At 72.2% G+C, this 113,201-nt stretch carries 99 protein-coding genes, 3 tRNA genes and 2 pseudogenes (2 of these 104 running past the window's edge); 39 read left to right on the forward strand and 65 right to left on the reverse strand.

Annotated elements, in window-relative coordinates; all coding sequences use genetic code 11:
• Positions 1 to 50 carry the 3' portion of a DUF3592 domain-containing protein gene (locus tag ACFRAC_RS00980; protein ID WP_382919266.1) on the forward strand. It extends 466 nt beyond the left edge of the window, so 50 of the gene's 516 nt are visible here — the last part of the coding sequence; the start codon falls outside the window, past its left edge; its stop codon occupies positions 48 to 50.
• Positions 51 to 111: 61 nt separating this feature from the next.
• Here the strand turns inward: ACFRAC_RS00980 and ACFRAC_RS00985 are convergent.
• The 6 genes from ACFRAC_RS00985 to ehuB all read right to left on the reverse strand — a co-directional run bounded on the left by ACFRAC_RS00985 (position 112) and on the right by ehuB (position 4,265).
• Positions 112 to 185, reverse strand: a tRNA-Lys gene (locus ACFRAC_RS00985).
• Positions 186 to 281: 96 nt separating this feature from the next.
• The gene (locus ACFRAC_RS00990; RefSeq protein WP_382919268.1) at positions 282 to 1,040 is read right to left on the reverse strand and encodes an IclR family transcriptional regulator; all 759 of its coding nucleotides are present in this window, start codon (positions 1,038 to 1,040) and stop codon (positions 282 to 284) included.
• A 166-nt stretch (positions 1,041 to 1,206) separates the two neighbouring features.
• Entirely contained in the window at positions 1,207 to 2,025 is an 819-nt protein-coding gene (gene ehuA / locus ACFRAC_RS00995; protein WP_382919269.1) for an ectoine/hydroxyectoine ABC transporter ATP-binding protein EhuA, read from the reverse strand.
• Positions 2,015 to 2,665, reverse strand: coding sequence for an ectoine/hydroxyectoine ABC transporter permease subunit EhuD (gene ehuD, locus ACFRAC_RS01000; RefSeq protein WP_086870787.1), 651 nt, complete (start codon positions 2,663 to 2,665; stop codon positions 2,015 to 2,017). The genes ehuA and ehuD overlap by 11 nt, the downstream gene beginning before the upstream one ends.
• Positions 2,662 to 3,363: an ectoine/hydroxyectoine ABC transporter permease subunit EhuC gene (ehuC, locus tag ACFRAC_RS01005; RefSeq protein WP_382919272.1), complete on the reverse strand. Its 702-nt coding sequence runs from the start codon at positions 3,361 to 3,363 to the stop codon at positions 2,662 to 2,664. Before ehuC ends, ehuD begins: the two co-directional genes overlap by 4 nt.
• Positions 3,360 to 4,265, reverse strand: a complete 906-nt coding sequence (ehuB, locus tag ACFRAC_RS01010; RefSeq protein ID WP_382919274.1) for an ectoine/hydroxyectoine ABC transporter substrate-binding protein EhuB — start codon at positions 4,263 to 4,265, stop codon at positions 3,360 to 3,362. Before ehuB ends, ehuC begins: the two co-directional genes overlap by 4 nt.
• A 47-nt stretch (positions 4,266 to 4,312) precedes the next feature.
• Here ehuB and ACFRAC_RS01015 point away from each other — a divergent pair, with 47 nt between their 5' ends.
• Positions 4,313 to 4,807: a DUF3830 family protein gene (locus ACFRAC_RS01015; protein ID WP_382919276.1), complete on the forward strand. Its 495-nt coding sequence runs from the start codon at positions 4,313 to 4,315 to the stop codon at positions 4,805 to 4,807.
• Here ACFRAC_RS01015 and ACFRAC_RS01020 read toward each other — a convergent pair.
• Positions 4,784 to 6,217, reverse strand: a complete 1,434-nt coding sequence (locus ACFRAC_RS01020) for an amidase (protein ID WP_382919278.1) — start codon at positions 6,215 to 6,217, stop codon at positions 4,784 to 4,786. The genes ACFRAC_RS01015 and ACFRAC_RS01020 overlap by 24 nt on opposite strands.
• Before the next feature lie 30 nt (positions 6,218 to 6,247).
• Positions 6,248 to 7,216, reverse strand: a complete 969-nt coding sequence (locus ACFRAC_RS01025; RefSeq protein WP_382919279.1) for a D-2-hydroxyacid dehydrogenase — start codon at positions 7,214 to 7,216, stop codon at positions 6,248 to 6,250.
• A gap of 218 nt (positions 7,217 to 7,434) precedes the next feature.
• On the opposite strand from ACFRAC_RS01025, the gene ACFRAC_RS01030 reads away from it, so the two are divergent.
• The 3 genes from ACFRAC_RS01030 (at position 7,435) to ACFRAC_RS01040 (ending at position 10,204) form a co-directional block, all read left to right on the forward strand.
• Positions 7,435 to 8,235 (forward strand): aspartate/glutamate racemase family protein, encoded by an 801-nt coding sequence (locus ACFRAC_RS01030; RefSeq protein WP_382919903.1) that lies wholly within the window; start codon positions 7,435 to 7,437, stop codon positions 8,233 to 8,235.
• 37 nt (positions 8,236 to 8,272) lie between these two features.
• Positions 8,273 to 9,004 carry a decarboxylase gene (locus ACFRAC_RS01035; protein WP_382919281.1) on the forward strand — a complete coding sequence of 244 codons (732 nt, stop codon included), beginning with the start codon at positions 8,273 to 8,275 and terminating at the stop codon, positions 9,002 to 9,004.
• Between the two features lie 96 nt (positions 9,005 to 9,100).
• The gene (locus ACFRAC_RS01040; RefSeq protein WP_382919282.1) at positions 9,101 to 10,204 is read left to right on the forward strand and encodes an LLM class flavin-dependent oxidoreductase; all 1,104 of its coding nucleotides are present in this window, start codon (positions 9,101 to 9,103) and stop codon (positions 10,202 to 10,204) included.
• 9 nt (positions 10,205 to 10,213) lie between these two features.
• Here ACFRAC_RS01040 and ACFRAC_RS01045 read toward each other — a convergent pair whose 3' ends face one another.
• Positions 10,214 to 12,034: a putative bifunctional diguanylate cyclase/phosphodiesterase gene (locus ACFRAC_RS01045; protein WP_382919283.1), complete on the reverse strand. Its 1,821-nt coding sequence runs from the start codon at positions 12,032 to 12,034 to the stop codon at positions 10,214 to 10,216.
• A gap of 345 nt (positions 12,035 to 12,379) precedes the next feature.
• Between ACFRAC_RS01045 and ACFRAC_RS01050 the strand changes: the two genes are divergently transcribed.
• Positions 12,380 to 13,744, forward strand: coding sequence for a M6 family metalloprotease domain-containing protein (locus tag ACFRAC_RS01050; protein WP_382919285.1), 1,365 nt, complete (start codon positions 12,380 to 12,382; stop codon positions 13,742 to 13,744).
• 136 nt (positions 13,745 to 13,880) lie between these two features.
• Here the strand turns inward: ACFRAC_RS01050 and ACFRAC_RS01055 are convergent.
• From ACFRAC_RS01055 to ACFRAC_RS01085, 7 genes are all read right to left on the reverse strand, one after another.
• A tRNA-Lys gene (locus ACFRAC_RS01055) sits at positions 13,881 to 13,954 on the reverse strand.
• Entirely contained in the window at positions 13,945 to 14,547 is a 603-nt protein-coding gene (locus ACFRAC_RS01060) for a bifunctional DNA primase/polymerase (protein WP_382919287.1), read from the reverse strand. Before ACFRAC_RS01060 ends, ACFRAC_RS01055 begins: the two co-directional genes overlap by 10 nt.
• A gap of 129 nt (positions 14,548 to 14,676) precedes the next feature.
• Complete coding sequence (locus tag ACFRAC_RS01065) at positions 14,677 to 15,042, reverse strand: hypothetical protein (protein ID WP_361338729.1); 366 nt, start codon at positions 15,040 to 15,042, stop codon at positions 14,677 to 14,679.
• Between the two features lie 288 nt (positions 15,043 to 15,330).
• Entirely contained in the window at positions 15,331 to 16,665 is a 1,335-nt protein-coding gene (locus ACFRAC_RS01070; RefSeq protein WP_382919289.1) for an AAA domain-containing protein, read from the reverse strand.
• The gene (locus ACFRAC_RS01075) at positions 16,662 to 18,269 is read right to left on the reverse strand and encodes a hypothetical protein (RefSeq protein ID WP_382919291.1); all 1,608 of its coding nucleotides are present in this window, start codon (positions 18,267 to 18,269) and stop codon (positions 16,662 to 16,664) included. The genes ACFRAC_RS01070 and ACFRAC_RS01075 overlap by 4 nt, the downstream gene beginning before the upstream one ends.
• Positions 18,260 to 19,405: a hypothetical protein gene (locus ACFRAC_RS01080; protein ID WP_382919292.1), complete on the reverse strand. Its 1,146-nt coding sequence runs from the start codon at positions 19,403 to 19,405 to the stop codon at positions 18,260 to 18,262. The genes ACFRAC_RS01075 and ACFRAC_RS01080 overlap by 10 nt, the downstream gene beginning before the upstream one ends.
• Positions 19,356 to 20,324 carry a phosphatase PAP2 family protein gene (locus ACFRAC_RS01085; RefSeq protein ID WP_382919293.1) on the reverse strand — a complete coding sequence of 323 codons (969 nt, stop codon included), beginning with the start codon at positions 20,322 to 20,324 and terminating at the stop codon, positions 19,356 to 19,358. Before ACFRAC_RS01085 ends, ACFRAC_RS01080 begins: the two co-directional genes overlap by 50 nt.
• Positions 20,325 to 20,514: 190 nt before the next feature.
• Here ACFRAC_RS01085 and ACFRAC_RS01090 point away from each other — a divergent pair, with 190 nt between their 5' ends.
• Entirely contained in the window at positions 20,515 to 21,111 is a 597-nt protein-coding gene (locus tag ACFRAC_RS01090; RefSeq protein ID WP_382919294.1) for a histidine phosphatase family protein, read from the forward strand.
• 15 nt (positions 21,112 to 21,126) lie between these two features.
• On the opposite strand, the gene ACFRAC_RS01095 is transcribed toward ACFRAC_RS01090, so the two are convergent.
• Positions 21,127 to 22,605: a hypothetical protein gene (locus ACFRAC_RS01095; protein WP_382919296.1), complete on the reverse strand. Its 1,479-nt coding sequence runs from the start codon at positions 22,603 to 22,605 to the stop codon at positions 21,127 to 21,129.
• Positions 22,606 to 22,871: 266 nt separating this feature from the next.
• Here ACFRAC_RS01095 and ACFRAC_RS01100 point away from each other — a divergent pair, with 266 nt between their 5' ends.
• Both ACFRAC_RS01100 and ACFRAC_RS01105 read left to right on the forward strand, forming a co-directional pair.
• Positions 22,872 to 23,309 (forward strand): hypothetical protein, encoded by a 438-nt coding sequence (locus ACFRAC_RS01100; RefSeq protein WP_382919297.1) that lies wholly within the window; start codon positions 22,872 to 22,874, stop codon positions 23,307 to 23,309.
• A gap of 76 nt (positions 23,310 to 23,385) precedes the next feature.
• Complete coding sequence (locus ACFRAC_RS01105; protein ID WP_382919299.1) at positions 23,386 to 24,252, forward strand: spermidine synthase; 867 nt, start codon at positions 23,386 to 23,388, stop codon at positions 24,250 to 24,252.
• A gap of 4 nt (positions 24,253 to 24,256) precedes the next feature.
• Here the strand turns inward: ACFRAC_RS01105 and ACFRAC_RS01110 are convergent, their stop codons facing one another.
• From ACFRAC_RS01110 to ACFRAC_RS01130, 5 genes are all read right to left on the reverse strand, one after another.
• Positions 24,257 to 24,757: a hypothetical protein gene (locus ACFRAC_RS01110; protein WP_382919300.1), complete on the reverse strand. Its 501-nt coding sequence runs from the start codon at positions 24,755 to 24,757 to the stop codon at positions 24,257 to 24,259.
• A 35-nt stretch (positions 24,758 to 24,792) separates the two neighbouring features.
• Entirely contained in the window at positions 24,793 to 25,248 is a 456-nt protein-coding gene (locus ACFRAC_RS01115) for a type VII secretion target (RefSeq protein WP_382919301.1), read from the reverse strand.
• 20 nt (positions 25,249 to 25,268) lie between these two features.
• A complete protein-coding gene (locus tag ACFRAC_RS01120) occupies positions 25,269 to 25,739 on the reverse strand; it encodes a hypothetical protein (protein WP_382919303.1) in 471 nt (156 codons plus the stop codon).
• A 58-nt stretch (positions 25,740 to 25,797) separates the two neighbouring features.
• Positions 25,798 to 27,471: an alpha/beta hydrolase gene (locus ACFRAC_RS01125; RefSeq protein ID WP_382919305.1), complete on the reverse strand. Its 1,674-nt coding sequence runs from the start codon at positions 27,469 to 27,471 to the stop codon at positions 25,798 to 25,800.
• Positions 27,472 to 27,622: 151 nt separating this feature from the next.
• The gene (locus ACFRAC_RS01130) at positions 27,623 to 28,150 is read right to left on the reverse strand and encodes a hypothetical protein (protein WP_382919307.1); all 528 of its coding nucleotides are present in this window, start codon (positions 28,148 to 28,150) and stop codon (positions 27,623 to 27,625) included.
• A 110-nt stretch (positions 28,151 to 28,260) separates the two neighbouring features.
• Here ACFRAC_RS01130 and ACFRAC_RS01135 point away from each other — a divergent pair, with 110 nt between their 5' ends.
• The 3 genes from ACFRAC_RS01135 (at position 28,261) to ACFRAC_RS01145 (ending at position 31,974) form a co-directional block, all read left to right on the forward strand.
• Positions 28,261 to 28,992, forward strand: a complete 732-nt coding sequence (locus ACFRAC_RS01135; protein ID WP_382919308.1) for a response regulator transcription factor — start codon at positions 28,261 to 28,263, stop codon at positions 28,990 to 28,992.
• On the forward strand, positions 28,989 to 30,392 hold the full coding sequence (locus ACFRAC_RS01140) for a sensor histidine kinase (RefSeq protein WP_382919310.1): 1,404 nt from the start codon (positions 28,989 to 28,991) through the stop codon (positions 30,390 to 30,392). Before ACFRAC_RS01135 ends, ACFRAC_RS01140 begins: the two co-directional genes overlap by 4 nt.
• 112 nt (positions 30,393 to 30,504) lie before the next feature.
• Positions 30,505 to 31,974, forward strand: coding sequence for a cellulose binding domain-containing protein (locus ACFRAC_RS01145; protein ID WP_382919311.1), 1,470 nt, complete (start codon positions 30,505 to 30,507; stop codon positions 31,972 to 31,974).
• A gap of 162 nt (positions 31,975 to 32,136) precedes the next feature.
• On the opposite strand, the gene ACFRAC_RS01150 is transcribed toward ACFRAC_RS01145, so the two are convergent.
• The 4 genes from ACFRAC_RS01150 to ACFRAC_RS01165 form a co-directional block, all read right to left on the reverse strand.
• The gene (locus ACFRAC_RS01150; RefSeq protein WP_382919312.1) at positions 32,137 to 33,567 is read right to left on the reverse strand and encodes a GH1 family beta-glucosidase; all 1,431 of its coding nucleotides are present in this window, start codon (positions 33,565 to 33,567) and stop codon (positions 32,137 to 32,139) included.
• A 124-nt stretch (positions 33,568 to 33,691) separates the two neighbouring features.
• Positions 33,692 to 34,594 (reverse strand): carbohydrate ABC transporter permease, encoded by a 903-nt coding sequence (locus ACFRAC_RS01155; protein ID WP_382919314.1) that lies wholly within the window; start codon positions 34,592 to 34,594, stop codon positions 33,692 to 33,694.
• Entirely contained in the window at positions 34,591 to 35,619 is a 1,029-nt protein-coding gene (locus ACFRAC_RS01160; protein ID WP_382919315.1) for a carbohydrate ABC transporter permease, read from the reverse strand. The genes ACFRAC_RS01155 and ACFRAC_RS01160 overlap by 4 nt, the downstream gene beginning before the upstream one ends.
• On the reverse strand, positions 35,616 to 36,941 hold the full coding sequence (locus tag ACFRAC_RS01165) for an ABC transporter substrate-binding protein (RefSeq protein WP_361338778.1): 1,326 nt from the start codon (positions 36,939 to 36,941) through the stop codon (positions 35,616 to 35,618). Before ACFRAC_RS01165 ends, ACFRAC_RS01160 begins: the two co-directional genes overlap by 4 nt.
• 378 nt (positions 36,942 to 37,319) lie before the next feature.
• On the opposite strand from ACFRAC_RS01165, the gene ACFRAC_RS01170 reads away from it, so the two are divergent.
• Positions 37,320 to 38,378 (forward strand): LacI family DNA-binding transcriptional regulator, encoded by a 1,059-nt coding sequence (locus ACFRAC_RS01170; RefSeq protein ID WP_382919317.1) that lies wholly within the window; start codon positions 37,320 to 37,322, stop codon positions 38,376 to 38,378.
• A 76-nt stretch (positions 38,379 to 38,454) separates the two neighbouring features.
• Here the strand turns inward: ACFRAC_RS01170 and ACFRAC_RS01175 are convergent.
• The 4 genes from ACFRAC_RS01175 to ACFRAC_RS01190 all read right to left on the reverse strand — a co-directional run bounded on the left by ACFRAC_RS01175 (position 38,455) and on the right by ACFRAC_RS01190 (position 41,276).
• Positions 38,455 to 38,527: transfer RNA gene (locus ACFRAC_RS01175), tRNA-His, on the reverse strand.
• Between the two features lie 107 nt (positions 38,528 to 38,634).
• Positions 38,635 to 39,237 carry an oligoribonuclease gene (orn, locus tag ACFRAC_RS01180; RefSeq protein ID WP_382919319.1) on the reverse strand — a complete coding sequence of 201 codons (603 nt, stop codon included), beginning with the start codon at positions 39,235 to 39,237 and terminating at the stop codon, positions 38,635 to 38,637.
• 114 nt (positions 39,238 to 39,351) lie between these two features.
• On the reverse strand, positions 39,352 to 40,581 hold the full coding sequence (locus ACFRAC_RS01185) for a helix-turn-helix domain-containing protein (protein ID WP_382919321.1): 1,230 nt from the start codon (positions 40,579 to 40,581) through the stop codon (positions 39,352 to 39,354).
• Positions 40,582 to 40,958: 377 nt separating this feature from the next.
• Complete coding sequence (locus ACFRAC_RS01190) at positions 40,959 to 41,276, reverse strand: hypothetical protein (protein WP_382919323.1); 318 nt, start codon at positions 41,274 to 41,276, stop codon at positions 40,959 to 40,961.
• A gap of 349 nt (positions 41,277 to 41,625) precedes the next feature.
• Here ACFRAC_RS01190 and ACFRAC_RS01195 point away from each other — a divergent pair, with 349 nt between their 5' ends.
• Entirely contained in the window at positions 41,626 to 42,153 is a 528-nt protein-coding gene (locus ACFRAC_RS01195) for a universal stress protein (protein ID WP_382919325.1), read from the forward strand.
• Positions 42,154 to 42,300: 147 nt separating this feature from the next.
• Here ACFRAC_RS01195 and glmS read toward each other — a convergent pair whose 3' ends face one another.
• The 3 genes from glmS to ACFRAC_RS01210 form a co-directional block, all read right to left on the reverse strand.
• On the reverse strand, positions 42,301 to 44,118 hold the full coding sequence (glmS, locus tag ACFRAC_RS01200; protein ID WP_382919326.1) for a glutamine--fructose-6-phosphate transaminase (isomerizing): 1,818 nt from the start codon (positions 44,116 to 44,118) through the stop codon (positions 42,301 to 42,303).
• A gap of 14 nt (positions 44,119 to 44,132) precedes the next feature.
• Positions 44,133 to 44,390, reverse strand: a complete 258-nt coding sequence (locus ACFRAC_RS01205) for a hypothetical protein (RefSeq protein WP_055623450.1) — start codon at positions 44,388 to 44,390, stop codon at positions 44,133 to 44,135.
• Positions 44,391 to 44,476: 86 nt separating this feature from the next.
• On the reverse strand, positions 44,477 to 45,334 hold the full coding sequence (locus tag ACFRAC_RS01210) for a DUF4429 domain-containing protein (protein WP_382919328.1): 858 nt from the start codon (positions 45,332 to 45,334) through the stop codon (positions 44,477 to 44,479).
• An 81-nt stretch (positions 45,335 to 45,415) separates the two neighbouring features.
• Between ACFRAC_RS01210 and ACFRAC_RS01215 the strand changes: the two genes are divergently transcribed.
• Positions 45,416 to 46,996, forward strand: coding sequence for a beta-N-acetylhexosaminidase (locus ACFRAC_RS01215; protein ID WP_382919330.1), 1,581 nt, complete (start codon positions 45,416 to 45,418; stop codon positions 46,994 to 46,996).
• A gap of 62 nt (positions 46,997 to 47,058) precedes the next feature.
• On the opposite strand, the gene ACFRAC_RS01220 is transcribed toward ACFRAC_RS01215, so the two are convergent.
• The 10 genes from ACFRAC_RS01220 to ACFRAC_RS01265 all read right to left on the reverse strand — a co-directional run bounded on the left by ACFRAC_RS01220 (position 47,059) and on the right by ACFRAC_RS01265 (position 60,029).
• The gene (locus tag ACFRAC_RS01220) at positions 47,059 to 48,831 is read right to left on the reverse strand and encodes an IucA/IucC family protein (RefSeq protein ID WP_382919331.1); all 1,773 of its coding nucleotides are present in this window, start codon (positions 48,829 to 48,831) and stop codon (positions 47,059 to 47,061) included.
• On the reverse strand, positions 48,828 to 49,370 hold the full coding sequence (locus ACFRAC_RS01225; RefSeq protein WP_382919332.1) for a GNAT family N-acetyltransferase: 543 nt from the start codon (positions 49,368 to 49,370) through the stop codon (positions 48,828 to 48,830). The genes ACFRAC_RS01220 and ACFRAC_RS01225 overlap by 4 nt, the downstream gene beginning before the upstream one ends.
• Entirely contained in the window at positions 49,367 to 50,650 is a 1,284-nt protein-coding gene (locus ACFRAC_RS01230; protein ID WP_382919333.1) for a lysine N(6)-hydroxylase/L-ornithine N(5)-oxygenase family protein, read from the reverse strand. The genes ACFRAC_RS01225 and ACFRAC_RS01230 overlap by 4 nt, the downstream gene beginning before the upstream one ends.
• Positions 50,634 to 52,076, reverse strand: a complete 1,443-nt coding sequence (gene desA, locus ACFRAC_RS01235) for a lysine decarboxylase DesA (RefSeq protein WP_382919335.1) — start codon at positions 52,074 to 52,076, stop codon at positions 50,634 to 50,636. Before desA ends, ACFRAC_RS01230 begins: the two co-directional genes overlap by 17 nt.
• Before the next feature lie 127 nt (positions 52,077 to 52,203).
• Positions 52,204 to 53,037, reverse strand: a complete 834-nt coding sequence (locus tag ACFRAC_RS01240; protein WP_382919336.1) for a siderophore-interacting protein — start codon at positions 53,035 to 53,037, stop codon at positions 52,204 to 52,206.
• A 98-nt stretch (positions 53,038 to 53,135) separates the two neighbouring features.
• Positions 53,136 to 54,182 carry an ABC transporter substrate-binding protein gene (locus tag ACFRAC_RS01245; protein WP_382919338.1) on the reverse strand — a complete coding sequence of 349 codons (1,047 nt, stop codon included), beginning with the start codon at positions 54,180 to 54,182 and terminating at the stop codon, positions 53,136 to 53,138.
• 194 nt (positions 54,183 to 54,376) lie between these two features.
• Entirely contained in the window at positions 54,377 to 55,537 is a 1,161-nt protein-coding gene (locus tag ACFRAC_RS01250) for an acyl-CoA dehydrogenase family protein (RefSeq protein WP_382919340.1), read from the reverse strand.
• 6 nt (positions 55,538 to 55,543) lie between these two features.
• Positions 55,544 to 56,479: a hydroxymethylglutaryl-CoA lyase gene (locus tag ACFRAC_RS01255; RefSeq protein WP_382919341.1), complete on the reverse strand. Its 936-nt coding sequence runs from the start codon at positions 56,477 to 56,479 to the stop codon at positions 55,544 to 55,546.
• Positions 56,479 to 58,404 (reverse strand): biotin carboxylase N-terminal domain-containing protein, encoded by a 1,926-nt coding sequence (locus ACFRAC_RS01260; RefSeq protein WP_382919342.1) that lies wholly within the window; start codon positions 58,402 to 58,404, stop codon positions 56,479 to 56,481. The genes ACFRAC_RS01255 and ACFRAC_RS01260 overlap by 1 nt, the downstream gene beginning before the upstream one ends.
• 8 nt (positions 58,405 to 58,412) lie before the next feature.
• Positions 58,413 to 60,029 (reverse strand): carboxyl transferase domain-containing protein, encoded by a 1,617-nt coding sequence (locus tag ACFRAC_RS01265; protein WP_382919343.1) that lies wholly within the window; start codon positions 60,027 to 60,029, stop codon positions 58,413 to 58,415.
• A gap of 87 nt (positions 60,030 to 60,116) precedes the next feature.
• Here ACFRAC_RS01265 and ACFRAC_RS01270 point away from each other — a divergent pair, with 87 nt between their 5' ends.
• The 3 genes from ACFRAC_RS01270 to ACFRAC_RS01280 all read left to right on the forward strand — a co-directional run bounded on the left by ACFRAC_RS01270 (position 60,117) and on the right by ACFRAC_RS01280 (position 62,892).
• The gene (locus ACFRAC_RS01270) at positions 60,117 to 60,731 is read left to right on the forward strand and encodes a TetR/AcrR family transcriptional regulator (RefSeq protein WP_382919345.1); all 615 of its coding nucleotides are present in this window, start codon (positions 60,117 to 60,119) and stop codon (positions 60,729 to 60,731) included.
• A gap of 96 nt (positions 60,732 to 60,827) precedes the next feature.
• On the forward strand, positions 60,828 to 61,985 hold the full coding sequence (locus ACFRAC_RS01275) for an acyl-CoA dehydrogenase family protein (RefSeq protein ID WP_382919905.1): 1,158 nt from the start codon (positions 60,828 to 60,830) through the stop codon (positions 61,983 to 61,985).
• 34 nt (positions 61,986 to 62,019) lie between these two features.
• A complete protein-coding gene (locus ACFRAC_RS01280; protein ID WP_382919347.1) occupies positions 62,020 to 62,892 on the forward strand; it encodes an acyl-CoA thioesterase in 873 nt (290 codons plus the stop codon).
• Positions 62,893 to 63,115: 223 nt separating this feature from the next.
• Here ACFRAC_RS01280 and ACFRAC_RS01285 read toward each other — a convergent pair whose 3' ends face one another.
• The gene (locus ACFRAC_RS01285; protein ID WP_382919348.1) at positions 63,116 to 63,910 is read right to left on the reverse strand and encodes a phosphatase; all 795 of its coding nucleotides are present in this window, start codon (positions 63,908 to 63,910) and stop codon (positions 63,116 to 63,118) included.
• A 62-nt stretch (positions 63,911 to 63,972) separates the two neighbouring features.
• Positions 63,973 to 65,454 (reverse strand): PucR family transcriptional regulator ligand-binding domain-containing protein, encoded by a 1,482-nt coding sequence (locus ACFRAC_RS01290; protein WP_382919349.1) that lies wholly within the window; start codon positions 65,452 to 65,454, stop codon positions 63,973 to 63,975.
• Between the two features lie 187 nt (positions 65,455 to 65,641).
• On the opposite strand from ACFRAC_RS01290, the gene ACFRAC_RS01295 reads away from it, so the two are divergent.
• Genes ACFRAC_RS01295 through ACFRAC_RS01305 form a run of 3 tightly spaced genes read left to right on the forward strand, consistent with a single transcriptional unit; the run spans position 65,642 to position 69,828 of the window.
• Positions 65,642 to 67,102 carry a sodium:solute symporter gene (locus ACFRAC_RS01295; RefSeq protein ID WP_382919351.1) on the forward strand — a complete coding sequence of 487 codons (1,461 nt, stop codon included), beginning with the start codon at positions 65,642 to 65,644 and terminating at the stop codon, positions 67,100 to 67,102.
• Between the two features lie 57 nt (positions 67,103 to 67,159).
• Entirely contained in the window at positions 67,160 to 68,140 is a 981-nt protein-coding gene (gene speB, locus ACFRAC_RS01300) for an agmatinase (protein ID WP_382919352.1), read from the forward strand.
• Positions 68,137 to 69,828: a thiamine pyrophosphate-binding protein gene (locus tag ACFRAC_RS01305; protein WP_382919354.1), complete on the forward strand. Its 1,692-nt coding sequence runs from the start codon at positions 68,137 to 68,139 to the stop codon at positions 69,826 to 69,828. The genes speB and ACFRAC_RS01305 overlap by 4 nt, the downstream gene beginning before the upstream one ends.
• A gap of 9 nt (positions 69,829 to 69,837) precedes the next feature.
• Here ACFRAC_RS01305 and ACFRAC_RS01310 read toward each other — a convergent pair whose 3' ends face one another.
• Positions 69,838 to 70,644, reverse strand: coding sequence for an endonuclease I family protein (locus tag ACFRAC_RS01310; protein ID WP_382919355.1), 807 nt, complete (start codon positions 70,642 to 70,644; stop codon positions 69,838 to 69,840).
• Between the two features lie 211 nt (positions 70,645 to 70,855).
• On the opposite strand from ACFRAC_RS01310, the gene ACFRAC_RS01315 reads away from it, so the two are divergent.
• The 3 genes from ACFRAC_RS01315 (at position 70,856) to ACFRAC_RS01325 (ending at position 76,043) form a co-directional block, all read left to right on the forward strand.
• Positions 70,856 to 71,734: a serine hydrolase gene (locus ACFRAC_RS01315; protein WP_382919357.1), complete on the forward strand. Its 879-nt coding sequence runs from the start codon at positions 70,856 to 70,858 to the stop codon at positions 71,732 to 71,734.
• Between the two features lie 100 nt (positions 71,735 to 71,834).
• On the forward strand, positions 71,835 to 75,551 hold the full coding sequence (locus tag ACFRAC_RS01320) for an ABC transporter ATP-binding protein (RefSeq protein ID WP_382919359.1): 3,717 nt from the start codon (positions 71,835 to 71,837) through the stop codon (positions 75,549 to 75,551).
• A gap of 102 nt (positions 75,552 to 75,653) precedes the next feature.
• Entirely contained in the window at positions 75,654 to 76,043 is a 390-nt protein-coding gene (locus ACFRAC_RS01325; RefSeq protein WP_382919360.1) for a hypothetical protein, read from the forward strand.
• Between the two features lie 19 nt (positions 76,044 to 76,062).
• Here the strand turns inward: ACFRAC_RS01325 and ACFRAC_RS01330 are convergent, their stop codons facing one another.
• The 5 genes from ACFRAC_RS01330 to ACFRAC_RS01350 all read right to left on the reverse strand — a co-directional run bounded on the left by ACFRAC_RS01330 (position 76,063) and on the right by ACFRAC_RS01350 (position 82,460).
• Positions 76,063 to 76,710, reverse strand: coding sequence for a hypothetical protein (locus ACFRAC_RS01330; protein WP_382919362.1), 648 nt, complete (start codon positions 76,708 to 76,710; stop codon positions 76,063 to 76,065).
• 128 nt (positions 76,711 to 76,838) lie between these two features.
• On the reverse strand, positions 76,839 to 78,674 hold the full coding sequence (locus ACFRAC_RS01335) for a glycoside hydrolase family 3 N-terminal domain-containing protein (protein ID WP_382919364.1): 1,836 nt from the start codon (positions 78,672 to 78,674) through the stop codon (positions 76,839 to 76,841).
• A 522-nt stretch (positions 78,675 to 79,196) separates the two neighbouring features.
• On the reverse strand, positions 79,197 to 80,429 hold the full coding sequence (locus ACFRAC_RS01340; RefSeq protein WP_382919365.1) for an MFS transporter: 1,233 nt from the start codon (positions 80,427 to 80,429) through the stop codon (positions 79,197 to 79,199).
• A 102-nt stretch (positions 80,430 to 80,531) separates the two neighbouring features.
• Positions 80,532 to 81,332, reverse strand: a complete 801-nt coding sequence (locus tag ACFRAC_RS01345; protein WP_382919367.1) for a sugar phosphate isomerase/epimerase family protein — start codon at positions 81,330 to 81,332, stop codon at positions 80,532 to 80,534.
• 81 nt (positions 81,333 to 81,413) lie between these two features.
• Positions 81,414 to 82,460 (reverse strand): LacI family DNA-binding transcriptional regulator, encoded by a 1,047-nt coding sequence (locus ACFRAC_RS01350; RefSeq protein ID WP_382919369.1) that lies wholly within the window; start codon positions 82,458 to 82,460, stop codon positions 81,414 to 81,416.
• 320 nt (positions 82,461 to 82,780) lie between these two features.
• Between ACFRAC_RS01350 and ACFRAC_RS01355 the strand changes: the two genes are divergently transcribed.
• From ACFRAC_RS01355 to ACFRAC_RS01365, 3 genes are read left to right on the forward strand one after another with little or no spacing between them, the layout of a single operon-like run.
• On the forward strand, positions 82,781 to 83,938 hold the full coding sequence (locus ACFRAC_RS01355; RefSeq protein WP_382919370.1) for a Gfo/Idh/MocA family protein: 1,158 nt from the start codon (positions 82,781 to 82,783) through the stop codon (positions 83,936 to 83,938).
• A complete protein-coding gene (locus ACFRAC_RS01360; protein WP_382919371.1) occupies positions 83,935 to 85,089 on the forward strand; it encodes a dihydrodipicolinate synthase family protein in 1,155 nt (384 codons plus the stop codon). The genes ACFRAC_RS01355 and ACFRAC_RS01360 overlap by 4 nt, the downstream gene beginning before the upstream one ends.
• Positions 85,086 to 85,916: a sugar phosphate isomerase/epimerase family protein gene (locus tag ACFRAC_RS01365; protein ID WP_382919373.1), complete on the forward strand. Its 831-nt coding sequence runs from the start codon at positions 85,086 to 85,088 to the stop codon at positions 85,914 to 85,916. The genes ACFRAC_RS01360 and ACFRAC_RS01365 overlap by 4 nt, the downstream gene beginning before the upstream one ends.
• Before the next feature lie 27 nt (positions 85,917 to 85,943).
• Here the strand turns inward: ACFRAC_RS01365 and ACFRAC_RS01370 are convergent, their stop codons facing one another.
• From ACFRAC_RS01370 to ACFRAC_RS01400, 7 genes are all read right to left on the reverse strand, one after another.
• The gene (locus ACFRAC_RS01370; protein WP_382919375.1) at positions 85,944 to 86,330 is read right to left on the reverse strand and encodes a hypothetical protein; all 387 of its coding nucleotides are present in this window, start codon (positions 86,328 to 86,330) and stop codon (positions 85,944 to 85,946) included.
• Between the two features lie 233 nt (positions 86,331 to 86,563).
• Positions 86,564 to 86,953: a D-ribose pyranase gene (rbsD, locus tag ACFRAC_RS01375; RefSeq protein ID WP_382919376.1), complete on the reverse strand. Its 390-nt coding sequence runs from the start codon at positions 86,951 to 86,953 to the stop codon at positions 86,564 to 86,566.
• On the reverse strand, positions 86,950 to 87,852 hold the full coding sequence (locus tag ACFRAC_RS01380) for a ribokinase (RefSeq protein WP_382919377.1): 903 nt from the start codon (positions 87,850 to 87,852) through the stop codon (positions 86,950 to 86,952). Before ACFRAC_RS01380 ends, rbsD begins: the two co-directional genes overlap by 4 nt.
• Positions 87,853 to 87,960: 108 nt before the next feature.
• Positions 87,961 to 89,916 (reverse strand): substrate-binding domain-containing protein, encoded by a 1,956-nt coding sequence (locus ACFRAC_RS01385; RefSeq protein ID WP_382919378.1) that lies wholly within the window; start codon positions 89,914 to 89,916, stop codon positions 87,961 to 87,963.
• A complete protein-coding gene (locus ACFRAC_RS01390; RefSeq protein ID WP_382919380.1) occupies positions 89,906 to 91,426 on the reverse strand; it encodes a sugar ABC transporter ATP-binding protein in 1,521 nt (506 codons plus the stop codon). The genes ACFRAC_RS01385 and ACFRAC_RS01390 overlap by 11 nt, the downstream gene beginning before the upstream one ends.
• Positions 91,423 to 92,442 (reverse strand): LacI family DNA-binding transcriptional regulator, encoded by a 1,020-nt coding sequence (locus tag ACFRAC_RS01395; RefSeq protein ID WP_382919381.1) that lies wholly within the window; start codon positions 92,440 to 92,442, stop codon positions 91,423 to 91,425. The genes ACFRAC_RS01390 and ACFRAC_RS01395 overlap by 4 nt, the downstream gene beginning before the upstream one ends.
• A gap of 139 nt (positions 92,443 to 92,581) precedes the next feature.
• A complete protein-coding gene (locus ACFRAC_RS01400; RefSeq protein WP_382919382.1) occupies positions 92,582 to 93,145 on the reverse strand; it encodes a hypothetical protein in 564 nt (187 codons plus the stop codon).
• A gap of 126 nt (positions 93,146 to 93,271) precedes the next feature.
• Between ACFRAC_RS01400 and ACFRAC_RS01405 the strand changes: the two genes are divergently transcribed.
• On the forward strand, positions 93,272 to 93,859 hold the full coding sequence (locus ACFRAC_RS01405; RefSeq protein WP_382919383.1) for a TetR/AcrR family transcriptional regulator: 588 nt from the start codon (positions 93,272 to 93,274) through the stop codon (positions 93,857 to 93,859).
• 24 nt (positions 93,860 to 93,883) lie between these two features.
• On the opposite strand, the gene ACFRAC_RS01410 is transcribed toward ACFRAC_RS01405, so the two are convergent.
• Positions 93,884 to 95,233, reverse strand: coding sequence for a hypothetical protein (locus ACFRAC_RS01410; protein WP_382919384.1), 1,350 nt, complete (start codon positions 95,231 to 95,233; stop codon positions 93,884 to 93,886).
• Between the two features lie 79 nt (positions 95,234 to 95,312).
• On the reverse strand, positions 95,313 to 95,726 hold the full coding sequence (locus ACFRAC_RS01415; protein WP_382919385.1) for an ATP-binding protein: 414 nt from the start codon (positions 95,724 to 95,726) through the stop codon (positions 95,313 to 95,315).
• Positions 95,727 to 95,941: 215 nt separating this feature from the next.
• Between ACFRAC_RS01415 and ACFRAC_RS01420 the strand changes: the two genes are divergently transcribed.
• The 4 genes from ACFRAC_RS01420 to ACFRAC_RS01435 all read left to right on the forward strand — a co-directional run bounded on the left by ACFRAC_RS01420 (position 95,942) and on the right by ACFRAC_RS01435 (position 100,815).
• Positions 95,942 to 96,781, forward strand: coding sequence for a helix-turn-helix transcriptional regulator (locus ACFRAC_RS01420; RefSeq protein WP_382919386.1), 840 nt, complete (start codon positions 95,942 to 95,944; stop codon positions 96,779 to 96,781).
• A gap of 8 nt (positions 96,782 to 96,789) precedes the next feature.
• Complete coding sequence (locus ACFRAC_RS01425; RefSeq protein ID WP_382919387.1) at positions 96,790 to 96,966, forward strand: DUF397 domain-containing protein; 177 nt, start codon at positions 96,790 to 96,792, stop codon at positions 96,964 to 96,966.
• 38 nt (positions 96,967 to 97,004) lie between these two features.
• Positions 97,005 to 99,260, forward strand: coding sequence for an ATP-dependent RecD-like DNA helicase (locus ACFRAC_RS01430; RefSeq protein ID WP_382919389.1), 2,256 nt, complete (start codon positions 97,005 to 97,007; stop codon positions 99,258 to 99,260).
• A 265-nt stretch (positions 99,261 to 99,525) separates the two neighbouring features.
• Positions 99,526 to 100,815, forward strand: a complete 1,290-nt coding sequence (locus ACFRAC_RS01435; RefSeq protein WP_361338912.1) for a citrate synthase — start codon at positions 99,526 to 99,528, stop codon at positions 100,813 to 100,815.
• A gap of 619 nt (positions 100,816 to 101,434) precedes the next feature.
• Here ACFRAC_RS01435 and ACFRAC_RS01440 read toward each other — a convergent pair.
• The 3 genes from ACFRAC_RS01440 to ACFRAC_RS01450 all read right to left on the reverse strand — a co-directional run bounded on the left by ACFRAC_RS01440 (position 101,435) and on the right by ACFRAC_RS01450 (position 104,720).
• Positions 101,435 to 103,702 carry a heavy metal translocating P-type ATPase gene (locus ACFRAC_RS01440; protein WP_382919391.1) on the reverse strand — a complete coding sequence of 756 codons (2,268 nt, stop codon included), beginning with the start codon at positions 103,700 to 103,702 and terminating at the stop codon, positions 101,435 to 101,437.
• A 7-nt stretch (positions 103,703 to 103,709) separates the two neighbouring features.
• Positions 103,710 to 103,949: a heavy-metal-associated domain-containing protein gene (locus tag ACFRAC_RS01445; protein ID WP_382919393.1), complete on the reverse strand. Its 240-nt coding sequence runs from the start codon at positions 103,947 to 103,949 to the stop codon at positions 103,710 to 103,712.
• 165 nt (positions 103,950 to 104,114) lie between these two features.
• Positions 104,115 to 104,720 carry a TetR family transcriptional regulator gene (locus ACFRAC_RS01450; protein ID WP_382919906.1) on the reverse strand — a complete coding sequence of 202 codons (606 nt, stop codon included), beginning with the start codon at positions 104,718 to 104,720 and terminating at the stop codon, positions 104,115 to 104,117.
• A 289-nt stretch (positions 104,721 to 105,009) separates the two neighbouring features.
• Between ACFRAC_RS01450 and ACFRAC_RS01455 the strand changes: the two genes are divergently transcribed.
• Both ACFRAC_RS01455 and ACFRAC_RS01460 read left to right on the forward strand, forming a co-directional pair.
• On the forward strand, positions 105,010 to 107,250 hold the full coding sequence (locus ACFRAC_RS01455) for an MMPL family transporter (protein ID WP_382919395.1): 2,241 nt from the start codon (positions 105,010 to 105,012) through the stop codon (positions 107,248 to 107,250).
• Positions 107,251 to 107,302: 52 nt separating this feature from the next.
• Positions 107,303 to 108,355: a zinc-dependent alcohol dehydrogenase family protein gene (locus ACFRAC_RS01460; RefSeq protein ID WP_382919396.1), complete on the forward strand. Its 1,053-nt coding sequence runs from the start codon at positions 107,303 to 107,305 to the stop codon at positions 108,353 to 108,355.
• Here ACFRAC_RS01460 and ACFRAC_RS01465 read toward each other — a convergent pair.
• Together ACFRAC_RS01465 and ACFRAC_RS01470 are read right to left on the reverse strand one after the other, a co-directional pair.
• The gene (locus tag ACFRAC_RS01465) at positions 108,327 to 108,938 is read right to left on the reverse strand and encodes a GNAT family N-acetyltransferase (RefSeq protein ID WP_382919397.1); all 612 of its coding nucleotides are present in this window, start codon (positions 108,936 to 108,938) and stop codon (positions 108,327 to 108,329) included. The genes ACFRAC_RS01460 and ACFRAC_RS01465 overlap by 29 nt on opposite strands.
• A gap of 52 nt (positions 108,939 to 108,990) precedes the next feature.
• Positions 108,991 to 109,191 (reverse strand): helix-turn-helix transcriptional regulator, encoded by a 201-nt coding sequence (locus tag ACFRAC_RS01470; RefSeq protein ID WP_382919398.1) that lies wholly within the window; start codon positions 109,189 to 109,191, stop codon positions 108,991 to 108,993.
• 403 nt (positions 109,192 to 109,594) lie between these two features.
• Here ACFRAC_RS01470 and iolC point away from each other — a divergent pair, with 403 nt between their 5' ends.
• From iolC to ACFRAC_RS01495, 5 genes and pseudogenes are all read left to right on the forward strand, one after another.
• Positions 109,595 to 110,545 carry a 5-dehydro-2-deoxygluconokinase gene (iolC, locus tag ACFRAC_RS01475; RefSeq protein WP_382919399.1) on the forward strand — a complete coding sequence of 317 codons (951 nt, stop codon included), beginning with the start codon at positions 109,595 to 109,597 and terminating at the stop codon, positions 110,543 to 110,545.
• Positions 110,546 to 110,772: 227 nt separating this feature from the next.
• Positions 110,773 to 110,847 (forward strand): annotated as a pseudogene (locus tag ACFRAC_RS01480) (5-deoxy-glucuronate isomerase); the annotation flags it as partial.
• A 79-nt stretch (positions 110,848 to 110,926) separates the two neighbouring features.
• Positions 110,927 to 111,223 (forward strand): annotated as a pseudogene (locus ACFRAC_RS01485) (3D-(3,5/4)-trihydroxycyclohexane-1,2-dione acylhydrolase (decyclizing)); the annotation flags it as partial.
• A gap of 14 nt (positions 111,224 to 111,237) precedes the next feature.
• Positions 111,238 to 112,740, forward strand: a complete 1,503-nt coding sequence (mmsA, locus tag ACFRAC_RS01490) for a CoA-acylating methylmalonate-semialdehyde dehydrogenase (protein WP_382919400.1) — start codon at positions 111,238 to 111,240, stop codon at positions 112,738 to 112,740.
• Positions 112,741 to 112,936: 196 nt separating this feature from the next.
• A protein-coding gene (locus ACFRAC_RS01495) for an APC family permease (protein WP_382919401.1) crosses the window boundary here: on the forward strand, positions 112,937 to 113,201 show its 5' end (the start). The gene runs 1,133 nt beyond the window's last position; 265 of the gene's 1,398 nt are visible here — the first part of the coding sequence; the start codon lies at positions 112,937 to 112,939; the stop codon falls past the right edge of the window.

Genomic DNA, 113,201 nt, shown 5'->3' on the forward strand with positions numbered 1-113,201 from the left:
GCGAGACCAGCGACACGGTGGTGATCGACGGGGTCACGATGACGCCGTGAGAATCGGGACAATCCGCACATGTCGAAGGGCCTCTCGCTCCCACGAGAGGCCCTTCCGGTGTGCGCCGCCAGGGACTCGAACCCCGGACCCGCTGATTAAGAGTCAGCTGCTCTAACCAACTGAGCTAGCGGCGCATGACTCACGCCGACCGCGTTCTGACTGCTCCCGCGGCTGGCGACGAAGAAAATAATACCCGGTCCTGAGGGGTGCTTCCGACCACCCGCCCGGCCCTAGATCGCCAGGGACAGGAGTACCGGTGCCGCGTTCCGGTTGAGGGCGTCCGCCGCCTGGCGGAGCCGGTGGGCGTGGCGTACCGGGAGCGACAGGGCCAGGCAGCCGACGGACGAACCGGCCGTGATCGGCACGGCCGCGCAGACCGTGCCCACCGCGTACTCCTGCAGGTCGAGGTGCGGGACCGTCGGCGGCTGGGACTCCAGGCGGGACAGCAGCACCTTGTCGCTGGTGATCGTGCGCGAGGTGAGCCGGGCCATCTTGTGCCGGGACAGATGGTCCCGCCGCCCGTTGTGGTCGAGCTGTCCGAGCAGGCTCTTGCCGATCGCCGTGGCGTGCGCCGAGTACCGGAAGTCGACCCACTCGTTGACCACGGGGGTGGCCGGGCCGGCGGCGAACTGGTCGATCCGGATCTCCCCGTCGACGTACCGGCTGACGTAGACGGCCGCGCCGACCGAGTCGCGCAGCCGGTCCAGGGTGCGCTGCAGGTTCTCCCGCAGCGCCCGCGCCCGGCTCTCCGCGGAGCCGAGGCGGGCCAGCGCCTCCCCGGCGACGTACGCCCCGTCCGCCACCTGCTCGACGTACCCCTCCCGGCGCAGCATCCGCAGGAGGCCGGTCAGGCGCTCCGGGCCGATGCCGGTGTGCCGGGCGAGCTCGGTGCCGGTGACTCCGGTGCCGTGGCGGACCACGGTCTCCAGGACGCGCAGGGCGCCCTGTGCCGCGTGGTACGGCGTCCTCGGCTCGTGCTGCAGCGCCACGGTCCCCCCTGCGGTCGCACATTGCTTCCCGATGCGGGTTCTGGTCCGGTCCCCTTCACGATAGCGGCCAAGGGGACCGTGTCGAGCGGTCGTTGACGAGATTCCGGCGCCCTCAACTGCGACATCGACACACTGGCACATGCCAAAGTCATGGGACCGGACGACGTCACAGGACAGCGCCGAGGAACTCCCGCGTGCGCTCGTTCTCGGGGTCGTTGAAGATCTTCTCCGGGCTGCCGGACTCGATCACCCGGCCGGAGTCGAACATCAGGACCTGGTCGGAGATGTCCCGGGCGAAGTTCATCTCGTGCGTCACGCAGAGCATGGTGATGTCCGTGCTGCGCGCGATGTCCCGCAGCACGTCGAGGACGCCCGCGACCAGCTCCGGGTCGAGCGCCGACGTCACCTCGTCGAGCAGCAGCACCTGCGGCCGCATGGCCAGGGCCCGCGCGATCGCCACCCGCTGCTGCTGACCGCCGGACAGCTGCGTCGGGCGGGCGTCGCGCTTGTCGGTCAGGCCCACCATCTCCAGCAGCTCCCGCGCCCGCGCCTCCGCCTCGTCCTTGGACATGCCGAGGACGGTGACCGGGGCCTCGGTGATGTTCCGCAGCACGCTCATGTTCGGGAACAGGTTGAACTGCTGGAAGACCATCCCGATCTTCTTGCGGATCTCCCGGACCTGCTTCTCGCCGGCCGGGTACAGCTGGTCCCCGTCGACGGTGATCCGGCCCCCGTCCGGCTTCAGCAGGGTCATCAGCAGCCGCAGGATCGTGGTCTTGCCCGATCCGGACGGGCCGATGAGGGTGACGTGCTTGCCGGCGTCCACGGAGAAGTCCAGGTGGTCCAGGACGGTGTGGTCGCCGAACCGCTTGGTGACCTGCTCCAGGCGGATCAGTTCGCCGGTGCCGCGCGGGGCCGCGTCGTCCCGGGCGCCCCGGGGCTTCTCGGGCTTCTTCTCGAACGGGGCGTGGGTGTCAGTGGACAAGGCGTCGCTCCAGGGCTCGCAGGGCAAGGGAGGCCAGGTAGGAGATGACGATGAAGGCAACGCCGATCACCGTCAGGGGCTCGGTGAACTGGAAGTTCTGCTGGGCGAACAGCCGTGCCTCGCCGAGCATCTCCAGCACGGTGATCGCCATCAGCAGGGGCGTGTCCTTCAGCATCGAGATGACGTAGTTGCCGAGCGCGGGCACCACCCGGCGGACGGCCTGCGGCAGGATCACCACGGTCCACGTGCGGCGCAGCGGCAGGTTCAGCGCCGTCGCCGCCTCCCACTGGCCCACCGGCACGGCCTCGATCCCGGCCCGGTAGACCTGCATGGTGTACGTCGAATAGTGCAGCCCGATGGCGAAGACGCCGGTGGTCAGCGCCGAGGCGGTGATCCCCCACTCGGGCAGCACGTAGAAGAGGAAGAACAGCTGCACCAGCAGCGGGGTGTTGCGGACGAACTCCGTGACGGCGCCCACCGGCCAGGTCACCCAGCGCGTGGGCACCCGCATGAGCAGCGCCCACACCAGTCCCAGCGCGAAGGAGATCAGCGAGCCCAGGACCAGGATCTGCAGGGTGACCAGCAGTCCGTCCCAGAAGTACGGCATGAAGTCGGAGACGGCGCTCCAGTCCCACTTCACGAGACACCACTTCCCTCGGGCACGCGCACGGCGGCGGTCTCCTTCTTCGGCGCCCTGCCGACCCCGGCCTTCAGCCGCTTCTCCAGGCCGCGCATCATCCGGGTCAGCAGGAAGGCGATCAGGAAGTAGATGAGCAGGATGTACGTGTAGATCTCCGCGCTCTCCTGGAGCGCGAGGCGCACCAGGTTGCCGCTGAACGCCAGGTCGCCCATGCCCATGATCGACACCAGGGCGGTGCCCTTCAGCAGCTCCACGAGCAGGTTGGAGAACGGCGGGATCATCTCCGGCACGGCCTGCGGCAGCAGGATGAGCCTCATCCGCTGCCAGGGTGTGAAGCTGAGGGCGATCCCGCCCTCACGCTGGGCCGGGTCGACCGCGCCGAGGGCGCCGCGCACGATCTCCGAGCCGTAGGCGCCGTAGGTCAGGCCGAGGGCGAGGGTGCCCGCCCACAGCGGCACCAGCTGCCAGCCGAAGGCGGGGGGCAGCACGAAGAACACCCAGAAGATCATCACCAGCGCCGAGGTCCCGCGGAACACCTCGGTGTAGAAGCCCGCCAGGAAACGGACGACCTTGAGCCGGTGCGTGCGCGCGATGCCGACCACGAAGGACACGGCGGTCGCCAGCAGCGCGCTGAGGACGAGCAGCTGGACCGTGACCCATATGCCCTTGAGTACGAGTTCCCAGAGTCCCGAGGTCATCCGCCGCACAGCTCCTTCGCGGTCAGGTCCGTCATCTCGTCCTCGGTGAAACCGAAGGGCCGGAGGATGCGGAGCAGTTCACCGCTCTTCTTGAGCTCGGCCAGTTCGCGGTTGAAGGCGTCCCGGAGCCCGGTCTCGGTGGGCCGGAACGCGAACGCGCCGCCGTCGACGTGCGGTTCACCGTCCACGAGCGGCTTGAAGGGCTCCGTGGCCTCCGCCTTGGAGGACCGCTTCACCACCTCGCGGGTGGTCAGCGCGGTCCCGGCGAAGACGTCCACCCGTCCGGCCTCGACGGCGTTCAGGCCGGCGACCTGGTCGGGGACGATCAGGATGTCGCCCTCCTCGTACCCGGCCTCGACGGCGTACGCGATCTCCGCGTAGCCGGTGCCGGTGGCGAACCTGGCCTTCTTCTCGACGACGTCCTTGTAGTCGTGCAGGCCCATCGGGTTGCCCTTGCGCACGATGAAGGAGTCGAGCATCTGGTAGTCGGGGTCGGAGAAGATGACCTGCTCGCAGCGCTCGGGGTTGACGTACATCCCGGCCGCGACGACGTCGAACTGCTGGGAGTTCAGGCCGGGTATGAGCGAGCCGAACTCCGTGGGGACCGGCTGGACCCGGCCGACGCCCAGCCGTCGGAAGATGACCCGGGCCAACTGAGGTGCCTCGCCGGTCAGTTCGCCATTCCTGTCGATGTATCCGAAGGGGATCTCACCGGCGATGCCGAGCCGGACCACGCCCGCCGCACGCAGCCGTTCGAGCAGGTCACCGCCGTGCTTCGTCGACGCCGTGGCCACGCGCGAGCAGCCCGCGGCCCCCAGCACACCGAGCGCCGCCACCCCCGCGAGCAGCGACCGGCGTGTGGTCCCTGAGGTGTCTCTGTCGTTCCCATTAGGTGGAGCCATGGCGGCGCGGCTACCCGAGACCATGCGGAGTATGCACCCTGGAACCCATGACTGAACGGTTCATCGAGGTGTCGCTGGTCGAACGCGGTATTCACTGCAGGGCCGAGCTCCTGGACGACCGCGCCCCGCGGACCTGTGCCGCCGTCTGGGACGCGCTGCCCCTGTCGGGCGACGTGTACCACGCCAAGTACGCGCGAAACGAGGTCTACGCGCTCTTCCCGCCCTTCGCCCCGTCGGAGCCGCCGCTGGAGAACCCGACCGTTACGCCCATTCCGGGCGATCTCTGCTATTTCTCCTTCGCCGGGACCGAACTCGGCACGCCCGCCTACGGCTACGACCGGCCGGTCCGCCCCGGCACGACCGTGGTGGACCTGGCCCTGTTCTACGAGCGCAACAACCTGCTCCTCAACGGTGACGTCGGCTGGGTGCCCGGCATCGTCTGGGGCCGGGTCGTGGACGGTCTGGAGCGGATGGCCGAGGGCTGCAACGACCTGTGGCGCTCGGGGGCGGCGGGGGAGTCACTGCGCTTCCGCAAGCTCTGACCCGCCGGGCGCGGAGGGCGGCGCGGGCACACCGGCCGCCCCCGCCTCGTACAGCGCGTGCGCCGCGCGCAGCACCAGGTCGTCCCGGTGCCGGGCGGCCACCAGCTGCAGCCCCACGGGGAGTCCGTCGGCGTCGGTGCCCACCGGGACCGAAGCGGCGGGCTGCTGCGTCATGTTGAAGGGATAGGTGAACGGCGTCCACCCCGTCCACCGCCGGTGCCCGGACCCCTTCGGCACCTCCGCACCCGCCTCGAACGCCGTGATCGGCAGGGTGGGCGTGACCAGCAGGTCGTACGACGTGTGGAAGCGGCCCATCCGGCGGCCCAGGTCCCGGCGCACGTCCACGGCGGCCAGGTAGTCGAGCGCGCTGTGCCCGGCGCCGAGGGCGCTGATCTCCCGCAGCCCGGGGTCCAGGAGGGCGCGCTCGCGCGGTCCGAGACGCTGGACGACCCGGGCCGCCCCGGAGAACCACAGGGTGTGGAACGCCTCCACCGGATCGGCGAGGTCGGGGTCCCGCTCCTCGACGTACGCCCCGAGGCGCGCGAGCCGCTCCACCGCCCGCCGGACCGCCGTCGCCACCGCGGGCCGCACCGCCACCTGGCCGCCCAGGGTCGGCGAGTAGGCGATCCGCAGCCCCCGTACGCCGTCCACCAGGGCGGCCGCGAAGGAGCCGGGCGAGGCCGGTAGCGCCGACCCGTCACGGGAGTCGGGCACGCCGATGCTGTCGAGCAGCAGCGCCGCGTCGGCCGCGTCCCGGGTCATCGGGCCGACGTGCGCGAGCGAGCCGAAGGCGCTCGCCGGGTGCAGCGGGACCCTCCCGTACGTCGGCTTCAGCGCGAAGACCCCGCAGAAGGCGGCAGGGATCCGGACGCTGCCGCCGCCGTCGGTGCCCAGGGCGAGCGGTCCCGCGCCCAGCGCCACGGCCGCGGCGGCGCCCCCGCTGGAGCCGCCCGCCGTGCGCGACAGGTCGTAGGGGTTGCGGGTGACGCCGGACAGCGGCGAGTCGGTGACGCCCTTCCAGCCGAACTCGGGCGTCGTCGTCTTGCCGAGGAACACGGCGCCCTGCTCGCGCAACCGGGCCACCGACGGCGCGTCCTCGTCCCAGCGGCCCCCCTCCGGGACCGTCCGGGAGCCGCGCAGCGTCGGCGCGCCCCGCATCAGCAGGATGTCCTTCACCGTGACCGGCACACCGTCCAGCGGTCCGGCCGGTGTGCCGTGCCGCCACCGCCGCGCGGACTCGGCGGCCCGCGCGAGAGCCTCCTCGGCCGTCAGCCGGACGAACGCGTTGACCCGTGGCTGGATCCGCTCGGCCCGCTCCAGCGCGGCGCGGGTCGCGTCGACCGGGTCGAACCGCCCGGTGCGGTATCCGTCGAGGAGTTGTACGGCGGTCAGTCCGGCGAGGTCCGTCATGCGCCCTCCAGGCTCGGGTCCGTGCGCGGTTCAGCGTCCGGGGACGTACCCGCGCCGTTTGTCCACCACGTTCAGCAGCGGTCTTCCCGCCTCCCAGCGCTCGTACAACTCCACGAACTGGGCGCCGAGCCGATCGCGCCAGCCCACCGTGTCCCCGCTCATGTGCGGCGAGACGAGCAGCCCCGGCGCCTCCCACAACGGGCTGTCCGGGCCGAGGGGTTCGTGCTCGAAGACGTCGAGCGCCGCCCCCGCGATCCAGCGTTTCGCCAGCGCCTCGGCCAGCGCCTCCGTGACGACGAGCTGCCCCCGCCCGACGTTGATGAACCGGGCCGAGGGCTGCATGACGCCGAAGCGCCTCAGGTCGAACATCCCGCGGGTCTGCTCGGTCAGCGGTGCCGCCGCGATCACCCAGTCGGCGCGCGCGATCAGCCGGTCGAGGTCCTCGGGGCCGTGGATGCCGGTCCGCGGGACGCGGCCCACCAGCGCGGTCGTGACGTCCAGCGCCTTCAGGGCGCGGGTGATCGCCCGGCCGATGGGACCCGACCCCACGACACACGCGCGGGTGCCCGCCACCTGCTGCCCCTCGCGGTGCCGCCACTCCCGGGCGCGCTGGAGGTCCAGGGTCCGCGGCAGGTCCTTGGCCATCGCCAGCACCAGCGCGGCCACGTACTCGGCGATCGGCTGGTCGAAGATCCCGCGCGCGTTGGTGACCACGGTGTCGGACGCGGTGAGCTCCGGGCACATCAGATGGTCCACGCCCGCGCTCGCGGTGTGCACCCAGCGCGGCCGGGGTCCCTCGCCGGGCCAGGCGTGGCGCACGGCGTGCGAGGTGAAGTCCCAGACGAGCAGGACGTCCGCGTGCGGGAGCCGGGCGGCGAGCGTGCCGGCGTCCGCGTGCTCGACCCGGACCCGTCCGGTGAGACGGCCCAGGCGGGGCAAAGGGTCCGCGTCGAGCACGAGGAGCGTGGGCCGGGACGCGGACGGGACGGGTGGGGTCATGCGGGGTCGCTTCTCCGGAGGTGTGAGGCGGCGGGGGCCGGGGGCCGGCTCCTTGGAGCGCGGGTGCGGTCGCGCGGGGTCCACTTGCTGGTACGGGCCGTCTGACATGCGAGGTTTGACCACGCTCGCACCCGAACCTACCTTCGTCAACACGGGCGCACGCACGGTCCGTTGCTCAGCCGTATCTCGCAGTGAGGACGGTGCCCGCCATGGACGCCATGGACATCTCCTTCCTCGGCGGACCCCGCCCGCAACGCGGTGTCGGCGTCGTCGCCCCCTTCGACTTCGCGCTGGACCGGGAGCTGTGGCGGTGGGTCCCGGACGAGGTCTCCCTGCATCTGACGCGGACGCCGTTCGTGCCGGTCGAGGTCGGCCTCGATCTGGCCCGGCTGGTCAGCGAGCACGAGACGCTGCGCGACGGGGTGCGCACCCTGATCGCCGTCAGCCCCGAAGCGGTCGCCTACGTCTGCACCTCGGGCAGCTTCGTCGGGGGCGTCGCGGGCGAGCGCGCGCTGTGCGAGGCCATGACCCGGGCCGGCGCGGTGCCCGCGGTGACCACCTCCGGGGCGCTGCTGGAGGCGCTGGCCGAGCTGCGGGTCCGCCGGGTGGCGCTGGTGACGCCGTACACCGAGTCGGTGACACGGGCCCTGGAGGAGTACGTGGCGGAGGCCGGGGTCGCCGTCGCGGGGTGCGCGTACATGGGGCTGACCCGGCACATCTGGAAGGTGCCGTACCGGGACGTGGCCGAGATGGCCCGCCGGGCCGTGCGCGCCGCGCCCGGCGCGCTGTTCATCAGCTGCACCAACCTGCCCACCTACGACGTGCTCCCGCAGTTGGAGGCGGAGCTGCGCATACCGGTGATCTCGGCCAACCAGGTGACGATGTGGGCTGCGCTGCGCCGGTTGGGTACCCGCGCGGTGGGACCGTATCAGGCGCTGATCGATCCGGCGGCGCACGGCGGCCAGGTCCTCCCGGACCTGCCGGACGTGCCGGACGTGCCGGAACAGGAACAGCAGTAGCAGCCCGACGTGAGCACCGACCAGCAGAAAGGCCGACATGACCGCACTGGGATTCCTCTACCCGGGCCACTCCGCCGAGGACGACTACCCGCGCGTCGAGCAGTTGCTCGCCAGCGACATCCGGCTCGACGTGGTGCACACCGACATCGGTGAGGACGCGCACCGGGTGGACGCGCTGCTGAGGATGGGGTCCGCCGAGCAGCTGGCCTCGGGCATCGAGGAGCTGCGGCTCACCGGTGCCGAGGCGGTCGTATGGGCGTGCACCGGCGCCGGCTTCGTGTACGGATGGGAGGGCGCCCACGACCAGGTGCGCTCCCTGGCCCAGGCGGCGGGCATGCCGGCGTCGTCGACGTCGTTCGCCTTCGTGCACGCCATGCGTGAGCTCGGGGTGCGCCGGGTGGCGGTCGGCGCGACCTACCCGGACGACGTGGCGGAGCTCTTCGCCCAGTTCCTCCGGGCCGGCGGCGCGGACGTCGTCGCGGTGCGCGGCGCCGGGGTCGCCACCGCGGCCCAGGTCGCGACCTGGGGCGAGAAGGAGCTGTTCGCGCTGGCGCGGGAGGCCGACCACGCCGACGCCGAGGCGGTCCTCCTGCCGGACACCGCCCTGCACACCGCCTCCCACCTGCCCGCCCTGGAGGAGGCGCTCGGCAAGCCGGTTCTCACCGCCAACCAGGTCACCGTCTGGGAGGCGCTGCGGCTCACCGACCGCCGGGTCAACGCTCCGGCCCTCGGCACGCTGTTCACCCGGGAGCCGATCGTGCAGGTGTGACCCGTCCGGCGGCCCGCCGCGCGGCCCGGGAATAAGCGGAGACCCCCTCCTGTTTCCGCCCTACGCACACCGCACGGCGATACGCAGGAGGCAGACGTGGCCGTAGACGACACCGGGGCCGACGGGATCCAGGGCACGACACACGGCACGGCACCGACGCCGCTGTCCGTGCTGGACCTCGTCACGGTCAGCGCCGGCCACACCGCCACCGACGCCCTGCGCACCAGCGTGGAGCTGTCCCGGCTGGCCGAGTCGCGCGGCTTCCACCGCTACTGGGTCGCCGAGCACCACTCCATGCCGGGCGTGGCCTCCTCCTCCCCGGCCGTGATCCTCGCGCACCTCGCCGCCCACACCCGGCGCATCCGCCTCGGCTCGGGCGGCGTGATGCTCCCCAACCACGCGCCGCTGATCATCGCCGAGCAGTTCGGCACCCTGGAGGCGCTGGCGCCGGGGCGCGTCGACCTCGGCCTCGGGCGCGCGCCCGGCACCGACGGCGCCACCGCGGCGGCCCTGCGCCGCACGGACCACCTCAACGAGGGCGCCGACGACTTCCCCGAGCAGCTCGCGGAACTGATCCGCTTCCTCGACGACGACTTCCCCGACGGGCACCCCTACCGGCGGATCCACGCCGTCCCCGGCCCCGTGCAGGGGACCTCGCCCGGCGGTGTCCAGTCCACCCACCGGCCGCCGGTCTGGCTGCTCGGCTCCTCCGGGTTCAGCGCCCGGCTCGCCGGCGTCCTCGGCCTGCCGTTCGCCTTCGCCCACCACTTCTCGGCGCGCAACACCGTCCCGGCGCTCGACCTGTACCGGGAGACCTTCCGGCCCTCCGCCGTCCTCGACCGGCCGTACGCGCTCATCGGCGTCGGCACGCTCGCCACGGACGACGAGAAGGAGGCCCGGCGTCAGCTCAAGGCCGCCGCGCTCAGCATGATCCGGCTGCGCACCGGCCGGCCCGGCCTCGTCCCCTCGGTGGAGGAGGCGGAGCGCTACGAATTCACCGAGATGGAGCGCGACTTCGCCGACTCCTGGAACGCCGACATCGTCCACGGCACGCCCGACGAGGTCCGCGCCGGACTGAACGACCTCCAGAAGCGCACCGGTGCCGACGAGTTGATGCTCACCAGCAACGCACCCGGCATGGACGTCCGGCTGCGCTCCTACGAACTCATCGCCGACGCCTACGGGCTGCCGACGGCCTGACGCGTCCCGTCAGACCTTGACGCCGAGCAGCTCGGAGATGCGGTCCGGGGACACCGGCCGGGAGTACAGCCAGCCCTGGCCGGTGTCACAGCCGATCCGCCGCAGCCGTGAGGCCTGCGCCAGCGTCTCCACGCACTCCGCGGTGACCGTCAGGCCCAGCCGGTGGGCGAGCTGGATCATCGCCTCGACCACCACCTCGTCGGCCGGGTTCGGCGTCATAGCCGCCGAGCCGTCGCCCTCGTACTGGAAGCCCCGGACGAAGGCGCCGTCCAGCTTCAGCACGGACACCGGCAGCCGGCTCAGATACGCCAGGTTCGAGTAGCCCGTGCCGAAGTCGTCGATGGCGATGCGCACTCCCATGTCGCTGAGCGCCTGCAGGTCCCGCAGGGGCCGTCCGGCGGAGCCCATCACGGCCGACTCGGTCAGTTCCAGCTGGAGCAAACGGGGTTCGAGACCCGTCTCCTCCAGGATCCGGGCCACGTCCGTCACCAGGTCGGAGTCCCAGACCTGGCGCACGGCCACGTTCACGCTGACGAAGATCGGCGGTTCGCCGGGGTGGGCGGTCTGCCAGTCGACGGCCTGCCGGCACGCCGTCGCGAGGATCCAGCGGCCGAGCGGCACGATCGAGCCGTCCTCCTCCGCCAGTCCGATGAACCGATTCGGCGGCAGGACGCCGAACTGCGGGTGGTTCCAGCGGACCAGCGCCTCGACCCCGCGCAGCCGTCCGTCCTCCATGCTCACCAGCGGCTGGTACTCCAGCGCGAACTCCCCGCGCTCGATGGCCGGCCGGAGCGTGGCGGCGAGCGCCTGCCGGGTGATGAGGTGCGCGCTGCGCTCGGGGTCGAAGAGCGTCCAGCGGTCCTTGCCGTCGGCTTTCGCCCAGTACAGGGTGGTGTCGGCGGCCTGCATCAGGGCGGTCGGCGTGGTGCCGGCCGCGTGCCGCTCCACGACGCCGATCGACGCCGACACCGACAGCCGCCGGCCGGGCAGGTCGAACGGCTCCCGCACGGCCTCCAGCAACGACTCGGCGAGGTCGGCCAGTTGCTCGGTGCCGGTCGAGTCCTCCACGAGCAGCGCGAACTCGTCGCCGCCGAGCCGCGCGACCAGCGGCGGGACCGACCGGCTGCGCCCGGCCTCCTCGGCGCAGCGCGTGAGCCGTTCGGCGACGGCGGCCAGCAGCTTGTCGCCGATGCGGTGCCCGAGGGTGTCGTTGATCGCCTTGAAGCCGTCGAGGTCCAGGTAGCACAGGCCGATCCGTCCGGTGCTGCCGCTGTCGTCGTACGACTCCACCTCCAGCGCGGCCGAAAGCCGTTCGAAGAAGAGGGTGCGGTTGGGCAGCCGGGTCACCGGGTCGTGCATCTGCAAGTGCCGCATCCGTGCCTGGAGTTCGCGGTGGGCGCTGATGTCGGCGACGGACAGCAGGACCCCGGCGGACTCCTCGCCGGGCAGCGGCGCGACGGTGACCCGCGCCCACAGCGAGCGCCCGTCAGGGTGCTTGAGGCGGCGCGTGCAGCGCAGTTCGGCCTGCCGGCCGCGCAGCACCTCCCGGTACGCGTACCAGGTGCGCGCGTCGGAGGCGAGGTCGACCAGGTCGGCGGCGACCGACCCCGCCAGTTCGTCGGCCCCGGTGCCGAGCAGGTCGGCGAAGCTGGGGTTGGCCCCGGTCACCAGGCCCTCGCGGTCGACCACCGCCATGGCCAGCGGCGCGGCGCGGAAGACGGCGGCGTGGGGCGGCCCGCCGGTACCAGGGGATGGCTCTTCACCACTCTCTGTGACGGCCGGCCGGATGAGGTCTGCCGCGGGCACCGGCCCTTCGGACGTTCCGCTCACCGCTCGCTCCCGCAGTGCACTCGATCTTCGGATGGGTCTCATCGGAATGGGTGGCCGGGTGGCGATCCGGTCGCCGGGCCGTGTCCGTGCAGGAAAGTGTCAGGAAAGTGTGCCGATCATAGAGGCTGGCTCAGGGGCCTTCCACCTACTGCCCAGTGTTCCCACACGGGCCGCGCTCGCGCCAGATCGTTTCTGCCCGCACCTGGACGGCTTCTTGGGGTCCCCGACCAGTTGTGACGTTCCGTGAGCGAACCGGGGTGTCGCCCTGGCGGTTGTTGAGCACTCTCACCCGTCCGGTGCAGCTGAACAGGACGTAGTACGACAATCCGACACAGGCTGGGTGCGGTGTCCCGCGAACCGCTCCCGGAGGTCGTCGTGCCGCGTCAGTTCCCCCTGCTCCCTGGGACGGGCCTGCCGCGGGACCGGCGCCGACTGCGCAGCACCGCCGCGGTGTTCACCACCATGTCGGCGCTCGCGGCCACCTCGCTGATCGCGGGTCCGTCGTCCGCCGAACCGCTCGACGCGGCGCCCTGCGCCCTGGCCCGCACCGACGCGCACCACTCCGAGGGCCTGGACACCTGGAACGCCGCCTATCCGCAGCCCACCCGGAAGCTGGACGCGGTGATGGTGTTCCTGTCCTTCCCGGACTCCCCGCCGCAGACCACGCCCGCCGAACTGGCCGCCGACCACTTCCCGGTCACCAGCCACTTCTTCGAGCGCGCCTCCTACGGCAGGTTCAGCCTGCGCGCCCATCCGATGGGGCACTGGCTGCGCATGCCGAAGCCGTCCACGGCGTACGCCATACAGCGTGACTGGCGGGCCGCCGACCGGGCCGCCTACCTGCGGGACGCACTCGCCGTGGCGGACCGGGAGGTGGACTTCTCCCGCTACGACATCGTGTACTTCGTCGCCGACCCGGACGCGCCCGGCGTCGACTCCGACGCCACGAAGGTCGTCAACCTGGAGACGCCGCTGCGGGCCGACGGCACGGACATCCGGCGGGTCGTCACGGTCTTCGAGAACCATCCGCCGGACCGCCTGGTCCTCGCCCATGAGACCGGCCACGTGTTCGACCTGCCGGACCTCTACCACCGCCCGGTGGACGGCAAGGGCGACTGGGACACCTACGTCGGGGACTGGGACCTGATGGGCAGCCAGTTCGGGATGGCGCCCGACCTGTTCGCCTGGCACAAGTGGAAGCTGGGCTGGCTGGACCCCCGGCAGGTGGTGTGCGTACGGGGCATGGGCTCCCGCTCGACACGGCTCACCCTGGAGCCGCTGGCGGCCGGCGCGGGCGTCCCGGTGCCGGTGGGAGCCGCCGGGGCGCCCGGGTTCTCCGGCACGCCCGGCACGGTGCCGGGGTTCGGGCTGGGCAACGGCGTCAAGCTCGCCGTCGTGCGCACCGGGGCCGACAGCGCGCTGGCCTTCGAGGTCCGCAGCCCGGCGGGCAACGACGTCCAGGCGTGCCGGGAGGGTGTGCTCGTCTACCGGGTGCGCAGCCACACCGAGTCCGGCGGCGGGCCCGTGGAAGTGGTGGACGCCCATCCGGGGAGCGAGGCGTGCTGGGAGGAGTCCGTGTATCCGCCGCTCGCGGACGCGCCGGTCGGGCTGGGCGAGAGCTTCACCGTGCCGGAGGACGGTGTGCGCGTGGAGGTGGAGGGGCGGTCCGTCTCGGGGGCGTGGACGGTGAGGATCACGACAGTGGGGTAGCGCCCGCGCCCGGCCCGGGGTCGCGCGACCGGATCACGAACGCGCCGCGTGGGCCGGTGCGCCCGATGGAGTGCGGACAGCGTGCCCGGAGCATGCGAGAAGCCCCCCGCTCGCGCGAGGGGCTTCTCACTGTCTGTGCGCCGCCAGGGACTCGAACCCCGGACCCGCTGATTAAGAGTCAGCTGCTCTAACCAACTGAGCTAGCGGCGCCTGCTGACGTCGTAGACCTTAGCACCCTGATCGGCGTGGGGAAAAATCGATATCCGCACGGTCGCCCGGGCCGCCCGCACGGCCGCCCAGAGGAGCACCTCCGGACCCGGTAACCAGGGATTACGGGTGTCCGGCGCCACCAGCCAGCGGGAGTCGCGCGGGGCCTGGGGGGCCGTGCGCGCGTCGGTCGCGGCGGGGACGGTCACCGCGTCGCCGGCGCCGTGGCACAGCAGGGGCGGGATGCCCTCCGTACGGCCGAAGTCCTCCCAGCGCAGGAGGGAGGGCAGCCGCTGGGCGGTGCCCGGCGCGGCGAACATCAGCAGCCGGCCGCGATGGGCGGCCACGGGCCCGGAGCCGGGGCCCTCGTTCCACAGCCGGTCGAGCATGCGGCGCCCGAAGACGGCGGGCGCGCTGACGACGTCGAAGACCGAGCCGCACGGCAGGACCACCGGGGCCCGCGGGCGCTCCCGCCAGAGGGCGAGCGTGTTGCGCGGATACGTTCCTGCGGAGGCGAGCCAGGCGGCGCCGTCGCGGGTGACCCCGGTGACGTCGCAGCGGTCGTCCTGGAAGAGTGCGTCCGGTGTGCTGCTCATGCCGTCTACATCTACCGATGGTGAGCGCCCCGTATCGCTGGGTTGCCGAAAGGCGGGACAGAAGGGGACGCGAGCGAGTATCTTGCGCGCCCACCTGGCATATGCCGTGTCGGGGTGCCCGGGGCGTGGTCACACGGGGTCGACGGTCCCCGCGCCCTCCACGCCGCGCAGCAGGTCCCTGCCGAACTCGACCATCTTCTTGGCGTAGTCCTCGGTCCACTCGGCCCGCTCGGCGATGTCGGCGGGCGTGAGCCGGTCGAACCGCCGCGGGTCCGCGAGCTGGGCCGCCGCCATGGCCTGGAACTCCATCGCGCGGTCCGTCGCCGCCCGGAACGCCTGCGTCAGCTCCGTCGCCCGGGCCAGCAGGGCCCGCGGGTCGTCGATCGACTCCAGGTCGAAGAAGTGCTCCGGGTCGGCCGCCGCCTGGGTGGGCTCGAAGAGCAGGGGCGCGGGGCGTAGCCGCGGTTCGTTCCTGTGCGGCGTGGGCTCCGCCATGTCGTGTCCTCCTCGTACGTCACCGATCCCCGGTACCGATACCCACCCTCGCGGGCGCGCACCGCGGCGAACCGGTCCATCGTCCATTGTCCCGCGCCCGCGCAAGAGGGCGCCGGGGCACAGCCCGGCCCGCCGACTCCACGCACTTCAAGGCAGCGGGGGCACGGGATGTTCCGGGCGGCGAGCGGCGCACGGGGTGTTGCCTCCCCCCTCACCGACAGGCGGAGCCCCAGGTCGTCTCCGTGGGGCGGGGCGGTGGTGCCGGTCGGCCGGGTGGGGCGGGGTGTGTCAGGGCCGCCAGGGCACCCGGTGTTCCGCCAGGCGGGCGAGGACCGCGTGGTTGGCCTCCCAGCCGTCCGGGAACTTCACCAGCGTGCCCAGCTGGACCGGCTCCGTGGACGGGTAGTCGTCCAGGAGTTCCCCGACGCCCGCCCGGCACACCACGATGCACGCGTGCCGGTGCCGGGAGGCCAGGACGCACAGGCGGCCCGTCTCCAGGTGGAACGCCGTGGCGTCGGGGCGGCCGGACAGCGGGTGCAGGACCACCGTCACGTCGTACTCCCGGCCCTGGAGGCGGTTCGCGGTGTCGACCGTGACGTCCTTCACCCCCAGCTCGGGCAGCGCCGCGCGGACCGCCGCCGCCTGGTCCCGGTGCGCCGTGCCGACCGCGATCCGGCCGGCCGTCAGCGGCACCGGGTCGGGGGAGCGCTCCGAGGTGGCCGCGCCGCCCCGGTCCAGCAGGCGCCGTACCACCGCGGCGACCGCCCGCACCGCCTCCGGGTCCGTGCGCGGGGTGTGCCGGGCGGGCAGCTCCAGCAGCCCCCAGCCCGACACGGCCGCCTCGTCGATCACCCGGTCGGGGCCGGAGCCGTCCGACGCCACGGTGAAGGAGAGCCGCCGGTCGCCGGGACCGGTGCCGCTGCGGAACGGCGTGTACGGGTAGAAGGCGTCGGAGACCAGGGGCGCCGCGGACGCCGGCAGCCGCCACGACACCGGGAGCCGGTGCTGGGGCAGGTCGGGGTTGTGGGCCAGCAGCGTGGTGACGGCGGAGGCCGACGGGTCGTACGTCAGGCCCGCCCACTGCTCACCGCCCACGATCGAGAACGGGTCCAGCTGGCCCGGGTCACCCACGAACAGCGCCCGCTCGAACAGCCCGGCCACGGCGAGCAGCGCGTCCGAGCGCATCTGGTACGCCTCGTCGACGATCGCGTGCGGCCAGGGCTCGTCGGTCTTCACATGCCCCCACTTGGCCGCCGTCGAGACGACCACCGGCAGACCCGCGAGATCCCCCGCCTTGGCGGACGGGCGGACCTGCGGATGCTCGTCCAGCGCCTTGTCGTACGGATCGGCGTCACTGCTGTGCAGACGGCCCACGGGCAGGTCGGGGTTCTTCGCGGCGAGCGACAGCACCAGGTCGTCCACCTGCGCGTTCGTCTGCGCGACGATCATCAACGGGCGCCCCGCCTCGGCGAGTTCCAGCGCCGCGCGCACCACGAGGGTGGACTTGCCGGCGCCGGGCGGGGAGTCGACCACCACACCGCGCGCGGTGCCGTGCAGGGTGTCGTGGAGGATCGCCCCCGTGGCCTCGGCCGCGGCGGCGCCCGGATCGAACGTGACGGTCACAGGACGTCCTCCTCGGTCAGCGGGTCGGCGGCCTCGGGCACCTGCTCCCCGGGCGGGCCGCCGTGCGTCCACGGTGTGTGCTCCGGCTCGGGCAGCTTCGGCCCGCCCCGCTGCTCGTGCTCGAACAGCGTGAAGCACACGCGGTCGCCCTTCTCGGGCACCGAGCCCTCCTCCGGCTCCTTGCCGCGGCCCATCTTGTCCAGGACCCGCACCACCACCAGGACGTCGTCGCCCCCGTCGGCGGCCCCCTCGTACCCGACGAACTCCGCCGACTGCGGCTTCCCACCCAGCGAACGGAACACCTTGGCGCGCTCGCCCAGATGCGGCCGGTCCTGGGTGCGGACGGTCACCAGCGGGCGCGGGCTCGGCCGCTTGCCCTCGCTGTACGCCATCACCACGTCGACGACCTCGCCCGCGAACGCCTCCCCGGCCAGCCGCCGCCCCGCCATCACCAGCGGGTCGTCCAGCGCCTCCTGGGCCTCCAGGCGCGCCTGCTCGCGCTCGCGCGCGGCGAGCTTCGAGGCGGCGGTCACCGCGTCGTCGCGGCGTGGCTGCGGAGGCTCCCCGGCGAGCACCCGGTCGCGGTGGCCGGTGAACGACCAGCGGTCGCGGGTCCACCGCTCCTCGACCCGGCTGCCCTCGGGCAGCTCCCGCAGCCGGTCGATGCCCCGCCACACCGCTTCCCAGGTGGGCAGGGTCCGGCTCTCGACGAGGGCACGGATATCGCGCTCGGCGGCGGTGAGGTCGCCGAGCCGGTCGTCGGCCTCCAGCCCGTCCTCGGCGGCGGCGAACGCGGTGCGGGCGCGGTCGTAGCGCTCGATGGCCGGGGCCAGCAGCTTGTTGTCGAACGCCGGGTCGGTGGCGGGACCGGCCGGCGGGCACAGCAACTGGCCGTCCCGGTCCCGGCCGAGCTCCGCGCGCAGGGCCGCCTCGGCGCCGGACCCGCCCCCGGGCGGGTCGATCCAGGCGAGCAGCGCGCCCAGGTGCTGGTCCTCCAGCGTGGACTGGCCGGTCACCCAGTGCCGGGCCAGGACGTCCGTCATGGCCAGCAGCAGCGAGGAGCCGGGCACCCGGGCCCGCTCGCCGAAGTGGGTCAGCCACCGGCCGAGCAGCGGCACGCGCGGCGGCGCCGGATACGGGGCCTCCGGGTCCTGTTCCGCCGTCCGGCGGAACCGCATCGAGCGGCCCAGCAGCCGGACGAAGTCGACGCCCGCGCGGCTCGGCACGATCAGCTGCGGGGCGTCCGCGCACAGGTCCACCTCGACCTTGACCCGCTTGCCGGTCTCCGGGTCGGTCTCGGTGCGCTCGGCCGCCTCCACGGCCTCGGCGTGGGCGTCGACGTACGGCAGGACGATGTCCGCCAGCTCGGCCAGGAACGCGAACCGCAGGTCCCGGTCGCGCGGCTGCGGCACGGCCAGCAGACGCGGGGCGTCCCGGTCGGTGCCGACCAGCGCGCCGAGCGGGGCGCCGGCCTCGCCCGCGGTGGTGAGCGGGACGAGGACCAGCGGGCGGTCGGACAGATGCCGGTGCCGCACGGTCGCGGCGGGCTGGGCGCGGCCGGACTCGACCGCCTCCAGCCGGGCGAGCGTGGCGATCAGGGACACGGGACCGTCTCCTTCGCCGCGAGGGCCTCGGCCCGCAGCCGGGCCGCCCGGCGCAGGGCCGCGACCGCCGGGTCGTCCGGGTCGCCGGACGTGCCGCGGGCCGCCGACAGGACGTCCTCGACCGTGCTGAGACCGCCGAGCTCGGCCCGCACCGACCGGCCCAGCGAGGTGACCGCGCCGGACGCGCGGGAGCGGGCCCGGCAGTGGAACGCCAGCTCGCACGCGGACAGGCACTCCGGCGCGTAGCTCGCCGGGACGGACTCGACGGCGGCCGTCAGCTCGGGGGCGGGCAGCTCGGGCGAGAAGCAGGTGCCCTCCGGCAGCGCGGCCGCGATGTCCTCGATGCGGGTGAGGCGGGCCAGCTGGCGGGCGGTCACCGCGCGCTGCTTGCGGACGTCCACGGCGGCGGCGGTGGGCAGGTTGGAGAAGTCCTTCGGGCAGACGAGGAGGACGCGGTGGCGCACCCTCGGGACCTCCACCCCGCCCGCGCCGAGGCGGGCGGCGGCCTCCTCCAGGGCCAGCACGTACACCGCCGCCTGACGGGCCGCCGCGCCGACCTTCGCGGGGTCCGCCGAGCCGTCCAGCATCGGGAACGACTTGATCTCCACGACGGTCCAGCTGCCGTCCGGGTGCACGACGACCGCGTCCGGCTCCAGGAAGGCGGGCGACCCGGCCACGTCCAGCGCGAGCATCGGGTGGTCGAGCAGGGTCCACTCGCCGCGCGCCTCGCCGGCCTCGCGCAGCTCCAGCTCCGTACGGGCCGTCCGCCCCTCGGGGCCGGTCGCGGCGAGCTCGGGCACCCGCGCGCGGGTGGGGGGCTCGGCGCGACGGTCCAGCTTCTCGTGCACCAGCCGCAGCAGCTCCGCCCCGCCGTCCGCCTTCACCTTCGCCTCGAAGGCGTTCCCTCGGGTGAAGGCGAACTGCGACTGGCCGAAGGCCGACGGCGCGCCCAGCGCACCGGCCAGCGCCGCCTTGTTCACGCCGGCGCCGTCCAGGAGGGCCCGCCGTCTGCAGCCCGGGTTGGCGGCGAGGGCCGCCAGGGCCCGGGCGTCCAGCGCCTTGGCCGGGACGTCGGGACCGCGCAGCTCAGCGAGCCGGTGCCGGAGCGCCGTCCCCCGCGTCCTGGGGGGCGGCACTCGGCTCGGCTCCGGATCCGAACCGGGACTCGCGCTGCCGTGGAATTCGCTCACCCGCGGAAGTCTGGCATCCGGCACTGACAACCGGGACGGGGGCGTCGCCCGGGACCGCCGTGGCGGAGGCGGCGGAGGTGACCGCGCCCCGCGTGGCGTACCGGGAGCGCACGCGCTCGGCGGCCCGCAGCACGTACGGCGTCAGCAGCAGCCCCACGCCCATCACGGCGGCGCCGGCGACCGCGTCGAGGAAGTAGTGGTTGGCGGTGCCCATGACCACGACCGTGGTGATCAGCGGGTAGGCGACGGCGGCCGTCTTCGCCAGGCGCGTGCCGCCGTACCGCCACAGCATGACCCCGCACCACAGGGCCCAGCCGACGTGCAGGCTCGGCATGGCGGCGTACTGGTTGGTCATGCCGCCCATGCCGCGGGGGGCGCTCGCCTCGCCGCCCCACCAGCCGTACGAGCTGTACTGGGCCATCGTGTCCACGAAGCCGTGGCGCTCGGCCAGCAGCCGGGGCGGGCAGGTGGGGAGCAGCGTGAATCCGATCAGGCCGATGAAGGTCGACGTCATCAGCCAGGTGCGGGCCGCGCGGTAGCGCACGGCACGGGACCGGAACAGCCAGACCAGGATCACGGGCGTGACCAGGTAGTGCAGCGACGCGTACCAGAAGTCGGCCGGGACGCCGATCCAGGGCTCGCGCGTGAACAGCCGGTTGAGGGGGTGCTCCGCGTTGAGGAACAGCGCCTTCTCGATGTCCAGGATCGCCAGGCCGTGGTCGACTGCCGTACTGACGTCGCCCCGGGCGAGCAGGCGGCCCGCCGAGTAGCACGCGTACACCAGCAGGAGCAGCGGCAGCTCGGTCCACCAGCGCAGGCGGGGTCGAGGCGTCGCCTCCACGCCAGCTATGTCGGCGTGCGGCATCCGATCGCCTCCCCCTTCTCGTCACGGCGTCCGGTGGACAGGTCGTGACACTTTACGGTGTCCTCGGGCGCGTCCGTCGGCCGCCCTGGCCCACTAGACGCAGAGATCGCCCCCCGGGTTGCCCGGGCACGCCGTACGCGATGATGGACGGGTTCCACCGCTCGTACCCTCCCCGGAAGGTCCCCCGTCCATGGCATCGCGCATGCTGCTGGCCCGGCACGGACAGACGTCCTGGTCGCTGGCCGGAAAGCACACCGGCAGGACCGACGTCCCCCTTCTGGAGGAGGGCCGCCGGGGCGCGAAACTGCTGGGCGAGCGCCTGCACCGCGCGCCCTTCGACGCGCTGGCGGACGTCGAGGTGCGCACCAGTCCCCTCGTCCGCGCGCGGGAGACGTGCGACCTCGCCGGCTTCGGCGAGCGCGCGCGGACCTGGGACACGCTCATGGAATGGGACTACGGCGCCTACGAGGGCATGACGCCGGCGGAGATCCAGGCCGTCCGGCCCGGCTGGCTGATCTGGCGGGACGGCGTCCCCGGCGGCGAGAGCCTGGCCGAGGTCACGGCCCGGGTCGACGAGGTCGTCGGCTGGGCGCGCGCGGCGGACCAGGACGTGCTGGTCTTCGCGCACGGGCACATCCTCCGGTCCATCGGCGCGCGCTGGCTGGGGCTGCCGCTGGACTTCGCGTCCCGGCTCCGGCTGAACCCGACCTCGCTGTCGGTGCTGGGCTGGGCCTACGGCGAGCCCGCGATCGAGAGCTGGAACGACCTGGGGCATCTGAGCCCCTGAGGTCCGAGGCCTGCCTCACGCGGTGCGCGGCAGCGACGCGTGCCGGTCCAGGAACGCCGATACCCCGCTCGCGCGACGGTGCGGCAGCAGCACCCGCGCCGTACCGGCCAGCATGGTCTGCACCCGCGAGGACTGCACCTGGTCCAGCAGGTCCAGCACCCGCATCCCGGCCGCGGCCGCCTCGTCCGGGCTGCCGCCGCGGGCCAGGTCGTCCGCCAGCTCCGCCGTGTACAGCGCGATGTTCCGCGTGAAGTGGGGGTCCTGCAGGTGGGCGGCGCGCCCCGCGTGCCGGGCCGCGCGCCGCCAGTTGCCCAGCGTCGACCAGCACTGCGCCTCCAGGATCTCCAGCTCGGCCTCTCCGTAGAAGCTCATCCACTCGGGGTCGGCGTCCGAGTGGCCTCGCTCGTAGAGGGCCTGCGCGCGTACCAGGGCCTGCTCGCAGCCGGTGCGGTCGGCGAGCCCGGCCCAGCCGCCCGCCTCGCGCAGCGACAGCAGGCTCATCAGCCGGGACGAGCCCAGGGCGCGCGCCACGCGCTGGGCGGCCTGCGCGGCACGGACCGCCTCCCGGGGCCGGCCCGCGTCGCGGGCGAGGAAGGAGGTGTTGCAGAAGGCGTGCGCCTCCAGGGCCGCGTCCCCGGCCATCCGGGCGGTCGCCAGGGCCTCCGCGTAGTGCGAGCGCGCGTCGTCGAAACGGCCGGAGTCGTGGGCCAGCCAGCCCACCGAGATGGCCAGTTCGCCCGCGCCGGAGTGCAGCCGTTCGCTGGTCGCCTGCCGGGCCGTACCGGCGTCGAGCAGTTCGTACGCGGTCCGCAGCGGTGCGGCCGCGCGTCGGTAGAGGCCGTCGGCGCCGTGCCGGTCGTCGAGCAGCCGGATGCGGCGGACGGCGTCCTCCAGCGCGCCGGCCTCGCGTAGCCCGACGCGTCGGTAGGGGCGGTCCGTGGCGGCGGCGTCGTGGGCGAGGCCCAGGGGGGTCAGGGAGGCGGCGGCCACGGTGGCGCCCCCACCGGTCATGAATGCGCGACGCAGCACGTCGCTCTCCTCTTGGTTCTCGTGGTTCTGCGCGGTGCCGAACGGCACGCGCGCGGCGTACGGATCCTGCGGGTTCTTACGGTCGTACGGCTCGTGGGCACCTCTCGTCCAATCTGTGGCGTGTGCAGGGCGCGCGGTGTGTGCGCCGGGCGCCTCCTCCACCTCGCGCGACCGGCGTCCGCGGACGGACGAGCGGGGCGCGAAGCCGAGGTCGGTGAGCGTGCGGCCGGGGAACATGTGCAGGAACACCCGTTCGTACGCGTAGTTGGGGCAGCGGATCTCGCCGGCCTCCACCCGTCCGATGTACCGCGCGTCACAGCTGACCCGCTCGCCGATCTCGCGAGCGGCCCGGCGGACCGCCGCGGCGAACTCGGCCGGCGAGTGCTGCCCGCGCAGCTGCCGGAAGGCGGTGTTCGGCCGTGATGGCCTGGGGAGCTGGGCCGAGGTCAGGTCTGACGACGCCATGGCCGGGTCCTCTCGTGCGAACCGTCGAACCATGCCGGGGTCGGGACGAGACGGACCGTGATCCGTGGGACTCCCTTGTCTCCGGCGGGCAAGAACGTACCCGCTGTAGCGAAGCCGCCACACAGTGTTTAGCTACAAAACGGATATCTCACCCGGGATCTGCCATGAACTGCCATCCTTTGCGGCGGACTTCCGCCGTAGCCGTTGACGTTGTGTCGCGTTGAACTATTTGGACTTGCTGAAAGGGTTCCGTGGTGGAGGTCGGGATGGAGACCAGCCAGAGCAGCGTTCCCCGAGCCGCGTCGACGGCGGCGGGGCACACGCCGGCCGGGGAGTGCAGCGAGCCGCCGGGCACGGGGTGCGACGTGGTCACGGTCCCGGCGCGCCAGGGCCTCGAGGCGGTCGACATCCTGCGGCGCGGCGCCGGGGACGGGGTCGGGCCCGTCCTGCACGACGACGGCTGCGGCACCCTCGGCTTCGTCGTCCCGCCCGGCACGGCCGCCGCCTGGGACATGCCCGGCAGCACCTGTACCGAGACCGACGGACGCGGCTTCAGCCTGGACGCGTACCCCGAGCGACCGGTCGACGGCTCCGGATGGCTGCTGCCGCCCGGCGAGGCCGACCTCGCGACCGACCCCGCGGTGCTGCGGGCGGCGCTCGGCGAGGCCGCCCGGCTGATCCGGGCCGCCGACGGCTGCCGGTGACGGACGGCTGACTCGCGCCCCGGCCCGGGGCGCGAGGCGTGGACCGTGCGCCGGGATACGCCGGGATAATGGCCGCATGGGAAAGTCGAGGAAGTCCCGGCGCGGGGCCGCCACGGCCTCCGTCACCGAGACGGTCGACGGCGGGCTGGCCGAGCTCATACCCGACCCGGACCGGGCGCGGGCCTGGACCCTGCTCCTCGACGGGGCGCCCCAGTCGCACGTCGACCTGGACGACCCGGCCTTCCTCTCCTTCGAGTACCAGCGCCGGCTCGGGCACGTCATCGACCTCGTCGCCCCGCCCGGCAAGCCCGTGCGGGCCGTGCACCTCGGCGGCGGCGCCCTGACCCTCGCACGTTACGTCGCCGCCACCCGGCCCCGCTCCACCCAGCAGGTCGTCGAACGGGACGCGCCCCTCGTCGGCCTGGTCCGCAGGGAACTCCCGCTGGACCGGACCGCCCGCGTCCGGGTGCGCTCCGTCGACGCGCGCGAAGGGCTCGCCAAGGTGCCGGACGGCTGGGCCGATCTCGTCATCGCCGACGTCTTCAGCGGCGCCCGCACCCCGGCCCACCTCACCTCGACGGAGTTCCTCGACGAGGTCCGCCGGGCGCTCGCGCCGGGAGGCTGGTACGCGGCCAACCTCGCCGACGGCCCCCCGCTCACGCATCTGCGCGGCCAGATCGCCACCGCCGCCGCCCGGTTCGCCGAGGTCGCCCTGGTCGCCGACCCCACGGTGCTGCGCGGCCGGCGCTTCGGCAACGCCGTGCTCCTCGCCTCCGACCAGCCGCTCCCGGTCGCCGAACTCACCCGCCGGGCCGCCTCCGACCCGCACCCGGGCCGGGTCGAACACGGCCGCTCCCTACGGGACTCCACAGGGGGCGCGACCCCGGTCACGGACGCGTCGGCGGTCGACTCCCCGGCCCCGCCGGAGTCGGCGTTCACCTAGACCGTCAGAACTGCTGTTGTTCGACGCCGGGCGGGAGCATGCAGGGGGTGCGCACGGCGAAGGAGAAGCGCTGAGGCTTGTCCTCCCCGGAGCCGACCGTGTCCGCCTCGACCGTGTAGTTGTTCTTGTTGCGAGCCCCGAGTGTGGCCGACTCGTAGGCGTTCTTGAACTCCCGGTAAGCGGTTACCTCATAGCCCCGCTTGGGAAGTTCGCTGCGCAGTCGGCGCACGATGCGGGTGTGGTCGGTGGCCGGAGCGGGGGAGTAGACGTAGTAGAAGAGGCTGTACCGGCCGTCCTCGGCCACCTCGTCGTTCTTCCCGAGGCAGTCCTCGAAGTGGACCTTCTCCGTGTCCGGAAGCAGTTCCACGTCGGTGAGCTTCGCCACGTAGGCGGTGTAGTCCTTGGCCCACCGCAACGCGTCGTCCTTCTCCCTCCGGGGCAGTGGGACGTTCGGATCCTCACTTCCGGAGGTGCAGGCTGCCGTCAGAAGCAGGGCGGCAAGCACCGTGGCGACGGTACGGGGCGTCCGGGCTCGTGACATCAGCCGAAGTCGTTCGTGCCGGGGGTGGGGCGCGTACCGACGGCCTCGTCGTACGTGGGCATGTTGGTTCCGTACGAGGCACGCGGGTTGGGGAGGCCGCCAGGGCTCGGGCGCAGGACGGCGGGCATCGCGCCGGGGGTGGTCTGGGTCGCGGTGCCGGTCTTCTCGAAGTCCTGGGAGGTCCGCTCCTCGTTCCATTCGTGGCCGTCCGCGGACGACCTGAGGTTGTCGCGGCCGGCCTCGATGCGGGCGTGCAGTCCGTCGAGGGCGGGCTTCCAGCTGGTGGCGATCTCCGCCAGGGCGGGGCCGAGGGACCAGCCAGTGAGGGAGCCGCCCGCGGTCCTCGACTCCGTGACGGCCTTGTCGGCTGGTCCCTTCACGGTGTGCGCGATGCCGTCGCAGGCTCCGGCGGACGCGCGCAGTTCGGCCGGGTCGACGTCGATGGTCCGGGACACGTTCGGTTCCTCTCAGCCGGTCAGAACTGCTGCTGCTTCACGCCGGGCGGGAGCATGCAGGGGGTGCGCACGGCGAAGGAGAGCGCTTGAGGCCTGGTCTTACCGGAGCCGACGGTTTCGGCCGTGACCCGATAGAAGTTCTTTTTGTTGTTGGCCCTGAACACTGCCGACTCGTACGCGTTCTTGAACTCCCGGTACCCCGTGACCTCATACCCCTGCTGGGTGAGCTTCTGGCGAAGCGTCCTCACGACGCGGGTGTGCTCCGTGACGGGTGCCGGGGAATCGACGTAGTAGAAGAGGCTGTACCGACCATCCTCGGCAACCTCGTCGTTCGCGCCGATGCAGTTCTCGAAGTGCACCGTGGCCGTCGAGGGGGTGAGCTCGACATCGGTGATCTTGGCCATATACGCGGTGTAGTCCTTGGCCCACTGCAGCGCGTCGTTCTTTTCCATCCGCGGCAGCGGGGTGTTCGCGTCGTCACCCTGGGACACACAACCTCCAGTTGAGAGCAGGATCGCCGAGACAGCGAGGAGCGTTCGCAGAACGGGCCTAGAGGCCGGGGACGATGTAGCCCTCGGGCGGTAGCTCGGAGCCCTCCTTCGGAACCTCTGTGGGCTGCCTGCCTGCAATGATCGCTCCCTGGTTGTCGAGGGACTCGCTGGGTCCGTACGGCCCTCTGTCCCAGTAACCGCTGTGGCCATGGGTGTCGACGCTGAAGTTGTTGCCACCGAAGCCTCCCAGCGTCGGGTCACGGCCAAGGGTGTAACCGGAGGTGTTGTTGGCGACCGCGTCGTCCTCCGCGGCGCCGACCCATACGTGCTCGGGATCCATCTGCAGATCCTCGGCCTCGTCGACGGTCATTCCGGGACTACCGACCGCGATCACGTCGTCCGCGACCAGGCCGGAGCCCCCGGCGGCGGCCGCCCCCACGACTGTGGAGCCGTAACTGTGCCCGATCACGGTGGTGTGACTCGGCGATCCGTCGTGTGCGGCACGCGTGCCTGCCACGAACTGCCGCAGGTTGGGAGCGGCGTCATCGGCTCGCCCGGTCCCACCGACGCTGTTGAAGTCGGTCATGGACGCCTCGGGGGCGTCGTAGCCGAGCCAGGTGATCATTGCCACGCTCTCACCGCGGGACCGGCCCTGCGCGGCGGACTGCAGCCTGTCGATACGCTCGAGCTGGCCGGGGACGGCATCCATGTTGGTGTTGGTTCCCGGCACCAGAATGCCGGTGTGCGCGGCGGTGTCCGGGTTGCCCATGGCGATGACGGCACGGCCGTCGTCCTTGGAGTCGTAACCGAGGAGGTACAGCTCCTTGCCCTGGGGTGCGGCGTCAGCGGCTTCGAGCCGGTCGTTCAGCACCTGGAGGTTGTTCAGGCGCCTGTTGACGGTTTCGTCGGAGTCCCCGGGGAACCCTTCGTCCCAGTTGCCCTCCTGAATCAGGTTCATTTCCTGGCCGAGCGCCGTGCGATTGGCGTCGTCCCGTACGTCCGTCGGCAGACCGTCGGTCGCTCCGATCTGCTTCGGATAGAGCGTGGTGTAAGCCTGACGTTCCTCCGGGCTGAGGGCCTTCCACCACTCGGCGGCGGCCTTCGGATCGTCCGAGGGGATCTGTGGGGCCTGGACGCCCACGGCCTTCATCGCGTTCTTGACGTCCTGGGCGGACTCCGCCGCCGCGTCATGGCTGAGCGGGTCGGTGAGGATGTCGCCGTTCAGCTCCCCGAGGGCCTTGGCGCCGTCGTCACTCGCCTTGTGCGCGGCGGTCAGCGCCTTGTCGATGGCGGCGCGGTGCTCGCCGAGCAGGGCGCTGCGGTCGGCGATGATCTGCTGGGCCTCGGGATCCTGGCGGGGGAGGTCCGAGGTCGTCCGGTCGCTCACCCAGCCGTCGTCGTCGACGTCGAAGCCGTCCTGCTCCGCCCGCTGCACCGCGTTGCGCAGGTCGGTCTGGGCCTGTTCCATCCAGAACCGGGTGGTGTCGAGGACCTCTGCGATGGCCATGGCCTCCGTCTCGACCACACCGATGCGCGACTCGACGTCCTCCAGGTAGTACAGGGCCGCGTCGGCGTCGTCGCCCTTCCAGGACTGGTGCAGCGGCCCGGTCACCTGCCGGCGGTGGCGGTCGGTGAGCGAGTCCGTGGTCGTCGACAGCCCGCGCCACGACTTGATCGCGGCTTCCAGGTCGGAGAAGTCCTGCTTCATCAGCAGCGAGAAGTCAGAAGCCACGTCGGCTCCCGCAGCCTGGCCGGAGCACGGCAAAACAGCCCAAGTGGGCATGAGGCAACCCCCGTTGCTACTCACTCATGAGTTCGAGTCGGTCAGCCTAGCCGACGGCTCTCCCCGCTTCCCCGGCAGTACCCGGGGCGGGGCGATGGGCTCAATATGTCCCGATCTCCACGCGCGGCGGCCCGTCGTGCCAGGTGCAGAACACCGACACCCGGTCCGCGCCCGCGCTGAACTCCACCCGGATCCACGACTCCGTCTTCCACACCTGCATCGACCAGCCCGCGCCCGGCGCGGCCGAGACCAGGGACGCCGAGGACTCGCCGATGTCGAAGACGACCCGGCCGCCGTCGGTGTCGTAGCTCTTGACCTGGCCCGCGGCGGCGGGGGAGGACGAAGGGCTGGAGGACTTCGGAGGCGGGGTCGACGGGGCCGGAGTGCTGGGCGTGCGCGTCGGCTTCGGGGAGCGCGGCGACGGACTCGGCGACGGCGTGGGCCGGTTGGTGGACGACGCCAGCGGCTCGGAGTCCCGCGTCGTCACGTCGGCCGCCGTGATGGGCAGGGCGCGCGGCCGGTCGTAGACCGTCCCGGCCATGACCGTGTGGACACCCCACCACGACAGCGTGACCGCCGCGCCCGTGGCGAGCGACCACGCGAGTACGTGTACGACTCCTCTGCGCATCGCGGGCCATACTGCCTCACCCGTCCCGGGGGTGTCGCGTCCCCGTCCACAGCGGCCGAGTTGTCCACAGGCCCGGACCGGTCTCGCCGCCATGGCGTACGGTGCGGCGCATGGCAAGTGTGCTCGTGGTCGAGGACGACCAGTTCGTGCGCTCGGCGCTCATCCGGCACCTGACCGACGCCACCCACACGGTGCGCAGCGTCGGCACCGCGCTCGAGGCGCTGCGCGAGGTCGCCCATTTCCGTTTCGACGTGGTCATCCTGGACCTCGGTCTGCCCGATCTCGACGGCTCCGAGGCCCTGAAGATGCTGCGCGGCATCACCGACGTGCCGGTCATCATCGCCACGGCACGGGACGACGAGGCGGAGGTCGTCCGCCTGTTGAACGCGGGCGCGGACGACTATCTGACCAAGCCCTTCTCGGTCGAGCACCTGTCGGCCCGGATGGCGGCCGTGCTCCGCCGGGCCCGGGCCGGCGGAGTGGAGGCGGCACCCTCCAGCGTGCTGCGGGTCGGCGGGCTCACCGTCGACCCGCTGCGCCGCCAGGCCGAGTTGGACGGGGTGCGCCTGGACCTCACGCGGCGCGAATTCGACCTGCTCGCCTTCCTGGCCGGACGGCCTGGCGTAGTCGTCCCCCGCAAGGAGCTGCTCGCCGAGGTCTGGCAGCAGTCCTACGGCGACGACCAGACCATCGACGTCCATCTGTCCTGGCTGCGCCGCAAACTGGGCGAGACGGCGGCCAACCCGCGCTATCTGCACACCCTCAGGGGCGTCGGCGTGAAGCTGGAGCCGCCGGCCGCGCAGTCCTTCGGCGCGGACCCCGTGGGGGAGCAGCCGCGATGAGATGGGCCCTGGTCAAGGTCAGCCTGGCGGTCACCACCATGGTCGTGCTCGCCTTCGCCGTCCCGCTCGGGCTCGTCATCCGGGAGATGGCCCGCGACCGCGCCTTCTCCAACGCCGAGCGCCAGGCCGCCGCCATCGCCCCCGCGCTGTCCATCACCACCGACCGGGACCAGCTGGAGCGTGTCGTCGCCTCCGCCGGGTCCGACGCCGGCATGGCCGTCCACATCCCGGCGTCGGGCAGGAGCGCCGCCGTCGACCTCGGCCGGCGGCGGGCCGCCGCCGGCGACATCGCGACCGTGCGCCGGCTGGGCCGCGCCTCCACCACCGAGGTGCCCGGCGGCTCCACGCTGCTCCAGCCGGTCGCGCTGAGCACCGGCGAGATCGCCGTCGTCGAGGTGTACGTCCCCGACTCCGAGGTCACCAACGGGCTGGCCACCGCCTGGGCCGTCCTGGCCGGCGTCGGCGTCGCCCTGATCGTCGGCTCGGTCGCGGTCGCCGACCGGCTGGGCGTGCGCATGGTGCGGCCCGCGCAGCGCCTGGTCGAGGGCGCGCACGAACTGGGGGAGGGCAAGCTCGGCGCCCGCGTCCCGGAGGAGGGGCCGAACGAACTGCGGCTCGCGGCGGTCGCGTTCAACGCGATGGCCGACCAGGTCGTGCAACTCCTGGCCAATGAAAGGGAGCTGGCCGCTGACCTGTCCCACCGGCTGCGCACCCCGCTGACCGTCCTGCGGCTGAACGCGGCCTCCCTCGGGGACGGCCCGGCGGCCGACCAGACCCGGGCCGCGGTGGCCCAGCTGGAGGGCGAGGTCGACACCATCATCCGCACGGCACGCGAGGCCAAGCCGCAGACGGTCGCGGCCGGACCGGGCGCCGGGTGCGACGCGGCCGAGGTGGTGCGCGAGCGGATGGCGTTCTGGTCGGCGCTGGCCGAGGACGAGGGCCGCAAGGTGCGGGTGGCCGGCGTGGACCGTCCGGTGCGCATACCCGTGGCCCGGGCGGACCTGGCGGCCGCGCTGGACGCCCTCCTCGGCAACGTCTTCCGTCATACCCCCGAGGGCACCGCCTTCGCGGTCGACGTCCACAACGGCGAGGACGCCGTCATCGTGCTCGTCTCCGACGCCGGGCCCGGCATCGCCGACCCCGAGGCCGCCATGGCGCGCGGGCACGGCTCGGGGAGCGCCGGCTCGACCGGGCTGGGCCTGGACATCGTGCGGCGGCTCGCGGAGTCCACCGGCGGTGACGTACGGATCGGCTCCTCGGTGCTCGGCGGGACCGAAGTACGCCTGTGGATACAGCTCGACGGCAGGGCACCGGTCCGCAGGGGGCACCGCGGTGCCGTGCGGCGGCGCCGACCCGGCCGATTGGTCTCGACCTTTAACCGCTCCCGATCCCTTCCTTAAGCGCACCCTAAGGTCCTCGGCCACCGTCCGGATCAGGACCTTTGTCCGATTCCCGATCGCTAGCGTGCTGCCGCACCCACCCCCACCCCCGAACAGCGAAGGCAGACACGCGATGAGCACCCACCGGCGCAGGATCAGCGGCAGGAACAAGGCGATCGGCGGTCTCGTCGCCGCGGCCGTGGTCGGCGGCGGCGCGCTCGTGGTCACCGGGACGGCCCAGGCGGCCGGCGCCGGCGCCGTCTACACGAGGACCAGCGACTGGTCGACCGGGTACACCGCGCAGTACGTCGTCACCAACGACACCGGTGAGGCGAAGAAGGACTGGAAGCTGGAGTTCGACCTGCCGTCCGGCTCGAAGCTCAGCTCCCTGTGGAACGCCGAGTCCAGCGTGCGCGAGGGCCATGTCACCGTGACTCCGCCGAAGTGGGACACCGACGGTCTCGCGCCCGGCGAGTCGATCACGGTCGGCTTCGTGGTGAGCGGCACCGCGTCACCGAAGAGCTGTCTGATCGACGGCGCGAGGTGTTCCACGGACGACACCGCGACGCCCGAGCCGAGCGGCCGCCCCACCGAGACCGCCACGCCGAAGCCCACCCCCACGGCGCCGGCACCGCGGCCCACCGCCACGCCCTCCGGTTCCGCGACCCCCACCGGCAAGCCCTCCCAGAGCCCGGGCACCGGCACCAAGGCCGCGGCCGGCTTCGCCCCGTACATCGACACCTCGCTGTACCCGGCGTTCGACATGGCGGCGAGCGCGGCGGCGACCGGCGTGAAGAACTACAACCTCGCCTTCGTCACCGACGGCGGCGGCTGCACCCCGAAGTGGGGCGGTGTCACGGACATCGGCGCCGACGCGGTGGCCGCCCAGATAGGCGACCTGCGCGCCAAGGGCGGTGACGTGCGCGTCTCCTTCGGTGGCGCGGCCGGCAGCGAGCTCGCTACGACCTGCTCCTCGGCGGACGCGCTGGCGGCGGCGTACGGCAAGGTCGTGGACGCCTACCGGCTGACCAAGGCCGACTTCGACGTCGAGGGCGGCGCGCTGCCCGACAAGGCGGCCAACACCCGCCGCGCGCAGGCGATCGCCAAGCTCCAGAAGCAGCACCCGGACCTGGACGTCTCCTTCACCCTCCCGGTCATGCCGGAGGGCCTCACCCAGCCCGGCGTCGACCTCCTCGCCGACGCCAAGCAGAACGGCGTGCGCATCGACGCCGTCAACATCATGGCGATGGACTACGGCCCCGCCTACAGCGGCGACATGGGCACGTACGCCGAGCAGGCGGCCACCGCCACCCAGGCCCAGATCAAGGGCGTGCTCGGCCTCTCCGACGACGCCGCCTGGAAGACCGTCGCGGTCACCCCGATGATCGGCGTCAACGACGTCGTCACGGAGGTCTTCAAGGTCGACGACGCCACCCAGCTGGTGGACTTCGCCAAGTCCAAGGGGCTGGCCTGGCTGTCGATGTGGTCGGCGACCCGTGACCAGCAGTGCGCGGGCGGCGAGAAGCCGGCCGCGGACGCCACGTGCAGCTCGATCCTCCAGGACAAGTTCGCCTTCTCGAAGGCGTTCGCGGCCTACAACTGACGTCGTCCGGCACAGCCCGACGACGCCCGGCCCGCGACCGACCCCGCGGGCCGGGCCACCCACGGGGGGCGCGCCCCGGCCGGTCTTCCCCCCCACCCGGCCGGGGCGCGGCACGTCCCCTATACGCGCCGCGCCCCGCCCCCCGGCTCTGCGCCCGGTCGGCTAGAAGACCTCGTCGACCTCGGGCAGCGTGCCCGTGCGGGCGGCCTTGCCGTACCAGTGGGCGCTCGACTTCGGCGTCCGCTCGAGCGTCGTGTAGTCCACGTACACGGCGCCGAAGCGCTTCTCGTAGCCGTACGCCCACTCGAAGTTGTCCAGCAGGGACCACAGGTAGTAGCCCCGGACGTCGGCGCCGTCGGTGAGGGCGCGGCGGACCTCCGCCAGGTGGCCGTGCAGATAGGCGATCCGCTCCGGGTCGTGCACCCGGCCCTCGGGGTCGGGCTTGTCGTCGTAGGCGGCGCCGTTCTCCGTGATGTACAGCGGCAGACCCGGCACTTCGCGCTCGTACCGCATGATCAGGTCGTACAGCCCGGTCGGGTCGATCGACCAGCCCATCGCCGTCCGGTCGCCGGGCGGCTGGTGGAACAGCACGTCGTCCGCGGCGGGCCACGGCGAGTGCTCGCTCGCCCCGTGCCCGTCGGCGCGCGGCCCGGTGTGGTCGGGGCCGGCCGCGGAGACCAGCGCGGGGGTGTAGTAGTTCAGGCCCAGCGCGTCGAGCGGCTGGTTGATCGTGGCGAGGTCGCCGTCCTGGACGTACGACCAGTCGGTGAGCTGCCGGGTCGCCGTGAACAGGCTCTCCGGGTAGGCGCCGTGCAGGATCGGGCCGTGGAAGATCCCGTTGGCCAGGTCGTCGATCTTGCGGGCCGCGGCCAGGTCCGCGGCGTCCTGTGTCAGGGGGCGCACGGTGGAGGAGTTCAGGCTCAGCGCCACCGAGTTGCGCGCGGGCATCACCGAGCGCAGCGCCTTGGCGCCGAGGCCGTGCGCGAGGTTCAGGTGGTGGGCCGCGCGCAGCGTCGCGGCCGGCTCGGTGCGGCCCGGCGCGTGCACCCCGGAGCCGTAGCCCAGGAAGGCGCTGCACCACGGCTCGTTGAGCGTGATCCACTGCTCCACGCGGTCGCCGAGCGCCTCGCCGACGATCTGCGCGTACTCGGCGAAGCGGTAGGCGGTGTCGCGCTCCGGCCAGCCGCCCGCGTCCTCCAGCTCCTGCGGCAGGTCCCAGTGGTACAGGGTGACGGCCGGCGTGATGTCCTTGGCCAGCAGTTCGTCCACCAGCCGGCGGTAGAAGTCCAGGCCCCGCTGGACCGCGGGTCCGCGCCCCGTGGGCTGCACCCGCGACCAGGAGATCGAGAAGCGGTACGCGCCCAGGCCGAGGCCGGCCATCAGTGCCACGTCGTCGCGGTAGCGGTGGTAGTGGTCGACGGCGACGTCACCGTGATCGCCGCCGGCCGTCTTGCCCGGGGTGTGGGCGAAGGTGTCCCAGATCGACGGGGTGCGTCCGTCCTCCCGGACCGCACCCTCGATCTGGTACGCGGAGGTCGCGGCGCCCCAGAGGAAGGTGGAGGGGAAGGACACGGGGGACATGGGCTCAGGCATGGAAGCGCTCCCATAGGAGGTCGTGGAGACCGACGGGTACGAGTAGGGGGAGGGGAGGGGGAGGAGCCGGGGGCCGGGGCGACGGTGACGCGGCCCCCGGGTGGCCGTGCGACGGGGAAGCGCGTCAGCCCTTGACCGCGCCCTGCATGATGCCGCCGACGATCTGCTTGCCGAACAGCAGGAAGGCGATCAGCAGGGGCAGCGTGCCGAGCAGGGCACCCGCCATGATCACCGCCTGGTCCGGGACATAGCCGGTGCCCAGGGAGTTGAGCGCGACCTGCACGGTCGGGTTCTCCTGGTTCAGGGCGATGATCGGCCACAGGAAGTCGTTCCAGGCGAACACGAAGGTCAGCAGGCCGAGGACGGCCATGGCGGGCCGGGCCGCCGGGAACACCACGTGCCACACGACCCGCAGACTGCTCGCGCCGTCCACCCGCGCCGCCTCGATCAGCTCCGTCGGCAACGCCTGGAGCAGGTACTGCCGCATGAAGAACGTGCCGAAGGCCGTGCACAGGGTCGGCAGGATGACCGTCTGGAGCTGGTTCGACCAACCCAGGTCCGCCATCCACAGGTACAGCGGCACGACCGCCAACTGCGGCGGGATCATCATGGTGCCGATCGTCAGCAGCAGCAGGACGCCGGAGAACCGGAAGCGGAGCTTGGCGAAGGCGAAGCCGGCGAGCGTGGAGAACAGCACCGTGCTGATGGTGATCATGCTGGCCACGAAGATCGTGTTGAACATGGCCGTGCCGAGGCCGCCCTCCTCCCAGGCCCGCTCCATGTTCTTGAACAGGTTCCCGCCGAACCACAGCGGCGGCGGTGTCTCGGCGAGGCGCTGGTTGGTGCGCGAGGCCGCGACGGCCGTCCACACCAGCGGCGCCAGCGAGACCAGCGCGAACAGGGTGAGCACGACATAGGTGAGCGGACCGGCGTGCAGCTGCTTGCCGGCACCCATCACCCGGGTCCGCTCGCGACGGGGCTTCGCGGGCTCCTCGGCCCGAGGGGGCGTGAGTTCTGTCGCGGTCATTGGGACTTCCTCAGCCGTCGGGAGACCAGCAGCTGGATCACGGCGACGATCAGCAGGATCAGGAACATCGTCCAGGCGATCGCGGACGCCTTGCCGAGGTTGCCGATGATCCAGCCCTGGTCGTACATGTACAGACCGAGCGTCTGGTACTGGTGCTCGGAGCCGCCCTTGGAACCGGAGACCCCGCCGAACAGCAGGGCCTCACCGAAGAGCTGGGTCGCGCCGATCGTGGAGACGACCACGGTGAACAAGATCGTCGGCCGCAGCTGCGGGACCGTCACATGGATGAACTGCTGCCAGCGGTTGGCGCCGTCGATCGCCGTCGACTCGTAGAGATCGGTCGGGATCGCCTGCATCGCGGCCAGGTAGATCAGCGCGTTGTAGCCGGTCCAGCGCCAGATCACGATGGACGACACCGCGAACTGCGAACCCCAGTCGGACTCGCGCCAGTTGACCGGGTCGATGCCGACGAAGTCCAGCAGCCAGTTGATCATGCCGCCGTCCCACGAGTACAGCAGCACGAACACCAGCGTCGCCGCCGCCACCGAGGTGGCGTACGGGGTGAGCATCACGACCCGCCACGCGGTCGAGCCGCGCAGCTTGTAGTTGAGCAGGTGGGCCAGGCCGATGGCCATGACCAGCTGCGGCACCGTGGAGATGACGCCGATGGTGAAGGTGTTCCACAGCGCGTTCCAGAAGAAGTCCGAGGACAGCAGGTTCTCGTAGTTCTTCAGGCCGGCCCAGGTCTGGCCGTCGAGGTTGGCCAGCTGCACGTCGTGCAGCGAGTACCAGGCCGTGTAGAGCAGCGGGACGAGCGAGAACGCCCCGAACACGATGAAGAAGGGGGCGATGAACGCGTACGGCGACGCCTTCATGTCCCAGCGGTACAGCCGGCTGCGCCAGGAGTCGTTCCCCGGAGGCGGCGTACCGCGACCGTGAGCGCGGGGCGCCGCGCCCGGCTGATCACCGGGCGCGGCGTCGGCGCTCGACGCGGGATGCGCGAGGGCCTGCTTGGGACTGCTCACTGGCCGAGCACGTCCTTGATCTCCGCGGTGGCGGCATCCCAACCCTGGGCCGGGGACTTGCCCTTCTGCTCGACCTGGAGGATGCCGACGTCGGTGATCGCGGTGCCGATCGGCTGGTCCTTGGTGCCCAGGTACTGGGTCGGGATCGTCTTGGCGGAGTCCGAGAAGATCTGGGTGATCGGCGCGCCGGAGAAGTACTCCTGGGTGGCGGCCGCCGGCTTCAGGCTGCCGTACGCCGACGGGGTCGACGGGAAGCTGGCCTGCTTGGCGAAGACCTTCGCCTGCTGCTCGGGCGCGGTCAGCCACTTCGCCAGGGCGACGGCCTCCTTCTGGTGCTTGCTCGCCGTCGGCACGCCGATGAACGAACCGCCCCAGTTGGCCGCGGTCGGCGCCGCCGCCACGTCCCACTTGCCCTTGCCGGCCTCACCGGACTTCTCCTGGATGTAGCCGATCATCCAGGCCGGGCAGGCCACGGTGGCGAAGGTGCCGTTGGCGTAGCCCTGGTCCCACGGCTTGTCGAACTGCTTGAGCTTGGCGGACATGTCGCTGGTCGCCACGTCCATGGCGACGTTCCACGCCTTCTTCACACCGGCGGACTTGTCCCAGACGACGTTGCCGTCCTTGTCGTAGTACCGCTCGACCTCGCCGCCGAGGGCCGCGTTGTAGACGGAGGACGCCGAGTCCACGAACTTGGTGCCGCTGGGCGCCTTCTTCATGTACTGCTTGCCGAGGTCGACGTACTTGCCCCAGTCGCCCTTCCACTGCTCGGCGAGCTTGGTGCGGTCGGTCTCGAGGCCGGCCTTCTCGAAGAGGTCCTTGCGGTAGCAGATCGCCATCGGGCCGATGTCGGTGCCGAGGCCGATGAGCTTGCCGTCCTTGGTGGTGGCCTGGGTGTTCTTCCAGTCCAGCCACTGGGACTTGTCGGCCTCCTTGCCGAGGTCGACGAACTTGTCGGCCTGGGTCTGGACGGCCTCGGTGATGTTGCCGACCTCGATCGCCTGGATGTCGTCGGTGCCGGAGCCGGCCTGGAGCCGGGTCAGGGTCTTGGGCCAGTAGACGTCGGTACGAGTGGTGACGTTCTCCTTGATGCTGACGTCGGGGTGCAGCTTCATGTACTCGTCGTAGAGGCCGGCCTGCTTGTAGCCGAAGACACCGAAGGTGCCGATGGTCAGCGTGGTCTTGCCCCCGCCGCCGTTGCCACCGCCCTCGTTCGAAGAGCCGTCGTCCGAGTCCTCGGCGCAGCCGGCGAGCAGCCCTGTCGTCAGCGCGGCCACGGCCGCGAGGGCCATCAGCCGGCGGGACCCGCGGGTACTCGTGCGCATTGCGTCCTCCTGTTGCCTGACGTGCCGACCCCCCGGCCAACTGCACTGTTGGGCCCGTTCATCTTGCTAGCTGCGGCTCGGGCGGGGAACGTGCGGGACATGTATGTGTCAGGTACTGTGGGAGCGCTCCCACATGTGATGAGTTGAAGGTTCGTCGGTCGGGGCGGGGGTGTCAAGGGACCGGACACGCACTCGTGCGTTCAGTTATCGGCCTGTTAACAAACCCCGCGCCCCGAGCGCCCAGGGAGCCAAACCGGCCAAGAACGGCGGGACTTGGCCGAGGGGGGAAAGTCGATCACTGTCCCCCGCACACGGTTCCGTGCCGGACGGGACTGTTAAATTCCAGGCCGACGACACGGTCAACGGGAGGCGGAGCCCATGGCAACCCACGGAACGCGGGGCCGCAGCGGCGGCCGGCCCACCCTCGAAGAGGTGGCGGCCCGGGCCGGCGTGGGTCGTGGCACCGTCTCCCGGGTGATCAACGGCTCGCCGCGGGTCAGCGACGCCACGCGCGCCGCGGTGGAGGCGGCGGTCGCGGAGCTGGGCTACGTCCCGAACACGGCGGCCCGCGCGCTGGCGGCGAACCGCACGGACGCGATCGCGCTGGTCGTGCCCGAGCCCGAGACGCGCTTCTTCGCCGAGCCGTACTTCTCGGACATGCTGCGGGGCGTCGGCGCCGAGCTGTCCGACACCGAGATGCAGCTCCTGCTGATCTTCGCGGGCAGCGACAAGGAACGGCGCCGGCTCGCCCAGTACCTGGCCGCGCACCGCGTGGACGGCGTCCTGCTGGTCTCCGTGCACGCCGACGACCCGCTGCCCGACATGCTGGCCCAGCTGGACATCCCCGCGGTGATCAGCGGCCCGCGCTCCGCCGCGGAGACCCTGACCTCGGTGGACTCCGACAACTACGGCGGCGCCCGCTCAGCCGTCGAGCACCTGGTCTCGCACGGCCGCCGCCGGATCGCCCACATCACCGGCCGTCTCGACGTCTACGGCGCCCAACGGCGTGTGGACGGCTACCGCGACGCCCTGCGGGACGCCGGCCGTCCCGCCGACGAGCTGCTGATCGAGGCGGGCGACTTCACCGAGGAGGGCGGTGTCCACGCGATGCGGGCGCTGCTCGCGCGCCGCCCCGACCTGGACGCCGTCTTCGCCGCCTCGGACGTGACGGCGGCGGGTGCCCGGCAGGCGCTGCGCGAGGCGGGCCGGCGCATCCCGGAGGACGTCGCGCTCGTCGGCTACGACGACTCGGCCATCGCCCGCCATATGGATCCGCCCCTCACCAGCGTCCGTCAGCCCATCGAGGAGATGGGCCGCAAGATGATAGATCTCCTGCTCACGGAGATCGCCGACCGGCGGCCCGCGGTGTCCCGGGGCCTGACGGAGCGGACGCAGGTGGTGCTGGCCACGGAGCTGGTGACCCGCGCCTCGTCATGAACGCGGGGCCGGACCCGGCGGATCCTGGAACGAGATCAGCCGGTGACCTCGACGAGGTCACCGGCTGATCGGTGAGGGTGAGTGACGGGACTCGAACCCGCGGCATCCTGGACCACAACCAGGTGCTCTACCAGCTGAGCTACACCCACCACGACCGGATCCGGGTTTCCCCGACCGGCCGAGAAAAAGTGTACAGGGTCCGAAGGGGTGCTCGCGCACACATTGCGCGGTGCCGCCCGGCACCCCTCCCGCACCCCTACTGAGCAGGCAGGACGTACTTGGCGGCGATCGCCTTCGCGGTGTCCGAGTCGGGCCCCGGCTGGGGTACGAAGATGGCCTCGCGGTAGTAGCGCAGCTCGGCGATCGACTCGCGGATGTCGGCGAGGGCGCGGTGGTTGCCGCTCTTCTCGGGGCTGTTGAAGTAGGCGCGCGGGTACCAGCGGCGGGCCAGCTCCTTGATCGAGGAGACGTCCACGATCCGGTAGTGGAGGTAGTTCTCCAGCCTCGGCATGTCCCGCAGCAGGAAGCCCCGGTCGGTGCTGACGGAGTTGCCGCACAGCGGCGCCCTGCCGGGCTCCTTCACATGCTCGCGGATATAGGCGAGGACCCGTTCCTCGGCGTCGGCGAGCGTCGTGCCGTCGGCGAGTTCGTCGAGCAGACCGGACGCGGTGTGCATCTGACGCACCACCTCCGGCATCGTCTCCAGCGCCGAGTCCGGCGGGCGGATGACGATGTCGATCCCCTCGCCGAGGATGTTCAGCTCGGAGTCGGTGACGAGGGCGGCAACCTCGATGAGCGCGTCGTCGGACAGCGAGAGGCCGGTCATCTCGCAGTCGATCCACACCATGCGATCGTTCATGCGACCACCCTAAAGCTGGCGCCCTTGTTTGGGAGGCCCGGAGTCGCCTCCGGCGCACCCGGGGCGCGCCGGGACGCCGGGCGGGCGGCGCCGCGCCCGCCCGGCGTCACGAGGTCACGCTCCGCTGCGCTGCCCGGGCAGACTCGCCCGGCCGCCGACGTACAGCTCGCGTCCGTGGTCGGCGGGCGCGGGCGACCCCACGGGAGCGGGGGTGCGCCGGGTCTGCATCGGGACCGGTCCGCCCTCCGGGTAGGGGGCGGGCGGCGGGCCCTGCGGGGTGTGGCCGGTGCCGACGGTGTGCTCCGGCTCGGTGGGCCGGTCGCCCTGCGGGCGCCGGGCGCGGTACGCCGCCCGGTACGCGGCCGGCGACGAGCCGAGCTGGCGGCGGAAGTGCCCGCGCAGCGCGACCGGCGAGCGGAAGCCGCAGCGTCCGGCGACCTCGTCGACCGAGTAGTCGGACGTCTCCAGCAGGCGCTGCGCCTGGAGGACCCGCTGGGTGATCAGCCACTGCAACGGGGCGCTGCCGGTCAGCGAGCGGAAACGGCGGTCGAAGGTGCGGCGGCTCATGTACGCGCGGGCCGCCAGCGTCTCGACGTCGAACTGCTCGTGCAGGTGCTCCAGCGCCCAGGCGACGACCTCGGCGAGCGGGTCGGCGCCGATCTCCTCCGGTAAAGACCGGTCGAGGTAGCGCTCCTGACCGCCGGTCCGGCGCGGCGGGACCACCAGGCGGCGGGCGAGCGCTCCGGCCGCCTCGTTGCCGTGGTCCGTCCGCACGATGTGGAGGCAGAGGTCGATTCCGGCCGCGGTGCCGGCCGACGTCAGCACGTCGCCGTCGTCGACGAACAGCTCCCGTGGATCGACGTGGACCGACGGATAGCGCTTGGCCAGCGTCGGTGCGTACATCCAGTGGGTCGTCGCCGGACGGCCGTCCAGCAGGCCGGCCGCCGCGAGGACGAAGGCGCCGGTGCACAGCCCGACGATGCGGGCGCCCTCCTCGTGGGCCCGGCGCAGCGCGTCGAGAGCCTCCTCCGGTGGTGGCGAGGTGATCGAACGCCAGGCCGGCACGACGACCGTACCCGCCCGTGAGATCGCCTCCAGGCCGTGTGGCGCGGTGAGTTCCAGGCCTCCTGTGGTCCGCAGCGGGCCTTCCTCGCCGCCGCACACCAGCAGTCGGTAGCGCGGCACGCCGGCGTCCTGGCGGTCTATTCCGAACACCGACAACGGTATGGAACTCTCGAAGATGGGGCCGCCGCTGAACAGCAGCACCGCGACGATCTCCTTGCGGCGTCGCCCGGAGAGTTTCCGGGCCGCGGCTTCCGGCGCGGCGGTGGAGTCGTGGCTCATCCTGCTAAGCCCCCCTCGGTGGTCGCGGCTCCTCGGTTGTGTCGCTCCTGCACGTTTCCCCTCGGTCCTGCACGAGTCCCCCGCCGTAGACAGTCAAGATCGAATCTACTGTGTCGCGCCGTGCCGCAGTGGCCGGTTCGGCACTCGGCACATTGTCGACTTGGCAACTTGGCGTGAAGCATTCGATCACGAAGCGTTGCACTCCCGCGCCGTGCAGGGAAGTACGCCTTGTGGCAGTGGCCGATCCCCATACGGTGCGCGGGGGCCTCCGGGTCCTTTTCGCGCAGGTGGGGCGGGGGTTGGGGGGTGTGGTGGGCAGGGGATGCCCGCGCGCCGGAAGTTGGCTGAAAACCAACGTGTGCGTGCGCGGAAACCGGTCAGCCGCCCGGTGTAATCCGTCCAGTGTGCCGTCCCCCGCGATGCGCACCGGTCCCGGTGCGATGGTGACGGCCGCGACGGCGCGGCGACGGACCGGCGCGCTCCATGTCCCGTGCGCGGGCCGCTCCGCGCTCCGACCGGCGCAGCAGCAGGCGGCAGGCGGCGGTGACGGCCGCGAGGCCGAGGGCGGTGCCGGCGGCGCCGGCGAACGAGGTGCCGTACCAGAGGAGCACGACGGGGACCAGGACACAGCTGAAGGCCGCCCAGCGGACCACCTCGGTCACGCTGTCCTCGGAGGGGGTGCGGGGTCCGGTCATGCCTGTGTGTGCTCCTGGGGTCCCGGGCGGACGGCTCGTGGTGATCAACGCGGGGACGGGCCGTCGGTCACTGGTGGGTGATCGGGTTCTCGCCGGGCGGGGTGTGCTTCAGCGCAAACCGCCTGTACACCGCAGCAACCATTGCGTTACGGGCGCACCCTCGTGCATGCTCCCTGGAACCCGCACGGACCTCGCGCGGGTATCTGGGCTAAGGAGGCGTGCCGCCGTACCCTTGGGGTATGGGCTTGGGAAGACCATTCCCGGACACCGCTTTGCCGAGACCGCTGCATCCGTCAAGGAGCTCCGCCAGCGAGCCCATCCATCAAAGGATCACAACGCCGAGACAGCCATGGCCGGTCACGAATTCTTCGAACCCGCGGACCGCAAGCGGCCCGTCGCCGATCCCACGGCGGCCGATCCCCTCGCGGCGGAAGAGTCACGCCACCCCTGCGATCCCGCCTTCAAGCACGGCGTCGTCGTGGGCTTCGACGGTTCCACGTCCAGTGAGCGGGCCCTCGCCTACGCCATCGGCATGGCCCATCGCTCCGGGGCGGGCCTGATCATCGTCCATGTCGCCAACCGGCTGCCCACCACGGTGTGGGCGGGCTGCGAGCCGCCGGTCTTCGTCGATGTCCCGGACCACCGCACCGAGGTGCTCGGCCTCGAACTGGCCTGCGCCGACTATCTCGCCGAGGTCCCCTGGATCCTGGTCGAGCGCGGCGGCGACATCTGCCACGAACTCGAGGAGGTCGGGGTGGAGTACGAGGCGGACGCGATCGTCGTCGGCTCCACGCATGGCATCGTCGGACGGCTCTTCGGCTCGGTCGCCGGACGGCTCGCCAAGCGGGCCAAGCGCCCGGTCGTCGTCATTCCCTGACGCTCCCTCGCGGGAAGACCTCCGCCCCCTCCGGCCTTCGCGCCCTCCGGCCTTCGCGCCCTCCGGCCTTCGCGCCCTCCGACGCACGGAACCCCTCGTGCGCCGTGGCGTCACGAGGGGTTCCGCGGTGTGCCCGGTTCGGTCCCGCTACTCGACGGTGACCGACTTGGCCAGGTTGCGCGGCTTGTCGATGTCCCGGCCCAGCGTCAACGCCGTGTGGTAGGCCAGGAGTTGCAGCGGGATGCCCATGAGGATCGGGTCCAGCTCGTCCTCGTTCTTCGGGACCACGATCGTCTGGTCCGCCTTCTCCTGCGGCTGGTGCGCGACCGCGAGGATCTTGCCGCTGCGGGCCTTGATCTCCTCCATCGCGGCGCGGTTCTTCTCCAGCAGGTCGTCGTCGGGGACGATCGCGACCGTCGGCAGGGCGGGCTCGATCAGGGCCAGCGGGCCGTGCTTGAGCTCGGAGGCCGGGTAGGCCTCGGCGTGTATGTACGAGACCTCCTTGAGCTTCAGCGAGGCCTCACGGGCGACCGGGTAGCCCCGGACCCGGCCGATGAAGAGCATCGAGCGGGCGTCGGCGTACTCCTCGGCCAGCTTCTCGATCTCCGCCTCCTGCTCCATGATCTCGGCGATCTGCGCGGGCAGCTTGCGCAGGCCCTCGATGATCCGCTTGCCGTCGCGCACGGACAGGTCACGGGTGCGGCCGAGGTGCAGGGCGAGGAGCGCGAAGGCCACCGTGGTGTTGGTGAAGCACTTCGTGGAGACCACGCAGACCTCGGGGCCGGCGTGGACGTAGATGCCGCCGTCGGCCTCGCGGGCGATGGCGGAGCCCACCACGTTCACGACGCCCAGGACCCGGGCGCCCTTGCGCTTGAGCTCCTGCACGGCCGCGAGGACGTCGTAGGTCTCACCGGACTGGGAGACGGCGACGTAGAGCGTGTCGGGGTCCACGACCGCGTTGCGGTAGCGGAACTCGGAGGCCGGCTCGGCGTCCGCGGGGATACGGGCCAGCTCCTCGATCATCTGGGCGCCGATCTGCCCCGCGTGGTACGAGGTGCCGCAGCCGAGGATCTTCACCCGGCGGATCTGCCGGGCCTCGCGGGCGTCGAGGTTGAGGCCGCCGAGGTGCACGGTGGAGAAGCGGTCGTCGATGCGGCCGCGCAGCACGCGGTCCACGGCCTCGGCCTGCTCGTGGATCTCCTTGTGCATGTAGGTGTCGTGGCCGCCCATGTCGTAGGAGGCGGCCTCCCACTCGACGAGGGTCGGCTCGGCGGTGGTGCGGGTGCCCTCGGTGGTGTACGTACGGAAGTCGTCGGCCTTGAGGGTGGCCATCTCGCCGTCGTCCAGGGTGACGATCTGCCGCGTGTGGGCGACCAGCGCGGCGATGTCCGAGGCGACGAACATCTCCTTCTCGCCGATGCCGAGGACGACCGGGGAGCCGTTGCGGGCCACGACGATGCGGTCCGGGAAGTCGGCGTGCAGGACGGCGATGCCGTAGGTGCCCTCGATGAGGCGCACGGTCTCGCGGACCTTGTCCTCCAGCCTCTCCGCCTCCGAGCGGGCGATGAGGTGGACGAGGACCTCGGTGTCGGTCTCCGACAGGAACTCGACGCCGTCCGCCTCCAGCTTGCGGCGCAGGTCGGCGGCGTTGTCGATGATGCCGTTGTGGACGACGGCGACCTTGCCCTCGGCGTCCAGGTGCGGGTGGGCGTTCGCGTCGGAGGGGGCTCCGTGGGTGGCCCAGCGGGTGTGGGCGATGCCGGTGGTGCCCTTGAAGCGCGCCGGTACCTTGGCCTCCAGGTCGCGGACCCGGCCCTTGGCCTTCACGGTCTTGAGGCCGGCGGTCTTCGGGGAGGTGATGGCGATGCCCGCCGAGTCGTACCCGCGGTACTCCAGGCGCTGCAGGCCCTCCAGGAGCAGGGGCGCGACGTCACGCTTCCCGATGTATCCGACGATTCCGCACATATGAACAGGTACCCCTAGCCGTAGACGATCCGGCGCAGCTGCCGGAGCGAGAGCTCCGGCGGTGCCACCGCCCGGTATTTCAGGTCCGCCTCGATCCGTTCGAAGATCGTCGCGTTCACCAGGCCCTGGGCCTGGAGCTCGCGGTGGCGGCGACGGACGAACTGCTCGGTCGTCTCGTCGAAGTAGGCGAGCACGTCCTGGATCACCCTCAGCGCCTCGCCCCGGTTCAGGGGCGTGCTGCGGGTCAGATGATCGACAAGGTCGTCGTGCACTCGGTAGATCCTGGGGTATGGGAGATCGCTTCGCAAGAATTCTGCCCGATTTCGGGCAAGCGTGCGCCCGGCGGTGGGGGTGTCTCCTACAAGCGCTTCAGTACGGCCTGCTTGGCGGCCGCGAACTCCTCGTCCGTCAGGACGCCCGTGCGGTGCAGATCGCCGAGCTCGCGCAACCGGCGCAGCAGCACGTCGTGGTCCTCGGGGTCCGCCTGCCGCGGGATCCGTTCCTGCGGTGCGGATGCGGCCGGATGAGGGATACGGGCCTGCACGGCCGCCCCGACCAGGGCCATCAGCGGGTCCTTCTTGAAGCCCCACAGCTCCACCGCGTGCGGGTCGTACTTGGGCGGGGTCGTGGCGGACCCGTGGCGCACGACGAACCGGAGGTGGCCGTTCTCCAGGCCCGCGGCCGGCTGCCACTCCACCGCGCGGACGTCCGTGACCTGGATCGTGCGGGGCCCGCCCGCGGCCTTCGCCTCCTCCGTCTTCCAGTTCCACTCCAGACGGATGTGCTCGCCGTCGAAGGCGGCCGTGCCGTCCCCGGCGGAGAAGGACAGCGGCAGCGAGGGGCCCGGCAGCAGATAACGGTCCACCGGGCCGGCCGGGACCTCGTCCAGCAGCAGCGCGTTGCGGACCTCGTCCACGACGTACTCCGCGACGCCGTACCGGTCGGGCTCCACGACCAGCTGGTACGGATCGTGGGGCTCGGTGAGACGGCCGCCCGTGGCGAGCAGCAGCGGGTCGGCGCCGTCCCGCAGCCGCAGCCTGAGCCGTCCGGCCCGCTTGCCCTGCTCGAAGGAGATCCCGGCCAACGCCTCCAGGGGCACGGCGAGTTCGCCCAGTGCCGCGCGCAGCAGGCCGACGCTCTTGTCGCGGCCGGGGATCAGCCGCAGGGCGTCGCCGTCGAAGATCCAGGTGCCGTCCCGCTGGATGATTTCCGCCATGGGGTGGATTGTTCCATCCGGGTCGCGAGAGAGTGGTCCAGACCTCTTGGAGCGTCAACGGCTCATGGAAGGGACGCTTTTGTGAAGAACAGAACGCTGCGCCTTCTCGGTTCCCTGTTACTGGTCGCCCTGGGCGTCTCGGTGACCGGGGCCGCCCCCGCCCCCCGCTCGACGTCACCCACCCCGTTCGACCGCGTCATCCCCGCGCCCGCGCACACCACCCCGGGTGAGAACCCGTACCGGATCACCCGCGGCACCCACATCCGGGTGGACGGCTCCCGCGAGGCGCGCCGCGTCGGCGAGTACCTCGCCGGACTCCTGCGCCCCTCCACCGGCTACCGCCTCCCCGTCACCGACCGCGGCGCCGGGGGCATACGGCTGCGCCTGCGCCAGGGCCCGTTCGGCGCCGAGGGCTACCGCCTCGACAGCGGGCCCGGCGGCGTCACCATCACCGCGGCGGCCCCCGCCGGCCTCTTCCACGGCGTGCAGACCCTGCGCCAGCTCCTCCCGGCCGCCGTCGAGAAGGACTCCGTGCAGCCCGGTCCGTGGCTGGTCGCGGGCGGCACCCTCCAGGACACCCCGCGCTACTCCTGGCGCGGCGCGATGCTCGACGTCTCCCGGCACTTCTTCACCGTCGAGCAGGTCAAGCGGTACATCGACCAGCTCGCCCTCTACAAGATCAACAAGCTGCATCTGCACCTCAGCGACGACCAGGGCTGGCGCATCGCCATCGACTCCTGGCCGCGGCTGGCCACCTACGGCGGCTCCACCCAGGTCGGCGGCGGCCCCGGCGGCCACTACACCAAGGCCGACTACAAGGAGATCGTCCGGTACGCCTCCTCCCGCTATCTGGAGGTCGTCCCCGAGATCGACATGCCCGGGCACACCAACGCCGCGCTGGCCTCCTACGCCGACCTGAACTGCGACGGCGTCGCGCCCCCGCTCTACACGGGCATCGCGGTCGGATTCAGCTCGCTGTGCGCCGGCAAGGAGATCACCTACGACTTCGTCGACGACGTGATCCGTGAGCTGGCCGCGCTGACCCCCGGCCGCCATCTGCACATCGGCGGTGACGAGGCGCACTCCACCAGCCACGAGGACTATGTGGCGTTCATGGAGCGGGTGCAGCCGATCGTCGCCCGGTACGGCAAGACGGTGGTGGGCTGGCACCAGCTGACCGGGGCGACCCCGGCCGAGGGCGCGCTCGCCCAGTACTGGGGCCTGGACGGTACGAGCGCCCAGGAGAAGGAACGGGTCGCCGCGGCCGCGCGCAACGGCACCGGGATCATCCTGTCGCCGGCCGACCGGATCTACCTCGACATGAAGTACACCGCCGACACCCCGCTGGGGCTGTCCTGGGCGGGCCTGGTGGAGGTGCGCCGGGCCTACGACTGGGACCCGGCCGCGTATCTGCCGGGGGCGCCCGCGTCGGCGATCCGCGGGGTCGAGGCCCCGCTGTGGTCGGAGACGCTGACCCGGTCGGACGAGATCGAGTACATGGCGTTCCCGCGGCTCCCGGGCGTCGCCGAGCTCGGCTGGTCGCCGGCCTCGACGCACGACTGGGACGCCTACAAGGTGCGGCTCGCCGCGCAGGCCGAGCGGTGGGAGGCGCTGGGCGTCGACTTCTACCGGTCGCCGCAGGTGCCCTGGCCCACGGCGTAGCGCACACGACGACGGGCGCCCCCGGAGGACCGTACTCCGGGGGCGCCCGCCTGTCCGTGGGGCTACGGCCCGGCGATGGGGTTCTTCAGGGTGCCGACGAGCTGGAGGGCGCCGGCCGGGTCCGTGAGGTCCACCATCTGCCGGTTGTTGCGCAGCTGGAGGCGGTTGAGGCAGGACAGCGCGAACTCGGGGACGAACATGTCGTACCGCTCGAACTTCTCGGCGAGTTCGGGCACCGACCGCTGGTAGTCGCGGGTGACCTCGGCGACCGTCCGCCAGAAGGCGTCCTCGTCGAGGATGCCCTCGGTGGCGAGGTTCGCGGCGAGGAAGCGGAAGAAGCAGTCGAAGACGTCCGTGAAGATCGACAGCAGCTTGGTGTCCTCGGGCACGTCCACACGCACCCGCTCGACCGCCGGCGGCAGCACCGCGTCCGGGTCCATGACGGCGATCTCCTCGGCGATGTCCTTGTAGATCGCGCGCCGGACCACGCCGTCCTTCAGGACCAGGACGACGTTCTCGCCGTGCGGCATGTACACCAGGTCGTAGGCGTAGAAGCTGTGCAGCAGCGGGGTGAAGTAGGCCCGCAGATAGTGCCGCAGCCACTCCACCGGGTCCAGCCCGGACCGCTCGATCAGGGCGCCCGCGAACGACGCGCCCTCGTGGTCGACGTGCAGGAGCGAGGCCATGGTCGCCGGCGTCTCGCCGTCCTCGAGGCGGGGCACGGGGCTCTCGCGCCACAGCGCCGCCAGCATCTTGCGGTACGGCGAGTACCGGTCCGTCGCCGCCTCGTACTCCAGGTGCCGGTAGCCGACCGCGGCCCGCTCCCGGATGATCGACAGGCCCGTCGAGCGCAGCACCGGATCGCCGTCGATGAGCTGGGCCAGCCAGTCGTTGATGGCGGGCGTGGCCTCCATGTAGGCGGCCGAGAGCCCGCGCATGAAGCCCATGTTGAGGACCGACAGCGCCGTCTTCACATAGTGCTTCTCCGGGCTCGTGCTGTTGAAGAAGGTCCGGATGGACTGCTGGGCCAGGTACTCGTCGTCGCCCTCGCCCAGGACGACGAGGTGCTCGCGGGCGACCTCGGCGGCGAAGGTGACCGCGAGCTTGTTCCACCACTGCCACGGGTGCACCGGGACGAGGAGGTAGTCCCGGGGGTCGAGGTCCCGCGCGCGCAGCACCCCGTGGAACCGGTCGACGGTCTCCGCGCCCAGCTCCTCCCGCACGAACGACTCGTACTCGACGCCGACGCCCGCCGTGAACGCGGCGCGCGAGCGGTGGGCCGCCAGCCACACCAGGCGCACCGGACGTGCCGCCTCCGGGGCGTACGCCAGGTACTCGTCGACGCCGAAGCCCAGCCGGCCGTTGTTGGCGACGAAGCAGGGGTGGCCCTCGGTCATCCCGGCCTCGATCGCCTGGAACCCGGAGCGGGCCAGCTCGGCCGCCGTGACCCGCGGCTTGGTCAGCTTGTAGCAGGTGCCCGAGAGGGTGGAGGAGATCTCCTCCAGGTACACGGGCAGGATCTCGTCGCTCAGCCCCAGGGACTTCTGCAGCTCGATGAAGAAGTCCAGCGCGGCGAGCGGGAGTTCCGCCTCGTCGCGGTGGCGGGCGATCGAGTCGGCGTCGATCCCCCAGTGGTCCAGGGCGCGACGCACGGCGGTGAACGTGTACCGCGTGCGCCCGTCGTCGCTGCGGACCACGTAGCCGCCGTCGCCGGACGGCTCGGGGGTGAGCAGGCGCTCGTGGGCGAACTCGGCGAGGGCCTTGCGGACGAGGAGGCGGTTGGCCCGCGCCCAGCGGTGGGGGGACAGATGCGCCACGGCGTCGGACGGCGTCATACGGCTGCTCCTCGGGCTGCCTCGAACTGGTCACGGGTGCAGAAGCTCAGCAGCGCCTTCTTCTCGGGCTTCTGGATCTCGCGCGCGGGCACGAACCCCACCGCCGCGTTCAGGGCGTGGACGGCCGAGTTGGCGACGTCCGGCTCCACGACGACCCGCCGGACCCCGGGGTCCTCGAAGAGGTGCTCCATCACGGCGGTGATCACGGCCCGGGTGAAGCCGTGCACGGGACGGTCGGTCGCCGGCGTGAGGAAGTGCATGCCCACGTCGCCCGGAAGCGGGTCGTACAGGCCGACCAGCTCGCGGTGGGCGGGGTCGTACCGCTCCATCAGGAAGGCGGGCGCCCCGCGCTCGTCGAGACCCAGCAGGGCGTGGTGGTGCTCGTCTGCCGCGATCTCCATGTAGGCGCGCTCGACGTCCTCCAGCCTGGCGTCCTGCATCATCCAGAACGCGGCCTTGGGGTGGGTCACCCAGGAGTGCAGGAGCTCGGCGTCCCGCAGCGGGTCGAGGGGGCGGAAGGTGAAGGTGCGGGTGCTCATACGGAGAACTCCTGGAACGCGATCGTCTTCTCGACCGGGTAGTACTCGGTGCCGAGCAGCTCGCGGATGATGTACGCGTTGCGGTACGGCCCCATGCCCAGGTCGGGGCTGGTGATGCTGTGCGTGTGGACACCGGCGTTCTGGAGGAAGACACCGCGGCCGGTGACGTCGATGGCGTAGTTGCGGGCGACGTCGAAGTTGCCCCGGCCGTCGTAGACCAGGCGGTCGCGCACCGGGCGCAGGAACTCCGGCTCGGCGTACTTGTAGCCGGTCGCCAGCACCAGGCCCTGCGACTCGATCGTGAAGTCCTTGCCCTGCTCCTCCTGGCGGAACGACAGGGTGTACGTGCCGTTCTCGTGGCGCGCGCCGGTGAGGGAGGAGTTGGTGAGCAGCCGCGTGGCGACGGGGCCGCCGAGGCTCTTCCGGTAGAGCAGGTCGAAGATCTCGTTGATCAGGTCGCCGTCGATGCCCTTGAACAGGCCCTTCTGCTCGGCGGTGAGCCGGTAGCGGGTGTCCTCGGGCAGCTCGCGGTAGTAGTCGACGTACTCCGGGGACGTCATCTCCAGTGTGAGCTTGGTGTACTCCAGCGGGAAGAACCGCGGGGAGCGGGTGACCCAGTTCAGCCGGTAGCCGTGGACGTCGATCTCGCTGAGCAGGTCGTGGTAGATCTCGGCGGCGGACTGCCCGGAGCCGACCAGCGTGATGGACTCCTTCTTCTGCAGCTCCGCCTTGTGCTGGAGATAGCGGGAGTTGTGCAGGAAGCCGCCCCCGAGGCCCTCGCACGCCTCGGGTAGGTGCGGCGGGGTGCCGGTGCCGAGGACGAGGTGGCGGGCCCGGTAGCTGTCGCCTGCGTCGGTGCGCACGGCGTAGACCCCGGCCTCGTCCTCGTACGTCACCTCGGTCACCGTGGTGCCGAAGCGGATGCTGCTCAGCCGGCTCGCGGCCCAGCGGCAGTAGTCGTCGTACTCGACGCGCAGCGGGTAGAAGTTCTCGCGGATGTAGAACGAGTACAGCCGCCCTTTCTCCTTGAGGTAGTTCAGGAAGGAGTACGGCGAGGTCGGGTCGGCGAGGGTCACCAGGTCCGACATGAACGGCGTCTGGAGGTGGGCGCCGTCCAGGAACATGCCCGCGTGCCACTCGAAGTCGGGCTTCGACTCCAGGAAGACGCCGTCGAGTTCGGCGATCGGTTCGGTCAGGCACGCGAGGCCCAGGTTGAACGGGCCGAGCCCGATGGCCACGAAGTCGTGGACCACGGACGGGTTGTCAGGACGCGCGGTCAAGGGAGTCTCCCAGGTACTGCTCGGCGTGGCCGGCGATCAGGTCGAGGACGGCGGCGATGTCTTCGGTCGTCGTCTCGGGGTTGAGCAGGGTGAACTTCAGGTAGTGGCGGCCTTGGACCCTGGTGCCCGCGACCACGGCGTCGCCGGAGGCGAACAGCGCCTTGCGGGCGTACAGGTTGGCCCGGTCGATCTCGGCCGGGTCGGTGACGGCGGCCGGGATGTGGCGGAAGACCAGGGTGGACAGGGCGGGCTCCACGACCACGTCGAAGCGGGGGTCGGCGGCCAGCAGCCGCCAGCCCGCCGCGGCCAGGTCGCAGACCTCGTCGAAGAGCTGCCCGATGCCGTCGGCCCCCATGGTGCGCAGGGTCATCCACAGCTTGAGCGCGTCGAAGCGGCGGGTGGTCTGGAGGGACTTGTCGACCTGGTTGGGGATGCGCTCCTGCACCATGCGGCGCGGGTTGAGGTAGTCCGCGTGGTAGGTGACGTGCCGCAGGGTCGCGGCGTCGCGGACCAGCACGGCGGACGAACTGACCGGCTGGAAGAAGGACTTGTGGTAGTCGACGGTGACGGAGTCGGCGTGCTCGATGCCGTCGATGCGGCCCCGGTACTTCACGGAGGCCAGCAGGCCGCAGCCGTAGGCGGCGTCGACGTGCATCCAGGTGCCGTACCGCTCGCACAGCCCGGCGATCTCGGGCAGCGGGTCGATGGAGCCGAAGTCGGTGGTGCCGGCGGTGGCGACGACGGCCATGGGGACCAGGCCGTCCCGGGTGCAGCGCTCCAGCTCCCGGGCGAGCGCGACGGTCTGCATGCGCTTGTCGTGGTCGACCGGGACGGAGACCACGGCGTCCGGGCCGAGGCCGAGCAGTTTCGCGGACTTCTTCACGCTGAAGTGGCTGACCTCGGAGGCGAGGATACGCAGTTTCGCCAGGTTGTCGGTCTTGGCCTCCTCGCGGGCCAGCAGCAGCGCCTGGAGGTTGGACTGGGAGCCGCCGGAGGTGAACACGCCGTCGGCGGCCGGGCCGAGGCCGATGCGGGCGGCCGTCCAGTCGACCAGCTTGCGCTCGATCAGGGTGCCGCCGGCCGACTGGTCCCAGGTGTCCAGCGAGGAGTTGACGGCGGACAGCACCGCCTCGCCGAGCACCGCCGGGATGACGACCGGGCAGTTGAGGTGGGCGAGGTAGCGCGGGTGGTGGAAGTAGACGGCGTCCCGGAGGTAGACGTCCTCCAGCTCGTCGAGCACCGCGGCGGTGTCGTGCAGCGGGCGGTCGAGATCGATCGCGTCGATGGCGGGGGCGAGGTCGTCGACCGACACGCCGGTGAACGGACGGTCGGTGGCGGCGAGTTTGGCGGCCACCCGCTCGATGCCTTCGGTCACGGAGCGGCGGTACCGCTCCGCGGTCGTGTCGTTGAGCAAGTGCGAGCGCATGGGGAGGTCCTCCGGTGGGGACGGGGCTCTGAGAGCAACTTAGGTAAGGCTAACCTAAGTTGAGGTTGCTCATGCCGGGTTCGGACGTGACCGCGATCACGGAGGGGGCGCTGCCGGGCGCCGGACGTCACGCCGCCGCGCGCAGCTGTTCCTCGCTCATGCCCTGCCGCCAGTAGCCCACGAAGGTGACCCTGCGGCGGTCCAGGCCGCGTTCGGCGACGAAGTGCCGGCGCAGCGCCTTCACACAGCCGGACTCGCCGGCGAGCCACACGTAGGGCCGCCCGGCGGCGGGGATGGGGGCGGCCCGGACGGAGTCCAGGGCCAGGGGAGTGCCCTCGGGGTGCGCCCGGTCCCGGACCAGCCAGGTGATCCCGGCGTCGGCGGCGGTCGGCAGTTCCTGGACGTCCCCGGCGTCACGCACCTCCAGCCACACCTGGGCGGGCGTCCCGGCGGGCAGCGTCTCGAGGACGGCGGCGACGGCGGGTACGGCGGTCTCGTCGCCCCACAGGACGACCGGCCCGGTGTCGGCGGGCGGCCGGAAGCGGATGGCCCGGTTGTCCGCGACGGCGGGGCCGAGCACCAGCACCCGGTCACCCGCGCCGGCCCGCGCGGCCCACGAGGAGGCCGGGCCGGCCGGGGTGTGCAGCACGAAGTCGATGTCGATCTCGCCGGCGTCGCGGCGCAGCGCGCGCAGCGTGTACGACCGCATCACCGCCCTTACGCCGTCCGGCAGTTCGCGCCAGCCCTGCCACCAGCCGTCGCCCAGCTCGACGGGGACGCGGGGCTCGCTCTGCCCCGGGTGCGGCAGGAACAGCGACAGGGACTGGTCGCGTCCGTCGGAGAAGAAGTGCTCCAGGTCCGCACCGCCGAAGGTGACCCGGACCAGGGACGGCCCGAGCCGCCGCGTCCGTACGACATGGAGGGCGAAGAAGCGGAAGGGGGCGGCGACGGCGGTGGTCATAGGGGGCGACTCCCGGATCGACGTCGGTGTGCCTGCTCAAGGGGGTGCGGGGGCCGCGCGACCGGCCACGACCGGCCGCGACCCCGAGTGGCCGTCTCTCAGGCGACCTTCTTGGCCTTCTCGATGGCCTCGGCCAGGTTCGTCAGCAGCGGGGTGCACTTGGCGTACGACAGGATCGGCTCGGGCGAGCGCGGGATGACCTGCCCGGCCTTCACGGCGGGCAGCTTCTTCCAGGTGCCCTCGGGGATGTCGGCCGGCTGGATCGTCTGCGTGCGGTCGTCCATCATGATGATGTCGGCCGGGTACTTGTCGACGTTCTCCCAGCTCAGGCTCTCGTACCAGCCGCCGCCCTCCTTCTTGGCGCTCTCCGGCGGCTCGACGAAGTTCACGCCGAGGGCCTTGAAGTACTCCAGGTCGATGGAGAGGTTGGTGCCGGAGACGTAGAAGATGTCCTGGCTGGCGGAGCCGGCCAGGACCTTGATCTCCGGGCGGGCCTTGGCGGCTTTGCGCAGTCGCTCGGCGGCGGCCTCGAACTCCTTCTTGGCCTGCGCGGCCTCGCCGGTCTTCAGGTCGGCGCCGAGGGACTCGGCCAGCTCCCACACCCGCTCCAGCGGCCGGGTCAGCTGACGGTCGTACACGGAGACGGCCACGCTCGGCGCGAGCTTGGCGATCTTGCCCTTGGACGCCTCGGGGACGTACCAGAGGGTGCCGGCGCTGTCGAAGGTCGTGGAGATGAGGACCTCGGGGGCGAACGCCGCGTACTTCTCGACGCTGAACTGGTCCCAGACGTTGCCGAACACCGTCAGCTTGCTGACGTCCATGTCGCCGGCCTGCACGTCGGCCTTGCCGTCCTTGGTCTTCGTCGGGCCGAAGACGCCCTTCACCTCGATGCCGTAGTCGTACAGGGCGGCCGCCACGCCGACGAAGGCGACGATCTTCGTGGGGACCTCGTCCAGCTTCACGGTCGTGCCGCGGTCGTCCTCGAACGTCCAGGGGCCGGACTTGCCCGCGCCCCCGGCCTCGTTCGACCCACCGCTCTTGGCGTCGTCGTCCCCGCAGGCCGCGAGCACGGCACCGAGACCGAGGGCACCGCCGGCGGCGAGGATGCCGCGGCGGGTGAGGTGGGTGGCTCTGGCGTTGGACATGGCTACGCTGCTTTCGAACAGGGCTGATCACCGCTGGACAGTTCGAAGATAGGTTAGCCTAACCTGAGCTGATGTCCAGGGGTGGGGCGCTGATCGGTCTCGCGCCCGCCCGTGAGCGGGCCCCTGTATGCCGCGAGGCCCAACGCCCGGGTGCCTCCCGGATGTTGAGCCTCGTTCGGGTCGTTCGCGGCAGGTCAGCCCACCAGCCCCAGCTCCCGCGCGATCAGCATGCGCTGGACCTCGCTGGTGCCCTCGCCGATCTCCAGGATCTTGGAATCCCGCCACATCCGGGCCACCGGGTACTCGTTCATGAAGCCGTAGCCGCCGTGGACCTGCGTGGCGTCCCGGGCGTTGTCCACCGCGACCGTGGACGAGTACAGCTTCGCCAGCGCCGCCTCCTTCTTGAACGGCTCCCCGGCCACCAGCCGGGACGCCGCGTCGCGCCAGGCGAGGCGGGCCGTGTGCGCCTTCATCTCCATGTCGGCGATCTTGAACTGGATGGCCTGGTTGGCGCCGATCGGACGGCCGAACGCGTGGCGCTCCCTGGCGTACTTCACCGACTCGTCCACACAGCCCTGCGCCAGGCCGGTGGCCAGCGCCGCGATCGCGATACGGCCCTCGTCCAGGATGCGCAGGAACTGCGCGTACCCGCGGCCCTCCTGGCCCAGCAGGTTGGCCGCCGGGACACGGACGTCCACGAAGGACAGCTCGCGGGTGTCCGAGGCGTTCCAGCCGACCTTGGAGTAGGGGGCGGCGACCGTGAAGCCCGGGGTGCCGGCGGGCACGATGATCGAGGAGATGAGCGGCTTGCCGTCCGGCTTGCGGCCCGTCACCGCCGTGACCGTCACCAGACCGGTGATGTCGGTGCCGGAGTTGGTGATGAAGCACTTGGTGCCGTTGATCACCCACTCGTCCGTCGACTCGTCGAGGCGGGCCGTCGTCCGGGTCGCGCCCGCGTCGGAGCCGCCGTCCGGCTCGGTCAGGCCGAACGCGCCGAGGATCTCACCGGAGCACAGCTTCGGCAGCCAGGTGCGCTTCTGCTCCTCGGTGCCGAACAGATGGATCGGCATGGCGCCCAGCGAGACGCCCGCCTCCAGCGTGATGGCCACCGAGGAGTCGACGCGGGCCAGCTCCTCCAGGGCGATGCCCAGCGCCAGGTAGTCGCCGCCCATACCGCCGTGCTCCTCGGGGAACGGCAGGCCGAACAGCCCCATGCGGCCCATCTCCCGCACGATCTCGTACGGGAACTCATGACGCTCGTAGAAGTCGCCGATCTTCGGCGCCACGACGTCGTGGGCGAACTCCTCCACCGTGCGGCGGAGGTCCTCCAGTTCGGGGGAGAGACGGTGGTCCATGGCGGTTCACTGCTCCTTGTGGGAGAGGGCTCGTACGGTGCGGGAGGGGCTGGGCCGTCCCAACTGGTCGGCCATCCACGTGCTTGTGGCGACGAGGAGGCCCAGGTCGACTCCGGTGTCGATGCCGAGGCCGCGCAGCATCCACACGAGGTCTTCCGTGGCGAGGTTGCCGGTGGCGGACTTGGCGTACGGGCAGCCGCCCAGCCCGCCCGCGGAGGCGTCGACGGTGGTGACGCCGTGCTGGAGGGCGGCGTAGGTGTTGGCGAGGGCCTGACCGTAGGTGTCGTGGAAGTGCACGCCGATGACACCGGTCGGCACCCCCTCCTCGTTCAGCATCGAGAGCAGGGCGCGCACATGGGCCGGCGTCGCCACGCCGATGGTGTCGCCGAGGCTCAGCTCGTCGCAGCCCATCGCGACGAGCGCCTTGCACACCCGGACGACCTGGGGGAGCGGGACGGCACCCTCCCAGGGGTCGCCGAAGCACATCGACACATACCCGCGCACCTGCACGTCCTCGTCCTTGGCGCGCCGCACCACCGGCTCGAACACCGCGAGGGACTCGTCCAGCGTCCGGTTGAGGTTGGCCTTGGCGAAGGACTCGGTGGCGCTGGCGAACACCGCGACGCGCCGGGCGCCGAGGGCGAGGGCCCGGTCCAGACCCCGGTCGTTGGGGACCAGGACCGGCAGCTCGACCCCCTCCAGGCCGGAGACGAGCGGGAACAGCTGCTCGGCGTCCGCGAGTTGGGGCACCCACTTCGGATGGACGAAGCTCGTCGCCTCGATCGTCGTCAGACCGGCCGAGGCGAGCCGGCGGACGAACTCCGCCTTCACCTCGGTGGGCACGGTCGACTTCTCGTTCTGCAGGCCGTCGCGCGCGCCGACCTCGTGGATGCGCACCCGGGCCGGCAGACCCGGCGCCGGGACGGTCATGGGCAGCGTCATCAGACCTCCTCCGCCGGGGTGACGACCACCAGGACCTGGTCCATGGCGACCGTGGTGCCGGGTGCGACGTCGAGTTCGGCGACCGTGCCGGCGTGCGGGGCGGAGATGACGTGCTCCATCTTCATCGCCTCCACCACGAGCAGGCTCTGGCCGGCCGTCACCTCGTCGCCCACGGCGACCTTCACCACCGTCACCGTCCCGGGCATGGGCGCGGTGAGCGAGTCGGCGCCCGCGTGGGCGGCACCGGTGAGCGAGGCGGCCACCGGGTCGTGGTCGCGCACCTGCCAGGCGTCGCCGTCGCGGCCCAGCCAGTCGGCGGCCCGGTGGAAGGTGTGGCGGGCGCCGTCGAGGGTCACCGACACCTCGTCGTCGGTGACGACGGCGGAGCCGCGCGGCGCGTACTCCAAGGGCTCCTGCGCCCGCAGGTGGAAGCTCACCGGCCGCGGGGTGCCGCCGAGCCGCCAGCCGCTCGGCACCGAGAACGGATCCGTCCAGCCGTCGCCCTCCGGGCGCAGCGCGTCGAGGCGGACGGCCGCCGCCGCCTCGTACACCTCCTCGGGCACCTCGGTGGTGACCAGGTCGTCCACCACGCGCTCCACCAGGCCCGTGTCCAGCTCGCCCGCCACGACCGCCGGATGCGCCAGCAGCCGCCGCAGGAAGCCCGCGTTGGTCGGCACGCCCAGCGTGACCGTCCCGGCGAGGGCCGCCCGCAGCTTCCGCAGCGCGGTCGCGCGGTCGGGGCCATACGCGATCACCTTGGACAGCATCGGGTCGTACAGGCTGCCGACCTCCGTGCCCTCGCTGAGCCCGGAGTCGGTGCGCACGCCGTCGCCCTGCGGCTCGCGCAGCCTCAGGACCGTGCCGCCGGACGGCAGGAAGCCGCGCGCCGGGTCTTCGGCGCAGACGCGGGCCTCGACGGCGTGCCCGGTGAACGTCACGTCGTCCTGCCCGAAGGCCAGTCGCTCGCCGGCCGCCACCCGCAGCTGCCACTCCACCAGGTCGATCCCGGTGATCAGCTCGGTGACCGGGTGCTCCACCTGGAGGCGGGTGTTCATCTCCATGAAGTAGTACGAGGACGGGTCGCCGCCCGGCACGATGAACTCCACCGTGCCCGCGCCCCGGTAGCCGCAGGAGCGGGCCGCCTGCACGGCCGCCTCGCCCATCCCCGCGCGCGTGGCCTCGTCGAGGAGCACGCTGGGCGCCTCCTCGATGATCTTCTGGTGCCGGCGCTGCAGCGAGCACTCGCGCTCGCCGAGGTGCACGACATTGCCGTGCCCGTCGGCCAGGACCTGGATCTCGATGTGCCGGGGCCGGTCGACCCACCGCTCGACCAGCAGGGTGTCGTCGCCGAAGGAGGCGCGGGCCTCACGGCGTGCGGCGGCGATCTCGTCCGCCAGCAGTGCCGTGTCCCGCACCAGCCGCATGCCCTTGCCGCCGCCGCCCGCCGACGGCTTGAGCAGCACCGGCATGCCGATCTCGCGTGCGGCGTCGGCCAGTTCGGCGTCGGTGAGGCCGCTGCCGCTGGAGCCGGGCACCACCGGGACACCGGCCGCCTTCACGGTCTCCTTGGCCCGGATCTTGTCGCCCATCAGGGAGATGGCGTCGGCGGGCGGCCCGATGAAGACCAGCCCGGCGTCGGCGCAGGCGCGCGCGAAGCCGGCGTTCTCCGCGAGGAAGCCGTAGCCGGGGTGGACGGCCTGGGCGCCGGTGCGGGCGGCCGCCTCCAGCAGCCGCTCCACGGACAGATAGCTCTCGGCCGCCGGCGCCGGACCGATCCGCACCGCCGTGTCGGCCTCGCGCACATGGCGGGCGTCGGCGTCCGCGTCGGAGAAGACGGCCACCGAGCGCACGCCCAGCGCGCGCAGCGTACGGACGACCCGGACGGCGATCTCGCCCCGGTTGGCCACGAGTACGGTGTCGAACATGGTCCCCCTCACATCCGGAAGACGCCGAACTGGGGGTCACCCAGGGGCGCGTTGGCACAGGCGGTCAGGGCCAGACCCAGCACCTGGCGGGTCTCCAGCGGGTCGATGACCCCGTCGTCCCAGAGCCGGGCGGTGGCGTAGTAGGCGTTGCCCTGGCGCTCGTACTGCGCGCGCACGGGCGCCTTGAACGTCTCCTCGTCCTCGGCCGGCCAGGTCTCCCCGCGCGCCTCCATCTGGTCGCGCTTGACGGTGGCGAGGACCGAGGCGGCCTGCTCGCCGCCCATGACGGAGATCTTGGCGCCCGGCCACATCCACAGGAACCGGGGCGAGTAGGCCCGGCCGCACATGGAGTAGTTGCCGGCGCCGTAGGAGCCGCCGACCACGACCGTCAGCTTGGGCACGCGCGTGCAGGCCACCGCCGTGACCATCTTGGCGCCGTGCTTGGCGATGCCGCCGGCCTCGTAGTCCTTGCCGACCATGAACCCGGAGATGTTCTGCAGGAACACCAGCGGGATGCCGCGCTGGTCGCACAGCTCGATGAAGTGGGCGCCCTTCTGGGCGGACTCGGAGAACAGGATGCCGTTGTTGGCGACGATGCCGACCGGGTGCCCGTGGATCCGGGCGAAGCCGGTGACGAGCGTCTGCCCGAACTCGGCCTTGAACTCGGCGAAGCGGGACCCGTCGACCACGCGCGCGATGATCTCGCGCACGTCGTAGGGGGTGCGGGAGTCGACCGGCACGGCGCCGTACAGCCCGTACGGGTCGACCTTCGGCTCGACGGCGGGCGTGACCTCCCAGGGGAGGTCGCGGCGGGCGGGCAGGGTGGCGACGATGTTCCGCACGATGCGCAGCGCGTGCGCGTCGTCCTCCGCGAGGTGGTCGGTCACGCCGGACACCCGGGAGTGGACCTCGCCGCCGCCGAGCTCCTCCGCGGTGACGACCTCGCCGGTGGCGGCCTTCACCAGCGGGGGCCCGCCGAGGAAGATCGTGCCCTGGCCGCGCACGATCACGGCCTCGTCGCTCATCGCGGGGACGTAGGCGCCGCCGGCCGTGCAGGAGCCGAGGACCGCGGCGATCTGGGGGATGCCCGCGCCGGACATCCGGGCCTGGTTGTAGAAGATCCGCCCGAAGTGCTCGCGGTCCGGGAAGACCTCGTCCTGCATCGGCAGGAAGGCGCCGCCGGAGTCGACCAGGTACAGGCACGGCAGCCGGTTCTCCAGGGCCACCTCCTGGGCGCGCAGGTGCTTCTTGACGGTCATCGGGTAGTAGGTGCCGCCCTTGACCGTGGCGTCGTTGGCGACGATCACGCACTCGCGGCCGCTGACCCGCCCGATGCCCGCGATGACACCCGCCGCCGGGGCCTGCCCCTCGTACATCCCGTCGGCGGCGAGGGGGGCGAGCTCCAGGAAGGGTGAGCCGGGGTCGAGCAGGGTGTCGACCCGGTCGCGGGGCAGCAGCTTGCCGCGCGCGGTGTGCCGGGCGCGGGCCTTCTCACCCCCGCCGAGCCGCACCGCGGCCAGTTTGGCGCGCAGTTCCTCCCCGAGCGCCCGGTGGGCCTCCTCGTTGGCCCGCCAGGTCTCCGACGCGGGATCCGCCGCGCTCTGGAGCTCCGGTGCCTCGTGCATCCTCGCGGTCCCCTCACCTTGTTAATGAGCGTTAACGCATTTCCTTCAGGTTAACGACCGCTAACCTCCCTGTCTAGAATCGTTCCCATGGCCATCAGAACCGACGCCCCCACCCGCCGCGAACAGATCCTCAAGGAGGCCGCGCGGCTCTTCGCCGAGCGCGGATTCCACGGCGTCGGTGTCGACGAGATAGGCGCCGCGGTCGGCATCAGCGGCCCCGGCCTCTACCGGCACTTCCCCGGCAAGGACGCGATGCTCGCCGAACTGCTGGTCGGGATCAGCGGCCGGCTGCTGACGGGCGCGAAGCGGCGCCTGGCGGAGGCGGCCGGGGTGCCGGCGGAGGAGGTCCTCGACTCCCTGATCGAGGGCCACATCGACTTCGCCCTCGACGACCGCCCCCTGATCACCCTGCACGACCGCGAGCTGGACCGCCTGCGCGACAGCGACCGCAAGCTCGTGCGCCAACTCCAGCGGCAGTACGTCGAGCTGTGGGTGGAGGTGGTGCGCCGGGTCTATCCGGAGCTCACCGAGCCGACCGCCCGCTCGGCCGTCCACTCGGTGTTCGGCCTGCTGAACTCCACCCCGCACCTGGGCCGTCCGGGTGTCCTGCCGGGGCGCGGGGCCACCGCGGACCTGCTGCACCGCATGGCGCGCGGGGCCTTCGGGGCGGCCGGGGGCGGGGCGCGTCCGCCGGAGGAGTGACGAGCGTTACGGTCGTTCCACCCTGGACGTCCTTCGCTACTCGCCGGTACGGTTGATGAGCAAGCGCTTAGACATGTACCGGTGGAGGTGGACGGCGTGCGCCGTACGGTGTTCAACGAGGATCACGAGGCGTTCCGGGAGACCATCCGGGCCTTCATCGAGGCCGAGGTCGTGCCGGTCTACGACGAGTGGTTCGCGGCGGGCCAGGCGCCCCGCGACTTCTACTACAAGCTCGCCGAGCTGGGCGTCTTCGGGATCCGCGTCGACGAGGAGTACGGCGGCGCCGGCATCGAGTCGTACAAGTTCGAGGCGATCATGTACGAGGAGACCGCCCGCGCCGGTGTGCAGTTCGGCGGCTCCGGTGTGCACGTGCTGCTCGGCCTGCCGTACCTGAAGATGCTCGCCACCGACGAGCAGAAGAAGCGCTACCTGCCGAAGTTCGTCACCGGCGAGGAGATGTGGGCGCTGGCGATGACCGAGCCGGGCACCGGCTCCGACCTCGCGGGCATGAAGACCACCGCCAAGCTCTCCGAGGACGGCACGCACTACGTCCTCAACGGCGCCAAGACCTTCATCACCGGTGGTGTCCACGCGGACCGGGTGATCGTGTGCGCCCGCACCGCCGCGCCCACCGCCGAGGACCGCCGCCACGGCATCTCCCTGTTCGCGGTGGACACCAAGTCCGAGGGCTACTCCATCGGCCGCAAGCTGGACAAGCTGGGCCTGCGCACCTCCGACACCGCCGAGCTGGCCTTCGTCGACGTCAAGGTCCCGGTCGAGGACCTCCTCGGCGAGGAGAACAAGGGCTTCTACTACCTCGGCCACAACCTCGCCTCGGAGCGCTGGGGCATCGCCTACGGCGCCTACGCGCAGGCCAAGGCCGCCGTCCGGTTCGCCAAGCAGTACGTCCAGGAGCGCACCGTCTTCGGCAAGCCGGTCGCGTCCTTCCAGAACACCAAGTTCGAGCTGGCCTCCTGCCAGGCCGAGGTGGACGCCGCCGAGGCCGTCGCCGACCGCGCCCTGGAGGCCCTGGACGCCGGTGAGCTGACGCCCGCCGAGGCCGCCTCCGCGAAGCTGTTCTGCACCGAGGTCGCCCACCGGGTGATCGACCGCTGCCTCCAGCTGCACGGCGGCTACGGCTTCATGAACGAGTACCCGATCGCGCGCCTGTACGCGGACAACCGCGTCAACCGCATCTACGGCGGGACCAGCGAGATCATGAAGACGATCATCGCGAAGGACATGGGCCTGTAAGCCCCTGACCTTCCCCGCCACGAGAAAAGGTGCCATGAACGAGGCACTTGAGAGCCTCCTCGATCTGCTCGACCTGGAGCAGATCGAGGTGGACATCTTCCGCGGCCGGTCCCAGTCCGCGGTCGTCCCGCGCGTCTTCGGCGGGCAGGTCGCGGCCCAGGCGCTCGTCGCCGCCGGCCGCACCGTGCCCGCCGACCGGCCCGCGCACTCCCTGCACGCGTACTTCCTGCGCATGGGGGACCCGGGCGCGCCCATCGTCTACAACGTCGACCGCATGCGCGACGGGCGCTCCTTCACCACCCGCAGGGTGGTCGCCGTCCAGCACGGCAAGCCGATCTTCGCGCTGTCGGCGTCCTTCCAGACGTACGAGGAGGGCCTGGACCACCAGGCCCCGATGCCGCCGGCGCCCGACCCGGCGTCGCTGCCCACCTCCGAGGAGCGGCTGCGCGGCTACGGGCACCTCGACCCGGCGGTCGTCGAGCGGTTCCTGGAGGCACGCCGGGCGGTCGACCTGCGCTATGTCGACGAGCCGCCCTACGGCCGGTACGGCGAGCCGCGCGAACCGCACTCCCAGGTGTGGTTCCGCACCAACGGCAAGCTCGCCGACGACCCGCTGCTGCATGTCGTGCTGGCCACCTACGTCTCCGACATGACCCTGCTGGACTCGGTGCTGCTCGCGCACGGGCGGGGCGGCTGGGCCGTCGGCGACGTGGTGGGCGCCTCGCTGGACCACGCCATGTGGTTCCACCGGCCGTTCCGCGCCGACGAGTGGCTGCTGTACGACCAGGAGTCCCCGTCCGCCCACGGCGGCCGCGGCCTCGGCCAGGCCCGTATCTACACCCAGGACGGCCGGCTCGCGGTGTCGGTGATCCAGGAGGGCGTGGTCCGCGTCCCGCGTGGCGACTGACGCGGAGGGCCTCCCCGAGCAGCTGACGTGATCTTCGCCTGACGCGACGACCGGCAGGGGGGATCTTGCCCACGCCGCGGCGCTTCAGGCGTTCGCCGGCGCCGGCAAGCACCACGGTGCGCTCCAGGACGCCGTCGTCGCGCTGACCGCCAAGGTCGCCGAACTGGGCAGACGCTGACGAGTCCGCCGTCGCCCGGCCCGTTCGGGGCCGGGCGGGCGCGCCTCAGGCGTCGCCGAGACCCGCCTCCGTCAGCAGGTACGCCGTCATCGGGTCGTAGTGGCGCGGGCTGACCACGTGGTCGTCCAGGGGGACGACGACCTGCACGGTGCCCTCGGCCTCGGCGAGGAACAGGGCCGGGTCGTTGCAGTCGGCGTAGCCGACGGAGTCCACGCCGTGCTGCCCCGCGTACCCCGCCCAGCCGTGGTCGGCGACCACGAGGTCGGGCAGCGGACGGCCCTCGCGCTCCAGGCCGGTGAGGATCGCCTTCATCGGGTCGCCGGAGTGCGTGTGCCACAGGGAGGCGCCGTGCTCCAGGACGGCCACGTCGGCGAACTGCATGACATAGCCCTCCTCGGTCTGCAGGCCCTCGGGGATCACCACGATCTCGCAGCCGGCCGCGCGCAGCGCGGCGGCCGTGGCGCGGTGCACGTCCAGCAGGCCCCCGGGGTGGCCGGTCGCGAACAGGACCCGCTGCGAGCCGTCGGCCGCCTTGCGCAGCCGGGCCGCCATGCGCTCCAGCGCGGCCACCGTCAGCTCCGGGTCGATGGTGTCCTGGCCGTGCCGGTGCTCGGCGTCGTCGCTCACACCGACGCGCTCCGCCATCACCGCCAGCACGTCCTGCTCGTCGGTCCAGCGGTCGCCGAGCTCCAGGCCGAGCCAGTAGTGGCGGTTGCCGTTCGCCAGCTGACGGTAGTGGGAGAGGTTGTTCTCGCGGGGCGTCGCGACGTCGCCCGCGATGCGGGTGCGGACGAGGTGGTCGACGAGCTCGGCGCGGCTGGGTGTCCCGGGTATCGGCATGGTCCCCATTGTGAGGCAGACGCCCGGCACGGCGTCTCGGTCCGGGGCGCGTGCGACGCGGGTCACTGCCCCGAACCGGACGCTTCGGCATGGCGCAGGGCGAACCACAGCTCCATGCGGACGTCCGCGTCGTCCAGGTCCGCCTCCAGCAGCGCGGCGCACCGGGCGATCCGCTGCCGGACGGTGTTGCGGTGCACGGACAGCGCCACCGCCGTGCGGTCCCAACTGCCGTGCAGCGACAGCCAGGTGCGCAGGGTGTCCGCGAGGGTGCCGGTCAGCGGCGCGAGCAGGGCGTGCGCGTGCGCCCGCGCCGCGTCCCCGGGGACCAGCTCGGCCAGGGCCGGGCGGTGCGTGCCGTGCCGGTGCAGGGGCGTGCGGGTGGCCCGTGCCCGCGCCAGCGCCCGGGCCGCCTGGGTGTCCGCCACGGTCCACTCCCCGGCCGGCACCGGGTCGCTCACCCCGAGCGTCCAGCCGGGCTGGGCGTCCGGCACCCGGTCCGCCGGGACGAGGACGCGGACGACGTCCCGCCCCAGGTCGACCAGGGGCGAGCCGAGGGCGGCGCCCAGCGCGGACGCCGCCACCGGGTCGCACGGGGGCGTGCCGGGCGCCGCGTGCACGACCAGCCAGGTCTCCGCGCCCAGCAGCGGGGCCACCGTGGGCGGCTCGGCCCCCAGCAGCAGCCGTACCAGGGCGGAGGAGCGGGCCGCCCCCGAGCCGCTCTGGTGCTCGCCGGTGAGCAGCGACAGCAGGACGGCGGCGACGGAGGCGACGGTGTGGTCCCCGGACCGGTGCTGCGGCGCGGCCACCCCGAGGACGAAGCCGTGCCCGGCGCCCAGCGCGTAGGCGGCGAGACGGGTGTCGCCGGCCGTGTCGGTGGCGGAGGTGGGCGTGCCGGGCCCCGTGGGCCGGACGACCGCCGCGAGCGCGGCCAGCGCCCGGCCGGCCGCCGGGTCCGCCGCCCGGCCCGCCGCGGCGACCCGCGTCCCCTCGGGGCCGTACAGGACCGCGTGCCCGCCCACCCGCTGGGCCAGCTGTCGCAGCACCGCCCGCACCGGGTCCGGGCGCGCCGCGGCGGCCGCCAGGCTCTGCTGGGCCTCCGCGACGCGCCGCAGCTCGGCGAGCCGGGCCTGCGCCATGAGCTGCCACACCGCGCGCGCCACCCCGGAGAACGTGGTGCGCGGCGGCACCTCGAGCAGCGGCAGGCCGTGGGCGTCGCACGCCTCGACGAGGGCGCGCGGCACGGTGTCGTGCACGGGGGCGAGACCGAAGCCGAGGGCGGCGCCGCCCGCCGCGACGATCCGCCCCACGTAGTCGTCGAAGTAGGTCCCCGTGCCGGCCGCCTCCGGGACGTGCACGCCCGCCGACAGCAGCAGCTCGCCGCCCAGCAGATAGGGGTAGGGATCGGCCATCTCCGAGGTGTGCGCCCAGTGGATCACCGTGCCCGCGTCCATGGGCCCGGCGATCTGGCGCAGACCCAGGTCGTCGCGGGCCAGGAGGGCCGACAACGGCACGGGCGGGGTGGGCGGAACCGCATGGTCCGGCATGGATGGTTCCTCCACTCGTGAGGCGGCGAATGGATGAAACGTACACTTCGCAGTCACTTTCCGGCCACCTACTGTCATTGCAGTCCGGCAGCCGCGGGTACGGGCGGTTGTCCCCGCGATCGCTGCCGGCCGTCCCCACCCCATCTGCACGACACGCCACCGGGATGTGCGCGAAGGAGGCCCCACCATGGCCGTCGACTACACAGTGATCGTCGTCTATCTGGCCGGCATGCTGGCCGTGGGCTGGTGGGGCATGCGCCGCGCCAAGTCCAAGAGTGAGTTCCTGGTCGCCGGACGCCGGCTCGGCCCCGCGATGTACTCCGGCACGATGGCGGCGATCGTCCTCGGCGGCGCCTCCACCATCGGCGGCGTGGGCCTCGGCTACCAGTACGGCCTCTCCGGCGCCTGGATGGTCTTCACCATCGGCCTCGGTCTGCTCGCCCTCTCCGTCTTCTTCTCCGCGCGGATCGCGCGGCTGAAGGTCTACACCGTCTCCGAGATGCTGGACCTGCGCTACGGCGGCCGGGCCGGTGTCATCTCCGGCGTCGTCATGTGGGCGTACACCCTGATGCTCGCGGTCACCTCCACCATCGCCTACGCCACGATCTTCGACGTGCTGTTCGACATGAACCGCACCCTGGCGATCATCCTCGGCGGCTCCATCGTCGTCGCCTACTCGACGCTCGGCGGCATGTGGTCGATCACCCTGACCGACATGGTGCAGTTCGTGGTCAAGACGATCGGCGTGCTCCTGCTCCTGCTGCCCATCGCCGTCGTCAAGGCCGGCGGGTTCGGCGAGATGAAGGCGAAGCTGCCGACCGAGTACTTCGACCCGCTGGGCATCGGCGGCGAGACGATCTTCACCTACGTCCTGATCTACACCTTCGGCATGCTCATCGGGCAGGACATCTGGCAGCGCGTGTTCACCGCCCGCAGCGACACGACCGCCAAGTGGGGCGGCACCGTCGCCGGCACCTACTGCCTCGCCTACGCCCTCGCCGGCGCGGTCATCGGCACCGCGGCCAAGGTGCTGTACCCGAACCTCTCCAGCGCCGACGACGCCTTCGCGACGATCGTCAAGGACGAGCTGCCCGTGGGCGTGCGCGGCCTGGTGCTGGCCGCCGCCCTGGCCGCCGTGATGTCGACCTCCTCCGGCGCGCTCATCGCCTGCGCGACCGTCGCCAACAACGACATCTGGTCGCGGCTGCGCGGGGTGGTCCGCCCCGACGGCGAGGCGCACGACGAGGTGAAGGGCAACCGCGCCTTCATCCTGCTGATGGGCCTCGCCGTGATCGGCACGGCCATCGCGCTGAACAACGTCGTCGAGGCCCTGACGGTCGCCTACAACCTGCTCGTCGGCGGGCTGCTCGTGCCGATCCTCGGCGGGCTGCTGTGGCGCCGCGGGACCGCGCAGGGCGCGCTCACCGCGGTCGTGGTCGGCGGTGTCGCGGTGATCACGCTGATGGCCACGCACGGCATCCTCGCCAACGAGCCCGTCTACTACGGCCTGCTGTCCTCCCTCGTCGCGTACGTCGCCGTCTCGCTGCTGACGAAGCCCACCGACCCGGCCGTCCTCGCCCTCTGGCGCGAGCGCCTGGCCGGACGGGAACCCGAACGCGCGTCCGAACCGGTGCCGGCCGGCCAGTAGAGTCTTAGGCACATACCCCGCATACGCCCTACCGCGTAGGAAAGAAGGCATTTCCTCATGACCAGCAACGAGACGCCCCGCGGCCCCGTCGACTCCTCCCGCGTCCCGCGGTACGCGGGTCCCGCGACCTTCGCCCGGCTCCCGCGCCTCGACGAGGTCGGCCGCGCCGACGTCGCCGTGGTCGGTGTGCCGTTCGACTCGGGCGTCTCGTACCGGCCGGGCGCCCGCTTCGGCGGCAACGCCATCCGCGAGGCGTCCCGGCTGCTGCGTCCCTACAACCCGGCGCAGGACGCCTCCCCGTTCGCCCTCGCGCAGGTCGCGGACGGCGGCGACGTCGCCGTGAACCCGTTCAACATCCACGAGGCCGTCGACACCATCGAGGCCGCCGCCGACGACCTGCTCGGCACCGGCGCCCGTCTGATGACGCTGGGCGGCGACCACACCATCGCCCTGCCGCTGCTGCGCTCGGTGGCGAAGAAGCACGGCCCGGTCGCCCTGCTCCACTTCGACGCGCACCTCGACACCTGGGACACCTACTTCGGCGCCGAGTACACCCACGGCACCCCGTTCCGCCGGGCCGTCGAGGAGGGCATCCTCGACACGTCCGCCCTCTCCCACGTCGGCACCCGCGGCCCGCTGTACGGCAAGCAGGACCTCACCGACGACGAGAAGATGGGCTTCGGCATCGTCACCTCCGCCGACGTCTACCGCCGGGGCGCCGACGAGGTCGCCGACCAGCTCCGCCAGCGCATCGGCGACCGCCCGCTGTACATCTCGATCGACATCGACTGCCTCGACCCGGCCCACGCGCCCGGCACCGGCACCCCCGAGGCCGGCGGCATGACCTCCCGCGAACTGCTGGAGATCCTGCGCGGTCTCGCCTCCTGCAACCTGGTCTCGGCGGACGTCGTCGAGGTGGCGCCCGCGTACGATCACGCGGAGATCACGTCGGTGGCCGCGTCCCACACGGCGTACGAACTGACCACGATCATGTCCCGCCAGATCGCGGCGGCGCGCGAGGAGGACGAGGGCAAGTGACCCACGACCACGACCTGGTACTCCGCCCGACGCGGGAGCAGATCACCGCCGCCCTGAATCCGCCGGCCGGCCGCAACGGCGGGGACCTGGTCGTGGAGACGCTGGCCGGGCTCGGCGCGACGACCGTGTTCGGACTGCCCGGCCAGCACGCGCTCGGGATGTTCGACGCGCTGCGCCGCAGCGACCTGCGCTACATCGGGCTGCGCGTGGAGAACAACGCCGGGTTCGCCGCCGACGCCTACGGCCGGATCACCGGCGAGGCGGCCCCGCTGCTGCTGTCGACCGGTCCGGGGGCACTGACCTCGCTGGCCGCGCTCCAGGAGGCGGCGGCCGCCTCGGCGCCGGTGCTGGCGATCAGCAGCCAGATCCCGACGGCGGGCCTCGGCGGGGGACGCCACGGCTATCTGCACGAACTCCCGGACCAGGCGGCCTCGTTCCGGGGTGTCGTGAAGTCGGTCCACACCGTGCGCACCCAGTCCCAGATCCCGTCCGCGATCGAGGCGGCGTGGAAGTCCGCGCTCACCACCCCCCACGGCCCGGTGTGGGTGGAGATCCCGCAGGACGTCCTGCTCGCCGAGACCTCGATCCCGGTCGTCACCGGCGGCGACGCCCTCCCCGAGGAACTGGTGCCGCGCCCGGAGCTGACGGCGGTGGCGGCCCACCTGCTGTCCCACGCCGAGCGCCCGGCGATCATCGCGGGCGGGGGAGTGGTCCGCGCGGACGCCTCCGAGAAGCTGCTCCGGCTGGCGGAGACCCTTCAGGCGCCGGTGGTCTGCACCCCCGGCGGCAAGGGCGCGTTCCCCTGGGAGCACCCGCTGTCGCTCCAGTCGTGGATCGAGGACCGGCACACCACCGACTTCCTGGAGGACGCCGACGTCCTGCTGGTGGTCGGCTCCGGGCTCGGTGAACTCTCCTCGAACTACCACACGTTCCGGCCGCGCGGCCGGGTCGTCCAGATCGAGGCCGACCTCGGCAAGCTGGAGTCCAACCACCCCGCGCTGGGCATCCACGCCGACGCCCGGCCGGCATTGCAGGCGCTGCTGGAGACCGTGTCCCCGCGGCACGACCCGGAGGCCCCCGAGCGGGTGCGCGAGGTGCTCGCGAAGGTGGCCGCCCGGATCGCCGCCCAGGACCTCACCCTGGAGCAGGAGGTGCTGGCGTCCGTGCGCCGGGCCCTGCCCGCCGCCTCCCCGTCCTTCTGGGACATGACGATCCTGGCCTACTGGGCCTGGTCGGCCTTTGACGCCAAGGGCCCCAACCGCATGCACTCCGCGCAGGGCGCCGGCGGCCTCGGCTACGGCTTCCCGGCGGCGCTCGGCGCGGCGGCCGCCGACCCGACCCGCCCGGTGCTCGCGGTGTCCGGCGACGGCGGCGCCCTCTACTCCATCGCCGAACTCGCCACGGCCCGGCAGTACGGGCTCGACGTCACCTGGCTCATCGTCGACGACGGCGGTTACGGCATCCTGCGCGAGTACATGACCGACGCCTTCGGCGAGGCCACGGCGACCGAACTGACGCGTCCGGACTACGTGGCGCTCGCCGAGTCGTTCGGCGTCCCCGGGATCAGGACCACGCCCGAGGCCCTGGAGACGGACCTCGCCAAGGCGCTGTCCGAGCCCGGCCCCTCGGTGGTCGTGCTCCCGGCGGTGCTGCGCATGTTCGCGCCCACACACCTGGGAACGGAGTGATCCGGGGGGTTACCAGATCGACTCGACCCACTCCGGGTGGTCGATGAACGGGTTGCGGTTGCCCTGGTACGACGTGTAGATGACGTCGTTGCGGCGCTGCTCGACGGCGTCCGGCGGATCCTCGTCGTTCCACTGCTTCAGGACCGACAGACGTCCGTGGTACGGGACGCCGCCGTTGATGGAGTCGTTGGCCTCGAGGTCGGGCCGGCCGTCGTCGCCCTCGTAGCGGACGGCCATGTAGAGGATCATGCGGGCCACGTCGCCCTTGACGGCGTCGCGGGGCTCGAAGGAGTTCGAGTCGGTCAGGCTGCCACCGGAGTTGGTGAAGCCGCTGCCGCCGTTGTCGAAGTCCTTGTTGCCGCGGACGGAGTTGACCTGGACGTCCTCGGCCCGCAGGTGGTGCAGGTCGGTGCCGGGCCCGGCCGAGGTGCCGAAGTCGCCGTGGGACTGGGCCCACACGTGCTCGCGGTTCCAGTTGCCGGTGCTGCCGCCGTTCAGTGACTTGCTGCGGGAGATGCCGCTGTAGAGCAGCTTGACGTTGTTGCTGTCGGCCGGGTCCTGGTCGGTGACCTTCAGGGCGTCCCAGACGGCCGAGTAGGAGAGCTTCGTCTGGTTGCTGATGATCCCGTGGAGGGCGGTCTTCAGGGCGGGCCCGGTCTTGCCGAGCGCGGCGGCGTAGTACGTGTCGTCGTACGCCGTGGTCGTCGCGGCGGCCGGGGCGGCGGTCAGGGCCGGGGCGGTGAGCCCGGCCAGGAGGGCGGCCGTGGTGAGGGCCACGGACGTCCAGCGCCGGGGGCGTGGGGATGTCGCCGGCATGAGGGGTCTCCTCTCGCGTGTCTACGCGGGTTGAGCGAAGGCGGCATCCGGAGCGTGACATGTGCATGCAGGTGTGTCGAGATCCTCTGCGTGTCCATCAGGTGAAGAAGCGGAGCAATTCTGTGCAAAAGCAGACGAGTTGCGGCTCTGTGGCGCCAACTCGGCTCCGTACCCGTACAACCATTCGCGCGCCCTCGTTGGTCAACAAGCCATGACTCACGGGACAGCGAGCGAGAACTCCACGGGCGCGGCCAGGCGCGCGCGAGCGGTCGTCGCGGCGGGCCTGGGCGCCGGCCTCGTCATAGCGCCGCTCGCCGCCGCCGCACCGGCCGCCGCGGCGACACCGGCCGTCAGCTGCACCTCGGCCGAGGCGGGGCTGGCCGACAAGCTGAAGCGGGACATCACCGCCGCCCTGGCCAACCGCAACGGCACCGTCGCGGTCGGCCTGTACGACAGCTCCACGAAGACCACCTGCACGCTCCGGGCGACCAGCGCCTTCGACTCGGCCAGCGTCGTCAAGGTCACCGTCCTGGCCACACTGCTGTGGGACGCCAAGAAGCACGACCGGTACCTCACCGACCGCGAGACGTCCCTCGCCAAGGCCATGATCACCAAGTCGGACAACGCCGCGACCACCACCCTGTGGAAGCAGCTCGGCATGACCAAGATCAAGGGCTTCCTCGGCGCCGCCGGCATGACGAAGACCGTCCCCGGCGCGAACGGCTACTGGGGTCTGACCCAGATCAACGTCACCGACGAGCAGAAGCTGCTCAAGCTCGTCACCGTCAGGAACACCGTGCTCAGCGACAACTCCCGCGCCTACATCCTCAAGCTGATGGGCCAGGTCGTCTCCTCGCAGCGCTGGGGCACCCCGTACGGCGTGCCGTCCGGCGTCTCCGTGGCCGTCAAGAACGGCTGGCTGCAGCGCGCCACGCACGGCTGGCGCGTGCACAGCGTCGGCGCCTTCAAGGGCGGCGGCCACGACTACGTGATCACGGTGCTCAGCCACGGCAACAGCACCATGAACTACGGCATCGCCACCATCCAGGGCGTCGCCAAGGTCATCCACAGGGACCTCGCGGCGAGCTGACCGCCCCGCCACGCCCCGCCGGATTGTTGCGGCGGGATGAAATCCGAGCTCACGGACGTTGGTGCCTTCCGGCAGACCAGGACGAACGGGAGGCACGGGCGTGGCAGCGCAGCCAGGATGGGCACGACGACTGTGGGGCTACGCCTGGCGCTACCCGAAGGACGTGATCCTCGCCCTCGGCTCCTCCCTCGGCGGCATGGCCGTCATGGCGCTGGTCCCGCTGATCACCAAGGTGATCATCGACGACGTGATCGGCGGCACGCGCAGCATGGCCGTCTGGGCCGGGCTGCTGATCGCCGCCGCCGTCGCCGTCTACGTCCTGACCTTCGTCCGCCGCTACTACGGCGGCCGGGTCGCCCTCGACGTCCAGCACGACCTGCGGACCGAGATGTTCCGGACGATCACCCGGCTCGACGGGCGCCGGCAGGACGAGCTGTCCACCGGGCAGGTCGTCGGCCGCGCCACCAGCGACCTCCAGCTGATCCAGGGCCTGCTCTTCATGCTCCCGATGACCATCGGGAACTTCATGCTCTTCCTGATCTCCCTGGCCGTCATGGCCTGGCTGTCGCCGCCGCTGACCCTGGTCGCCCTCGCGGTCGCCCCCGCCCTGTGGTGGATCGCGCGGCGCAGCCGCAGCAGACTGCACCCGTCCACCTGGTACGCCCAGGCCCAGGCCGCGGCCGTCGCGGGCGTGGTCGACGGCGCGGTCAGCGGTGTGCGCGTGGTGAAGGGCTTCGGGCAGGAGGAGCAGGAGACCGGCAAGCTCCGCGAGGTCGGCCGCCGGCTCTACGCCGGGCGGCTGCGCACCGTCCGGTTCAACGCGAAGTACACCCCCGCCCTCCAGTCCGTCCCGGCGCTCGGCCAGGTCGCCATGCTCGCCCTCGGCGGCTGGCTGGCGGTGCGCGGGCACATCACGCTCGGCACCTTCGTCGCCTTCTCCACCTACCTCGCCCAGCTGGTCGGCCCGGTCCGCATGCTCGCCATGGTCCTCACCGTCGCCCAGCAGGCGCGTGCGAGCAGCGAGCGCGTCCTGGAGCTGATCGACACCGAGCCCTCGATCAAGGACGGCGCCAGGGCCCTCCCGGCCGACGCCCCCGCCACGGTCGAGTTCGACGACGTCTCCTTCGGCTACGACGAGGAGCGCCCCGTCCTCGACGGGCTCAGCCTGGAGATCCGCGCCGGCGAGACCCTCGCCGTGGTCGGCGCCTCCGGCTCCGGCAAGTCCACCGTCTCCCTGCTGCTCCCGCGCTTCTACGACGTCACGCGCGGCGCCGTCCTCGTCGGCGGCCACGACGTGCGCGAGCTGACCCTCGACTCGCTGCGGGCCGCGATCGGGCTCGTCCCCGAGGACTCGTTCCTCTTCTCCGACACCGTCCGCGCCAACATCGCCTACGGCCGCCCCGACGCCACCGACGAGCAGATCGAGGCCGCCGCCCGCGCCGCCCAGGCCGACCGCTTCATCGCCGACCTGCCCGACGGCTACGGCACCACGGTCGGCGAGCACGGCCTGACCCTCTCCGGCGGCCAGCGCCAGCGGATCGCGCTGGCCCGCGCGATCCTCGCCGACCCCCGCCTCCTCGTCCTCGACGACGCCACCTCGGCGGTGGACGCCCGCGTCGAGCACGAGATCCACGAGGCCCTCAAGCACGTCATGGAGGGCCGCACGACCCTCCTCATCGCCCACCGCCGCTCCACCCTCGGCCTCGCCGACCGCATCGCGGTCCTGGACGCCGGCCGGCTCGCCGACATCGGCACCCACGAGGAGCTCCAGGAGCGCTCCGCCCTCTACCGCCGGCTGCTGACCGACCCCGACGAGCTCGGCGGGGTCTCGCCCGGCCACACCCAGCCGTCCTGTCCCCACGAGGACACCTCCGTCCGGGACGAGCTGGACGCCGAGTTCGACGCCGAGCGCGGGGTCACGCCCCGGCTGTGGACCGGCGACCGCGAGCCCAAGGACCTCGCGCTGGCCCAGTCGCCGGCCACCCCCGAACTGCTCGCCCAGGTCGAGGCCCTGCCCCCGGCGCTCGACACCCCCGACGTCGACGAGGCGAGCGCGGTCCGGCCCGAGCGGTCGTACGGGCTGCGGCGGCTGCTGCGGGGCTTCGGGCGTCCGCTGCTGATCAGCCTCGCCCTGGTCGCCGTCGACGCGGGCATGGGCCTGCTGCTGCCGATCCTGATCCGGCACGGCATCGACTCGGGCGTCAGCCAGGCCGCGCTGGGCGCGGTGTGGGCGGCGGCCCTGCTCGGCCTGCTCGCGGTCGGCGTCCAGTGGGCCGCGCAGGTCGGCGAGACCCGGATGACCGGGCGCACCGGCGAGCGGGTGCTGTACGCGCTGCGGCTGAAGATCTTCGCCCAGCTCCAGCGGCTCGGCCTGGACTACTACGAGCGCGAGCTGACCGGCCGGATCATGACCCGGATGACGACGGACGTGGACGCGCTGTCCACGTTCCTGCAGACCGGCCTGGTCACCGCGTTCGTCTCGGTCGTCACCTTCTTCGGCATCATGGGCGCCCTGCTGGTGCTCGACGTGCAGCTGGCGCTCGTGGTCTTCGCGACGCTGCCGCCGCTCGTCGTCGCGACCTACTTCTTCCGCCGGGCGAGCGTGAAGGCGTACGAGCTGGCCCGTGAGCGGGTGTCGGTGGTCAACGCCGACCTCCAGGAGTCGGTGGCGGGCCTGCGGATCGTGCAGGCGTTCCGGCGCGAGCGCGACGGCGGCGCCCGGTTCGCCGAGCGCAGCGACAGCTACCGCCAGGCCCGGATCCGGGGCCAGTGGCTCATCTCGATCTACTTCCCGTTCGTGCAGTTCCTGGCGTCGTCGGCGGCCGCGGCCGTGCTGATCGTGGGCGGGGTGCGGATCGACACGGCCACCCTGACGACCGGTGCGCTGGTGGCGTACCTGCTCTACATCGACCTGTTCTTCGCGCCGGTCCAGCAGCTCTCCCAGGTCTTCGACGGCTACCAGCAGGCCACGGTCTCGCTCGGCCGTATCCAGGAGCTGCTGCGCGAGCCGACGTCGACGCGGGCCGCCGAGGAGCCGCGCGAGGTGCGGGAGCTGCGGGGCGAGATCGCCTTCGAGGACGTGCACTTCGCCTACGGCGACGACGAGGAGGCGCTGTCCGGCATCGACCTGCGCATCCCCGCCGGGCAGACGGTCGCGTTCGTCGGGGAGACCGGCGCCGGCAAGTCGACCCTGGTGAAGCTGGTCGCCCGGTTCTACGACCCGAGCGCGGGCCGTGTCACCGTCGACGGCACCGACGTGCGGGACCTGGACCTGACGTCGTACCGCCACCGGCTCGGGGTCGTGCCGCAGGAGGCGTACCTCTTCCCCGGCACCGTCCGGGACGCCATCGCCTACGGGCGTCCCGGCGCCACCGACGCCGAGGTCGAGGCGGCCGCGCGGGCGGTGGGCGCGCACGAGATGATCGCGACCCTCGACGGCGGCTACCTCCACGAGGTCGCCGAGCGCGGCCGCAACCTCTCCGCCGGGCAGCGCCAGCTGATCGCGCTGGCCCGCGCCGAGCTGGTCGACCCCGACGTGCTGCTCCTGGACGAGGCGACGGCCGCCCTCGACCTGGCCACGGAGGCGCAGGTCAACCAGGCCACGGACCGGCTCGCGGGCCGTCGTACGACGCTCGTGGTGGCGCACCGGCTGACGACGGCGGCGCGGGCCGACCGGGTGGTGCTCATGGACCACGGCCGGGTCGCCGAGGACGGCACGCACGAGGAACTGCTGGCGCGCGGCGGGCGGTACGCCGAGCTGTGGCGGACCTTCCTCGGGCAGGCCGAGCCGGAGGAGCCGGTCGGCGTGGCCCGGTGAGCGCGGCCCCCGGGGCGGCGTGACGGCCGTGCAACCATCCGGCGTACGCCAGGCGTCCGTACACCAGTACGCTCATCGCCGGTGTACGGGGAGGACTTCGCAGTGGACAAGGGTGGGATACGCCGACGACTGGCCGTCTGCCTGGCGCTGGTGACCGTGTCCGGGCTGCTCGCGATCGCCGTTCCGGCGCAGGCGCACGCCGCGCCGAGCCGCTGCGAGGGGCGCAAGGTCAGGACGTACCCGTTCTCCACCGGGACGCTGTACGTGTACAGGAAGAACGGCTACGTCTGCGCCGTCACGCTGCCGAAGAGCCCCGGCCGCAAGCAGCGGATGATGGTCAGCGTGCGGGCCTACCGGGCCAACCCGGTCACGGACGAGGGCCAGTACACGCGCCGGGCCGGACCGGTCACCGTCCACGCCGGGCACCGCTGTGTGTGGGTGAAGGGCAAGGTGGGCCGGGGCTCGGTGAGCAAGGGCTGGATCCTGTGCTGACCCGCGGCGCGACCCGCCGTCACATCCGCCGGGCGCAGCCGACCGGCTTCTCGCCGCCCACCTCCACGTAGAGGGCGGTCGACGAGGGGCACTGGGACCGCCTGTCCACGGTCCTCGTCACCTTGTAGCCCGGCTTGTGCTCGCCCTCGCCGTCGCAGGCCGTCTCCCGGACCTGCCCGTCGCCCGAGCCGTAGACGCAGTCGCCGACGATCGTGCGGGGGCCGCCCCCGCCGCCGGGGTCCCCGGGGTGGGGCGGCGTGAGGTTGCGCATGCAGGCGTAGCCCTGGGGGACCGCGCCGTCGCCGTCCTCGTCGGAGGTCCGGTCCTGGGCGCTGATGTGCAGGACGAAGTCCGTGGTCCCCGGGCACGGCGCGCCGCCGCGGACCGCGCCGTCGTGCCGGGCCACGACCCGCGCGGCCGCCCGTTCGCTCGCGCACGGCACCTCGGTGAAGCTGGTCCGGCCGAACGAACTGCACTCGTCCACCGCGAGGAACACCGCCCCGTGCCCGCCGGGCCCCGGCGCGGTGGCCCGCCCCGTGGGCCCCTCCGCGCTCGCGCCCGGCGGGCCGTCCTCCAGGGCTCCCGAGGAACCCTGGCACCCCGTCAGCAGCGCGGCGAGCAGCGCCGGCACCGCGCACACGGCCGTCCCACCCCGTCCTCCACGCATCGCACCCCCCGGTCCAGCGTGACCCGCGACAGCGGGTACACGCCAGACATACGGGGTCCTTTGCGCCGGTCGGTGGCGAGTGCGCCCGTTGTGTGGCGTACAGGCGCTACGTCCGATGCGTCAGGAGGTCAGCGGCCGCGGTACGACAGCCCGTGGCCGACCGGGAACAGCACCCGGGACGGGTCGTCCGCGCGCTGCACCGGCACGGGCAGCCCGCCCTGCGGGGCCACCCGCCCGGCGATCACCCGGGCCGCGGCCCGCAGTTCGACGTCCGTCCAGGCGTAGGCCGCCAGGAAGGCCTTCACGCCGGGCAGACGGGCCACGTCGTAGGGGTTGCGGAGGGCGACCGCGACCACCGGCTTCCCTGTGGCGAGAAGCTGTTCGACGAGTGTCTTCTGCGTACTGGACGCCGTGACGTTGTACGTGCCGACCACCACCGCGTCCGCCTCGCGCGCCGCCTCCACGGCCCGTGCGACGGTCGCCGAGGACGGCGCCGTACCGGTCGACAGGGCGGTCGCCGTGAAGCCCAGCTCGGTCAGGGCCGCGGCGAGCACACCGGTCGGCGGGCCCGTCGTGCCGGACGGAGAGGCCGGGTCGGCGCCCACGACCAGCACCCTGCGGTGGGACCGGCGGGACAGCGGCAGCAGCGACCCCTCGTTGACCAGCAGGGTCGTGGTGCGCTCGGCGATGCGGTCGGCGGCCTTCAGGTGGGCCGGCGTGCCCACGGAGCGGTCCACTCCCGACTGGCTGACGTACGGGTCGTCGAACAGCCCGAGCTTCGCCTTCAGGCGCAGGATGCGCAGGATCGATTCGTCGAGCCGTGCCTCGGTCAGCTCGCCGTCCTGCACGGCCTTCAGGACCGCGTTCCACGCCACGTCCAGGTTCGGCGGGTTCAGCAGTTGGTCCACGCCCGCCTTGAGCGCGAGGACCGGGACCCGGTCGTCGCCGTACTTCGTGCGGACGCCCTCCATGCCGAGCGAGTCCGTCACCACCAGCCCGTCGTAGCCGAGTTCCCCGCGCAGGATGCCGGTGAGGATCGGGTGGGAGAGGGTGGCCGGGTCGCCGGAGTCGTCGAGGGCCGGGACCATGAGGTGCGCGGTCATGATCGAGTCGATGCCGGCGCGGACGGCGGCCCGGAACGGCGGCGCGTCCAGCTTCTCCCACTGCTCACGGGTGTGCGTGATGACCGGGAAGCCGGTGTGGCTGTCGACGGCGGTGTCGCCGTGGCCGGGGAAGTGCTTGGCGGTCGCCGCGACCTGGCGCGCGTGCTGGTACCCGGCCACCTCGGCGGCGACCAGGGCGGCCACCGCGTCCGGCTCGGAGCCGAAGGAGCGCACGCCGATCACCGGGTTCGCCGCGTTGACGTTGACGTCGGCGACGGGGGAGTAGTTCTGCCGGATGCCCAGCGCCCGCAGCTCCTCCCCGGCGAGCCGGCCGAGGGTGCGGGCGTCGGAGCGGGAGCCGCCGGCGCCGACGGCCATGGCGCCCGGGAAGAGCGTGGCGGGCTCCCCGACCCGGCACACGATGCCGTGCTCCTGGTCGGTGGAGATGAGCACGGGCAGGCCGCGCGGCTGGGCGAGCGACGCCTTCTGGATGCCGTTCGACAGACCGGCGATCTGGTGCGGGTCGCGGGTGTTGTGCGCCCAGGTGAAGTAGATGATGCCGCCCACCCGGTACTTCGCGAGCAGTTCGGCGGCCGTGCGCACGCCGATCTCCTGGAGGTTGGCGTCGACGTCCGCCTGGTCCGGGTCGGTCGCGGAGTGGCCGTAGACCCGCATGACGAAGAGCTGGCCGACCTTCTCGGGCAGCGTCATCCGGTCGATGAGGGCGCGCAGCCTTCTGTCGTCGTGCGGGGCGGCGTGCGCGGTGCCGCCGAGGGCCAGGGCGCCGGTGAGACCGGCCGTGGCCGCCAGGACCAGGCGTCTTGAAGGCGATGCGGTGCTTCCCGTGCTGGTGTCGGGCACGTGCGCTCCTTCCGGAGGTGGCGCTGTGAAGGAAACTTCCGAGGAGTCGCCAATATCCGGGAAGTTTCTGCCAGTCAAGGGAATGGACCGTAACCGAAGAGGGGCCGCCATCGGCGCAGTTGGAGGGGGGCGCGCCGATGACGGCGTGCTGCCGGCCGCGGCACGGCTGGAGAGGGTGGTCAGCGATCGCAGCCAGCAGCGAGGCCGACACCGTGCCACGGTGACTCTCCGGCAGCTTGCCCGTTGGACGAGGGGCGACGGGGCTGGGTTCCCGGGAACGGGCGCCGTCGGCGAAGTCGGGACGCCGGTGGCGGGCGGGGTGGACGGGACTGTCGACACACCCCCCTAGGGCGTGTTTCGAAAGTCCCGTCTGGTCCGCGACGCCTGGCACGGCGCCTCGCCGCGTTGTCGGGATCGTCCGCGTACGCCCAGTACGCGGACGACCCTCCGCCTTGCGACGCACCGCACCAGACGCCGCGGACCCCGCCCTTCGGGCGGACGACGCTACTTTCGAAACACGCCCTAGTCCTCGGAGAGGGCGCCGTCCCGCAGTTGCGGGGTGCTCGCCCCGACGTACGTCACCGCGAGCACGCACAGCAGGCCGCCGAGGACGAGGGCCGTCGCCCCGTCCGTCCAGCCGGCGACCAGTCCGCCGCGCAGGTTGCCGAGGTGCGGGCCGCCCTGGCCGACGATCTGCTCGGCGGCCGTGACCCGGCCCAGCAGGGCGTCCGGGGTCCGGGTCTGCACGATCGTGACCCGGGAGACCACCGACAGGGAGTCCGCGCCACCCGCCACCGCCAGCAGCCCGAGCCCCGTCCAAGGGTCGCTCACCAGGCCGAACAGGGCCAGTGCCACCCCCCAGGTGCCGGCCCCGCACAGCATCACGAGGCCGGGGCGGCCCAGCCGGGTGACCGGACCCGACAGCGCCGTCGCCGTGACACCGCCGACCGCCACGGCCGACATGAAGAGGCCGAGCGTGCGCGGATCGCCGCCGAAGCGCTCCGCGTTGACGAGCGGGAACAGGCTGACCGGCATCGCCAGCACCGTGGCGGCCAGGTCGGTGATCAGCGCGCCGCGCACCACGCGGTGCCCGGCCAGGAAGCGCAGCCCGTCCAGGACGCCGTGCACCCCCGCCCGCGACGGCTCGCCCTCGGGCGGCAGCGCGGGCAGCCCGAAGGCGCCGTAGAAGGCGAACACGAAGGTCAGGGCGTCGATCAGATAGCAGGCGCCGATGCCGAACCAGCCGAGGCACAGGCCCCCCACCGCCGGGCCCAGCAGCATCATCGACTGGCCGGACACCTGGTTGAGGGCCAGCCCCGCCGCCACCTGCTCCTTCGGCAGCAGCCGCGGCACGAACACCCCCGCAGCCGGACCGCCGATCGCCGCGAAGCAGGAACCGGCGGCCACGAGCACGAGGACCCCGATCACCGGGACGTGTCCGGTGAAGCCCTGCACCGCCAGCAGCAGCGCGCAGACCGCCTGGCCGACGGTGGCGGTCAGATAGATCCGGCGCCGGTCGCCCCGGTCCACCCACGATCCCGCGAGCAGCCCCACGACGACCATGGGCACCACCTGCGCGAGACCGACCGCGCCGCTCCAGATGGTGCTGTGCGTCATGTCCCAGACCTGGTAGAGCACGGTCACCATGGTCATGAAGCCGCCGAGCATGGACACCGTCCGCCCGATCAGCAGCCGCCGGAAGACGGGGGAACCGCTCAGGGGCCGTACGTCGATCAGGGCACGCGTGAGGCTCATGACGGCAGGGCTGGGTGACGGGTGGGCTCAGGCACGAGGGGGTACGTTATAGCGCCCCTCGAAACCCGGCCACCGAATTTCCGGGCCGGTCGCCCCTCGCGCCTACGCGGACTCGTTCAGCAGCCGGGACAGGTGGTCGCGGCCCGTGTCGAGCAGACCCTCCAGCGGGGCGGCGTCCTCGTTCCAGCGCTTCTCGTACTCCCAGCACAGCCAGCCGTCCCAGCCGTGCCGGGACAGGACCTCGACGCACTCGGCGAGCGGCAGCACCCCGGCGCCGAGCGGCAGCGGAGCCGTGTCGCCGGCGGTCGCGATGTCCTTGACCTGGACGTAGCCCAGATGGGGGGCGAGCGCCGCATAGCTCTCCGCGGGCTGCTCACCGGCCAGCCAGGTGTGCATGACGTCCCACAGCGCGCCGACGTTGCGGTGCCCGACCAGGCCCAGCACCCGCATCGCGTCGGCGGCCGCCCGGTGCGAGTCGTGGGTCTCCAGCAGGACGCGCACCCCGCTGTCGGCGGCGTACTCCGCCGCCGTGCCGAGCCGGCGCGCGGCGATCGCGTCCGTGGCCTCGGAGGTCTGCTCCGGGTCGGCGCCGGGGAAGACCCGCACGTAGGGCGCGCCGATGTCGTGGGCGAGGTCGACGAGCGTGCGCACCTCCTCGATGACCGGCCCGTCGTCCCCGGGCGCCGCGATCCGCGTGTACCCGGCGACGCCCAGCGGCTCCACGCCGGCTGCCTTGAACTCGGCGGCCACGTCCGCCCGTTCACCGGGGCCGAGGCCCGGATGCACCGGCTCCTCGGGGTGGGCGCGCAGTTCCACGCCGTGGTAGCCGTGCGCGGACGCGAGCCGCAGCACGTCGGGGAGGGGCAGACCGGGGACGCCGAGAGTGGAGAACGCCAGCTTCATGTACCTCACCTTGCCAGGGAAACGAGGTCCACACATCCGGCCGGACACGCGCCGCCCCCGGGGCGCGGCCGCGGTGCCGCCTCAGCCCCGCGGCACTCCGGAGGACCCCCGCACCATCAGTTCCCCGCGGATCGTCGCCAGGTCGCCGGGGGGCGGCTCCTCGCGGCCCATGGCGATGCGGCCCGCTCGGGCGCCCGCGTCGGAGAGCGGGAGGCGGACCGTCGTGAGGGAGGGCACGGCGTCGATGCCGAACGGCAGGTCGTCGAAGCCGGCCACCGAGAGGTCGTCCGGGATGCGCAGTCCGGAGTCGCGCAGGGCCGCGCAGGCGCCCAGCGCGACGGAGTCGTTCGCGGCGACCACGGCCGTCAGGGACGTGTCGCGGCGCAGCAGTTCCAGCGTCGCCTCGTAGCCGGACCGCCGGTCGTAGCGGCCGTGCACGATCAGGCGGTCGTCCACCGGTATGCCGTGCGCCTCCAGCGCGGCCCGGTGGCCCTCCAGCCGGTGCCGGGTGGTCGTGCGCTCCAGCGGTCCCGCGATGTACCCGAGCCTGCGGTGCCCGAGCCCGATCAGATGCTCGGTCAGCTCACGGGCGCCCCCGCGGTTGTCGAAGGCCAGCGCGATCGCGCCCGTGTCCGGCGCGGGCGGCCGCCCGCACAGCACCACCCGGGTCCCGGCGTCCGACAGCTTGCGCAGCTTCGCCGCGACGGCCTCCGCGTGCGGCGCGCTCTCCACGGCGCCGCCGGTCAGCACCACCGCGGCCGCCCGCTGCCGCTGCAGCAGGGTGAGGTACGTCAGTTCGCGCTCCGGCGACCCGCCCGTGTTGCAGACGACCGCGAGCCGCTCGCCGCCCGCCCGGCCGCCGGGGCCGCCGATCTCCGACTGGATGGCGCTCGCCATGATCCCGAAGAACGGGTCGGCGATGTCGTTGACGAGGATGCCGACCAGGTCGGAGGTGGCGGCGGCCAGCGAGCTGGCGGGGCCGTTCAGCACGTAGTCCAGCTCGTCCACCGCGCGCAGCACCCGCTCCCGGGTGGAGGCGGCGACGGGATAGTTGCCGTTCAGCACGCGCGACACCGTCGCGGGCGAGACCTGGGCGCGGGCCGCCACGTCCGCCAGGGTCACCGTCATCTCGTCGTCCTCCGGTCGCGCATGTCGTGGAACCCCCCGGGCCGCCCGTGCTCGGGCCGCCACCTCGTAGACAGGCCGTGAGTGGCCGCGGTTCCGTGTATGTCGAGCAGACCTTAAGGCCAACGACCCCGGTTGTTCGTCCCCTCGAACAACTCGACCCCGTCACGGTCTTGTCTCCACCCCTGCTCGGAGGTAGCTTCACCACCGGTAGAAAGCGCTTGCCGTGACGCTGGGCCAGGGAGGGTGCACGCGGCGTCCGTGCGCACCTGCACGACGACCGCGCGCGAACGCCGCGCACGGCACCTACGGAGGGCAACGACGTGACACGCAAGACGGTGCGTATCGCCATGAACGGTGTGACCGGGCGCATGGGCCACCGCCAGCACCTGGTCCGCTCGATCCTGGCCCTGCGCGAACAGGGCGGCCTCGACCTGGGCGACGGCACCGTGCTGTGGCCGGAACCGGTCCTGGTCGGCCGCCGCGAGCACGCCCTGAAGGCCCTCGCCGACCGGCACGGACTGGACCCGGCGCACATCTCCACCGATCTCGACGCGGTCCTCGCCGACCCCACCGTCGACATCTACTTCGACGCCCAGGTGACCTCCGCCCGCGAGGAGGCCCTGCGCAAGGCGATCGCCGCGGGCAAGCACGTCTACACCGAGAAGCCGACGGCCACCGGGCTGGCGGGCGCCCTGGAACTCGCCCGGCTCGCGACCGCCGCCGGCGTCAAGCACGGCGTCGTCCAGGACAAGCTCTTCCTGCCGGGCCTGCGCAAGCTCAAGCGCCTGATCGACGGCGGCTTCTTCGGCCGGGTCCTGTCCGTGCGCGGCGAGTTCGGCTACTGGGTCTTCGAGGGCGACTGGCAGCAGGCCCAGCGCCCGTCGTGGAACTACCGCGCCGAGGACGGCGGCGGCATCGTCGTCGACATGTTCCCCCACTGGGAGTACGTGCTGCACGAGCTGTTCGGCCGGGTCACGAGCGTCCAGGCCCTCGCCACCACCCACGTCCCGCGGCGCTGGGACGAGAACGGCACGCCGTACGACGCCACCGCCGACGACGCGGCCTACGGCCTCTTCGAACTCGAGGGCGGCGTCGTCGCGCAGATCAACTCCAGCTGGGCCGTGCGCGTCGACCGCGACGAACTCGTCGAGTTCCAGGTCGACGGCACCGAGGGCTCGGCCGTCGCCGGACTGCGCCGCTGCCGCGTCCAGCACCGGGGCACCACCCCCAAGCCGGTCTGGAACCCCGACATCCCGGCCACGTACTCCTTCCGCGACCAGTGGCAGGAGGTCCCCGACAACGAGGAGTTCGACAACGGCTTCAAGGCCCAGTGGGAGCTGTTCCTGCGGCATGTCCACGCCGGCGCCCCCTACCACCGCGACCTCCTCGCCGGAGCCCGCGGCGTCCAGCTCGCCGAACTCGGCCTGAAGTCCTCGGCCGAGGGCCGCCGCCTCGACGTACCGGAGATCACCCCGTGACCATCCACCTGCCCGACGCGCACGGTGCCCCCCGCGCCTACGAACCCCGCACCGAGCACCTGGCCCCCGCCCCGGGCGCCCCCTTCACCTCCCGCACGGTCTTCGCCGCGGCCCACGTCGTCGCCGACCCGTACGCCGACGTCACCCCCGACTCCCCGGCCGCCGTCGACTGGGACGCCACCCTCGCCTTCCGCCGGCACCTGTGGTCCCACGGGCTCGGTGTCGCCGAGGCCATGGACACCGCCCAGCGCGGGATGGGCCTGGACTGGGCGGGCGCGGCCGAACTCATCCGCCGCAGCGCCGCCGAGGCCCGGGCGGTCGGCGGCCGAATCGCCTGCGGGGTGGGCACCGACCAGCTCACCGGCCCGGCCTCCCTGGCCGGGGTCCGCGCCGCGTACGAGGAACAGCTCGCGCTCGTGGAGGACAGCGGGGCCCAGGCGATCCTCATGGCCTCCCGCGCCCTCGCCGCCACCGCGAAGGGCCCCGAGGACTATCTGCGGGTCTACGGCCACCTGCTCCGCCAGGCCGCCGACCCGGTGATCCTGCACTGGCTCGGCCCGATGTTCGACCCGGCGCTGGAGGGCTACTGGGGCTCGCCCGGCCTCGACGCGGCCACGGACACCTTCCTCCAGGTCGTCGCCGCCCACCCCGACAAGGTCGACGGCATCAAGGTCTCCCTGCTGGACGCCCGGCGCGAGGTCGGGCTGCGCCGCCGGCTCCCGAAGGGCGTGCGCTGCTACACCGGCGACGACTTCCACTATCCCGAGCTGATCGCGGGCGACGAGCACGGCTTCAGCCACGCCCTGCTCGGCGTCTTCGACCCGCTCGGCCCGCTCGCCGCCCGAGCGGTCCGCGTTCTCGACACCGGCGACACGGACGGCTTCCGCGCCCTCCTCGACCCGACCGTCGAGCTGTCCCGCCACCTGTTCCAGGCACCCACCCGCTTCTACAAGACCGGCGTGGTGTTCCTGGCCTGGCTGGCCGGCCACCAGACGCACTTCACGATGGTCGGCGGCCTGCAGTCCGCCCGTTCCCTCCCTCACCTCGCCCGGGCCTACGAACTCGCCGACCGCCTCGGGCTGTTCCCCGACCCGAAGCGGGCCGAGGAACGGATGAGGACCCTGCTGTCCCTGTACGGAGTGACCGCGTGAGCGACCTCGCCCGCTTCAGCGTCAACCAGATGACCGTCAAGCAGCTCCCGCTCCCCGAGCTGGTCGCCGCCTGCCGCGACTTCGGCGTCCCGGCCGTCGGCCTGTGGCGCGAACCCGTCCAGGAGTACGGCGTGGAGGCGGCCGCCACGCTCGTCCGGGACGCCGGCCTGACGGTCACCACCCTGTGCCGGGGCGGCTTCCTCACCGCGATCGACCCGGCCGAGCGCGCTCGGGCCCTGGACGACAACCGGCGGGCCGTCGACGAGGCGGCCACCCTGGGCACGGACGTCCTGGTGCTGGTCTCCGGCGGCCTGCCCGCCGGCTCCCGGGACCTGCGCGGCGCGCGGGAGCGGATCGCCGACGCCCTGGGCGAGCTCGGGCCGTACGCCGAGGCGCACGGCGTGAAGCTGGCCGTCGAGCCGCTGCACCCGATGTTCGCCGCCGACCGCTGTGTCGTGTCCACCCTGACCCAGGCCCTGGACCTCGCGGAACGCTTCCCGGCCCGGCAGGTCGGAGTCACCGTGGACACGTACCACATCTGGTGGGACGAGGACGCGCCCGCGCAGATCGCCCGGGCGGGCGCGGGCGGCCGGATCCACACCTTCCAGCTCGCCGACTGGATCACCCCGCTGCCCGCCGGCGTCCTGAACGGCCGGGGCCAGCTCGGCGACGGCTCCGTCGACCTGCGCCAGTGGCGGGACCTCGTGGAGGCGGCCGGCTACACCGGGCCCATCGAGGTGGAGCTGTTCAACGACGCCCTGTGGGCACGCGACGGCCGGGAGGTGCTGGCGGAGACCGTGGCACGCTTCACCCGGCACGCCGTCTGACGCACACGTCCACGCGGCGTCGCGGCCCTACCGCCCGGTCGCCCGCCGTTCCAGTACGGTCAGGACCGCCGGGACCAGCACGCCCACCGTCCGGGCCATGGCCGGCCGGGGCAGCCCGGTCCTGGCGGCCACGTCGGTGGTCAGCGGGTCCGCCTCCTCGGCGAGCAGGCGGGCCATCAGACCGCCGGTCGCGGGACCGCCCACCGTGGGCACACCGGTCAGCGGGGCGCGGGGCGGGATGGCGACCATCTCCGCCTCCCCGGACACCGCCGTCACGGTCGTGCAGATCACCTGCCGCGCCCCGGCCTCGTCCGTGCCCAGCAGCCGCGCGATGTCCCCGACCGCCTCGTCACCGAGTTCGTCGAGCACGTCGTCCTGAAGGGCCACGAGGGGAATCTCGTCCAGCTCCTGCATACCTGAAACGCTACGTCCGCACCGGTGGAACGGCACGCCGAGGGCGGCCCGGAGGATCGCGGAAAAAAATTGGCGAACCGTGCAACCCTCCCCGCACCTCGCGGGTCGTACTTGGCGTCAGGATCTTTGGAGGGGGATCTGGGGGGATCGCGGGGGTTCTGACGGGAGGGGACGCGAGGGGCCCGGTCGACGGACCGGGCCCCTCGAAACGTCGTCGCGGCCAGGGGGACCGGTCAGAAGAAGACGCCGCAGCGCAGCAGCACGTTCGCGTACGGCCGGGCCTCACCGGTGCGCACCACCAGCCGCGCCCCGGCCGACAGCTCCTTGAGCCGCTCGTGCGGCACCAGCTCCAGGGCGGGGCACGTCTGCGCGAGCAGCGAGGCCGCCTCGGGGTTCGCGTCCCGCATCTCGGCCGCCGCCGTCGCGCCCTCCACCACCAGCTCGGCCAGCAGCCCGTCCAGCACCTCGGCGAACGAGGGCACCCCGGCCCGGAACGCCAGGTCCACGACCCGCGGCCCCGCAGGGATCGGCATCCCCACGTCACACACCAGGACGCCGTCGCCGTGGCCCAGCTCGGCCAGCGCGCCGGACAGCCCCCGGTTCAGGATTCCGGCCCGCTTCACAGCGCCTCGGCCTCCGCCGCCGTCGGGAACGACACCTGAGCGCCCTCCCGTGTCACCGCCACCGCACCGACCCGGGCCGCGTACGCCGCCGCCTCGGCCAGGGTGGCGCCGGCACCCAGCCGCCAGGCCAGCGCCGCCGTGAACGCGTCGCCCGCACCGGTGGTGTCCACGGCCTCCACCTTCACCGCCGGGACCCGCGCGACCCCCTCCGAGGAGGCCACCAGGGCGCCCTCGGCGCCGAGCGTCACGACCACCGAGCGGGGCCCCTTCGCGAGCAGTATCCGCGCCCAGTCCTCGGGTGAGTCGCCGACCGCCGCGTCACCGAGGACGACCCGCGCCTCGTGCTCGTTGACGATGAGCGGGTCGCAGGCCGCCAGGACGTCGGCCGGCAGCGGCCGCGGCGGCGACGGGTTGAGCACGAAGCGGCTGCCGTCGGCCAGATTGCGCACGACCTCCGCGACCGTCTCCAGCGGGATCTCCAGCTGCGTCGAGACGACCCGGGACGCCTGGAACAGGCTCGCGGCGGCCCGTACGTCGGCCGGGGTGAGCCGGCCGTTGGCGCCGGGGGAGACCACGATGCTGTTGTCGCCGGACGGGTCCACGGTGATCAGCGCGACCCCGGTCGGCGCCCCGCCGACCAGCACGCCCACCGTGTCCACGCCGGCCGCGTGCTGCGAGTCCAGCAGCAGGCGGCCGTAGGCGTCGTCGCCGACCCGCGCGAGCAGGGCCGTGCGCGCGCCGAGCCGGGCCGCCGCGACGGCCTGGTTGGCGCCCTTGCCGCCCGGGTGGACGGCCAGATCGGAGCCGAGCACGGTCTCGCCGGCACCCGGCCGGCGCTCGACACCGATCACCAGGTCGGCGTTGGCCGACCCCACGACCAGCAGGTCGTAGTCGTACATGAGGTTGCTCCCCTGAATCCGGTCCCCGTGATGACGCCTGGACGGGCGGCCGCCACCGGAACCCATGCTCCGCCAACGACCGCCCACCCGTGGGCCGTTCGGCCGATGTCAGCCCTTGAAACCGGCCACGTTCTGCTGCGTGACCACCTTCACCGGCACCTTCACCGTCTGCTCGACCTTCTTGCCGTCGAGGGCCTTGAGGGCGTTGTCCACGGCGATCCTGCCGAGCTGGGACGGCTGCTGGGCGACGGACGCGTACAGCGAGCCGCCCTCCACCGCCTTCAGGCCGTCGGGCGTGCCGTCGAAGCCGACCACGGACACGGACGTCCCGGCCTTCGACCCCAGCGCCTTGATGGCGCCGAGCGCCATCTCGTCGTTGGCGGCGATGACGCCCTGGACGTCCGGGTGCGCCTGGAGCAGGTTCGACATGACGTCGAGGCCCTTGGTGCGGTCGAAGTCGGCGGGCTGCTGGGCGACCACCTCGATGCCCGGGAACGCCTTGAGGCCGTCGGCGAAGCCCTGCGCCCGCTCACGGGCGGCCGAGGTGCCGGCCTGGCCCTGCAGGATCACGATCTTCCCCTTGCCGCCCAGCTTCTCGGCGATCGACTTGGCGGCCAGCTCACCGCCCGCCACGTTGTCGGAGGCGACCAGGGTGGCGGTCCTCGCGTCGTTGACCCCTCGGTCGACGGCGACGACCGGGATGCCGGCCTTGCCGGCGGCCTTCACGGAGTTGCTCGCGGCGTCCGAGTCCACCGGGTTGACGACGATCGCGCCGACACCGGAACTGGTGAAGTTCTGCAGCTGGTTGGCCTGCTGCGAGGCGTCGTTCTGGGCGTCCGTCACCGTCAGGTCCACGCCCAGCTTCCTCGCCTCGGCCTGGGCGCCCGCGCGGATCTGCACGAAGAAGGGGTTGTTGAGCGTCGACAGCGACAGCCCGACCCTGCGGTTGGCCGATCCGTTCGCGTTGTCGTGCAGGAACGAGGTCGCGCCGACGATCGCCACGGTCACGACGGCCGCGAGCGCGTACGTCCCGGCCTGCCTGCCCCTGCCGCCGCCCGGACCGGTGCCCGCGGCGAGCGGCGTGGCGCCCGCCTTGCGGCGCAGCGTGTCGAAGAGGACGGCCAGCGCGATCACGACGCCGATGACGACCTGCTGCCAGAACGCGGAGACGTTCAGCAGGTTCAGGCCGTTGCGCAGCACCGCGAGGATGAGCGCGCCGATCAGCGTGCCGGACGCCTTGCCGGTGCCGCCCGCGAGGGAGGCGCCGCCGATGACGACCGCGGCGATCGCGTCCAGCTCGTAGCCGTCGGCGGCCTGCGGCTGGGCGGAGGACAGCCGGGAGGCGAGCACCACGCCGGCGACGGCGGCGAACACACCGGACAGCGCGTAGATGGCGAGCTTCTGCCGCTTCACCCGCAGCCCGGACAGCCGGGCCGCCTCCTCGTTGCCGCCGATCGCGTACATCGACCGGCCGATGTAGGTGCGGCCGAGCACGAACGCGGCGATCAGGCCCATCACGATCATGACCAGGACCGGCACCGGCAGCCAGCCGCCGAGCGTGTCACCGAGGTGCGACACCGAGTCCGGGAACGGGATCGGCGAGCCCTCGGAGATCACCAGCGACAGACCGCGGGCCACCGACAGCATCGCGAGCGTCGCGATGAACGGCGGGAGCTTGCCGTAGGCGATGAGGAAGCCGTTGACGAGTCCGGCCGCGATGCCCGTCGCCACCGCCAGCAGCACCGCTATGACGACCGGCACCCCGTGCGAGGTCGCCGACCAGGCCAGCACGGTGGCCGACAGCGCCGCCACCGAACCCACCGACAGGTCGATGCCCGCCGAGACGATGACGAAGGTGACGCCGAAGGCGAGGACGGCGGTCACCGCCGCCTGCACGCCGACGTTGAGCAGGTTGTCGGTGGTCAGGAAGTCGCCCGACAGCGCCGACATGGCGATCACCAGGACGATCAGCGCGGTGAGGGCGCCGTTGTCGAGGAGCAGGCGGCGCAGCCCGCCGGTCGCGCCACCGGCGCCCGGGTTCCTCTTGAGCGTGTCAGTGGCCACGAGCGGCCTCCTTGTCGGTCGTGGGGTTGCTGACGGCGAGTGCCATCACGGTGTCCTGGGTGGCCTCGTCGGCGGACAGTTCGCCCGCGATCCGGCCCTGGGCCATCACCAGCACCCGGTCGCTCATGCCGAGCACCTCCGGGAGATCGCTGGAGATCATGAGGACGGCGGCGCCGTTCGCGGTCAGTTCGTTGATGAGCTGGTAGATCTCGACCTTGGCGCCGACGTCGATCCCGCGCGTGGGCTCGTCGAGGATCAGCACCCTGGTGTCGGCGAGCAGCCACTTGCCGATGACGACCTTCTGCTGGTTGCCGCCGGAGAGCGTGCGCACGTGCTGGCCGAGCCCGGCCATCCGCACGCCCAGCTGCTTCGCGATTCGCGCGGCCGCCTCCTGCTGGCCCTTGCGGTCGACGAGCCCCGCGCGCGTGGCGGCGCGCAGGGTGACCAGGCCGAGGTTCTCCTCCACCGACTGGTCGAGGACCAGCCCCTGGCCCTTGCGGTCCTCGGGGACGAGCCCGATCCCGGCCGCCATGGCGGCGTTCACGTCGTGCCCCTTCAGCGAGGCGCCGTCGACCTTCACGGCGCCCTTGTCGTACGGGTCCGCCCCGAACACCGCCCGGACGACCTCGGTACGGCCCGCGCCGACCAGCCCGGCGATGCCGACCACCTCACCGGCGCGCACCTCGAAGCCGACGTCGTGGAAGACGCCGTCGCGGGTGAGGCCCTCGACGGTGAGCAACGCCGGGCCCGCGTCCGCCCGTTCGCGCGGGTACTGCTGCTCGATGGAGCGGCCCACCATCAGCCGGACCAGCTCGTCCTTCGGCGTGGACGCGGGGACCTGCCCGACGCTCCTGCCGTCCCGGATGACGGTGACCCGGTCGCCGAGGGCGGCGATCTCCTCCAGGTGGTGGGTGATGAAGACGATCCCGACGCCGTCCTCGCGCAGCCGCCGCACGATCCCGAACAGCGTCTCGACCTCCTCGGAGGTGAGCACGGCGGTCGGCTCGTCCATGATGAGCACACGCGCGTCCAGGCTGAGCGCCTTGGCGATCTCGACCATCTGGAGCCGGGCGATGCCCAGTTCACGCACCCGCGCGCGGGGCGGGACACTGAGCCCGACCCGCTTCAGCAGGACCTCGGCGTCGGCCTCCATCCGGGCCCGGTCGATCATCCCGAACCGGCGCGGCTGCCGCCCCAGGAAGATGTTCTCGGCGACCGTGAGGTCCGGGACCAGGTTGAACTCCTGGTAGATCGTGGCGATCCCGAGGCGCTCGGAGTCCTGCGCCCCGTGGATGCGCACCTCCTCGCCGCCGACCAGGATGCGCCCGCCGTCCGGCGTGTACGCGCCGGAGAGCATCTTGATGAGGGTGCTCTTCCCGGCGCCGTTCTCACCGAGCAGCACATGGACCTCGCCCCGGCGCAGGCCGAAGTCGACGCCGTCCAGCGCGACCACGCCCGGGAAGGTCTTCCGGATGCCCTCGATGCGCAGCAGTTCGTCCGGATCGCTCACGACGTGCTCCTTTGCACTGCGGTGGGGGGCGCGCCGCACGAGCGGCGCACCACGAGACGGGCGGGGAGGGTGACGGACTCGCCGGTCCGCCCCTCGACGCGGTCGACCAGGGCCCGTACGGCGGCCCGGCCCAGCTCGCCGGTCGGCTGGGCGATGGCGGTGATCGGCGGGTCGGTGTGCACGAACCACCGGATGTCGTCGAACGCGGCGAGCGCGATGTCGTCCGGCACGCGAAGGCCCCGCGCGCGGACGGCGTCCAGCGCGCCCAGCACCATCAGGTTGTCGGCGGCGAAGACGACCTCGGGCGGCTCGGGCAGGTCGAGGAAGCCCTCGGTGACCCGGCGCCCGCTCTCGGCCTGGAAGTCGCCCTGCCCCGTGTAGGCGGCGGGGAGTTCGAGCCCGTGGGCGGCGAGCGCCTCCCGGAAGGCGTCCACGCGTTCGCGGCCCGTCGTGGTGGCCGCGGGTCCCGCGATGATCGCGAGCCGGCGGTGCCCGAGCGCGTGCAGATGGGCCACGAGGTCCCGCACGGCCGCCCGTCCGTCGGCGCGCACGACCGGCACGTCCACCCCGGGGATCCAGCGGTCCACGAACACCATCGGCGTCCCCGCGCGCGCGGCGTCCAGCATCAGCGGGGAGCCGCCGTCGGTGGGGGAGACCAGGAGCCCGTCGATACGGCGGTCCAGCAGGGTCCGTACGTGGTGGTCCTGGAGGTCGGGGCGCTCGTCGGCGTTGCCGATGATCACGCTGTACCCGAGTGCGCGGGCCTCCTCCTCGACGGAGCGGGCGAGCTCGGTGAAGTAGGGGTTCAGCACATCGCTGATGACCAGGCCGAGCGTGTGGGTCTGGTCGGTGCGCAGAGAGCGGGCGACGGCGTTCGGGCGGTAGCCCAGGGCCGTCACGGCGGCCGTCACGCGCCGGCGGGCGTCCTCGCTGACCGAGGGGTGCCCGTTCAGGACGCGCGACACCGTGGCGACGGAGACGCCTGCCTCGGCGGCGACGTCCTTGATGCTCGCCATGACCGTTCCACCTCCTCGTGGAATCGATTACACGAAGGATTGGAATCGATTACACGAGCGGAGGCAAGAGGCTGTGGTTGGCCGAGACCAAACCTTTACCGGCGGGTGGCCGGCTCGAGAGCCCGGCCACCCGCGCGCGTCAGACGGCCGGCCGGGTACGGCCCAGGCGCAGGGCGGAGACGAGGAAGAACACCCCGCCGAGGAAGGCGTATCCGGCCAGGGCGCCGAGCGAGGGGTCGGCCTGACCCGCCTGCCCGAAGAACGACGCTCCGGCGAGCGTGGAGATCCCGCCACTCGCGATCATGGCCCACTGTCCGCCCATCCGGCGCCGCGAGACGCCGACGAGCAGCTGGACGAGGCCCGCGGTGATCGCCCACACGCCCCAGACGCGCAGCACGGCCGGGATGCCGGAGGTGGCGGCGACGGCGAGGCCGATGCCGGTGAGGGCGCTGAGCGCGATGTTCAGGTACAGCTGCCGTACGGGGCCGCCGTTCTCGCGGGCGGACCGGAGGTCGACGACGGCGCAGGCCACGTCGAACATCGGATAGATCACGAGCAGGGCCCCGGCCGCCGGTGTCAGGCTGCCCGCGGTCGCGAACAGCAGGGCGGCCCACACGGCGGCGAACGCGAAGCGCAGCAGATACAGCTTGCGCAGGGCGGTGGTGGCGTCGGTGGCGGGGGATGGGGCGAGGGCGGTGTCCATGGCGGGCCTTCCGGTGGCGTGGGACGCCTGAATGAGGGAGAACGTTCGGTCTCTTCATCAAAGACGCGGACGGTGACGTCTGTCAAGACCGAACGTTCTCCCTCATGGCTTGGTAGCCTCGGAGCCATGAGTCAGGGCACAGCGAAACGGGGCACGTCGGGGGGCGTGTCGGAGGCGCGGACACGGCTCCTCGGCACGGCGACGAAAATCTTCTACGCCGAGGGCATCCACTCCGTCGGAGTCGACCGGATCATCGCCGAGGCGCAGGTGACCCGCGCGACGCTCTACCGGCACTTCACGGGCAAGGAGGAACTGGTCCTCGCCTACCTGGGCCTGGCCGACCAGGGGATCCGGGCACAGGTGGGAGCCGCGCGGGAGAGCGCCGCGTCCCCGGCCGACGAGGTCAGGGCGGTGGCCCGCTCCATCGCGGAGGGCATCCGCTCGCCCGGCTTCCGCGGGTGCGCCTTCCTCAACGCGGTGGCGGAATACCCCGACCCGTCCCACCCGGTCCACCAGGCCGTCCTGGCCCACCGGCAGTGGTTCCTGGAGACGGTGACGGAGCTGCTGGCACGGGCCGGCCACGAGCCGGCCGACGAGGCCGGCCGGCATGTCGTCATGCTCCGGGACGGCGCGATGGCGGCGGGGTGCCTGTTCGATCCGGAGCTGGTCTGCGAGACGTTCTTGCAGGGGGTGGAGGGCGTCCTCGCCTCGTGAGCCCTCCTGGGAGCGGCCGCGGCGTCAATCGGCGGGTGTGATGAGGCCGTTGTCCCAGATCCACTGCCAGATCGCGTTCCACCGGTGGTCGTGCTCGGGGACGGCGCCGGCGCTGCGGATCCGGTGGTACGCGTCGACCGTGCGGGGGTCGTCCCGCAGGGCCAGCCCGTAGCCGGCCTCCAGCAGCGTCGGGGGATCGTCGCGTTCGAGGAGGGCGGCCAGGCTGTCGGCGACGGCGGCCGTACGGTCCGGGCAGGACGCCAGGAGGGCCGCCGCCGCGGCGTGCAGCTCGGGATCCGCTTCCTCGACCAGGCGGAGCAGTCGCGGTACGGCCTCCCGGACGAGGCCGGCGTCGCCGACGGCCGTGCGACAGGCGCCGAGCCGTACCCGGGCGTCCGGGTCGCGGAGGAGGGCGCGCAGGGTCTGGCGGCCCCGGGGTGCCGGGCGGACGTCGTCTCCGAGGGGGAGGAAGAGGGCGGGCACCGCCCGGCGCACCTCCACATCGGGGTGTGCGGCGTGCCGCAGCCCGGCGGCCTGCCGCCCGGGGTGGTCGAACTCGTCCAGGGCTCGCAGCACCCGCGCGAGCACGTCGGGGTCGGCCTCCTCGGCGGCCCAGGCGCTCACGATGTCGCCCTCGCGCCGCGTGTACGGCGAGTCGTCCGCGAGGATTCCGCGGACGCGCAGGTAATCCGCCAGGAAGCGGCGGTGTGCCGGGGCGGGGTGGTGCCGGTGGGTCACCACGGCCGACCAGGTCTCCTCGCTCCGCCGGTCGGAAAGGACTCGGAGCACTTCCCACCAGGTCGCGTGGTCCTCGTCCGGAACGGCGGTGGCCCGGGTGATCAGCTCGTCGACCGGGGTCAGGATCCGGAAGGCCCACTCCAGGGCGGTGAGGATGCCGGCGTGGCCGTCCCGGACGGACAGGCCGCCGAGGGACACCTGGTGGGTGAAGTGGAAACCGTCGGCGTCGTCGGGGAGGCGGACCGTCTCCACCGGCCCCTGTGCTCCGGTGCGGCGCCGCAACTCCTCCTCGACGCCGGTCTCGTGCCAGGCCGTGGCGAGAGCGAGGAGCCGCTCACGCGTCTCCTCGGGGAGGCGCAGCCGGGGTTCGCGACCGAGGACGGCCGCGGCGACGGCGGGGGAGCCGCCGTCGACGGCCCGCCACAGCGGGGTGGTCCCGTCCGGCAGCACGCGGTCGGGATAGGCCCCGCCGTCGACCAGCGCACCGGCGACGGCGGAGTCGAAGGCGGCGACGGCCGTGCACAGCACGGGGAGCCCGTCCGCGCCGGCGGTGTCCGGATCGGCGCTCTCGTTCAGCAACTCCTGTACGGCCAGGTGGTCTCCGGCCCGGACGGCGTCCACCAGCGGTCGGCTCAAGCGGCTCTCCCTCGTGCGAGACGAAACGTCGAGCATCGGCCGCCCTTACGCACCGGGCAACCGGATTTCGTACGGCCGGTCAGCCCGCCGCCAGCTCACACCAGACGTACTTGCCCCGGTTGCCGTCCCGGGCCGAGGGCTGCCACCCCCACACGTCGGCGCAGGCCCGCACGAGGGCCAGACCGCGCCCGTCCTCGTCGTCGGCGGTGTGCGCGAACGCGCGGGGCGGCCGCGGGGGTTCGGGGTCGGCGTCCCAGGCCCCGATGCGCAGGGTGCCGGGCGGCGCCCAGCGCACGCGGAGGGCGGCGGGGCCCTTGGTGTGCCGTACGGCGTTGGAGACCAGTTCGGCGGCGAGCAGTTCGGCGACGTCCACGAGTCCGATGAGCCCGTGCATGGTCAGGATCAGGCGCAGGGTGCGGCGACTGACGGTGACGGCACGGAGGTCGTTGGGGAGGTGGAGGGAGTACTCCCAGGGGGCGGCGCTCTCGGCCATGCGGAAGTCCGTCTCGGTGAGGGGGGATCGGATGGGCGGGCCCCGGTGTCATTGCCGCATCCGTCAGGGCGTGACGGGGCGGTGCGCTTCCGGTGCACAGCGTGCTTGCTGCCTCACTGACGGTAGACCTTAAAGTTTCGGCGCGACAAGCCGGTCGCGTAATCTGACCCCGAACGAGTCGCGTCGCCGGGCGCGTTGGAGTCGAGGAGCGTTCCATGCCTACGAGGCGCGAACCGACGGCGCGGCAGCTGCGCCTCGCGACGGAGCTGCGGAAACTCCGCGAGGCGGCGGGTCTCACGGCTCGGCAGGCCGCGGCCATGCTGGGCGTGAGCAACGTCCAGATCAGCCAGATCGAGTCGGGCCTCTCCGGCGTGAGCGAGCAGCGGCTGCGCCGGTTGGCATCCCACTACGCATGCTCGGACGAACAGTTCGTGGACGCCTTGGTGGCGATGGCTACTGACCGGACCCGAGGCTGGTGGGAGGAGTACAGAGGGCTGCTGCCCACAGCGTTCCTGGATCTGTCCGAGCTGGATCATCACGCGACTTTTCAGCGGGACGTTTCCATCCTCTACGTGCCAGGCCTTCTCCAGACGGAGGACTACGCCCGAGCCGTGTTCTCCTCCAGGATTCCGCAACTGACCCCGGAAGAACTTGAGTTGCGCGTCCGCCACAGGCTGACACGTCAGAGCAAAGCTGCGTTTCCCCACGAGGTCGTCATCCACGAATCAGCTCTTCGCATCCGGGTCGGCGATCGTGCTGCCATGCGAACACAACTGGCGCATCTGCTGGAGATGTCTGAGGTGGACCGCGTAACCCTGCGTGTCATTCCCTTCGACCTTGACGGGTTCGCCAGGGCCTCCAGCACGATGACGTATATCGGCGGGGCTGTGCCCGGGCTGGACACCGTCGCACGCGATGCACCTCATGGCGCTCTGCTGATCGACTCAGAAGCTCAACTCGACGCCTATCGAACGCGCTTCCGTAGGGTAGAGGAGGTATCGCTGGCACCGAGTCGATCGCGTGACTTCATCCACAAGTTGGCGAGGGAGCTGTGAGGCATCGCATGAAGAACTGGCGCAGGTCGTCCTACTCGGGCGAGGGCGACGGCAACAACTGTGTGGAGATCGCCACCACCCCCACCCACGCCGCCGTCCGCGACTCCAAGGCCCCCGCCCGTGCCACCCTCACCTTCCCGGCCCCCGCCTTCGACCGGTTCCTCGCCACGGTCAAGAAGGACTGAGGCCCCGGACTGTCACACCCCACGGGTACCGTCGGATCATGTCCAACCAGTCCGCACCGGCCGACGGGGAACGCCGGCTCGCCACGCTCGAAGGCGTGCTGGAGCGCATCACGTACGCCAACGAGGAGAACGGCTACACGGTCGCCCGCGTCGACACCGGCAGGGGCGCCGGGGATCTGCTGACCGTCGTCGGCGCGCTGCTCGGCGCGCAGGTGGGGGAGTCGCTGCGGATGGAGGGCCGCTGGGGCTCGCACCCGCAGTACGGCAAGCAGTTCCACGTCGAGAACTACACGACCGTGCTGCCCGCCACCGTCCAGGGCATCCGGCGCTACCTCGGCTCGGGCCTGGTCAAGGGCATCGGGCCGGTCTTCGCCGACCGCATCACGCAGCACTTCGGCGTGGACACGCTGCGGATCATCGAGGAGGAGCCGAAGCGGCTCATCGAGGTGCCGGGGCTCGGGCCCAAGCGGACGAAGAAGATCGCCGACGCCTGGGAGGAGCAGAAGGCGATCAAGGAGGTCATGCTCTTCCTCCAGACCGTCGAGGTGTCCACGTCGATCGCCGTGCGCATCTACAAGAAGTACGGCGACGCCTCCATCTCCGTCGTGAAGAACGAGCCGTACCGCCTCGCCGCCGACGTCTGGGGCATCGGCTTCCTCACCGCCGACCGGATCGCCCAGTCCGTCGGCATCCCGCACGACAGCCCGGAGCGGGTCAAGGCCGGCCTGCAGTACGCCCTGTCGCAGGCCACCGACCAGGGCAACTGCTACCTCCCCGAGGAGCAGCTGATCAAGGACGCGGTGAAACTCCTCCAGGTCGACACCGGCCTCGTCATCGACTGTCTGGCCGAGCTGGCGCAGGTCCCGGAGGACGGCTCGGACCCCGGTGTCGTACGGGAGAAGGTGCCGGGCCCCGACGGCGCCGCCGAGCCGCTGACGGCCGTCTACCTGGTGCCGTTCCACCGGGCGGAGCTGTCCCTGTCCGCCCAGCTGGTGCGGCTGCTGCGCACCGGCGAGGACCGGATGCCGGGCTTCGGCGACGTCGACTGGGAGAAGGCGCTCGGCTGGCTCAGGGCCCGCACCGGCGCCGACCTCGCGCCCGAGCAGGAGGCCGCCGTCAAACTGGCCCTGACCCGGAAGGTCGCCGTCCTGACCGGCGGACCGGGGTGCGGCAAGTCCTTCACGGTCCGCTCGATCGTGGAGCTGGCGCGGGCGAAGAAGGCGCGGGTGGTCCTCGCCGCCCCCACCGGCCGGGCCGCCAAGCGCCTGGCCGAGCTGACCGGCGCCGAGGCGTCCACCGTCCACCGCCTCCTGGAGCTCAGGCCCGGCGGCGACGCGGCGTACGACCGGGACCGTCCGCTGGAGGCCGACCTGGTCGTGGTCGACGAGGCGTCCATGCTGGACCTGCTCCTGGCGAACAAGCTGGTCAAGGCCGTACCGCCGGGCGCCCACCTGCTGTTCGTCGGGGACGTGGACCAGCTGCCCAGCGTCGGCGCCGGCGAGGTGCTCAGGGATCTGCTCGCCGACGGCAGCCCGGTCCCGGCCGTGCGGCTCACGCGCGTGTTCCGCCAGGCCCAGCAGTCCGGGGTGGTCACCAACGCGCACCGGATCAACGCCGGGCAGCACCCGGTCACCGACGGCATGAAGGACTTCTTCCTCTTCGTGGAGGACGACACCGAGGAGGCCGGCCGCCTCACCGTGGACGTGGCGGCCCGTCGCATCCCGGCCAGATTCGGCCTCGACCCGCGCCGGGACGTGCAGGTCCTGGCCCCCATGCACCGCGGACCGGCCGGGGCGGGCACGCTCAACGGCCTGCTCCAGCAGGCGGTCACACCCGGGCGCCCCGACCTGCCGGAGAAGCGCTTCGGCGGCCGGGTCTTCCGTGTCGGCGACAAGGTCACCCAGATCCGCAACAATTACGAGAAGGGGGAGAACGGCGTCTTCAACGGCACCGTGGGCGTGGTCACCTCGCTCGACCCGGTCGACCAGCGCCTGACGGTGCTGACGGACGAGGACGAGGAGGTGCCGTACGACTTCGACGAGCTGGACGAGCTGGCGCACGCGTACGCGGTGACCATCCACCGCTCCCAGGGCAGCGAGTATCCCGCCGTGGTGATCCCCGTCACGACCGGAGCATGGATGATGCTCCAGCGGAACCTGCTGTACACGGCGGTGACCCGCGCCAAGCGTCTGGTCGTCCTCGTGGGCTCGCGCAAGGCGATCGGTCAGGCGGTGCGCACGGTGTCGGCGGGGCGGCGCTGCACGGCGCTCGACTTCCGGCTCGCGGGCGGCTGAAGGAGCCGTCGGGCCCTCTCGCGGACTCTTCCCCGACCTGCGGTTTCGTAAGGTCGTGAAAAAAATGATCGATCAAATAAGTCGGGAAGGTCACAGACACCTTCCGGATGGGCAAGACAGGGGGCAGGATGGCAGGTTGGCGGCACTCAGTGCCGTCAATAGGCCCAATGGTCGACCCCGAGTGCACTCTCCTGAGCCGAATGGGGGAGGGTAGAGACAGTCAGGGCAACCTCGAAGATGAGGCACAACGTCGGTGAGGGAAGACGTGAGCGACAACTCTGTAGTAGTGCGGTACGGCGACGGCGAGTACACCTACCCGGTGATCGACAGCACCGTCGGCGACAAGGGCTTCGACATCGGCAAGCTCCGCGCCCAGACCGGTCTGGTGACGCTGGACAGCGGCTACGGCAACACGGCCGCGTATAAATCCGCCATCACCTACCTCGACGGCGAGGCGGGCATCCTCCGCTACCGCGGCTACCCGATCGAGCAGCTGGCCGAGCGCTCCACCTTCCTGGAGGTCGCCTACCTGCTGATCAACGGCGAACTGCCGACGGTCGACGAGCTCTCGTCGTTCAAGAACGACATCACGCAGCACACCCTGCTGCACGAGGACGTCAAGAACTTCTACAAGGGCTTCCCGCGCGACGCCCACCCGATGGCCATGCTGTCCTCGGTCGTCTCGGCGCTGTCCACCTTCTACCAGGACAGCCACAACCCGTTCGACGAGACGCAGCGCAACCTCTCGACGATCCGGCTGCTCGCGAAGCTTCCGACGATCGCCGCGTACGCGTACAAGAAGTCGATCGGGCACCCGTTCGTCTACCCGCGCAACGACCTCGGCTACGTCGAGAACTTCCTGCGCATGACGTTCTCGGTGCCGGCCCAGGAGTACGAGCTCGACCCGACCGTCGTCTCGGCGCTGGACAAGCTGCTGATCCTGCACGCGGACCACGAGCAGAACTGCTCGACCTCCACGGTCCGCCTGGTCGGCTCGTCGCAGGCGAACATGTTCGCCTCGATCTCCGCCGGCATCAACGCCCTGTGGGGTCCGCTGCACGGCGGCGCCAACCAGTCGGTGCTGGAGATGCTCGAGGGCATCCGCGACGCCGGCGGCGACGTCGACTCCTTCATCCGCAAGGTGAAGAACAAGGAGGACGGCGTCCGCCTGATGGGCTTCGGCCACCGGGTCTACAAGAACTTCGACCCGCGCGCCAAGATCATCAAGGCCGCCGCGCACGACGTCCTCTCCGCTCTCGGCAAGTCCGACGAGCTGCTGGACATCGCGCTCAAGCTGGAGGAGCACGCGCTCTCCGACGACTACTTCGTCTCGCGCAGCCTCTACCCGAACGTGGACTTCTACACCGGCCTCATCTACCGGGCCATGGGCTTCCCGACCGAGATGTTCACGGTCCTGTTCGCCCTCGGCCGGCTGCCGGGCTGGATCGCCCAGTGGCACGAGATGATCAAGGAGCCGGGTTCCCGCATCGGCCGCCCGCGCCAGATCTACACGGGCGTCGTCGAGCGCGACTTCGTCCCGGTCGAGGAGCGCTGAGCCGCCCCCTCCGCGTCCTGGAGCCCCGTGTCCGACCCTGGGTCGGGTGCGGGGCTTCCGTGCGTCACAGGAGACGTCACGGGAGACAGGGGAGCGTGGCATAGAAGAAGGCGCCCTGGCGGCGGTCCCCCCACGGGCCGACGTCCAGGGCGCCTTCCCATGTCCCGGTGCGGATTCCCCCCACGGGATCCGGCCGGGCGTCTGTGAGGACAGCGCCTGAATCGCTGTTGAGCACAACGAGTGGAACTCGACGTACTCATGTATGCGGTTGTTCTGTGCGGTCTGCCGGGACAGCGCACGCTCGGGAGGGCCGCTCAAAGCTTCCCGAGATGCGTGTCCCGGCAACGCAATTCTGAGGAAGTCCCCCAAGACATCCTCAGATGCCAGTGGGCGCCCCCCAAGACGCCGCCTGACATCGCCAACTTAGACCCTCGAACCCCTTCGATGGTTACGTTCACATCACTGTGATCTGCGTCTCTTGCATATGTCCGTTAGATACGCAAGAGCCCCGATACGGCGATCGGGTCTCCAGCGTAAGGATGATGCGTGAGCCTTGTGAAGAGCTTATGTGAGCCTGGCGGCGGACTCCAGGGGGGTCCGGGGGGTTCTTCCTACCAATTCACCGGAACGTCCGCAGACGCAGGCTGTTGGTCACCACGAACACGGACGAGAAGGCCATCGCCGCGCCCGCGATCATCGGGTTCAGCAACCCGGCCGCGGCCAGGGGCAGCGCGGCGACGTTGTAGCCGAAAGCCCACACCAGATTGCCCTTGATGACGGCCAGGGTCCGCCGGGACAGCCGGATCGCGTCCGCGGCCACCCGCAGGTCACCGCGGACCAGGGTCAGATCGCTCGCCTCGATCGCCGCGTCCGTGCCCGTGCCCATGGCCAGGCCCAGATCGGCGGTGGCGAGCGCCGCCGCGTCGTTGACGCCGTCGCCCACCACGGCCACCGACCGCCCCTCGCGCCGCAGCCGCCGTACGGCCTCCAGCTTGTCCTCGGGCAGGACCTCCGCGATCACCTGATCGATACCGACCGTGTGCGCCACCGCCTCGGCCACCCGCCGGTTGTCCCCGGTCAGCAGCACCGGTGTGAGCCCCAGCGCGCGCAGCGCGCGCACCGCCTCGGCGCTGCTCTCCTTCACGGTGTCCGCGACCGCGAGGACACCCCGTGCCACCCCGTCCCAGCCGACCACGACGGCCGTACGGCCCTCCCGCTCGGCCTCCTCGGCGGCGCGGGCCAGCTCGGAGGGCAGGGCCGCCGTGTTCTCGGCGAGGCGGCCCACGGCGACGTCATGGCCCTCCACGCGCCCGCGTACGCCCTTCCCGGGAACGTTCGTGAAGTCCTCCACCGCGGGCAGCCGTCCGGCCTGTTCCTCGGCGCCCGCGGCGACCGCGCGGGCCACCGGGTGCTCCGAGGCGTGCTCCACGGCGCCCGCGAGCCGCAGCAGCGTCCTCTCGTCCACTCCGTCGGCGGCGTACACGCCCTGGAGCGTCATCCGGCCCGTGGTGACCGTGCCCGTCTTGTCCAGCAGGACGGTGTCGACGCGGCGCGTGGACTCCAGTACCTCGGGACCCTTGATGAGGATGCCGAGCTGCGCGCCGCGCCCCGTGCCGACCATGAGGGCCGTGGGTGTGGCCAGGCCCAGCGCGCACGGGCACGCGATGATCAGCACCGCGACGGCGGCGGTGAACGCGGCGGCCGTGTCGTCGGTCGCGCCGAGCCAGACGCCGAAGGTGGCGACCGCGAGAGCGATGACCACGGGCACGAAGACGGCGGAGATCCGGTCGGCGAGCCGCTGGACCTCGGCCTTGCCGCTCTGCGCCTCCTCCACCAGCTTCGCCATGCGCGCCAGCCGGGTGTCCGCGCCGACCCGGGTCGCCTCCACGACGAGCCGGCCGCCCGCGTTGACCGTGGCCCCGGTCACGGCGTCCCCGACGCCCACGTCGACCGGCGCCGACTCCCCGGTCAGCAGGGCGGCGTCCACGGCGGAGGCGCCCTCCACGACGGTGCCGTCGGTGGCGATCTTCTCGCCGGGGCGCACGACGAACCGGTCCCCCACGGCCAGCCCCGCCACCGGGACGCGGACCTCGCGTCCGTCCCGCAGGACGCCGACGTCCTTCGCGCCCAGCTCCATCAGGGCGCGCAGCGCGTCACCCGCGCGGCGCTTGGCCCGTGCCTCCAGATGGCGGCCGAGGAGGATGAAGGTGATCACCCCGGAGGCGACCTCCAGGTAGATCTGGGAGGCGCCGTCCCCGCGGGACACGGTGAACGTGAAGCCGTCGTGCATCCCGCTCATACCGGCATCGCCGAGGAACAGGGCCCACAGCGACCAGCCGAACGCCGCCAGCGTGCCGACCGAGACCAGGGTGTCCATGGTGGCGGCGCCGTGCCGGGCGTTGGTGAACGCGGCCCGGTGGAAGGGCAGTCCGCCCCACACCACGACCGGGGAGGCGAGGGTGAGCGCCAGCCACTGCCAGTTGTCGAACTGCAGGGCGGGGACCATCGACAGCAGGACGACCGGCAGGGACAGCAGCGCGGAGACGGTCAGGCGCTGCCGGTAGGCGTCCGGCCCGCTGCCCTCGGGGGGCGCGGTGGGCTCCTCGGGCGCGGGCCGGGGCGGCTCCGGCTCACGCGCGGTGTACCCCGTCCGCTCCACGACGGCGATCAGGTCGGTGACGGAGACGTCGGCGGGGTGGCTGACCTTCGCCTTCTCGGTCGCGTAGTTCACCGAGGCGGTCACGCCGTCCATGCGGTTGAGCTTCTTCTCGACGCGGGCCGCGCAGGAGGCGCAGGTCATCCCGCCGATGAGCAGCTCGACCTCGGAGGCGGCGGCGGCCGCCGGAGCCTCGGCTATGTCCGGTTCGCCGGTGGTGGTGCGGGGCATGGCGGGATCAGATCCGGCCGACCAGTTCGAAGCCGGCCTCCTCGACGGCCTCGCGCACGGCGGCGTCGTCCAGCGGGGCGGCCGAGACCACGGTGACCTCGCCGGACGCGGCGACGGCCTTCACGGAGCTGACGCCGGACAGTTCGGAGATCTCACCGGACACGGCCCCTTCGCAGTGCCCGCAGCTCATGCCGCTCACCTTGTAGACGGCGGTGACGGAACCGGTGGTGTCGGTCTGGGCGGTCATGTCGTTCTCCTCGTCGAGGCGGGTGGGGCGGAGGGGGCCGAGGGGGTCCCCTTCCACCAGCAACCGTATACCCCTACGGGGTACTGCTCAAAGAGGGGTCGGGCCTGTCGGTGCAGCACGCGTGTTCGGTGGGTACCGCGCTGACGCGCCGGGATGCCGGGCATCTCACGTCGTGGGCAGGGGCCCCTGGGCGTCCGCGTGGCCCATCCGGTCGCCGACCAGCGGCCCGAGGTAGCGGATCAGGACATGCTTCAGCTCCCGCACGTACGCCTCGCGCTCGGCGCCCTCGTGGGCGAGGACCAGTTCCAGGCCCGTCTTGTACAGGCCCAGGCACATCTGCGCGGTGCGGTTGAGTTCGGCCGGGTCCGTGCCGGGCAGCAGCGAGGAGAGCAGGGCCTCGACACGCGCCAGCAGGGTCGCGTGCAGGGCGTCGTGCTCCTCCGCCATCCGGCCGGGGACGTCCGGGCCGTGCATCAGCGTGAAGAACACCGGATGCGCGCAGTTGAACGCGATGAACCGGTCCACGGCCGCGGTGACCGCCTCCTCCAGGGAGGTCGTGGGGTCGACCGGGGCGAGCGCCTCGCCGTACGTCTCGCGCATCTGCCGCATGAGGCGCCCGCCCAGCTCGATGGCGATCGCCTCCTTGTTCGGGAAGAACTGGTACAGGGTGCCCGGCGAGACGCCGGCCTCGCGGGCGATGGCGTTGGTGCTGGCCGCCGCGTAGCCGGTGGTCGCGAAGACGGCGGCCGCGGCCTCCAGCAGCTGGGCGATACGGCGCTCACCGCGGGCCTGGCGGCGGCGCGGCTGCTCCTTCTCCTGGCTGTCCCGGCTGTCCCGGCTGTCCCGGCTGTCCCGGCCGTCGCGGACCTCCTGGCCGTCCTTCTCCCTGTTGGCGGACACGCGTCATCCCCAGCTTTCCGAACGCGATTGACAAACGCGAGTCACCGCTCGCATTCTTGTAAACGCGAGCGATCGCTCGTGTTTGCCAGTCTATGGCAGTGACGCTTCCATGCTGCCCTCCTTGCGCACAGCCGGATCAGGGTGAAGGGGACACCGCACCATGAAGGACGCCGACAGCTCACCCCGGGTCGGAGGCTGGACCCGCTTCGTGACGGCCCGGCCCCGGCTGTCCCTGCTGGTGGCCCTGGTGGTCACCGCGCTCGCCGTGCTGGCGGGCAGCGGGGTCGCCGACCGCCTGGGCAGCGGCGGCTGGGAGGACCCGGACGCCGAGTCCACCTACGCCACCCGGGCCCTGGAGCGGGCGTTCCCCGCCTCCCAGCCCAACCTGCTCCTCCTGGTGGACGCGGGCGAAGCCTCCGTCGACGACCCCCGAGTCGCCGCCGAGGCCGAGAAGCTCGCCGCCCGCCTGGCGCGCGAGAAGGGCGTCGTCGGAGTCGGCTCCTACTGGCGGGCGGGCCCCGCCTCGGCCCCCGCCCTGCGCGCCGAGGACGGGCACGAGGCGCTGATCGCCGCCCGCATCACCGGCGACGAGAAGCAGATGGGCGAGACCCTGGACCGCATCGCGCCCGAGCTGCGGGGCGCGCACGGGCCGGTGCGGGTGTCCGTCGGCGGCCCCGTCGCCGTGCGGCACGAGATGCAGACGACCATCCAGGAGGACCTGATCCGGGCCGAGGTGATCGCCCTGCCGGTCACCCTCGTGCTGCTCGTCATGGTCTTCGGCAGCGCCGTGGCGGCCCTGCTGCCCCTCGGTATCGGCATCGTCGCGATCCTCGGCACCAACGCGGTGCTGCGCGGGCTCACCGAGCTCACCGACGTGTCGGTCTTCGCCATGAACCTCACCACGGCCCTCGGTCTCGGACTCGCCGTGGACTACGCCCTGTTCATCGTCCGCCGCTTCCGCGAGGAACTGGCCGCCGGGGCGGAACCGCTGACGGCGGTCGGCACCACCCTGCGCACCGCAGGGCGCACCGTCCTGTTCTCGGCGCTCACGGTCGCCGTCTCCCTCGCCGCGATGCTGCTCTTCCCGCAGTACTTCCTGCGGTCCTTCGCCTACGCCGGCATCGCGGTGGTCCTGCTGGCCGCGGCGGCCGCGCTGATCCTGCTCCCGGCGGCCCTGATCCTGCTCGGGCACCGGGTCAACGCGCTCGACCTGCGCCGGCTCCTCCGGCGCGGACGGCCGCCGGCCGCCGAGGGCGCCGCGCTGGACCGGAGCGGCGCGTGGGCCCGTACCGCGCGGGTCGTCATGCGCCGCGCCCCCTTCTTCGCCCTCGGCACCACCGCGGTGCTGGTCCTGCTCGGGCTGCCCTTCCTGGGCGTGAAGTTCGGCACCGCCGACGACCGGCAGCTGCCGTCGAGCGCCGAGTCCCATGTCGTCCAGCAGCACATCCGCGACGGCTTCCCGGGCAGCCCCGGCGGCGGCCTGGAGGTGCTCGCCGAGGGGCGGGCCACCCCGGCCGAGTACACCGCGTACAAGGAGCGGATCTCCGCGCTGCCGCAGGTGCTCCGGGTCGACGGGCCCCTGGTGCGGGAGGAGACGGCGTACTTCACCGTGCTGCCCGAGGGTGAGGCGGTGGACGACCCGGCCCAGGCCCTCGTGGACGAACTGCGCGCCGTACCGGCGCCGTTCAACACCAAGGTGACCGGGGCGGCGGCGGTGCTCGTCGACTCCAAGGACGCCATAGCCGAGCGCCTGCCGGCGGCGGCCGCCTTCATCGCCGTCGTCACCCTGCTGCTGGTGTTCCTGCTGACCGGCAGCGTGCTGATCCCGCTCCAGGCCGTGGTGCTCAACGCGCTCAGTCTGACGGCGATGTTCGGCGCGGTGGTCTGGGTCTTCCAGGACGGGCACCTGTCCGGCCTGCTGGGCTTCACCAGCCCCGGCTCGATCGAGACGACCCTGCCGGTGCTGATGTTCTGCGTCGCCTTCGGACTCTCCATGGACTACGGCGTGTTCCTGCTGTCCCGCATCAAGGAGGAGTACGACGCGACCGGCGACCACGAACAGGCCGTCCGGCACGGGCTGCAGCGCACCGGCGGCCTGATCACCGCCGCCGCCGTGATCCTCGCGGTGGTGATGGTGGCCATCGGCACCTCCCGGGTGACCAACACCAAGATGCTGGGCCTCGGGATCGCGCTGGCGGTGCTGATGGACGCGATGATCGTCCGCAGTCTGCTCGTCCCGGCGGTCATGCGGCTCACGGGCCGGGCGACCTGGTGGGCACCGGGACCGCTGCGACGCTTCCACGAGCGCTTCGGCGTGAGCGAGTCCGACGGCCCATCGGCGGGCGAGGCGGCCGTCGAGAAGCCGGAGCTGGCGCGGGACAAGGTGACCGCACGCGGATAACGTGACGCGGGCCCGCCGGGGAGCGGGAGTCCGAGGGCCGAAGGAGTCGGGGATGCGCGCAGTGGTGTTCGAGCGGTTCGGGGAGCCGGCACGGGTGCGGGACGTGCCCGACCCGGCCCCCGCGCCGCACGGCGTGACCGTGCGGGTCGAGGCGACCGGGCTGTGCCGCAGCGACTGGCACGGCTGGCAGGGACACGACCCGGACATCGTGCTGCCGCATGTCCCGGGCCATGAGCTGGCCGGGGTGGTCGAGGCCGTCGGCGACCGGGTGACCGGCTGGCGGCCCGGCGACCGGGTCACCGTGCCGTTCGTCTGCGCCTGCGGATCGTGCGGGGCGTGCGCGGCGGGCGACCAGCAGGTGTGCGAGCGGCAGACCCAGCCCGGCTTCACCCACTGGGGCTCCTTCGCCCAGTACGTGGCCCTGGACCACGCCGACGTCAACCTGGTCGCCGTGCCCGAGGAGATGTCCTTCGCGACGGCGGCCTCCCTGGGCTGCCGGTTCGCCACCGCGTTCCGGGCGGTCGTGCGGCAGGGCCGGGTCGCGGCGGGGGAGTGGGTCGCCGTGCACGGCTGCGGTGGGGTCGGCCTGTCCGCGGTGATGATCGCGGCGGCCTCCGGCGCCCGGGTCGTCGCGGTCGACGTGTCACCGCACGCCCTGGACCTGGCACGAAAGTTCGGGGCGGCGGAGTGCCTGGACGCGTCCGGCACCCCCGACACCGCGGCGGCCGTCCGCGACCTCACCGGCGGTGGCGCGCACCTCTCCCTGGACGCCCTCGGCTCCCCGGTCACCTGCGCCGCCTCCGTCGGATCGCTGCGCCGCCGCGGCCGGCACGTCCAGGTCGGCCTGCTGCCCTCGGAGTCCGGCACGACCCCCGTCCCCATGGCCCGGGCGATCGCCCTGGAACTGGAGATCCTCGGCAGCCACGGCATGGCGGCGCACAGCTACCCGCCGATGCTGGAGCTGGTGCGGGCCGGTGTGCTGCGGCCGGATCTGCTGGTGACGTCGACGATCCCGCTGGACGGCGTGCCGGCCGCGCTGGAGGCGATGGGAGCGGCGCCGGGCGCCGGGGTGACGGTCATCGAGCCGTGGCACCGGAACCACTGAGAGGGGGGAGACCCGGGAGATCCGGGTGCCCCCGATGGGCCGCCCACTCCCGCGCGAGCAGCGCCATCAGCACCCAGTCCAACCACCGGCCGTCCCGGAAGTCGGCCTCCCGCCGCACGCCCTCCCGCACGAAACCGACCTTCTCGTAGACCCGCAGGGCACGGGCGTTGTGGCCGTACGCCTCCAGCTCGATCCGGTGCAGACCGAGCTGCTCGAAGCCGTGGCCGACGATGAGCCGGGTGGCCTCGGTGCCGAGTCCCCGCCCGCGCCCCCGCGGCCCGATGAGCGTGCGGAACGTGCAGCCGCGGGCGCGCGCGTCCCACTCGTACAGCACGACCTCGCCGACGAGTTCGCCGGTGGCCCGGTCGGTGACGGCGAGATCGAGACGGTCGGTCTGCCCGGACCGCGAGCCGTACCAGGACCGCAGCCGCTCCTCCGTCAGCCCGGCGGGCGGTTCGCCGGTGAAGCGGACGACATCGGGATCCTCGATGATCTCCGCCATGACGGCGGCGTCGTCCTCCGTGAACGGCCGCAGCACGGTCCGTTCGCCGGTCAGGACGGGTTTGACGGAGAAATCACTCATGGACACGACTGTGCCCCACGGGTCAGGTGGGGCACAGGTGGTTTTCCGGGGGTCAGTCCGGCCTCAGGCCCCGGTTGCGGGGCCGTGACGCCACCCAGGCGCGGACGGTGTCGGCGTACCAGAAGGGCTTGCCGCTCTCGACGTGGTCGGGTGGGGGCAGCAGTCCGTGTTTGCGGTAGGAACGGACGGTGTCCGGCTGCACCTTGATGTGCGCCGCGATCTCCTTGTACGACCACAGCCTTCGGTCGGTCATCGGTGGCACCTCCTCGCGCGCGCCGCGGTGGCGACCGGGGGCCGGTCGTCGGGGGGACCGGGCGCTGCGCCTGGCGTTCACAAGCGTGTGTCCGGTCAACGACGCTCCGTGACGACGGGCAGGGCCTGTGCGCCGGGTGTGACGCGGGTCCCGCGCACTTGCGACATGAGTGACACGGAGGTGGTGTTTGTGACAGGCGTGCAGCAAAGGCGCACGCGGGCGCACCGGCGCGGCGTGTTGACACCCCGGACGTTCCCCTGTGCCTCGCCAACCCGCGTCCTCGGCGCCCTCGTTCGAATGTCTGGACAAAACATTGACATGCTCCCCGGGGAGGGCTACAAAGCCGTGGAGGGCCGCCTCGCTGCCGGCCCGCGACTCGTGACGAGGGAGACCGAGGGCACCGATGGCGTACGACGTGATCACCATGGGCCGGATCGGGGTGGACCTCTACCCGCTGCAGACGGGGGTCCCGCTGCCGCAGGTCACGTCCTTCGGCAAGTTCCTCGGCGGCTCGGCGGCCAACGTCGCGGTCGCCGCCGCCCGCCTCGGCCGCCGGACCGCCGTGATCACCCGCACCGGCGACGACCCCTTCGGCACCTACCTCCACCAGGCCCTCCAGGGCTTCGGCGTCGACGACCGCTGGGTCACCGCGGTCCCCGGACTGCCCACCCCCGTCACGTTCTGCGAGGTCTTCCCGCCGGACGACTTCCCGCTGTACTTCTACCGGCAGCCCAAGGCCCCCGACCTGGAGATCGACGCCCATGAGCTCGACCTCGACGCCATCCGCGACGCACGCGTCTTCTGGGTCACCGGCACCGGCCTGAGCGAGGAGCCCAGCCGGACGGCGACGCTCGCGGCCCTCGCCCACCGCGCCAAGGCCGGCGTCACGGTCCTCGACCTCGACTGGCGCCCCATGTTCTGGAAGGACCCCGATGCGGCCCGCCCGTTCTACGCCGAGGCGCTGAAGCACGCCACCGTCGCCGTCGGCAACCTCGACGAGGTGGAGGTGGCGACCGGCGTCCGCGAACCCGACGCCGCCGCCCGCGCGTTGCTGGACGCCGGAGTCGAGGTCGCCGTCGTCAAGCAGGGCCCCAAGGGTGTCCTCGCCGTCGACCGGGACGGCGGCCGGGCCGAGGTGCCGCCGCTCCCCGTGACGGTCCTCAACGGCCTCGGCGCCGGTGACGCGTTCGGCGGTTCCCTCTGCCACGGCCTGCTGGAGGGCTGGGACCTGGAGACGGTCATGCGGCACGCCAACGCGGCCGGCGCCATCGTCGCCTCCCGCCTGGAATGCTCCTCCGCCATGCCGGCACTCGGCGAGATCGAGGCCGCGCTCGCCGCGGGGGCCGTCCGGTGAGCGTCGACGTCGCCGCGCTCGTCCGGCCGCACGCCCGGCACCCGCGGGCCGTCGCCGGGGCGGCGGCCCGCCGGACCCGCCGGCCCCTGCCCGGCGCCGCGGGCCGGCTGCGTGGCCGCAGCCGTGGACACCGCCCCGGGGCTGCTGTGAGCCCGCCATGACGACGGGCCGGACGCCCGGCCGCGCAGGCGCGTGGACCGTCCGGCCCGGCACGCCGCCGGCCCGCCCCTCGCGGCGCCGGCGCACCGAACGCCTCCGGCGCGGCAGGCCGCTTTGCTTTGGCAGGAGCGAAGAGCGAGCGATGACTCCCCGCCCGCTACGGCCCCGCGCCGGAGGTGCCCGACCCGCACCATGGAGTCGTGGGGAGGACGCGGCCGTACGGAAGGAACGACGGGCGCCCCGCTCCCCGTCGGCCTGGCCGGCGCCGCCGGCCCCGGTGTGCGGGTGCTGCGCGCGCGGACCGTACGGGACCTGCGGGAGGCGCCCGCCGAGGCCCGCGTCGCCGACACTCCCACATGTGTCTACGTCGAGACCGAAACGGCCGACACTGTGTCGGGCCCGCCGCCCGCGCGGGCCTGGTGGGATGTACCTGTGGCCGAGACCGCGACCGGAGCGTCGGCGGTGAAGGCCCGAGAGCTGTACGAACGGCACGTGTCCTCCCGACGCCGCCATCTGTGAAGGAGTAACCGGGCATGACGAAGATCGTCAACCACTGGATCGGCGGGAAGTCCGCCGAAGGCGCCTCGGGCACGTTCGGGCCGGTCACCGACCCGGCGACCGGCGCGGTCACCACGAAGGTCGCCTTCGCCTCGGTCGAGGAGGTGGACGCGGCGGTCGCGGCCGCCAAGGAGGCGTTCCTGACCTGGGGCCAGTCCTCGCTGGCGCAGCGCACCTCGATCCTGTTCCGGTTCCGCGCGCTGCTGGACGCGCACCGCGACGAGATCGCCGAACTGATCACCGCCGAGCACGGCAAGGTGCACTCCGACGCCCTCGGCGAGGTGGCGCGCGGCCTGGAGATCGTGGACCTCGCGTGCGGCATCACCGTGCAGCTCAAGGGCGAGCTGTCCACGCAGGTCGCCAGCCGCGTCGACGTGTCGTCGATCCGGCAGCCGCTGGGTGTCGTCGCCGGCATCACGCCGTTCAACTTCCCGGCGATGGTCCCGATGTGGATGTTCCCCATCGCCATCGCGTGCGGCAACACCTTCGTGCTCAAGCCCAGCGAGAAGGACCCGTCGGCCTCGGTCAGGCTGGCCGAGCTGCTGGCCGAGGCCGGCCTGCCCGACGGCGTCCTCAACGTCGTCCACGGTGACAAGGTGGCCGTGGACCGGCTGCTGGAGCACCCGGACGTCAAGGCCGTCTCCTTCGTCGGTTCCACGCCGATCGCCCGCTACATCCACACCACCGCCTCCGCCAACGGCAAGCGTGTGCAAGCGCTCGGCGGTGCCAAGAACCACATGCTGGTCCTGCCGGACGCCGACCTGGACGCGGCCGCCGACGCCGCCGTGTCGGCCGCCTACGGCTCCGCCGGTGAGCGCTGCATGGCCATCTCCGCGGTGGTCGCCGTCGGCGCGATCGGCGACGAGCTGGTGGAGAAGATCCGCGAGCGCGCCGAGAAGATCAAGATCGGTCCCGGCGACGACCCGGCGTCCGAGATGGGCCCGCTGATCACGGCCGTGCACCGCGACAAGGTGGCGTCCTACGTGAAGGGCGCGGCCGACGAGGGCTGCGAGGTCGTGCTGGACGGCACCGGCTACACCGTCGACGGCTACGAGGACGGGCACTGGATCGGCATCTCGCTGCTCGACAAGGTGCCCACGTCCGCGAAGGCGTACCAGGACGAGATCTTCGGCCCCGTCCTGTGCGTGCTGCGCGCCGAGACGTACGAGGAGGCCCTGGCCCTCGTCAACGCCTCGCCGTTCGGCAACGGCACCGCGATCTTCACCCGGGACGGCGGCGCCGCCCGCCGCTTCCAGCTGGAGGTCGAGGCCGGCATGGTCGGCGTGAACGTCCCGATCCCGGTCCCGGTCGGCTACCACTCCTTCGGCGGCTGGAAGGACAGCCTCTTCGGAGACCACCACATCTACGGCAACGACGGCACGCACTTCTACACCCGCGGCAAGGTCGTCACCACCCGCTGGCCCGACCCGGCCGACGCCCCCACCGGCGTCGACCTGGGCTTCCCGCGCAACCACTGACGCCGCCCCCGGGGCCGTCCGCAATGCGGACGGCCCCGTTTTTTTGCGCGGGTCCGCTGCGGTTCCCGCACCTGCGAAAGCCGTACGGCACGGGCCTTGATGCGACGTTAACGCGCGAAATCAAGATCGCCGACAACTGATTCCGTAGTTGAACACCCATTGACGTGACGGTTTCCGTCGATGTTGCATCCCCCTCGTGACCGACACCCTCACCCCCGCCGAGGCCCCCGCCGCCGAGGCGTCGGGCAGCCCCCGGCAGCTCAAGCGCTCCATCGGCGTGGTCGGCGGCACGCTGCTCACGCTCTCCTGCGTGACCCCCGCGTCCACGCTCTTCGTGGTCGTCCCCGACCTGTTCGGCTCGCTCGGCACCGCCACGGCCCTCACCATCGCCGTCGGCTCCCTGCTGTGCGTCGCCGTCGCCTTCTGCTACGCGGAGCTCGGCACCCTCATCCCGAGCGCCG

Origin of the sequence: Streptomyces sp. NPDC056628 (genome assembly GCF_042792555.1) — a bacterium.
GTDB lineage: Bacteria > Actinomycetota > Actinomycetes > Streptomycetales > Streptomycetaceae > Streptomyces.

Coding starts and splice junctions, on each gene's coding strand:
- speB (WP_382919352.1), top strand. CDS start 67,160: ATGACCAGCAACGAGACGCCCCGCGGCCCCGTCGACTCCTCCCGCGTC.
- ACFRAC_RS01025 (WP_382919279.1), bottom strand. CDS start 7,216: ATGACCCCACCCGTCCCGTCCGCGTCCCGGCCCACGCTCCTCGTGCTC.
- iolC (WP_382919399.1), top strand. CDS start 109,595: ATGGCGTACGACGTGATCACCATGGGCCGGATCGGGGTGGACCTCTAC.
- ehuB (WP_382919274.1), bottom strand. CDS start 4,265: ATGGCTCCACCTAATGGGAACGACAGAGACACCTCAGGGACCACACGC.
- ACFRAC_RS01445 (WP_382919393.1), bottom strand. CDS start 103,949: ATGACCGCCCAGACCGACACCACCGGTTCCGTCACCGCCGTCTACAAG.
- ehuC (WP_382919272.1), bottom strand. CDS start 3,363: ATGACCTCGGGACTCTGGGAACTCGTACTCAAGGGCATATGGGTCACG.
- ACFRAC_RS01395 (WP_382919381.1), bottom strand. CDS start 92,442: ATGGCGAGCATCAAGGACGTCGCCGCCGAGGCAGGCGTCTCCGTCGCC.
- ACFRAC_RS01140 (WP_382919310.1), top strand. CDS start 28,989: ATGAGATGGGCCCTGGTCAAGGTCAGCCTGGCGGTCACCACCATGGTC.
- ACFRAC_RS01350 (WP_382919369.1), bottom strand. CDS start 82,460: ATGACGGTGACCCTGGCGGACGTGGCGGCCCGCGCCCAGGTCTCGCCC.
- glmS (WP_382919326.1), bottom strand. CDS start 44,118: ATGTGCGGAATCGTCGGATACATCGGGAAGCGTGACGTCGCGCCCCTG.
- ACFRAC_RS01340 (WP_382919365.1), bottom strand. CDS start 80,429: ATGAGCCTCACGCGTGCCCTGATCGACGTACGGCCCCTGAGCGGTTCC.
- ACFRAC_RS01285 (WP_382919348.1), bottom strand. CDS start 63,910: ATGCCGATACCCGGGACACCCAGCCGCGCCGAGCTCGTCGACCACCTC.
- ACFRAC_RS01090 (WP_382919294.1), top strand. CDS start 20,515: ATGGCATCGCGCATGCTGCTGGCCCGGCACGGACAGACGTCCTGGTCG.
- ACFRAC_RS01095 (WP_382919296.1), bottom strand. CDS start 22,605: ATGGCGTCGTCAGACCTGACCTCGGCCCAGCTCCCCAGGCCATCACGG.
- ACFRAC_RS01270 (WP_382919345.1), top strand. CDS start 60,117: ATGGCCATCAGAACCGACGCCCCCACCCGCCGCGAACAGATCCTCAAG.
- ACFRAC_RS01425 (WP_382919387.1), top strand. CDS start 96,790: ATGAAGAACTGGCGCAGGTCGTCCTACTCGGGCGAGGGCGACGGCAAC.
- ACFRAC_RS01220 (WP_382919331.1), bottom strand. CDS start 48,831: ATGACGCCGTCCGACGCCGTGGCGCATCTGTCCCCCCACCGCTGGGCG.
- ACFRAC_RS01280 (WP_382919347.1), top strand. CDS start 62,020: ATGAACGAGGCACTTGAGAGCCTCCTCGATCTGCTCGACCTGGAGCAG.
- ACFRAC_RS01135 (WP_382919308.1), top strand. CDS start 28,261: ATGGCAAGTGTGCTCGTGGTCGAGGACGACCAGTTCGTGCGCTCGGCG.
- ACFRAC_RS01100 (WP_382919297.1), top strand. CDS start 22,872: ATGGAGACCAGCCAGAGCAGCGTTCCCCGAGCCGCGTCGACGGCGGCG.
- ACFRAC_RS01020 (WP_382919278.1), bottom strand. CDS start 6,217: ATGACGGACCTCGCCGGACTGACCGCCGTACAACTCCTCGACGGATAC.
- ACFRAC_RS01260 (WP_382919342.1), bottom strand. CDS start 58,404: ATGTTCGACACCGTACTCGTGGCCAACCGGGGCGAGATCGCCGTCCGG.
- ACFRAC_RS01290 (WP_382919349.1), bottom strand. CDS start 65,454: ATGCCGGACCATGCGGTTCCGCCCACCCCGCCCGTGCCGTTGTCGGCC.
- desA (WP_382919335.1), bottom strand. CDS start 52,076: ATGCGCTCGCACTTGCTCAACGACACGACCGCGGAGCGGTACCGCCGC.
- ACFRAC_RS01255 (WP_382919341.1), bottom strand. CDS start 56,479: ATGACGCTGCCCATGACCGTCCCGGCGCCGGGTCTGCCGGCCCGGGTG.
- ACFRAC_RS01225 (WP_382919332.1), bottom strand. CDS start 49,370: ATGAGCACCCGCACCTTCACCTTCCGCCCCCTCGACCCGCTGCGGGAC.
- ACFRAC_RS01105 (WP_382919299.1), top strand. CDS start 23,386: ATGGGAAAGTCGAGGAAGTCCCGGCGCGGGGCCGCCACGGCCTCCGTC.
- ACFRAC_RS01015 (WP_382919276.1), top strand. CDS start 4,313: ATGACTGAACGGTTCATCGAGGTGTCGCTGGTCGAACGCGGTATTCAC.
- ACFRAC_RS01420 (WP_382919386.1), top strand. CDS start 95,942: ATGCCTACGAGGCGCGAACCGACGGCGCGGCAGCTGCGCCTCGCGACG.
- ACFRAC_RS01035 (WP_382919281.1), top strand. CDS start 8,273: ATGACCGCACTGGGATTCCTCTACCCGGGCCACTCCGCCGAGGACGAC.
- ACFRAC_RS01250 (WP_382919340.1), bottom strand. CDS start 55,537: ATGGACCACCGTCTCTCCCCCGAACTGGAGGACCTCCGCCGCACGGTG.
- ACFRAC_RS01430 (WP_382919389.1), top strand. CDS start 97,005: ATGTCCAACCAGTCCGCACCGGCCGACGGGGAACGCCGGCTCGCCACG.
- mmsA (WP_382919400.1), top strand. CDS start 111,238: ATGACGAAGATCGTCAACCACTGGATCGGCGGGAAGTCCGCCGAAGGC.
- ACFRAC_RS01465 (WP_382919397.1), bottom strand. CDS start 108,938: ATGAGTGATTTCTCCGTCAAACCCGTCCTGACCGGCGAACGGACCGTG.
- ACFRAC_RS01295 (WP_382919351.1), top strand. CDS start 65,642: ATGGCCGTCGACTACACAGTGATCGTCGTCTATCTGGCCGGCATGCTG.
- ACFRAC_RS01145 (WP_382919311.1), top strand. CDS start 30,505: ATGAGCACCCACCGGCGCAGGATCAGCGGCAGGAACAAGGCGATCGGC.
- ACFRAC_RS01150 (WP_382919312.1), bottom strand. CDS start 33,567: ATGCCTGAGCCCATGTCCCCCGTGTCCTTCCCCTCCACCTTCCTCTGG.
- ACFRAC_RS01315 (WP_382919357.1), top strand. CDS start 70,856: ATGACTCACGGGACAGCGAGCGAGAACTCCACGGGCGCGGCCAGGCGC.
- ACFRAC_RS01310 (WP_382919355.1), bottom strand. CDS start 70,644: ATGCCGGCGACATCCCCACGCCCCCGGCGCTGGACGTCCGTGGCCCTC.
- ACFRAC_RS01130 (WP_382919307.1), bottom strand. CDS start 28,150: ATGCGCAGAGGAGTCGTACACGTACTCGCGTGGTCGCTCGCCACGGGC.
- ACFRAC_RS01470 (WP_382919398.1), bottom strand. CDS start 109,191: ATGACCGACCGAAGGCTGTGGTCGTACAAGGAGATCGCGGCGCACATC.
- ACFRAC_RS01155 (WP_382919314.1), bottom strand. CDS start 34,594: ATGACCGCGACAGAACTCACGCCCCCTCGGGCCGAGGAGCCCGCGAAG.
- ACFRAC_RS01085 (WP_382919293.1), bottom strand. CDS start 20,324: ATGCCGCACGCCGACATAGCTGGCGTGGAGGCGACGCCTCGACCCCGC.
- ACFRAC_RS01060 (WP_382919287.1), bottom strand. CDS start 14,547: ATGAGCAGCACACCGGACGCACTCTTCCAGGACGACCGCTGCGACGTC.
- ACFRAC_RS01240 (WP_382919336.1), bottom strand. CDS start 53,037: ATGACCACCGCCGTCGCCGCCCCCTTCCGCTTCTTCGCCCTCCATGTC.
- ACFRAC_RS01405 (WP_382919383.1), top strand. CDS start 93,272: ATGAGTCAGGGCACAGCGAAACGGGGCACGTCGGGGGGCGTGTCGGAG.
- ACFRAC_RS01030 (WP_382919903.1), top strand. CDS start 7,435: ATGGACATCTCCTTCCTCGGCGGACCCCGCCCGCAACGCGGTGTCGGC.
- ACFRAC_RS01265 (WP_382919343.1), bottom strand. CDS start 60,029: ATGCACGAGGCACCGGAGCTCCAGAGCGCGGCGGATCCCGCGTCGGAG.
- ACFRAC_RS01245 (WP_382919338.1), bottom strand. CDS start 54,182: ATGTCCAACGCCAGAGCCACCCACCTCACCCGCCGCGGCATCCTCGCC.
- ACFRAC_RS01195 (WP_382919325.1), top strand. CDS start 41,626: ATGGCCGGTCACGAATTCTTCGAACCCGCGGACCGCAAGCGGCCCGTC.
- ACFRAC_RS01345 (WP_382919367.1), bottom strand. CDS start 81,332: ATGAAGCTGGCGTTCTCCACTCTCGGCGTCCCCGGTCTGCCCCTCCCC.
- ACFRAC_RS01210 (WP_382919328.1), bottom strand. CDS start 45,334: ATGGCGGAAATCATCCAGCGGGACGGCACCTGGATCTTCGACGGCGAC.
- ACFRAC_RS01440 (WP_382919391.1), bottom strand. CDS start 103,702: ATGCCCCGCACCACCACCGGCGAACCGGACATAGCCGAGGCTCCGGCG.
- ACFRAC_RS01190 (WP_382919323.1), bottom strand. CDS start 41,276: ATGACCGGACCCCGCACCCCCTCCGAGGACAGCGTGACCGAGGTGGTC.
- orn (WP_382919319.1), bottom strand. CDS start 39,237: ATGAACGATCGCATGGTGTGGATCGACTGCGAGATGACCGGCCTCTCG.
- ACFRAC_RS01185 (WP_382919321.1), bottom strand. CDS start 40,581: ATGAGCCACGACTCCACCGCCGCGCCGGAAGCCGCGGCCCGGAAACTC.
- ACFRAC_RS01170 (WP_382919317.1), top strand. CDS start 37,320: ATGGCAACCCACGGAACGCGGGGCCGCAGCGGCGGCCGGCCCACCCTC.
- ACFRAC_RS01400 (WP_382919382.1), bottom strand. CDS start 93,145: ATGGACACCGCCCTCGCCCCATCCCCCGCCACCGACGCCACCACCGCC.
- ACFRAC_RS01460 (WP_382919396.1), top strand. CDS start 107,303: ATGCGCGCAGTGGTGTTCGAGCGGTTCGGGGAGCCGGCACGGGTGCGG.
- ACFRAC_RS01380 (WP_382919377.1), bottom strand. CDS start 87,852: ATGTACGACTACGACCTGCTGGTCGTGGGGTCGGCCAACGCCGACCTG.
- ACFRAC_RS01415 (WP_382919385.1), bottom strand. CDS start 95,726: ATGGCCGAGAGCGCCGCCCCCTGGGAGTACTCCCTCCACCTCCCCAAC.
- ACFRAC_RS01455 (WP_382919395.1), top strand. CDS start 105,010: ATGAAGGACGCCGACAGCTCACCCCGGGTCGGAGGCTGGACCCGCTTC.
- ACFRAC_RS01330 (WP_382919362.1), bottom strand. CDS start 76,710: ATGCGTGGAGGACGGGGTGGGACGGCCGTGTGCGCGGTGCCGGCGCTG.
- ACFRAC_RS01370 (WP_382919375.1), bottom strand. CDS start 86,330: ATGCAGGAGCTGGACGAGATTCCCCTCGTGGCCCTTCAGGACGACGTG.
- ACFRAC_RS01165 (WP_361338778.1), bottom strand. CDS start 36,941: ATGCGCACGAGTACCCGCGGGTCCCGCCGGCTGATGGCCCTCGCGGCC.
- ACFRAC_RS01065 (WP_361338729.1), bottom strand. CDS start 15,042: ATGGCGGAGCCCACGCCGCACAGGAACGAACCGCGGCTACGCCCCGCG.